A 115,343-nucleotide genomic window follows, 5' to 3' on the forward strand; every position below is an offset into this window, starting at 1 on the left:
GCGCCTTCTTCTGGGTCTTCGTCTTCGTCACCTTAGGGAAGCTGCTCGGGCCGCAATGGCAGGAGTATCATGCAACCATAAACTCGTATATGCTTGCGATCGGTCTCTTAACGGCGGTATGCTATGTAACGATAACGATCATTCGCAAGAATCGTTCGATGATCAAGCAGAAGCTCGACGTCCTCTTGCAAAAGGGGATTCAGCGGTTCCGATCGGCGGGGAAAATACAGCTCCTGATTGGATCCGCATGCGTTCTGTTCCTTGTGTTCTTCTCCTTTACGATCGGACTCATCCAGGATTTCCTGGCACAGGAGTTTACCCGATTCGATCTAGCGGCCGGTTATCTGGTCGAGAGGCTGTTTACTCCGGACTGGATGAGCTCGTTGGAACGCGCAACTCGGATAGGAGCTTACCCTTACTTGTTTATCCCCATGGCCGCTGCCTTGGTCTACATCGCGTTCAGCAGCCGGAACCGCGCGCTGGAGCTCGCGTTCTTCGCTGTCGCGATGGCGGGAGGGGAAGGATTGGATGAAGCCCTTCGTCGATTGTTCCACCGTTTGGGGCCAATCGACAGCTTGTACTCTTTTCCAAGCGAGCAGGTCTTCATGACCGTCACGGTTTACGGCTTCTCCGTTTACTTGCTGCTGCGGCATCGCAAGGAATCTCGTTTTCAAGTGGCAGCCTTCCTCGCGGTCCTTGGCTTGTGCGTTCTGGTTGGGTTAAGCGCGGTTTATACGGGAATGAGCCTTCCGAGCGATGTCGCGGCAGGATTCGTGTTCGGCGGTCTCTGGTTCACGTTAATCGTGGCGACATTGGAGATTTATCGGGCGATTCGAAGCAAACGTTTATGGACGAGACCCAAGCTTGCCATACCCCCATACCTATTATCGTCATCTTAGGGGCTGATCCTGTTTGGACGAAGAGCTTAACCGAATCATTCGGGAGGCCAGAAGAGGGAGCAAGGACGCCTTCGCTATCCTTGTCCATCGATTCAAAGATCATGTGTATCGCTATGCTTACGGGATGATAGGGGATCGCATGGAAGCGGAGGATATCGCGCAAGAAGCCTTTCTGAAGTGCTTCGCGGCATTGCCGCGGCTGGAGAACGAATTCTCGTTCGTCTCCTGGTTGAATCGAATCGTCTCCAATCTGTGCGCGGATCGTCTTCGGAAGCGAAGCAAAGAACGGTTAAAAGCAGCTTCCGTCGAAGCGTTAGACGCTATCGAGATCAGCAGCGCGCAGGAGCAGCAGCGAGTCCGGAATTTGAAAATGACAATCGAAGAGGCCATGAAGCAATTATCATTGGATCATCGTCAGATTATCTTATTGCATGACGTTCAGGGCTTCCGCTATGAAGAGATTGCGCGAATGCTTGAGATTCCCGTCGGAACGGTGAAGTCTAGACTGAATTCGGCCCGGCTCGCTCTCCGTCTAGCCATGAGAAGAGGGGAAGAGGAAGAATGAAGGAACATCCATTCGAATGGATCTCCGCCTACATCGATGAAGAATTGGATCCCGCCGAGCGGCAGCGTATGGACCTCCATCTCGCCCAATGCGAATCCTGCTTCGACTTAGTGACGGAATTAAGGGACATGAAGAACGAGGTCGCGATGCATTATGAACGGATCGAAGCGCCGGAAGGAATGGAAGTCCGCATCCTGCAAGCTGTAGAGGCCGTAGAGAGAAAGCCTTCCACTCTGACGAAGGCGGGTTCCTTGAGCATTCCGCTAATCGGATTAACCGTTCTCGTTGCTTTGTCCTTCTTCTATGGCTCCATCCTTGTAAAGTTAATTACCGTTGCCGTTAAATTCATGGTAACGGCCGCATACGTGGTGTCCCATGTGGCTTCATCCATTCCCGCCGTATGGGTGACGGCTTTGGCGATAGCGATTGGAATCTCCTTGTTATCCGGGTTCTCGCTCCGGCGAATCCTACGAAGCACGACCCAATAGAAAGGGGGAAGTACGCTGCGCAGACTCCTGCAATTGTCCTTGTTGATGTTTATCGCAATGCTCATCTTCCCAATCTCGTCTACCCATGCCGCAAGTTTGTACGACCATCAGGATACGACGGTTCCCGCGGGTCAAACGGTTGTCGACGTTGTCGTCGTCGGAGGCGACGTAACCGTAGCGGGCAGCGTCAGCAACTCGGTCGTGGTCGTCAACGGCGATGTCAACGTGAGTTCGACCGCTCGCATCAAAGGAGTCATCGTCGTGATCGGGGGCCATCTGCACCAAGAAGAAGGCGCGGACGTTACGAATGATATCGTGAGTATCTCCTTCGACAACGCGACGGTCAACAGCCTTATCATCGGCACGGGACTTATTCTCGGACTCGGAGCCTTTAAGCTCGCGGCCAGTTTAATTCTGTTCATCGTGCCCATTCTTATGGTTGCGATCGGGAGAAGGAGAACGGCGGCCGTCGTGGACCGGTTCCGGAACTCGCCAAGGGGCAAGCTGTTCGCCGCAGGCTTCTTTGTCGGCTTGCTGATCTTTGCCGTAAGCGTCGTGCTGCTGCTCACGATCGTCGGGATCCCGTTTATCCTGATCTTCGCTTTATTCCTCTTCATCGCTCTTGGCATCGGGATCACGATCGTCAGCCAAACGATCGGAGAACAGATTCGAATCTTCGAAGACAAGCCCGAATGGGCGAGAGCAGGCGCAGGCGCGATGCTGCTCGTCTCGATGCTGAACGTTCCCTTTATCGGAATGCTGCTCTTCCTGGCGCTGACCCTGTTCTCCCTTGGCGTATCCACTTCCCTAACGGTCTCCTTGTTGAGGAATAGGAAGCGGCCGCTCAATGGCAGCGATACAGATCGATAAAGTTCCGGGCCGCCTTCGACAGGCGATGGTTGCGCAGAGCGACAAGACCGATCGGCGACGTCAATCCGGATTCGCCGGAAAGTCGTCGTCGGATGATCGGATAACCCGGATAATGATGTAGCAGCGATTCCGGAACGATGGAAACGCCGAAGCCGGACGCGACCAAGCTCATCAAGAGAGCGATATCCGAACATTCCCCCCGAAGCTTCGGTTCCAATCGAAGCTCGGAGAACGACTTCAGAATCAAATAATGGACGCCCAGCCCTTGCGTGCTTGGGAGCAGGAGCGGGAGATCGACGACGTCTGCCAGCGAGATCTCCCGTTCGTCCCCAAGCGGATTCTTGTCCGACGAAATCAAATAGAACGGCTCTTGTTCATGATGCAGGACGGTTAGATCGTCCCCAAGCTCAAGGGGCAGCCGGATAAAGGCGAGCTCGACCTCGCGTCCGCGAACCAATCGGCACAGATGGGACGATTCCCCTTGATGGATCTTGTAGGTGATCTTCGGATACTCCCGTTGAAATCCCTGCAGGACGGAGGACAATCCGGAGACGGACAGGGTATTGACTCCGATGGAGAGCTGGCCGTTCAGCCCGCTTCCGACTTCCTTTACCTCCGACTTGGCCGCTTCCATCAGCTCGACCATCTGCAAGGCATACTCGTACAATCGATTCCCCGCTTCGGTCACTTCCAATCGTTTGCCGTTTCTCTCCAGGAGAAGGGCGCCAAGCTCCTGTTCCATCGCCTTCAACTGCTGGCTTAACGGAGGCTGGGAGAGGTGCAGCCGCTTGGCGGCGCCCGAGACCGTTCCTTCCTCCACGATAGCAATGAAGTAGCGCAGCTGCCGAATGTCCAATGCCGATTCCCCCTTCGGATGTATATGCAAAACCTTAGTTAAAGGCGATATAAACAATATTTCTCCTATCGATCTCCTCATGCTACCATGATAGCAGAAGGATTAGAAGGAGGGACGAGCATGATCAACGATATCGATCTCATGCATCTCAGACGCTGCGTCGAACTGGCCGCGGAAGCGCTGGAAGCCGGCGATGAGCCATTCGGCTCCATCCTCGCGGCAGGCGACGGCACCGTTCTGATGGAGGACCGCAATCGCGTGGCGGGAGGAGACCACACGCAGCATCCGGAATTCGCGCTGGCCCGGTGGGCGGCCAATCACCTGACGCCGGAACAGCGGAGCGAAGCGACCGTATATACGTCCGGCGAGCACTGCCCGATGTGCGCAGCCGCCCATGGCTGGGTCGGACTGGGCCGCATCGTATACGCGAGCTCGTCCGAGCAATTGGCCGGATGGCTTCGCGAGTTAGGCGCGGCGGAACCGAAGGTGCGTACGCTGAGGATCCAGGACGTTATTCGGGACACGCCGGTCGAAGGACCGGTTCCGGAGCTGGCGGAGCAAGTGAAGGAACTCCATCGCCGGATGCGGTCCGCGCCGCAAGCATAAAGCGAAGAACCGCTTCTCGCCGGCGAGAGGCGGTTTCTTTGTTCGGTTAGAGCACGAGCTCTCTGCGAGAGATATTCGTACCGGGGAACCGGAAGAAAAGGGGGAGAAGCGGATGTCCATTCGGGTTCGGCTGCTGCTGAGCTTCGGTTCGGTGCTTGCGGTCGCCGTCGTTCTTCTGCTGATGACCTCGTATTTGCTGTCCGTTGCCATAACGGGCGATATGAGAAGCATCAGCAGCTTCTACAAAATCCATTATTCCCTGCATCCGTTAACCGACGAGGAGGAAACGATCTTCCTGGATCTAAAGTATTTGGCCAAGCAGGATCCCGGACGACTGGCGGACGACGCTTTATTGGCGGATTACGACGGACAGCTGAAGATGGTTCAGGCCGGTTTGTTCGTCAAGAGAGACAATAAGCTGCTCTATTCGTCGCCGTCGATCGGGGAACCGAAGATGCTGTCGGCTCTGCCCGGTTATGATGCCGACAATCTCTCGATCCGAAGTACGCTGAACGTCGGCAATCGGTTTTTCTCCTATGCGAAATTCGACTTTCCCTATCCGGACGGTACGCAAGGGAGCTTATATGTGATGAAGGAGCGAAGCCCGTTCGCGGAGCTTGTCCGAACGCTGCTTCCGATTCTTGGGGTCGTGCTGCTAGCCGTCATCATGCTGACCGGCTTGCTTCTCTACCGGTACATCACCAGGACGATGATCCGTCCTTTGGAAGTATTGAAGCGTTCGGCCGACCAGATCAAGGAAGGGGATCTGCAATTCGAATTGAAGCCGCAGTCGCGAGACGAGATCGGGCAGCTGAGCCAATCGTTCGAAGAGATGAGGCGAAGGCTGAAGGAATCGATCCAGCTTCAGCTTCAATACGAGGAGAATCGCAAAAGCTTGATCTCCAACATCTCGCACGATCTTAAAACGCCGATCACGACGATCAAAGGGTACGTGGAAGGCATTCGCGACGGGCTGGCCGATACGCCGGACAAGCTGGAGAAATACGTCGGTACCCTCCATGCGAAAGTGACCGACATGGGGCGCCTGGTCGACGAACTGCTGCTCTATTCCAAGCTGGATTTAAGGCGCGAGCCTTATTCGTTCGAACGCGTCGACCTGATGGCATTCGCTCGCGATGCGGCGGAAGAATCCGCGCTAGAGCTGGAGGGCAAAGGCTTCATCGTCGATCTGGACGTCGCGTCTCCGGGACCCCTGTTCGTCATGGCCGACCGTTCGAAGCTGATGCGCGCTCTCGGCAACTTGATCCAGAACAGCGTGAAGTTCATGAACCGGGAGGAGAAGAGGATCGGAATTCGAGTGGGAACCGAAGGAGCCCATGCGCTGTTGGCCGTAGAGGATAACGGACCGGGCATTCCCGCCGAATCGCTGCCCTTTATCTTCGAACGATTCTATCGCGGGGATGCGTCCCGCAACAGCGAAACGGGAGGCAGCGGCCTGGGGCTGGCCATCGCCAAACAGATCGCGGAGGGACACCGCGGTTCGATCGAAGCCGTGAGCGCCTCGGGGGAAGGCGCCAGAATGATCATCCGTCTTCCGCTGGCCGACACGGGAAGCGCCGCCGACGCGGCTATTGGCTTACAGACTACCAAGAAGAGAAACGGGGCAGACGGATGAAACGAATCTTGATCATCGAGGACGAGGTCGCGATCGCGGAGCTGGAACGGGATTACTTCGAGCTGAACGGCATGCGGGCGGAGCTCGCCCATGACGCTCCGCAAGGGCTGGAGATGGCGCTTAAGGACGGGTTCGATCTAATCGTTCTTGACCTGAATCTTCCCGGAGCGGACGGGCTGGAGCTGTGCCGGCAAATTCGGAACAAGCTTGACGTCCCGATCCTGATCGTCTCCGCGAGAAGCGAGGAGATCGATAAGATCCGCGGCTTCGGGCTCGGAGCGGACGATTACGTCACGAAGCCGTTCAGCCCGAGCGAGCTGATCGCAAGGGCCAAGGCTCACATGACAAGATACGAGCGACTGGCTGGAAGAGCCTCCGACCCGGAGCAGCTTCGCATTCGCGAGCTGACGATCGACCGGTCCGCGAGAAGAGTTTACGTCCGGGGAGAAGAAGTCGTTCTGACCGCGAGGGAATTCGACGTGCTGTCGTTCATGGCCCAGCATCCCAATCGCGTGTTCAGCAAGGAGGATTTGTTCGAACGGCTCTGGGGGCTCGAATCCGCCGGGGATATCTCGACCGTGGCCGTGCACGTCCGGCGGGTCCGGGAGAAGATCGAGGCGCTGCCCTCCGATCCTCAATTCATCGAGACGGTATGGGGCGCGGGATATCGCTTCACGGTCTGAGCGCTACGATCGAGCGACGCAATTGTTATGTTCCCGTTCATAAATTGTTAATCTCCTCTATCGGGATTGTTCAACTCTTGGCGTTAGGATGAAGAAGAGCCAAGCCATGACGACAATTCCAAGGAGGAAGATACCCGATGAGAAAAGAATCCCGCACGATCGCAGCCTGGACGCTGGCCGCCGCCCTTGGCGTAGCCGCCATCGCTCCGGCCGCCGCTTCGGCCGCAACCGCGAGCTCCCCGCCGAAAGCGGTCGCGATATCCGAGAGCATGGACGCCGCCGTTCGGCAAGCCGTGAAGCTGCTGATGGAACAGGGTGTCCTCAACGGTTACGGGAACGGAACGGTCCGGCCGAACCAAACGGTTACTCAGGCGGAAGCAGCCAAGCTGCTCGTTCTGGCCCTGAAGCTGAAGCCGGCCGCTTCCAGCGAATCGACACTCGGCAGCGAACATAACGGCAAGTGGTACGCGCCATTCGCCAAGACGGCGATCGGTAACGGCCTGTTCGCCGCAGACGACTTCGATCCGAACAAAGCCGTCAGCGAACAAGAGCTTGCAGCATGGGTCGCGAAGGCGGTTCAGCGGGACGCGTTAAGCGCCAGAAGCTGGATGCAAGCCATCAGCGACGGCGGCAGCCCGGCCACCCGCGGAAAGACCGCCCGTCTCCTGGTGAAAGCGGAAGCCTCGGTACGGTCCGACGAAGCGCGCATCCTGTCGGTGAAGGCGCTGGATTCCATCGCGCTTGAAGTGACGACGACGGGACCGATGTCCCTGAACGACGAGACGATCGAACGCTCGGCGGAGACCTTCCGGTTCGACGGCGGCCTGACGATCGTTAATCAGCCGCGCTTGAAGACGGGCTCTACGAATACGTATATCGTTCCGGTCACGACGTTGGAAGAGGGCAAGAGCTACACGCTAACGTATAAGGGCAATCAGAAGTTCACCTTCACGGGAAGCGGCGAGCGAATTCGCTTCGAACAAGCCCGTCAAGTGACGAATGATACGTTCGAGGTCGAAGCGCTTCTCGCGAACGGCGTGGTCGACTATGGCTATGTCATCTCCGCCTATGCGGACGGACGGGGCTCGAACGCTCTTGTTCTGGGAGAGGGCAATACCTTGAACGGCAAGCCGCTGCAGATCATCTCTTCGCTGCGGAACCGCACGGCCGTTCTGACTCCGGCCGGCGGAGCGCCGATGACGGTATCGTACGTCGGCTATACCCAATCGACGGACGGCAAGCAAGAGCCGAAGTTCCGGCTTCCGGCAGGACAGAAGCTGGTGTCCGGCGTCACGTACACGGTATCCGCGGACTGGTTCGAGACGAAGAACGCTTCGTTCGTCGCCGGCAGCGCAGAACCGTTGAAGCTTGCGTCCGCTCAAGCAACGGATTCGAAGACGCTCGCGGTTACCCTCGACAGCGATCCGGGGGACGAATTGTTCGCCTTCCGTTCCGTTAAGCTTACGGGCAGCGACGGCAGCGAATTAACGGCTCAATATCGCGTGCAAACCCGCAAGGGAGCGACGGGAACGTTCGATCTGCAGAACGGCGGCGAGCTCAAGGCCGGCGTGTCTTACGCGGTGGCTCCGATCGGCGATTGGGCTGTTACGGAGAGCGATCTTATCGTTACAGGTCTTTAATTAATAGCATTAATTAGAAGATGAGCCATCCCGTAAATTCAAAGATAGCCATTCCCAAAAGAACCGATCTCATCTGAGACGGTTCTTTTGGGTTGGATTCGCGGGCATGTTCATTTCCAATCAGAAAGAACGATAGGTTTCCTCTAATCCTTCCATCAAGCTGACTTGCGGCCTCCAATCGAGCAGACGCTCCGCATTGCCGTTATCCAAGCAGCTATCCATGATATCGCCGGGTCTCGCAAGATCATATTCGACCCTCAGATCGGGACCGTGAATCCCTTCCAGCAACGATACAAGCTGGTTGATTGACGTTCGGAGCCCCGAGCTTACGTTAATGGTCTCCCCGTCTCCGCGGCCGACGGCTGCGAGATTCGCTTCCACGACATCGCGGACATAGATGAAATCTCGCGTTTGCTCCCCCGTACCATGAATCGTTAACGGGAGTCCGCGTTTCAGTTTGGACAGAAAAACGGAGATGACACCGCCTTCCCCATGGGAACACTGGCGGGGTCCGAATACGTTGCTGTAGCGTAAGATCGTGAACCGAAGCCGTCGCAATCGATGATACAGATAAAGGCTTCTCTCCGCGGTTTCTTTGGACAACCCGTAGAAGGAGATGGGGGAGGGAGCCATATTCTCTTGCTTCCGAAGAGAGTTAACTTCTCCGTATACGGCCGAAGTAGAGGAGAAGATGAGCTTGCGTACGTCCGATCGCTTGCAGGCCTCCAACAATCGAAGGGTTCCGACGACGTTCGTATTCGAATCGTGAGCGGGATCTAGTATCGAGCTCTGGACATCCGCTTGGGCGGCCATATGGAATACGATGTCGGGCTTGATCGTCTGGATAACGCTTGAGATGGAATCATGCGTGATGTCTGCCACATGCAAACGGGCGGCTGGATGGACATGGTCTCTTATCCCGCTGGACAGATTATCGACAACGTGGACTTCCGCGCCGTTTAAGCATAATGCTTCCGTGAGATGAGACCCGATAAAACCGGCACCGCCTGTGACAAGTGCTTTCATAATTCAACTCCTATCCAAGGAATTGAATTAGTTTACGGTACAAGGCGGAGCCTTGCGTGTGTACATGTCCGTAGTTCGTATGCGGAGCGGATGGAAAAACGACAGCCGAACATGAAAGAAAACAAAGGCAATGGGAAATGCTTGAAATACGGTTTGGGGAATTGACTGCCGTCCTGTTTTAGAACTCTAAAGGGGATAAGGGCCATCCATGGAAAAAAAGAAAAAAAGGGATTTGGCCGCGCTTGCGACGATTCCGCTAACGATGACTTTAGCCAACTCCATGTTAATCCCCGTTCTTCCCGTCATCCAGAAAAAAATCGGGATCAGCGCATTCCAAGCTAGTCTAATCATTACGGCCTACGCGGTGGTCGCGATCTTCTTCATCCCGCTGGCGGGCTATTTATCGGACGTGATCGGGAGGAAGAAAGTGATCTTGCCCGGCTTAATCATCGTCGCGGCCGCCGGAGCGTTCACCGGTTGGGCTTCCACCGCCATGGACAAGCCGTACGCCATGATCATGGTGGGACGATTGGTGCAGGGTCTCGGAGCGTCGGCTTGTTTTCCCGTTGTGCTGCCTCTGGTCGGGGATTTGTTTAAGAGGGACGAGGACGTGACGAACGGACTCGGGATCGTCGAGACGGCGAACACCTTCGGCAAGGTTCTCAGCCCCATCCTTGGTTCCGCGTTGGCCTATTGGGCATGGTATATGCCTTTCTGGTCCATCCCCGTATTTTGTCTGGTTTCGATCGTTCTGGTATCCATATGGGTGAAGGTGCCCAAGGATAAGGAAAAGGCTCCGGGGTTCCGCGCCTTCATCCAAAGCGTACGAGAGCTGTTTCGAACGCAAGGACGTTGGCTATGGGGGGTGTTTGCGTCGGGGGGCATCAATATGTTCGTTCTATTCGCCTCCTTGTTCTTCTTGTCCGAAACGCTCGAGGACAGGGGAATCGACGGCATCGCCAAAGGCGGATTGGTTGCCATTCCGTTGGCTGCGCTATGCTCGACCTCATGGGCCGTAGGGAAGTGGTGCGGCAAGAACAAACGTCTGATGAAGTGGATCAGCGTGGCCGGGTTCATCCTCGCAACGGCTTGCATGATTTACTTGGCTATTGCAGGGAGAGATAAGAACGGCGTTCTGATTGCTGTCTTGTCGGTCGGTTCGGTTGGTCTCGGGGCGGCCCTACCCAGCTTGGATGCGATTCTGACCGAGGGGATCAAGAAGGAGCAGCGGGGAACCGTTACTTCCTTCTATAGCAGCATCCGGTTTCTAGGCGTAGCGGCCGGACCTCCTCTGGCGGCTTGGATCAACAAGAATTCCGTCTCCGCTTTGTTCTGGCTGCTATTCGCCGTAAGCTGCGCGGCTGCCTTGATCGTTCTATTCGCCATCAGACCGAATAAATCGGTTGAATCGGCCAAATGATAAGCATTCGAGAGAGGGAGATGGACGGTGCCTTTCGTTCATGATGGGAATGTTATTGAACCAAGATCTCCAAATCCGGCTTTAATCGGTTCCGGAGTACGACCAGCAGGATAGCGCCGACAAGGAACGCGGCGGCGTCGGCAATGACAAGCGACCAGACCACCCCGTGGAAGCCGTTCAATCGATCGGCGATAAACAAAACGGGAATCAACGCTATTCCTTGAACGACGGACATGATAAACGCTGCGGTTCCTTGCGCAGTTGCCTGGAAAATCCCCGTGAACAACGTGGTCATTCCCGTGATGAACAAGGACAAGAACGTTACATGCAGAATGTAGCTGCCCATCTCGATTAAAGCAGGATCATTCGTGAACAAGCCGATCAAGCGGCCGGAGATCAGATAAACGACAATTCCGAACACGACGGCCAACGCCGCGATCGCTTTGATCGTGAAGCCAATGGTGGTCTTCATCCGCAATTTATTCGCAGTGAAAGTAAAGGCAATGAGCGGCACGACTCCCTCGCACAAGCCCATCAGGATAAACTCCGGAAATTGCAGCAATCGCGATGAGATTCCGTAGGCCGCAACGGCTTGATCCCCATAATCGACAAGATAATGGTTAAAGATAAGCGACATGGCCCCCAAGAAGACACTCATGACAAACACGGGAACTCCGATTTTAAACACATTGCTCAGAATATCCTTCGAAGCCCGGAACCATCTGGCAGAGATCGTTAAGATTCGGCTCTTATAGCCCATATGGTAGGCGTAGAAGGCGACGGCAACCAGATTGGATACGACCGTCGCCGACGCAACGCCGATAATCCCCCAACCGAATACGAAGATGGCCAGCGCATCGAGAATCACGTTCACGACAACACTAAGAATCATCCCGATCATCGACGTGACGGCCGCCCCCTCCGAACGCACGATATTCTCAAGCGTAAAGAACAAGACGACGATCGGGGAACCGATAAGCATGACGGTGACATAGTCCTTCGTGAACCCGAAGGAATCCGGCGTCGCTCCCAAGCCATGAACGATCGGATCGATCAAAGGGAGACCGACGGCGATCACGATCAGACCGATCGCGATACTGCTGTAGAAGGCGAAGGAAGACACCTGTTTAACGTCATTAAACTTTTTCTCGCCAAGCAGACGGGAGATAAAGGTGCCGCTTCCCATGCCGATCAAGTTGCCTAGCGCCATAATAATCGCGAATAAAGGCAGGGTTAAAGCAAGCGCGGTCAACATCGCCGAATCGTGGAGCGTTCCAAGGAAATAGGCGTTCAGGATGGAATAGATGACGCTCATCGATGTTCCGAGCATCATCGGGACAGCGAAATGAGCGACGGCTTTGGCGATCGGCGCCTTCTCAAAGTAATGGAGATTCTGCGTATCCATTGAAGTCACTTCTTTCTTCGAGTTTTATCTAACAGCGTTAGATTGAACCTTACAGTGTTAGATGATATCATGAAGGCAGGAACCTGTAAAGAAATAATCTTACACTGTTAGATAAAAGGGCGGATACCGATGAGAAAGCAGCAACCTCAGATCTCGGAGGAGAGGATTCTGGAAGCCTCTTGGGAGCTTCTCGGGGAGGAAGGCATCGAGAAATTCAGCTTGAGGCGATTGGCCGACCGGCTGGGAATTCAGGCGCCTTCTCTGTACTGGTACTTCAAGAGCAAGCAGAATCTCTATCAACGTCTGGCGGGCCAGGTATCGAAAATCATTCTGGAGGAGTTCCGTTCGGACGGGGATTGGAAGGAGCAGTTGACTGGTCTTGCGGTAACGATAAGAAAGGTGCTCAGCCGGCATCCCTGCTCCTCGCAGCTCATGATGATGACGCTGCCCCACGAACCGGACATCATTCGGTTCACCAACCGCATGCTGCTCTGCGTGGAATCGACTCCGCTTGGGCAGGATCAGAAAATGCAAGTCGTGACGACGCTTGCGAACTATGTCTTCTACTTCGTCATGGACGATTACCAGCATGAGCGCAATGTCTCCGCGATCCTTATGGAGAAGGGAGCGGATGCGCTTCCGGGGGAGGAGATGATCCGTCTCCTGGACACCATGAGCGACTCGGAGGCGGGACTATTCAAGAGAATGTTCACGAACGGTCTGTTCGAGCTGATGGGGACAGACGCGGCGTTCGAGTTCGGCTTGAAGCTGGTTCTGCTGGGGATCGAGCAGGTGATTAAGGAGCAAGAAGCATAAAAGCAAAAAAACCGCCCATCTGATGTTCAGATGGGCGGTATTCCTTCTAACCGATGGGCCGCTTAAGCCAATCTCTCAATAAGAAGCGACGCGCTTGTGACCGGCGTTCCGCCGCCGATGCTCGCTTGCAATGTAACCGCACCCATGTTGTCGATCCGGTTTAGCGTCAGCGTTCCTCCGGCGGTCAATCGAGCAACGACTTGGCCCGGATAAGTTTGGTTGCCCGAACTCGAACCGTAGTTGCTGCAAGGAACAAGAGATGGAGCGATCGGACCGGCCCCGTCCGGGTCGAAGAACAAGCCGAAGGCGGTGTTGCCGGCATTCGGGAACACTTCCCAAGTAATGCGATAGAATCCGGTCGTCAGGATGTTAACGGTGGAGGGCGAGGTAAAGGATACGTTCGTCGAGTCAATCACGGCGTCGTTGAACGTAACGGCCCCGCCTTGGCCGCCGGGAGCGGGAGCGGGGGCAACGGACTGGTCGACCGAGCTGCACAGGAAAGCGAACGACGCTTGAGCAGCGGGACCGGCAGGGCCTTGAGGACCTTGTGGGCCTTGGGGGCCTTGGGGACCTTGCGGCCCTTGCGGGCCCGCTGGGCCTTGCGGGCCGGTTAATCCTTGCGGGCCTTGTGGCCCTTGAGGGCCTTGCGGCCCGGGAGGTCCGGGAGGACCTGGTAATCTACCCATCGGTTACTTGCACGCTCCTTGTTTAATGTGATCGGGCCGGGTTAAACGTCCGATGAGACTGCCCGCTCCTACCCTATTCCAATTGGTGCGGATGCGTACCCGCTCGGATCCGCTTTTTTTGCGTTGCGTTGTATTGTTGTCCATGCGCGAACGGGATGGACGACATACCCTGATGTTACGAATCTTGCGATATCTATACGGAGGCCGGCCATGACTGTCAATAATGGGTTCGTAGGAATTCTGGTCGCGAATCGAGCGCAAAGAAAGTACGTGCTTAACCAATATTTATCGCACAACACGGCAGGAGTGCAGCTGATCGCTTTCACTCCATCCTCTATCGATTGGAACCGTCGGAAGATTATCGGAATGCGTCGAATCCGAGGAAGGTGGTCGATCGGCCGATTTCCTTTTCCCAAAGTCGTGTATAATCGCTGTTACGGCTCGAATACGCCGCTTATCGAAAGGCTTGGTGCCGAGATCGGTGGGGAGCATTTCTTTAATCACATTAATCAACTGAACAAGCTGGCCATATATAATAAGCTGAATAGGTGGCTTGAACCTAATCTGCCGGAGACCGTTCCTTATGAAGAAGCGGATCTGATGAGCATGCTGGAACGTCATAAGGAAATTTATATAAAACCTTATTTCGGATGCATGGGCAAGGGCGTTTACCGTGCAGAGATCGATTCCTTAGGCGATATCCGCGTGGGTCAGCACTATTTCGCCCCGAAGACGGCGACGAGCGACAGCGTTTTTTTCCAAGACCATATCCGGAAGCTGGTAGGTTCAACTCCTTACCTCGTGCAGAAGGGAATCCCGATCCATCAGCTCGACGGGCAGGTCTTCGATATTCGTTCCCTTGTGCAGAAGAATGATCGGGGATTGTGGTCCGTCACGAATCTCGTGAGCCGGATCGCCTACAAAGGCAGCTATAATACGAGCATCTTCGTTAAATCCTGCTTGTCGCAGGAAGTCCTTAAGAAGCTGTATCCGCCGGACAAGGTTCAGGCCATTGTCACTTCCATTTACGATATCAGCCTCCGGACGGCGGAGATCATCGACATGGAGACGGATTATCATCTGGGCGAATTCAGCGTTGACGTCGCATTGGACAGCGATGCGCATCCTTGGATCATCGAATTGAACGGCAAGCCGCAGAAGGATCTATACCGAGGCGTCCCCAATCGGTCCGTCGTCTATCAGCGCCCGCTCCAATATGCGAAGTACTTGTGCGGGAAACGCTCCTTGTGATCAACAGTATATGGGTAAACGCTTGGACGCGTGATCAAAGAGCGGAAGAAGGAGAACGTTCCGGACCATTTGCAAGAGCATCTATAAACGGGACTGCCCCTTAGAGCGAGACAAATCAAAACACCTTCAACTGTATCCCTCGCATCGAATGGTGCAAGGAACCGCATTGGAGGTGTTTTTCTGTTGTCAGCTAAATAACTAGGTAAAGAGCGCAACCAAGGGAGCCTAATGGAAGTTATATGAGGGTGATTGTTTCTCTGCTTGAATTACCACATAAACAATATTTATGTATTATAATAGTCGAATGTATCATTCGAATCCGAAGGAGCCGTTGAATGGATGAAAGTCGTCATGCTGGAGAAGAACCGGGACGGAAGCCTTGTCCCTATCGATGAGAGGGAGTGGACGCACGAGATGCTGGAATCCCTCCATCACGTCAACTATTGCGTACTTGGCAGCCAGGAATACCAAACGCTCGAAGGCCGATTGAACCTGGACTTGGAGCGGATGGAGCTGCTGGTCGTCAAGATGCTTCATGAAGATTAATGGTCTCGGATAACAAGAGTTGAATAGGAGAGAAGGAATGGACATGCAACCGGAACAATTCAAACCGAATGCGAAATCCGATCGGATGCCGAATTCGAACCCGGATCGGAATACGGATGAACTCATCCTCCACAAATTATTCACCAAAGACGGAGTGCCGCTGCGAATCCTTTCGACTTCTCTCGGGATCGCCTTGCTGGCGAACTTAGCGTTCCTGCCCGCCGGCGCGCGTGCCGAGACGGCGTCGCCTACGCCAACCGCCTCCGCGGGTGCCGACGCGGAAGCCGGTCCCAAGCTGGTGGAATGGTCCAGCGAAGCCGTCAAGAAGTATTACGACGCTGCCGTCGATTGGAACTTGCCGCTTCCGGCAGACAAGGAACTCGACCAGCAGCCCGTACCGACCGATGAACCGGCGCAAGGAGCCGCGGGCGGAGGCGGGTCCGGGGGGACGACGGTCGTCCATACGTACTCGTCCGGCTTCGGGTGGGACGATCTGCTCCTCTACCATCTGCTATTCAACGGCGGAGGCTCGTATTCGTCGAATTCGTGGTCGAGCGGCCACCGTTCTTATACATACGGCAGCAACACGCCTTACAAGCCGAAGTCTTATTCGTCCGGAGCGTTCCAGAACAAGACGGTGACCGGATCGACGGTGTCTCCTAAGACGTCCAACTCTTCGGGCTCCATCGTTCGCCGCTCGACTTCATCGACTCCCGGAGGGATCGGAGGCAAGTCCAGCAGCGTCAGTTCCGGGTCGTCCAGCTCTTCTTCCGGCTCGAAGTCGTCGGGAGGCTTCGGCGGATGACGGAAACGTTCCGAGTGATCGGACGGCCGGACGACAATCGAGCTCGCAAGGTGGAACAGCTGAGAGAACTAGGCTTCGCTTGGGCTGACCTTGAGGACGAAGCTTATTGGCTGGACCAGGTCGTCGGCATGAACCGTTCCGTCTACGAGAAGCTAGAGCAAGCTTCCGAACGTCTATGGCGACTATTGGATCGCACGGTCCGCTACCTTATCGGCAGAAGAGACCTGTACGAGCTGCTCGGCGTTCCCAAGGTTCTGTGGGAGATGCTCGATCTGTTGCCCGTTCCGCCTGAAGGCTTGATCAGCCGGTATGCCCGGTTTGACTTCGCGATCTCGTCGGACGGCGAGATCAAGATGCTCGAGCTGAACGCGGACACGCCGACGGGTTACGTGGAAGCTTCCATTGCGACCCCTTGGCTATGCCGTCAGGCCGGAATCGATAACGTCAACGAGACGATGAAGGAACGGCTGGCGGAGGCTTGGGCCATCGAGAAGCCAGACACCATCGCTTGCGTCGGATACGGCTCTCATCTCGAGGATTCCGGCACGATCGAGGCTCTGGCGAAACATAGCGGCTTGAATCCGAGGCTCGTCGATTGCCTGGAGCTGTGGGTGGACGAAGGAATCTTGAAGGACAGCCGTGCGGAGCCGATTCGCCGCCTATTCGCCCTTTATCCGAAGGAATGGATGGCTTACGACGACGGAGGCGACGCGTTGGCCTATGCGATCGAGATGGGCAACCTCCAGCTGTTCAATTCCGTGCACAGCATCCTGCTTCAATCCAAAGGGCTGACGGCCGCGGTGTGGGGCTTGCATGAATTGGGCGCGTTCTACGACGAGGAAGAGAACGACGCCATTCGGCGCTACTTGCTCCCGACCTACAACAAGCCCGTATTCGATGGCGGCTTCGTCTCCAAGTCCATGTTCGGCCGCGAAGGCGGCTCGGTACGGATATTCGACGAGGACGGCAAGCTGGAGCTCGAAGACAAGGACGGCTATGATACGAGCGAGCTGTTCCCGGTCGTCTACCAGAAGAGAGCCGATCTGGCTCGTATCGAGACGGCGGCGGGGTCTTACCATCTCCTGACGGGCATGTTCGTCATCAATGGGAAGCCGTGCGGCTTGTTGGGGCGTGCCGGCGGGCTGATTACGGGCAACTCGAGCCATTTTATCCCGATTGGAGTGATCTAGCTTCATGAAGAATTCGTTCAAAATCATAAGCGGAATCGTTCTCGTGCTTGTCCTCGGTTCCTGCGGGTACGATCATCAATCTTCGGTCTTCACGACTTCGTCTTCCGTCACTTCGACAATACCGGACGACCAGTCGGCTAACCATACGCGCGTGCCTTGGGACTATCGGATCGTCCAGGGAACCGTCGGGGATCTAGTCGGCAGCGACATGACTCTCCTGCCGGATAACGTCCTGCTTCCCAACGATAACAATTACGCGACCGGCGATGCGGTCTGGACGCTGCAATTCATGGATGCGCAGATCGCTACGGACGCTCGGAACCGCAGCCAGATCAACCTTTCGTCTTGGATAACGCTAAAGTCCTACAAGGATGAGCAGAGCGCCGAGAAAGACATCGCCGAGCTGAAGGAGACGATCGTGACGGAAGTGGATCTGGTCGGCGTGTACAAGACGGAGAAGGCAGGCGAGACGCGCCAGTTCGCCGTGATCACGATGCCGTCCGGAAACGCGGTCAAGCAGCCGGTCAGCGCGGAGAAGTACGAAGCGCTTAAGAAGCAAACCAAAGCGAAAGTGAACGTCGAGCAGGTGCACGATTTTGAAAATTACGATACGGTTTATGCTAAATTCCGGGGGTGGGCGCAATGACAGAATTCGTCAATATCGTGGTAAGCGTCGTCGTCATCATCGTGTTGCAGATGGCGGGCATGCTGATATTCAGTCTGATGACTCCGTTTAACGACTTGGAAGAATTGAAGAAGGGCAATTCGGCCGTCGGACTCGCCTTCGGCGGGAAGTTCCTCTCTACCGCCATCATTCTCGGCGTATCCGCTTATACCAATACGACCATCTGGCACATGATGCTCTGGTTCGCCGTGGGCTATGTCATTCTCATCGCGACTTACTGGATCTTCGAGCTTCTGACGCCTGGACTCCGGATCTCCGAGCACTTGCAGAAGGGCAATGCGGCCGTCGGCGTGCTGCTGTTCTGCGTCTTCCTGGGAACGGGCTTCGCCGTTAGCAGTCTCATTATTTAAGATAGTTCCTATTTCTTCGGCTATTCTAGTCTTGCTAGCCGCTAATAACGAAGGAGCTCCCGAGCGTTCGGGAGCTCCTTCGCGTTATCCTTGTTCTCTTTGCCTCTGAATCAATACGGTTAAGCTGACCAACGTCACGAAGATCGTTGCCCCCATGTCGGAGAGAATGGCGATCCAGAGCGTAAGCCAACCCGGTATGGTTAACAGCAAGGCGATCAGCTTTAAGCCCATGGCGGTACCGATATTGAAGCGAATAATCCGATTAACCTTCTTCGAGACGCGAATCGCGGAGGGAAGCTTCCCGAGATGATCTTGCATAAGAACGATATCCGCCGTTTCGATTGCGCTGTCCGTTCCTTTGCCCATGGCGATGCCCAGTTGAGCCGAAGCCAAGGCGGGAGCGTCATTGATGCCGTCGCCGATCATTCCGACCGTTCCGGTTCGGGCCAATTCCTTCACCTTGGCTACCTTGTCCTCCGGAAGAAGATCTCCGTAATATTCGCTGACGCCAACGGCTTGAGCGACTTTGGCGGCGGTTTGCGCATGATCCCCCGTAAGCATAACCGTCCGTTTGATTCCGCTGCGGTGAAGCTCCTTAATGACCGAAGGGCTCTCCTCGCGAATTCGGTCGGCGATTCCGAACATACCGAGAACGCCGCTCTCATCCGCCAGCAGGACAAGCGTGAGTCCTTTGTCCTTTAACGCTTGCACGGCGGTACGAACCTCATCGGTAAAAGTCAGATGGCGGATGCTTTTCTCGTTCCCCAGCCAATATCGACGGCCCTGGTACGCAGCCGTAATCCCTTGTCCGGACACCGTCTCGATCTCTTCGGCATCATGCGTATCGATTCCTTTAGCGTTCACTTCCCGCATGACCGCTTTGGCGAGCGGATGGACGGAAGCCTTCTCGATAGCTCCCGCGACCATGTAGAAGCGTTCGTTATCGTATACGATCGTCTCTTCCACGTGCGGTTCGCCCATGGTGAGCGTTCCCGTCTTATCGAGAGCAAGCGCATCCAGCTTGCCGAGCTGCTCCAGGAATACCCCTCCTTTAACAAGGATGCCGTTGCGGGCGTTGCGGGTGATACCGGACACGATAGCGATCGGAGAGGAGAGAATAAGCGCGCACGGACATCCGACGATTAATACGGCCAAGCCTTGATAGAGCCAATCCGACCAGTCTCCGCCCAGGAAGAGAGGAGGGACCGCGATCACAAGGATCGCGATGGCGATAATGATCGGCGTATAGTAGCGGGAAAATTTATTGATGAAGAGTTCCGTCGGGGTCTTCGTCTCCTGGGCCTCTTGTACAAGATGAAGGATCTTGGCTAACGAAGAGTCTTCGTACGCTTTATCGATCCGAACCCGCAGGACGCCTTCATTATTCAAGCTTCCTCCGAAGACGCGTTCGCCGGGAGCTTTCTCGACGGGCAATGATTCGCCCGTAATAGCCGCTTCATTAACGGAGCTCTTGCCGCTAGTCACCTGCCCGTCCGAAGGGATTTTCTCGCCGGGCTTAACCAGGACGAGATCTCCGACTTGCAATTGGGAGATGGGAACCACCGTCTCGAAGCCATCTTCCACCCGAATGGCCGTTTTGGGCGCAACCTGCAGCAGGGTCTCCATCGACTTTCTTGCCTTTTCCATGCCTAATCCTTCAAGCAGCTCATTGAGCCCGAACAGGATGGCGACAAGCGTCGCTTCTCTCCAGTCTCCGATAGCGGCGGCCCCGATTAACGCAATGGTCATGAGCGTATCGATATTGAATTTGAATCTGGCCAAGTTCTTTAAACCGCGCCAGAACGTCGAGTAGCCGCTGAGCAGGGAAGCGATGAGGTACAACACAATGGACGTGGAATCCGCGAGATAAGGAGATGCGAGAATAGTCCCGATATAGAGAATAGTGGCTAGGCTCAGAATAGCGATGATCCGCTTCATTCCATCGGCGCCATGATCATGACCGTGATCATGACCGTGATCATGACCGTGATCATGACCGTGATCATGGTCGTGATCGTGTTTATGGGAGTGATGATGGTCGTGCTGGTCATGCTTGCGTTGCGGATATGCCGGGGACTCCAGATAAGCTCCGTCCGATCGAAGGATACGGCTCACTTGCTCAAGGGAAATCTTGTCGTTTACGATCAGCTTGCCGGAATTATAGCTTAAGGTCGCCTCTTGTCCGTGTTCGAGCCTGCGAATCTCTCCCTCAAGCTCGGCAGCGCAATTCGGGCAGGACAATCCTTTTACGCGCAGTTCCATTCCGTTCACCCCTTTATCATATGAGTATATGTTCATATGTTATCCATTGACCGTTAGGATGTCAATTTACTCAAGTTTAACTTTTGAACCAAGTGATGGAGATTTTACGTAGATATTTGTATTATTATAGGGATAATTAAGCGTGGAGGTCTTGCACGATGGGGTTATTCAGCTGGATCCGCGAGAGTGTAACCGGAGAACGCATCTGTCCGATTGAACAATTAGAAAGCTATAGAAGACTCGGAGAGCAAGTATATGATCTTCATGTGGAGCTGGCCGCTTGCGATAAGCCGCGCGCGCTTGCTTTCATGCAGGCTGCGAGATCCTTTCAGATAATGGCCGATGCCTTGCTGGCAGAGGCCTTCTACAGTTATGGCAACGAGAACAAGTCCGTTCCGATCGTCACTCACGAACAAGCGGATATCTGGTATGGCAAAATACCCGAAATGATGATTGCCGCTCGACAAGAAGTCGCATTTGAACGTTCTTCGGCGATCGAACTGCCGATTCGGCTCGGATCGATCGTGGAAGGGCCGAAGCCGTGTCCGGTCGCCCATCTCGCCGGGCTTCGCCGCGCGGCTCAACAGATGGAGGAGATAACGAGCGGTGCTATCGAAGCAATCAAAGATCAGAAAGATACGTACAAAGCGGTCATTCTTCTATATGAATCTGCGAGAACTCGCAAGCAAGCCGGGGATGCCATTGTAGGCAGCCTCACGAACGGACGACGCGTATCCGAAGAGAGTCATGAGGATGCCGAGAAGCAATATTGGTTGGCGCTGACGGATTATTTGCTGATCTCGCAGGGACTGCGTGCACCGGACTTATTAAACGTTCAACCGGGTTCCTCTACTTTTACAGCGACAAGGACATGTAAGCTTGACTCGAATGACATCTGGAAGGTAACCTCTCGCGATGCCAAGAGAGAGATCCGCAACGCGGGGGAATGGGAGCAAGCGGTCGAGGACCTTCAAGAACATTGGGCAACCTGCCTCGTCACCAATGTAGAGCGTGAGTACGAAACGACCGTCGAGATGCTGCTGGAACAGGGCTTGATTCAGGAAGACGGCTACTGGTACTGTTGTCCTTTTCCATCGGTCTACCGTGTTCAAGCCTCGACGGAGTCCGTTCAAATCTTGGGAAGAACGATTCCGAGGGGCCATGTGTTCGTTTACGAATACGGGGACGACGGCGCGCAAGGAACCTTTATCACGGGGGCTTCCTTTGAGTCCGGCGCGGAACGCAAATACTGCGAGGACGAGTAAAGGAGAGGACTTCCTTGGGGGTCTTACATCGATTAACCTCACTATTTCGAGCCAATAAACAAGCCGATGATAACCCGGAGCTCGTGCTTAATAGCTTTATCGAAGCTTCTTCGGAGAAGTTAGGGGAATTGACCGTTGCCGTCAGACGAGCGCAATCCCAATGGCTGACTTCCCAAGAGGAGGAATCTCGCATGGAATCGAGACTTGCGATGTACCGGACCCATGCGGAAGAAGCAGCCAAGCAGAATGATCCGGATACCGCACGATCATGGCTTATGAAGGCGCAGAAGGAACAGGAAGCTTATCTGAACCTCCGAAGAGAGTCGGAGCAGAAGAAGGCGGCAGCGGATCAATTGGAACAAACTCTTGCACGTCTTACCGACAAACTCCATTCCGCCAAAGAACTGAGAAGGCAATGGCTGGACAGGAGCCGCAACGCCGCTTCGCGATTGCAGGCCGAAACGGACTCCGATCTGGACTGGATGGCGGCAGTGGAACAACTCAAGGAAGATACCCTATTGGCTGAAGCCGCAGAGGAAGTTCGTCGAAGCCGTCCTTATTAACACTAAAGTAGCCCAAGTCTTTGCCGCGAAGCAAAGGACTTGGGCTTTTCCGTGCAAATAAGATAAAATGTTCAGAGGCCAGCCGCCGAATGATATAGATGAAGAATCGGAAGGTTAATCATTAGATGCGAATATGGCTGGAGCATGTATACAAGAGGAGCGTTCGAATTGTCTAATTTCAAGGCGTATTTCATCTTCGTCAAACCCTATTGGCGCCTCGTTCTGGTCACGGTACTTATCGGCATCGTCAAGTTCGCCATTCCTTTAACGCTGCCCTTGATCCTGAAATATGTGGTAGACGAAGTCCTTATGGGCGATCAGGCCGATTCGGCCAAAATCGCGAATTTATTGACCGTCATCGGCGGGGCGTCCGTCCTGTTCGTCATTATTCGTTATCCGATCGAGTATTACCGCCAGTATTTTGCCCAACTCATCACCTCGCGAACGTTGTTCGATATTCGAAACAAACTTTATGACCATGCTCAGCGCTTGTCGCTGCGATATTATCAGAATCATAAGACCGGAGAGATCATCTCCCGCATGATGAACGACGTGGAGCAGACCAAAGGCTTGGTCGAGACCGGGATGATGAATATCTGGCTGGATATCATCACGCTATCCATCGCAATCGGAATCATGTGTTACATGGATACCTCGCTGACGTTGGTGTCCATCGCCGTCCTGCCGTTCTATGCGATCGCGGTAAAGTTCCTATATAAGAGATTAAGGCAGTTAACTAAATCGCGTTCGCAGTCGTTAGCGGAGATGCAAGGCTACTTGCACGAGAGAATCAACGGGATTCCCGTGATCAAGAGCTTCACTCTCGAATCGAACGAGCTGCGTCAATTCGGGAATAAGAACGAGCAGTTCTTAAATCGGGCCATTGCGCATTCCAGGTGGAACGCGCTGACGAATGGCATCATCAATACGTTAACGGACATAGCGCCGCTTCTCGTCATTGCCTACGGCGGTTACCAAGTCGTTCAGAATCACCTGTCCGTGGGCGCTTTCGTTGCTTTCTTCGGCTACCTCGAGAGGCTGTACAATCCGCTCAGACGCATCGTGAACTCTTCCACGGAGCTCACTCAGGCCAGCGCTTCCCTGGAGAGAGTCCTCGAATTCATGCGGGAACCTTACGACGTGACGGACGAGCCGGGCGCCAAACCCATGCGAGAGATTAAAGGGGAGATCCTCTTCGATAAGGTCTGGTTCCGCTATGGCCAGGAGTCCGATTGGATTCTGAAGGGGATCGATCTGCATATCCATCCCGGCCAAACGGTGGCGCTAGTCGGAATGAGCGGAGGAGGCAAATCCTCGATCGTCAGCTTGATTCCCCGGCTCTACGACATTCAAGAGGGCTCCATCACGATCGATCGCGAGGACATTCGCAACGTTACCCTTCAGAGCTTAAGAAGCCAGATCGGAGTCGTTCTGCAGGATAACATCCTGTTCAGCGGAAGCATCCGCGACAATATCCTGTTCGGCAGACCCAATGCTACCGAGGATGAAGTACGGCAAGCTGCCATTGCCGCCAACGCCCACGATTTTATTCTTGAATTGCCGCAAGGCTATCAGACCGAAATCGGGGAACGCGGCGTGAAGTTATCCGGGGGACAGAAGCAGCGGATCGCCATCGCGCGCGTCTTCCTGAAGAACCCGAAGTTGATTATCCTTGACGAAGCAACGTCCGCGTTGGATCTCGAATCCGAACGTTTGGTCCAAGAATCTCTTGATCGGCTCGCCAGAGAACGAACCACCCTTATTATCGCTCACCGGTTGTCTACCATAACGCATGCGGACAAGATCATACTCATCGAACATGGGGAGATTAAAGAGCAAGGCACTCACCAAGAACTCATGCAAAGAAATGGATCTTACGCTCGCTTATTCAACATTCAAACCATTAGAGATACCGAGTGGACTTCTTAAAAACTTGCGAATTGGCTCTGTTAGAGCGTCACTCTATCGATTAAATTGGAATTTGACTATCCCTACTAGAGGTGATGACATGTCGATTCGAATGATGGAGACCGACTCGGATATTCTTGCCACGTTTCCGGTCATGAAGCAACTGCGCCCCCATCTGGCGAAGGAAGATTACGTTCCCCTGATCCGGCAGCTTCAGGCCGACTTTGGTTATCGACTGATTGCTCTGCTCGAAGAAGGCGAAGTGGCGGCGGCTGCCGGTTACCGGTACTGCCAAACTCTGGCGAGCGGGCAATTCCTGTACGTGGACGACCTGATTACCGATGAGAAAAGCCGATCCCGCGGATTCGCGGAGAAATTGTTCGATTGGTTGGAGAGGGAGGCTGCCGAGTCGGCCTGCTTGTCTCTGCATTTGGATTCGGGGGTTCAGCGCTTCGATGCCCATCGCTTCTACCTGAAGCGGAAGATGAGAATTTCCTGTCACCACTTTGATATGCCGCTGAAGTGAATAGGATTGCAGGCGAAGTACACACTACCGTAAGAAGTTAACCGGTTAAGAAGGAGTGACATGGATGGCGACCGATAACAAAGAACTTCGGGACTTAAAGACGGAGCAAGCCGGAATGACCGATCTTCATGAGACGAGGAAGCATAATAAGCCGATTCAGATCGATCCTCCAGAAGTCAGCCCCGGACCCTATAGCAAAAGCACGCTCGAGAACGATTGACATTCCGAACAGGAGAGGCCATTTCCTCATGTCCAACAAAAAGAACTATTACGCATTCGAGGATCCGTCCGGCAAGATCATCGAGTTCCAAGCGACTAGCTTGCAGCAGGCCATGATCATTAAGAAGAAAAAATCTTCCGAGCTCGGAATACCGAAAGAAGCGTTCGAGCTCAAGACCATCCGCAAGAAACCGACTCAATCCGCTTAATCCGAACATAGCGAACCGTTTCCCATGCAAGACTCAATAAGCTTCAACATGCTCCCGGCGGTATTCGCCGGGAGTTTTGCCTTTATTCTCGCGGAACACCCGCGCGAACACCTTATAGGAGCTGAAGCCGACTTCCAAGGCGACATCGATTATGCTCATGTCGGTCGCGACCAGAAGGCTGCAGGCATGATTCAGGCGGATGCTGTGCAGCAGTTGGACAAAGTTGATGCCGGCGCGCTTCTTGATCTCGAGGCTCAGGCGGGAAGGATGGATGGCGAACATATCGGACAAGCCCGCCAAGGATAAGTCCTCCCGGTAGTTGTAATGAATGTACTCGATCACGGGCCATAAGACGCCGTTCCCTTTGGAATCGGCTTCTTTCCGCGATTCGGTCGCCTTGAGCGCTAGACGCATGCGCTGGAAATGGATGAGCAGCTCGTGCAGCCGCAGCGGCAGCAGCTCCTTGCGGAAAGGATTGTTCTCCCGGTACTCGGACAAGAGAGCCGCGAACATCGCTTCGATCGGCGCAAGCTCCCGGCTGCCGATTTGCAAGTAAGGCTGTTGGTTATCCACGAGCAGCGATTGAAGATGGGAAGAGCTAGCCTTCGACGAAGCGGTGAGAAGTTCCATGGCGAACATGCAATTAAACAACCGGAGCGGGGTTGAGGAGGAGGTGACGATCTCATGAATCTGGTAAGGAAGCAGCAAGGTGAACGTACCGCGGCTCATCGGGTGCTTCACGCCATTGATCGTCTCATGGCCTTCCCCTTCGATCACTAGCGAGCATTCAAGAAAATCATGCCGATGAGCAGGGAAGAAATGGCGAATCTCATTAATGGAAACGTAGAAGGGAAAGCCTCGTTCTATCATTTCATAATCGGACAAATTCTTGTTCATAGGGAAGATCGTCATAAAAAACCTCCCACAACGATGAAAAAATAGGATATTCGCGTAAATATATGAGATACTGGCAGAACGATTATACCATAAACTAGGGTTGTGTTCAGGAGTTGATTAGGCCCATTAACCAAGAAACTTAATAGCACAGGAGGATCATATGAACTTGCCGACATTAGGGTTAATCGGAGCCCTCCAATCCAGTCCGTTAGTCGTTCGTCATCCGAGCAATCCTATTCTGACTAGCGAACAAGTCCCTTACAAACCCGCGTTGGTCTTCAACGCCGGCGTGACGAAGTTCCAAGGGCGTTATGTCATGATTTTCCGCAACGATTACGGCCAAGCGGATCTGCAAGCGCTTTCCCCGATCGATACGACGAACCTTGGACTTGCGTTCAGCGACGATGGAGTGAATTGGGAAGTCAAGCCGGAGCCTTGCTTCAATATCAAAGACGAGGATGGGGAGATTATCCGCGCCTACGATCCGCGCCTTACCGTTATTGACGGAAGCTGCTATATGTGCTTCGCCATCGATACGCTGCACGGCATACGCGGCGGAATCGCCGTGACGGAAGACTTCGAGCGCTTCGAGGTCATCAGCATGAGCGTTCCGGATAACCGGAACATGGTTCTGTTCCCCGAGAAGATTAACGATCGTTACGTCCGGCTTGAACGTCCCTTCACGATCTATAGCCGCGAGGGGCAGGAGCGCTTCGATATTTGGATCTCCGATTCTGCCGATCTGAAGTATTGGGGCAATTCCGATCTGCTGCTCGCCGTCGAGCAGGTTCCTTTCGCCAACGCGAAGCTAGGACCGGCGGCGCCTCCGATCAAGACGCCTCAAGGCTGGCTGACGACCTTTCACGCCGTGGACATCGATCCATCCCGGGGCAAGAACGGCTGGGAGCCAAGCTGGAAGAAGAGGTATACGGCAGGCATTATGCTGCTGGATCTCGATAATCCGAAGCGGATCGTCGGTTTATACCAGGAGCCCTTGATCGCTCCGGATGCCTCTTACGAGAGAGAAGGCGGCTTCCGCAATCATGTCGTATTCCCCGGGGGGATGATATTGGAGGAATCGGGCGAGGTCAAGATCTATTACGGCGCAGGCGATACCTACGAATGCCTGGCTTCCGCGGACGTGTACGACTTAATCAAGCTTTGCTTGAAGAACAAGTGACGCGCGCGGGAAGATGATATCCAAATAGCTAGCTCTCCAACTAAACCACGGTCTCGGGGATGTGAACAGGGATGACGGCAAATCTAAGATCGGCGCTGCGTTACCTCAACCGGAAGAAGTACCTCTATCTCATGCTCCTTCCGGGTATTCTCTATTTCCTTATTTTCAACTACGTTCCGATGTACGGGGTCGTCATCGCCTTCAAGGAATTCAACTTCGCCAAAGGGATCTGGCACAGCCCGTGGATCGGCTTCGAGAACTTTAAATACATGTTCAAGCTTGACGATTTCTACACGGTCTTCTGGAATTCCCTGATCCTAAGCTTTCTGAAGTTGGTGTTCGGCTTTCCGTTTCCGATCCTGCTGGCCTTGTTCCTCAACGAAATGCGAAGCCGCGCCTATCAGAAGTTCGCCCAGACGCTTATCTATCTTCCGCACTTTATCTCGTGGGTCGTTATCGGAGGCATTCTGGTCAACTTTCTGTCGCCCACCTGGGGAGTGCTCAATCTATTTCTAACGCAGCTCGGGTTCGAACCCGTCTTCTTCCTGGCCGATACCGCTTACTTCCGGCCCTTGGTCGTGCTAAGCAGCATCTGGAAGGATTCCGGGTGGGAGAGCATTATCTATCTCGCGGCGATCGCTTCGGTCAACACGGAATTGTACGAGGCCGCCAGCATAGACGGGGCGGGCAGGCTAAAGCGAATCTGGCACATAACGGTTCCGGGCATCAAATCCACGATCGTCGTTCTGCTGATTCTGCGATTGGGACATATCATGAACATAGGCTTCGAGCAAATCTTCGTCCTTCAGAACCAGATGAACCTGGGCGTCTCCGAAGTCTTCGAAACCTACGCGTACCGGGTCGGGATACTCGGCGGGCGCTTCTCCTTCGGCGCGACGGTAGGGCTGTTCACCTCCGCGATCGGACTGATCTTCCTGCTGGCTAGCAATCGGATCGCGAAGTGGATGAAAGAGGATGGAATCTGGTAAAAAGGAGGATTGCCGTGAAAATCAGGTCCAATGGAGATCGGGTATTCGATGTCGTCAATTATACGGTCATCACGCTGTTCGCGCTCGTTTGCTTGTTCCCGTTCGTCTATGTAGCCGCATTCTCGATCACGCCTTATACGGAATATTTGCAGAATCCTCTGAAGCTCATCCCGAGCCATGCCGAATTCGGCGCCTATCGGCAAATTTTCAAAATGACCGTGCTTTGGACGGGATACCGCAATACGATCCTCATTACGGTCGCCGGAGTCTTGATCAATATCTTCTTAATGCTTATTACCGCGTATCCGCTCTCCAAGCGGGATTTGAAGGGCCGCAACGTCGCCCTGATCCTGATCACCTTCACGATGTTCTTCAACGGCGGACTCATTCCGAACTTCTATCTCATCCGCTCGCTGCACTTGTACAATTCCCTGTGGAGCTTGATTCTTCCCGGCGCTCTCGGCGCCTATAATTTAATTCTCATGAAGAACTTCATTAGCAACATTCCCCCAAGCCTGGAGGAATCGGCTTCGATCGATGGAGCGAATGAAGTAACGATTCTAGCCAAGATCATTATACCGCTGTCCAAACCCGCGATCGCGACCTTCGTGATCTTCCACGCGGTGTCGCAATGGAATCTGTTCTTCAATGCGGTCATTTACACGTCGAAAAGAGAACTTTGGCCGCTCATGCTTATCGTCCGCGATTTGGTCGTGGACAGCGGCGCCGTTGCTAGGGATACGAGCGATGCGGTCAACACCGGCGTTACGGAGTTTACGATCAAGATGGCCATCATCATTTTCTCGACGTTGCCGATTCTCCTGATCTTCCCGTTCATGCAGAAGTATTTCATGAAGGGCATTCTGATCGGATCGATCAAGGGCTGAGGCCAAGCGATCCGTTAAGCCGAGTTAAGGCCGTGACCGGTCGCGGCTTTAATAATAATAAGAATAATAAAGGGGATTTTGTCCATGGGGAAAAATAGCCATTCTCGCGTGAGCGTCCTGATGTCCGTCCTGTTGCTGACGTCGGCGCTCGCCGCCTGTTCTTCCAACGACAATAAAGAGAGCGGCGCAAGCGGCAGCGAAGCATCAGGTTCCTCTCCGGCGCCTGCCTCGGCGTCGGCGAAGGAAACGGAGAGCAAGAAAGAGCCCGTTAAGATCAAGATGTTCAATCGAGTGAACGCGGATGTCGTTATCGATAAGAATCCCATCCTCGAGGAAGCAGGGAAGCTGGCCAACGTGAAACTAGAAGTCGAAGCTCCGCCGATCAACAACTACGTGGATAAGCTGCAGGTGGTCATGGCTTCGGGGGACCTTCCGGACTTGATCTACAACTGGGGCACGGCCGGCAACGGAGCGGACGCCAATATGGAGAAGTGGGCCCAGAACGGCCTGCTCGCCGCGCTGGATGATAAGATCGCGAACTATCCCAATTTGATGAAGAATATCACGCCTGACATGTGGAACGCCGTCAAATCGGTCAACGACGGCAAAACCTACATCATCCCGCGTGCGAACGTCGTCAATCATTGGGGATACGTGATCAATCAGAAATGGCTCGATAAGCTGAATTTGAAGGCGCCGACGACGCTGGATGAATTTACGAATGTCGTAAGAGCGTTCACCAAGGACGATCCGGACGGCAACGGCAAAGACGATACGTACGGCTTATCCTTGTCGGGACCGGACCTCGGCCGCAATACGATTTGGAACGCCACGAACTTCCTGGCGGCTGCTTTCGATCTTCCTGTCGTCGACGGGGCGAAGGACACGGACGGAACGTATAAGATTCGCGAGAAAATGTCCGGATATCTCCCTTACCTGACCTATCTGAAGAAGTTGAACGACGAGAAGCTGATCGATCCGGAGTTTCTGATCAACAAGATCTATGTCGATACGGAGAAGCTGAACCAATACAAGGTCGGAATCGTTTACGGTCACCAGTTCGCGGTGCTGGGCAACATCAGCAAACTGCCGGATTCCGAGAAGATATTCAGCTACCACGGCGTTCTCAAAGACAGCAACGGCGTCGCTTCGGATTGGGTGACTCCCGCGATGTGGGGCGGATGGATGATTCCGAAGGATTCCAAGAAGATCGACGACGTCCTGGCGTTCCTCGATTGGGGGAATACGCCCGAAGCCAACGCGCTGTTCCAGCTCGGAATGCAAGGCCTGACTTACGATAGCTACGATCCCACTACCAAAGCAGTATCCCGAACGGCCGAGCAGGCAGAGAAACTCAATACGCTTACAAGCACCTACATGACGCTTGCGAACGCGATCAATGGGGAAGGAGCGTCGATCGCTAACGCGGATACGCCGGAGAAGCTGAATGTCTACAAGACTCAGCTGGACGAAGCGATGAAGCAAATGACGGTCGTCAACGTTCCCGCCGTCCGCTCGCCGAAGATTCTGAACCTGAACGGGACCATTCCCGATCTCGTCAAGAAGAAGGATGAGAAGGAGATCGCGTACATTACCGGAACCATCTCCGAGCAGCAATTCAAAGACTTCCTCGAGAAGGAATGGTACCCGGCTACCGCGGACGCCGAGAAGGAATACGTCGACTACATGAACTCGCTCGGCAAGTAACCTAAGGGGTTGCCCTCCGTCATTCGCCATGGCGGCGGGGCAGCCCGTTCTTGCTGGCAGAGGACAGGCGCAATCGACGCAGACTGACGTGAGAGGAGTCACGACATTGAAGATAGGGAACGAACTTCAGAATCCTTCTTCCCGTTATCGCACGCTCCCCTTCTGGTCATGGAACGACCGGTTGGAGAAGGCCGAGCTGGATCGGCAGATGGAGGAGATGCATCAGGCCGGCGTCGGAGGCTTCTTCATCCACGCGAGGGACGGACTGCAAACGCCTTATATGGGCGAGGAGTGGATGGCGGCCGTAAAGGCGTGCGTGGAGAAAGGCAAAGCTCTCGGCATGGAAATTTGGCTTTACGACGAGAATACGTGGCCGAGCGGATCCGCCGACGGCAAGGTTCCCGCGATGGGAGAAAGGTATCGGCAGAAGAGGCTTGCCTATGAAGCTGCGCCGTTCGAAGAAGACTCCGACCCGGACCGAACGATTGCGTACTACGCGCGGTCGGAGAAGGGGTATCGTCTCTTGTCGGCGGAAGAGCGGAGCGACGCGGAACTGCGCTTGTACTACAAGGTTAATCCCGATTATATCGACGTATTAAGCGAACATGTCGTTGCGGCCTTTATCGAGGCCGCTTATGAGGCGTATTGGGAGAAGCTCGGTCCGGAGCTCGCGTCCATCGTTCCGGGCGTATTCACGGACGAACCGCAATACGGACGAGGGACGCTGCCTTGGTCCTTCGATCTGCCGGCCGAGTTCATGGCGCGGCATGGCTATGACGTGACAGAGACGCTTCCATCCCTCTTCTTGCCAACAGAAGACTGCCGAAAGCACCGTTACGATTACTGGGAGACGGTCACCGCCATGTTCGCCCGCGCTTATTCGGAACAGATCGGCGCTTGGTGCGAAAAAAGAGGTTGGAAGTTGACGGGCCACGTGGTGGAAGAGCAAACGCTGATGGGACAGGTTTCTTCGGTTGGCGATCCGCTGGCTTCCTATGAATTTCTGCACATTCCGGGCTGCGATTGGCTCGGGAACTTCATCAGCGAGGAACCGATCGTGCCGAAGCAGGTCAGCTCGGTCGCGCGCCAGCTCGGCCGCAAGCAGGCCATTACGGAGAGTTTCGGCTGCGCGGGGTGGAATGCTAGCTTCCAGGATTTGAAGCGCATCGGGGAGTGGCAGTATGTGCACGGCATCAATCTTCTGTGCCAGCATCTGCAGAGCTATTCGCTGAAAGGACTTCGTAAGCGGGACTATCCGCCGTCGCTATTCTATCAGCAGCCCTGGTGGGGCGAGTACCGGGTATTTAACGATTACTTCGCCCGCTTGTCGCTGCTCCTGTCCGAAGGGGAACGTCAGGCGGATGTGTTGCTTCTGCACCCCGTCCGTTCAGGATGGGTAGAGCAGCAGGGGCGGGACGCCTCCGCCATCGAGCCTTATCACGCTTCGTTCGCCGCGTTGACCCGTTGGCTGTGCCAATCGTTCGTCGGGCACGATTACGGAAGCGAGGGGATTATCGAGCGTCATGGCAGGGTGGACGGAGGAAAGCTGATCGTAGGGCATGCCGCCTATTCCGTAGTCGTCATTCCTCCAAGCGTTACGCTGGCCGGAACGACGGTCCGACTGCTTAGGCAATTCGCGGAGGAAGGCGGCAGCCTGATCGCATTCCCCGGGTTCCCATCGATGGTGAACGGAGTACGAGATAGCGCGTTGGACGATCTGATCGCGGGAGCCGTCTGGCCGGAATGGAGCCGCGAAGCCCTTCTTCAAGCCGTTGCGGACACTGCTCCTCCTTCCGTAATCTTGACGGATGGACAGCAAGAGGCGATCGCGGAAGATACGATCAATATCCAAGAGTTGACGCTGGACGGAGCACATCTTTATTATCTCGTAAATTCCGGGAACAAGAGTTATGAGAACGCGCAGATGGAGATTCGCCGAAGCGGGATCCTAACGCTCATCGATCTAGAGACCGGCGGCATGATCCCGGCGCGGAAGTTTCATAAGGATGGCAGCGGCATCCGGGTTCGGCTGGATCTTCATCCGGCCCAGTCCTTCATGCTGATGGTGAGTGCCGATCCGTTAGGGCTAGCTTCGGCGGCAACGGACCGGGAAGCAGCGGACGACGAGCCTACCGAGACCGAGGAGCGAACGGGCCATCGGGTAGCTCTCGGCGGACGGTGGACGATAACGGCTGCCGACTTGAACTGTTTGACGTTGGATAACTGCCGCTTGCGGATCGGCGAGGGGGAATGGTCCGAGCTTCAACCGGTCATTTTCTTACAGGAACGCCTGAAGGGACTTGATCGAGCGACTCCGATCGAGCTGGAATTCGAATTCGATGCGAATTTCGAACCGGGAAGCCTTCGCGAGCTCTATCTAGTCATGGAAGAACCGAAGTCTTACGAGATCCGCCTGAACGGATGTTCAATCGAATCCCGAAGCTGCGGCTGGTGGCGGGATATTTCTTTCCGGAAGCTAGATATCGGCGCTAACGTTCAGAGAGGGAAAAATCGGCTTCGATTATCGGCGAGGTTCAATCGGACGGGCGAAGCCGCACCGGAACTAGAGAGCGTCTATCTGCTGGGCGACTTCGGCGTCCGGTCGGATACGTCCTTTACGGAAGGAGAGCGTGCGGTCGTATTCACGGAAGGCCCGTTCCAACTGACGGAGACCCCCGAGTTCGTCGAGTCCGGCGATCTCGTGCGTCAGGGATTTCCTTTCTTCGCGGGCAAGATTCGCCTCGCTCAAACGTTGAAGTTAGAGAGCTGGGCACGCAACCCTTCAAGATTCGAATGGGGGTTGCCGCCGGATGCGGTTGTCGGCAAGCTGTTCGTCAACGGGCAAGAAATTCGAACCTTCGTTTGGGAACCTTACGAGACGGACCTGACGTCATACCTGCAGGAGGGGGAAAACTTGATCGAATTGGAGCTTTCGGGCAGCTGCCGCAATCTGCTGGGACCTCATCACCACATCAAAGGAGAACCGAACAAGGTTGGACCGGACAGCTTCAAGGATAGACCCGGATGGACGGATAAGGACCTCAGTCCGGACACGCCTATTTACCAAGCGCGATATGCCTTCGTCCGGTTCGGACTTCGCGCGGAGCCTACCATAGAGATATTCGATTAGGGCTCAATGATGGAGTAACGTTTAGGGGCTTTTTCGAACTTAGGAGAAGCCCTTTTTTAATTGCACTCGCGAATGCCGATTTTTACGCTCTGAACCGATTGCGGTAGTCCCTCGGCGTTATATGTTCGGATCGATGGAAGCATCTCGTAAAGTAGGAGTTGCTCTCAAAGCCAACCTCGCCGGCGATCGCGGATATGCTGTGGTCCGTATTAACCAGGAGCAGTTTGGCTTGTTCTATTCTTACCTTCTGCAAGTACTGGAGAGGCGTGCATCCCAAATTTCTTTGCATGCATCTCGTCAGGTAAACGGGATGGAAGTGGAACTCATTGGCCAATGCTTCGCTATCGATCGCTTCCTTATAGTGCTTCCGGATGTACTCCGTCACCTTCTCGGTCAGCCGCAACGCGTCGGACAGGTAGACGTCCCGGGTCTCTTGATAAAGGATTCGAAGCCATTTCTGAAAAGCCTCTTGCTGATCCCAGCAATTCGTAACCGCTGTCTTGTGGTTAAGCGATAGGAGATGCTTGATTCCTTCCTCGACGGCAACCCTATGCTTAAACGTCCAGTATTGCTGAAGCAACAATTGATACGAGCTGCCGAAATGCATGGATATCGCAGGATCTCGGCGATTAGCCTCATACGGGTTAGGGGAATCTCTCGGCGGGGCATTCGATTCCGAATCAACTTCCGTCCAACGATGCCCTGCTTGGAAGTGAACCCAATAGAACAAGGTATCTTCCGCGCACGGCGCTGCGGGAAAGTGGCTGCGCTCCGGATGCAGGATAAGCATATCGCCTGCCCGAACTTCCCAACGCTGCCCTTCCTCCCCCATATATAGACATCCTTTCGTGACCAAGAGAAGGTCGAAGACGCCGATATTCGATCGAGCTGCATGCGATTCGCCGCTTCGAATCGACTGTTTGCCGCAAACGTAAAAATAGGGGAGAGGCGGAGCTTCAAAGCTGTAGTAGAAGGGCAACGTTTACACACCTCGGTTAGGTTTAAATCGTACTAATTTCTTTTGCCAATTTGCTATTATTGTCGTATAGAGAAGCCCTAAAATCAAATGGAACGATACATTCTATACCATTTGATGGGGGGATTTCTGATGTATGCGGTCGCTTATCCTTTCGGTGACACCTATGTATCTTGCGGGGAGCTTCAATTTGCGATCCGTCTCTCGACCGACCGGAATGTTTACTGTCCTTCTCCCGAGCATGTCCGGACCGAGAACGCGAACGGTCGACTTCGGTTGACCGCCGATCGGTTATCGGCTGCCGGCGGTCAATTGTCGGCCGAGGGAGCCTTGGAATTAATGCTGGAGCGGGACATGACGGACGGAAGCATCATCATAAGCGGGCACGGCCGACACGGCACGGAATTATGCAAATCCATCCTTATCCTCGTCAAAGGCATCCATGTCCGCTATTTGGATGCGGAATCGGACAACATGGGCCGCTGGGAGTTTCGCCATCCGGCAGGGATACAACCGCTCGTTTATCCCGGACGCGAAGCTACGATGCCCTTGGCGTTTATTGGCGGAGCCGATTCGGCTAAGGGGACAACTCGTGAATGGTACGCCTTATCGCGTGATGAGCGGGTACGCAAGAAGGGCTTCGCCGCCTATTACGACGCAGCGGAACAAGCGCAAGTGATTATGCTCGCCTTCGAGGAAGACCGCCGACATTGGACGAATGAAATTACGCTCCCAGCCTGGCAATTCGGGGAGGCTGCCTCTCGGCATGAGATCGTTGCGGAGCGCTGCCGGGATCTGGAGAGGCTGTACGGCATGAAGCCGTTCCATGATCGGCAGGAGCTGCGGTGGATTGACGACATCAAAGTGATGGTTAACTTTCACGGCGAGCACTGGACAGGCCATGTCTTCAACACGTTCTCCGATATGGAACAACAAATTCGTGACCTGTGCAGCCTTATGCCGGGGAAGCACATGATCGCCTTCTTGCCAGCTTGGGACGGCCGTTATTATTACACCTATCCTTTCCATCGCGTAAGCGGACGAATGGGAGGCGAAACCGGGCTGAAGCGTTTTGTCGAGACGGCTCATTCCTTGGGCGTGAAGGTCATTCCCATGCTTGGCGGGCCTAATCTGGGAACGACTCGCTTTCTTCAGGAGCATGATCTGCTCGATGCCGCGCTTAAGGATGATCAGGGGATGCCGCAGCTTCAGAACTGGATCGATTGGAACGGCGATCTCTCGAAGGAAAACATGGGTTATCTATTGAATTATGGCCATCCAGGTCTTCAAGCTTATATGCGGAGGAAAGTGGATGAATTGATCGACGCCTTCGGCTTCGACGGGATATTCTTGGACGGGGCCGTCCGCTGGTCCAATGCGCCGGATTACTCTCCCTACGAAGGAATCACCGACTTCGCAGAGCATTTCTTGAAGCGGCATCCGGGGAAGCTTCTTATGGGCGAAGACGGGTATGACGCGTTATGGGGGCACTTCGGGATGTTTGCCGCCAGCTGTGGGCCAATCGGGTTGGAGAATGCCATGCTTCGCTATACGAGACAAACGGAATACTTGGCTTATCCGGCGCTTAACGGAAGTTCCGGCATCCACGAAGCAGGTTGGGATTGGGAGAGCCTCAACAAGAGCAAGAAGTCTTATACGATTCCTGCTCTGACCTTATTTGCCGGCGACACCGCGCGGTATAAGGAAGAAATTCAATTGAAATTAAAAGAGTACCAGTCTTGGCGGTTGAAGATAGACTAGCGGACAAACCATCCTTGAAGGCTTGAGAAGAAGCGACACGACAAAAAATGAAACTTTTTCCAAATGCCATTCGTCTTATCCGTATTCCAATCAGGGAGAGGTATCCGATGACTGCCATTCGATTATTCGTTATCATGGTATTCGCTTCGCTCGTCTTATCCGCATGCTCGACATCCTCGGCAGATCCGGTTGAGCCGTCGGAGACGGCCTCGAACGGGATGGATTCCGCTCGATCGAGCCCGCAAGCCTCGCCAAGCACGCAGACGTCTTTGTTTACCGAAGTACAGTCGGGCGGTTCGATTATTCAAGCTTATACGTATAATGACAAGCTGGAGAACGCCGTATTCCGCAAACACGCTTCGCTGCCGTACGGGGTTTACGTTCCGGAATTCATGGATCAACGGGATATTCCCGATGGGGTGGAGTGGGGGTATGGAGAGCCCAGAAACTCTTTCGCTATCATGGATGGGAGCTTGTTCCGACCGGATTATCCGAATAGCGTTCCGGATTTGACCGCCTATACGGAATACTTGGGATCGGACCTGAGCGACCGGACGATGGAATACGACTATTTCTCGTACCGCGGCGAAACGACTGATTTGATTATCCGCTTTGCCTATTCCTCCGAGGAGAAGGAGAAGGCGCGAAAGCTGTTTCTAGACATGATCGCTTCGATTAGGGAGACGCGTGCGAGCAAAGACTTCAAAGCCGGCGTGTTCCTAAGCTACGACGAATCGACGTTGGACGAAACGGAGAAAGAGGTGCTGCAATGCGCTCTGGAGAGCATGGACGCGATCATAGCAAAGGACGCCAAGGCATTCGAGAAATCGCTGTATTCCAAACAATTGGCGGAAGCTCTGAGCTTCTTTATCGATGAGGGGAAACTGTACAGGTTCGAACGATTGGATTCGATCACGGCGCTGGACGAGAAAAGATACAACGTCAACGTGGTCTTTACTTCGCTAAGCAAAGAGGGCTTCCTCTTTAATAGCGGGTATGCCTTCACGGTGTTAAAAAACAAAGCCGGGGAATGGAAGGTAGCGAATATCGATTAGAGGACTTCCGAGACCGGGTTCATACGATCCACAAGAATAGGTAATAATTCCCTTTGCTTAAGCTCGGATCGAGGCGTATAATCCGTTCAGACATCGGAGCGAGAAGCGGGGAATGGGTTTATGAACAACGGATTGGTCAACGCCATTATTGCGTATATCATGTGGGGAGTTCTCCCCATCTATTGGAAGCTGTTTAACGACGTGCCTGCAGGCGAGATTCTATCGCATCGGGTTGTCTGGTCGTTCGTCTTCATGGGGATTCTCGTCGCCGTCCAGCGCCGCTGGGGCGATATGAAGCGGATTGCGGCCAACCGCGCGCTCCTGCTGCCGCTCGCCGCCAGCGGGCTGCTGATCGCCGCGAATTGGCTCATCTTCATCTGGGCGGTCAACAGCGGGCATGTCGTCGAGACCAGTCTCGGCTATTATTTGAACCCGTTGCTGAACGTTGTGCTGGCCGTCTTCTTCCTGCGAGAGAAGCCGAACCGCGGTCAATGGCTCGCGATCGCCATCGCCGGCGCCGCGGTGCTCATCATCGCCATCGACTACGGCCGATTCCCGTGGGTCGCGATCACGCTGGCCGCGTCGTTCGGCTTGTACGGATTGGCGAAGAAGAAAATCGTTCAGGACGCTTCGGTAGGCTTATTGTCGGAGACGGCCGTCGTCCTGCCCATCGCGCTCGGGTACTGTATCTACCTGGCCGCCGCGGGAGAGACGACGGCATGGACGCTGCCTGCGTCTACTTTCGTCGAGCTGCTTCTGTCCGGCGTGGTAACGGCGCTGCCGCTGCTCTTCTTCGCCCGGGCTGCCGCGCGGATGTCGCTGTCCACGCTGGGGTTCGTTCAATACATCGGGCCGACGATCATGCTGTTTCTGAGCGTATTCCTGTTCAAGGAATCGGTCTCGCGGGTCCTGCTCGTCGGCTTCGCGCTCATCTGGACGGCGCTCGTCGTATACGCCGTCGCTTCGATTCGCGGCGCGAGACTCGCGAAGGCGAGCTGACGGCGACGCGGATGATCAAGAACCGCCATAAAGGCAAACTAAGAGAAAACCGCCCTTATGTGGCGGTTTTTTTGCTTGTTAGAACCAACAGTCAGCACTGGACGTTATTGCATGATTTCAAGGCCTAAGGCCAAGCTAACGGAAAAACGCAAACGGGTGAACGGCCATGACTCGATATCGATTCAAAGTTTGGGGCGCTATGACTTTCTTCTTTTCCATCCAGACCTTCACGCCGATACCTATCCATGCTGGCCCCGCGCTTCCGATCGTCAAAGATAACGGTCACCTTACGGTAGCAGTGTTCCCGCAGAAACATCGGCTCATCGTTTATTTGGATCACATTCCTTACAAAAGCTTTCCGGTAGCGGTCGGCAATCCGTCTACGCCGACTCCCGTGGGAGAATACATCGTCACTTACAAAGGGAAGAATTGGGGGCCGTCCTTCGGTTCCCGTTGGATCGGCTTGAACGTGCCTTGGGGGATTTACGGAATCCACGGCACCAATAAGCCATATTCCATAGGCCAACATGCCAGCCATGGCTGTATTCGAATGAGGAATCGGGATGTGGAAGAATTATACGAATGGATTCCCATTGGAACGAAAGTAACCATATTCGGTCATGTGCTTGGCGAAGCGAATCAAGAGCCGAGATCGATAAGCGAAGGGGACGTAGGTGCAGACGTTCAGCTCATCCAGAACCGCTTGCAAAGCGCTGGGTATTATCACGGCCCATGCGACGGAAGGTTCAAATCTTCCACGACGATTGCCCTTAAGAAATTCCAACGCCAGAACGGTCTTATCCCGAATGGTGTCGTGACGTTGAAAGTGTACGAGACATTGGGGTTGTTAGAATGATGATAGTTATGCCTTGATGTCGGAATCGAATTATCCAAGACATATTGCATACCTATACGGGGTATGATATGTTAAATAAAGGACGACTGATTGGCTGCTTTGCAGCCATTATTTTTCGCTCGTTATATACCCCATATGGGTATATAACATTTAGGTAAAGCATGATGAATACAGGCCATCCATCAAACCGAGCAGGAGGTAATCATGAAGATAGGACTAACGGTAATAGCGATCGCTGCCGTGCTGTTAACGGCGTGCGGAAAATCAGGGGAGGCCATGCATCATTCGGGTACAATGGCGTCAGTTGCAGATGCCGCTCAAGCGGAGAGCGTAGAAGCGATGTTCATGCTCTCGAGCGAGCAGCCACAACCCAACCAGGATACGACGATTACGGTCCGGATTCAGGATAAAGACGGAAACCCAATCGATGAATTTGATGTGCAGCACGAGAAGCAAATGCATATTATCGTCGTTAGCAAAGACCTATCCTTTTTTAACCACATTCATCCGGATTACAAAGGCAACGGGGAGTTTACGGTAACGACCGCATTTCCGACCGCGGGGGAGTATGAGATCATTTCGGACTTTGCACCGGCCGGGAAGGGAGCCATGAATAAAAGCCAATGGATCACCATACAAGGGACAGCGCCGGAAGCCCAACCCATCGAACCCGATGCTGCGCTTATCAAAGAAGTAGACGGCAAAGTTGTTGCCCTGTCCATTGACCATTTGATGGCGAACATGGAGTTGGAATTAAACTTCAACATCAAAGACGCTCAGACGAAGCAGCCTATTGCCGATTTGCAGCCCTATCTCGGAACCGTGGGACACGTTGTGATCCTTAACAAAGAGGGCGGCGAGTATTTGCACGTGCACCCATCCGACGAGCATTCATCGGGACCGGACGCTAAATTCATGACAACGTTCCCGCATAGCGGCGTCTATAAGATTTGGGGACAGTTCCAACAGAACGGAAAAGTATTTACGGTTCCGTTTGTCGTGAACGTGCCTTAGGAAACGCCCAGCCCTTGGATTAGTCAGCCGCATATACTAGGAATTAGCCTCGTTCTGCCATTCCCGGAGGCAAAACTACGTAAGGGTGCGGTGCTGTGGCCAACACGCAGGTGGTTTGGAGAGGGCCGGTTAGACGCGCCTCTGGTCTTGGAATCGCGAGCAGGGAGTATGTATCCGCTCTACGAAGACAAGGCGTTAACGTCAAGGTAGGCGACAGCCCCGTTAATCATAAGAAAGCCGCCTCGAAGAAGAGAAAAGTGCTTATCTATCATCAATTGCCATCCTCGCTGGATATGAGGCGCGCTCGCAAACGGTTTGACCGCATTATTTTGAATACGGTTTGGGAGACTTCCCGAATTCCGCGGGGCTGGGTCCCGAGAATCAACCAATTCGACGCTGTTTGCGTACCGACCACCCATAATAAAATCGCTCTGCGCCAAAGCGGAATCAAGATCCCCATTTACATTGTCCCGCACGGCGTTCACCGCGAAAAGTTCAAGCCCGGAAACAAACCGTTCCGGCTGCCGATGGCCAAGGGTCGTTTTGTCTTCGTTTCAATATTCGGCTTCCAGCATCGCAAGAATCCCGAGACGTTGCTTAGGGCTTACTGGGAGCAATTCTCGGCGAAGGATAAAGTGCTGCTTGTCATCAAAACGAACGGATATTCGCGGCACGAGACCGGGCAGTGGATTCGGAACCGAATCGCAGCCTATAAAAGAAGGCTCGGGATTCGCAAACAAACCGCCCCGATCATCGTCATCACCCAATATATAAGCCCTGATCAACTAAAAGGCTTGTATACGCTTGGCGACGTATTCGTTCTGCCGACAAGGGGAGAGGGAGTCGGGCTTCCTTTTCTAGAGGCGTTGTCCAGCGGGGTCCCCGTCATCGCTACCGGCTGGGGAGGGCAGATGGATTTTCTGAACCAGGGCAACTCCTTTTTGGTTCGCTATAAACTGCAGAACCCCCAGATCCGAATGAAGCATTCGATCGCGAGAACGTTCCGACCCTTATTCTCGGGGAAAGGGCAGCGATGGGCAGAGCCGTCCTTGTCCAGCTTAAAAGACAAGATGAGGTTGGCGTACCGCCATCCCGAGCTTTGCAGAAAGAAAGGCCGGCAGGGCCGACTGGACATGAGAAAATATACGTGGAACAGAGCCGGAGCCGCTTTTAAAAAGGTAGTGGAGATGAAATAGTCCGGTTATTGCCGAGTCGCATATACGTTTCCGTAACGGCCCGTGAAAACGGGCCTTCCGAAGGCTTGATCCCATTCCGTTAACAGCTTGGCCGATACAAGGGAGGTTCTGGGGCTGTGACCGAGGAATCCAAGACGGATGCCGAAGTGATGAGTGCGCAATAGCTGCACATGCGGACAAAAGCTTGAGAAATCAAGCTTTTTTTGTTTGTGTTTGCCGGCTTCTACGAGAAAAAATATTTTAATGATCATTAAAGATTTATCTTGAATGCTCAATAAAGAAATGCTATTCTTTTCCAGTAAACGAATGTTGATCCTTCATTACAACGATACTCAAGGAGGTCCAACATGAGAAATATCGTGATTACGGGCGGAACCGACGGGATTGGCAAGGCTCTTGCCATGACTTATCTAGAGAGAGGAGACCGCGTCATTGTCGTCGGACGTAATGCCGAGAAAGGCTTTGCGTTACTCGCGGCCGCGCGTGACATGAACGCCGGTGAGAGAGCTTCCTTCATCCAGGCGGAGCTTAGTCTGGTCCTAGAGAATAAGCGGGTCATCGAGGAGATCAAAGATCGGCTCCCCGCGCTTGACGCGCTAGTCTTATGCGCGCGCCATTATCGTTCCTCACGAATGGTAACGGCAGAAGGGTTCGAGGACAATTTTGCGTTATTCTACTTGAGTCGGTTCGTGCTCAGTTATGGGTTGATCGAGCTGCTGGAGAAAGCCGATAATCCGATTATCGCTAACGTTGCGGGACCCGGCTACAATCTGTCCGCCATCCAATGGGACAATCTCGAGCTCGCGCGAGATTACCACGGAGGCGCGGCCTTGGGCCAGGGTGGGAAGCTGAACGACCTGCTTGGAGTCGCTTTTGCCGAAAACAACAAGGGGAGCCGGATCAAATACGCGTTGTTCCATCCGGGCATCGTGTCTACCAGCTTTTCCGGCGAATACGACGAGTCGACCGCGGCTCATATCACCGAGCTGAAGAAGCATGGAAAATCTATCGCGGATGCTGTCGCGCCGATTATCGCCCGCATGGATGCTCCGCCGGCCGAACCGCTAAGCGCATTCGTGGAAGGCGAACGCATCAGCGTCGAACACGAGGCCTTTGGCAAGAGCGCTGCCAGAAGGCTTTATGAGATGACCCTTAGCTTGTTGATGGAGAGGATCTCTAATGGCCAGACATAAAGAGTTCGATACAACCGTTGTCCTTTCCAAAGCCATGTATTTGTTCTGGAAGCATGGTTATGAAGGCACCTCTATCCAGGATTTGGTCAATCATGTCGGAATCAAGGCGCAAAGTCTATATAACGCTTTCGGAGGCAAACGCGAGTTGTTCCTTGCCGCGCTCCGGTACTATGCCGATCATAGCACTACGGTTCGTATTCTGGACAGCACGCCTTCAGGGAAAGAGGCGATTGCTACCGTGTTCCGCGAAGTATCCGCGATCTTTTCCGGTCCGGATGGATCGAAAGGATGCTTCCTCATCAATTCGAACGTGGAGATGGCGCCGCATGATGCCGAGATTGCCGATTTCCTTGAGAAGGAAAGAACCCGTGCGATCGACGCCTATTATCGCGCCTTGACCCGGGCGAAGGAACAGGGAGAGCTTCATGAGCGTCACCAGGATCTTATGGCGCTTGCGCGATATTTGAGCAATGCTCAGGGGGGGCTGGCGATAACGGCCAAGACAAGCTCCGGCAGGATGATTCTAGACGACATCGTCCGGGTCACTCTCTCGATTCTCGATTAATTAATTGAAAGGGGACCTACCCATGATCGCTCAACCTGGTTTACGGAAACTGGCCGTCGTGACGGCGTCTTATTCCGGCATCGGCACGGAAATCAGCAAGCTGATGGCGAATAGAGGCTACAACCTGATTTTTATTGGCAGAGACCGCGAACGCATGGAGAAGCAGAAACAGGACTTGAATATCCTGGATCCGGCGATTGTTATCCTTACGGTGACGGCCGATTTATCCGACCATCGCCAACTTCGCGAAGCAGCGCGGCAAGTGTCTGAGATGCAGACCCGGATCGACGTGCTGATTCACAACGCCGGTATGTTGTCGGACCGCGTCGTTCTATCTCCCCAGAAGCAGGATGTTCACTACGAAGTAAACACTGTTGCGCCATACTTGCTCACCGAGCTCTTTCGTCCATTGCTTCGAGCTGCTGGCCGTTCCGTCGTCGTTACGGTCGGCTCCAGCGCCATGAAGATGGCGGGCAAGCTGGAGCCGGGGAATCTGCCGTCCCCGCGCAAGTTTAAGAAGTTTAAGCCGTATGCTCAGTCCAAGTTGGCCGTCGCCGCCGCGTTCTTCGCCATGGCAGAGGATTACGGCAGGGACGGCATTGCGCTTCGAGTAGCCGATCCCGGCATGAACCGAACAGCCATGTCCCATAATCCGGGCGTGCCAGGTCTGTTCAGAATGCTCCGCTTTCTTTTCTCTACGCCTGACGCAGGCGCACGGAGAATCGTCGATGCGGCGACGGATCCTAAGTACGGGGACCGCGGCGGTATCTATATCGAGAAGGGAAAGATCGCGCGCACTCCGCCTTCGGTAACGGATCCCGGTACGCAGCGGGAGCTTCTGCAATTGCTGCTAAAGAATCATATATGAGAGCCTATCGGAACAAACTGGTATGGAACGCCAATTCCGTGAGGTGCATATCCAGGTGAACGAGGAACTCATTCTGCAAACCATTCGCCAGCTGGCCAAGGTATATCGGGGAGCAGCGGAAGCGAACGCGTTAATCGATAGAGCCCGCAGGGCTAAATTCGTGCTGCTTGGAGAAGCGTCGCATGGGACTTCCGAGTTCTATGCCGACCGAGCGGCTTTGTCCAAGCGGCTTATTACCGAGCATGGCTATCGATTTATAGCCGTAGAAGGCGATTGGCCATCCTGCTTCGCCCTGAATCGTTATGTTAAAGGCTGCTCGGATTCAGGATCCGACGTACGACAGGCCTTGCAGGATTTCTCCAGATGGCCTTCTTGGATGTGGGCGAATCGCGAAATCGCGGATCTGGCCGAGTGGCTTCGTCGATATAACGCCGATAAACCGGATGAGGAGAAGGTCGGCTTCTATGGGATGGACATTTACAGCTTATGGGAGTCGATGGACGAGATTCTGAAGTACCTTGGCTCCCGAGAGGGATCGGATTTGGAGGCGGCCAAACGGGCTTTCGAATGTTTCGAACCGAATGGCGGAGATGAGCAGAGCTACGGGGTTTCGGCAGCCCTTTATGGGGAAGGCTGCGAGGATGAGGCGGTGGAGCTGCTGCGCAAGCTTCAGGACAAGTGGAAGGAAGCGAAACCGGGCGAACGAGAACATGCGTTAAGCGCGGAGATGAACGCCATGGCCGTCCAAGGCGGGGAGGCTTATTATCGCACCATGATCCGCCATGACGCCGAGTCTTGGAACGTTCGGGATCGTCACATGGTCCAAGCGATCGAGAAATTGGCCGAATTCCACGGACCGAGGGCGCGCGCCGTTATCTGGGCGCATAACACCCATATCGGAGACGCTCGGTACACGGATATGGCGGCGGACGGGATGATCAACTTGGGACAGCTGCTGCGCGAGAAGTATGGCGAAGATGTCTATGCCATCGGCTACGGCACCTACCAAGGAGCCGTTATCGCCGGACGTTCCTGGGGGGCGCCTTCCCAAGAGATGAACGTGCCGAAGGCGATCGCAGGCAGTTGGGAGGAACTGCTCCACCGCAGCGGGACGGAGAACAAATTGCTCCTTTTCGAAGAAGAACATCCGGCACTGGACGATGCCATTATAGGAAATAGAGCGATAGGGGTCGTGTATCATCCGGAGCGCGAACGGGGCAATTACGTGCCGACGGCAATCTCCAAACGGTACGATGCGTTTATTTACATGGATGAGACCAAAGCGCTGTCTCCGTTATCGCCGATGGTCGTCCGATAAGCAGTCCGAACGGCCGCTTTGGATGGGCACGTATCGTCACCTGTGTTCCGACGTCCTTCAAGCGCTGGAGCACGCATGTCAACAAGCGGGTTGACGCTTACTTATTCGTAAGCCCCCTACTTTAAAGTGGGTTCTTAACATAACGTCGAAGCGATGCTAAGCTCGAGTTAACCAAATGTTGGGAGCCATTAAAGAGGAGGAACGAACAATGAAAATTATCGTGTTTGGCGCGACGGGGAATACAGGGAGAAGAGTATTGGAACAAGGCGTGCAGATGGGGCATGAGATGACCGCGTTCGTGCGTAATTCGGAGAAGCTTTACGCTCAACTAGGGGAACATTCCGCCAAGCAGGTGAAGGTGATCGTGGCCGATATGCTGGACCCGGTGAGCGTCGGCGAGGCGCTCGCGCATCAAGACGCCGCTATTGTCGCTGCCGGCCATGCCGGCCAGGGAGAAGAGTTTATTCAGATCGTCGATAACCTGATCAGCCAATGCGAAGCCCAAACACGTTTCTCCGGGCGGGTGTGGATCATGGGAGGAGCCGGCCTGCTGGATATTCCCCATACGAAGTTTATCGGCAACGATTTGCCTGGATTCCCGCCTGAATTCAGGAACCACAACCGGAATCTCGAGAGGGTACAACAGACTCGACTCGATTGGTCCTTTATGTGTCCGGGAACCATGGTGGATTCGATCGAGCATCCGGATCCCGTTCATCTGCAGGTAACGACGGATATCCTGCCCGTTCCGGTTCCGGAGACGATCAAGGAATTAACCGATGCCGAGATAGCCGGTCACCTGTTCAGCCGATTTCAAGAGCTGAATGTTGCTTATGACGATGTCGCGGCATGGATGTTGAACCATCTCGAGCTCGGAGGAGCGTTCAGCAGGAAAAGGGTAGGGTTAGCCTATCAAAGCAACAGCGCGGTGTTAAGCTAGCGGAAATCGATAGAGTATGATTAGCTCGAAAGGCAGCCGTCCAGATGGATCGGCTGCCTTTGTCGTTTAAACGTTCGATCGTGCTTGCATTCGACAACATGACAATTGTCATATCCGATCATTCCTCCAATCACTGCCAACTCGTTCCGGCATTCGGTAAGATGGCTTTAAGTCAAAAAGTTGTCAAAGGAGCGGGCGACATGATTGTAGAGGTTAAGAACCTGATTAAACGCTACCAGGATTTTGTTGCGCTGGATCACATCGGCTTCACGGTCAAGGAAGGAGAGATCTTCGGACTGCTCGGGCCGAACGGCGCCGGCAAGACGACGACGATCAGCATATTGTCCGGATTCACGAAGTATGACGGCGGCGAGGTCAAATTTCTCGGCAAGGAAGTGCGCCGCCACGAGATGGAAGTCAAGCGGGAATTGGGCATCGTCCCGCAGGACATCGCCTTGTTCGAGGATTTGACCGCCTGGGAGAATCTCGATTATTTCGGCAGGCTCTACGGACTCCGCGGCAAGCTGCTCAACGCGAGGATTAAGGAAGCGTTGGAGTTTACCGGACTGTCGGACCGGAAGAAGGATCGGCCGAAGAAATTCTCCGGCGGCATGAAGCGAAGGCTCAATATCGCTTGCGCTATCCTGCATCATCCGAAGTTGATCATCATGGACGAACCGACGGTAGGCATCGACCCGCAATCCCGCAATCACATCCTGCAGTCGATCAAAGAGTTGAACCGCATGGGTTCCTCGATTATCTATACCTCGCACTATATGGAGGAAGTCCGGGAGATCTGCACGAGAATCGCGATCGTCGATCACGGGCGAGTCATTGCGAACGGTACGCAAAGCGAGCTGACGTCCCTCATTGCCACGGAAGAGAAAGTGATCATCGAGCTTTCGTCCGTCAATTATACGATGATCGAAGGAATCAAACGCGTTCACGGCGTTCGGGAATGCGCGGCGCAAGGCAACCGGCTCGAGGTGATCGGCAAGATCGGCGAGAAGTATCTCAGCAAGGTTATCCAGATCGTATCCGAATCGGATGCCGAGATCGTGTCCATGCAGATGGAGAAACCAAGCCTGGAATCGGTGTTTCTGACGCTGACCGGCCGATCGCTGCGCGATTAACAGGGATAGGAGGAGCTTCGGATGAAAATAAGGACAGTCGCCTATTATACCTTCCTGCGTCATCTGCGCGATTACATCGCGATCCTGGCATTAATCGCTTTTCCGATCGCGATCACGATTATTCTTGGAGCCGATGAAGGCGGCTTTAAGCCGAGAGTCGTCGAACAGGTGCCGGTCGGCTATCTCAACGAGGATGGCGGCGCTCTCGGCGCGGCATTCGATAAGTTGATGACTTCGGACGCAACCGGCAAGACATTCGAAGTTCGGAAAGTAGAGGACGCCGATCAGGGAGAAGAGATGGTCCGGTCGGGCGAGCTAGACGGGTTCGTCCACGTGCCGGCGGACGCATCCAATCGGTTGAATCTAGGAGATTCGGTACGCTTGGAGTATTACGGCAAAGGAAAAGGAGACAGCTTCCAACCGATGGTGGAAAGCTTCATCCGATCGTACAACTTGAACGCGACTTTGCTTCGGCTGGGAGATAAATCGCCGGATTCGGGCGACTCGGGCGAACTTGTACGGGAAGATCAAGTGGAGACCGAAGGGAAAATTCCGCGTGCCATCGATTATTACGCAATCTCCTTTTTGTTACAGGCGATTCTGTACGGCGGGCTGCTTGGCATGTTCGCGATCACGAAGAATAACGGCAACCATTCGCACTCGAGGCTCCTGGCCGCTCCCGTTCGCGGAAGCCAGGTCATGCTCGGCAAGTGGATCGGCAGCACGGGAATGCTCTTCCTCATCGCCGTTATCATCTTTGTAACGACCAAATACGGGTACGAAGCCAACTGGGACGCCAGAATAGGGTTAATCCTAACCGTTCTCCTCTTGTTCTGCGCCGTCTCGGCTGCGCTGGGCATGATCATCGCCTATTTGACCCGGAGCACGATGGTCGCATCGCTCGTCCTTGTCATCGTGACCACTTTCTTCTCGGTCGTGGCCGGCGGCTATTCTCCGATGGAGAGCAAGGTCATGGAGACGATAAGCAAGTTCGCCCCTAGCTCCTACGCCCAGAATGCGCTGTTCGCGGATATCTATGACAAGGGCGACTTGAGCTCGAATCTGCTCGGATTACTGGCGTACAGCTTCATCGTTGTCTTTCTCGCATTCTTGATGGGAAGGAGGAAAGCCATATGACCGTCTTTCTCAACTATCTGAAACGCATTTTCCGCAACAAAGTGCAGGCTTTCTTCATCTTGCTGTTTCCGCTGCTGTTCATGACCATCGGCTTTGTCAGTAACGAACCCGCGTTAAAAGCGGCGGTCATCGACAATGATCGGACGCCCTTTACTACGGATCTGGTTCGCCAATTGGGTTCCATGGCGAATATCGGCACCGTCCGGGAAGACGAGATCGAGCAGAAGCTCCGATCTCTCAACGTAGAATACGTGCTGGTCATCGAGCCCGGATTTACGGAGCGGTTGATTCGGGGGGAGAGCGGCGGCATTACGGGATATGCGGTGAAGGAATCCAACGTCTCCAAACCGGCGAGCTCGTTTATCGAGCAGCGGCTCGGCGCGGCCAGAGCGGTTGCCGCGGCCGTAGGACGCGATCCGGATGCTTTCTATAAAGAAATGGCGAACTATGATGAACGGAGCTCTCTTCAGCTGAACGCGCATACTTTCAAGGACGTGCAAACGAAGGAAACGAGTACGGTGATCGGATTGGTCGTCGTAGCCATGCTGTATACGGCTTTAATCGTCAGCTTGCATGTTCTAATCAATCGGAACAATCATACGCTGCATCGGACGTTGGCTGCGCCGGTCACCATGAGAAGGTATATGCTGCAGATGATCGGCAGTTTCGTAGCGGTGGCCTGGATTCAAATTACGATAGTCATGGTCTTCATGAAGTGGGTATTCAACTTGTATTTCGGCGGGGCGGAGTGGGATATTTACGGGTTGCTGCTGATCTTCTCGCTCGTCGGCGTGTCGTTCGGAGTCGCGATCAGTTCCCTTACCCGAAATATGGTGCAAGCGTGCTTGTTCGGAATATGCATTATCGTTCCGCTGGCCATGCTGGGCGGAGCTTACTTCCCGATCGAAGGCAAGTCGGACGTCATCGATTCCCTTAGCAAGCTGACGCCTGTCTCTTGGGTAATGGGCGGGGTTAAGAAGCTGCTGTCCGGGGCAAGCCTGATCTCGCTCGGCCAAGAAATTTCGATCGTGCTGATGTTCGCCGTCGTGTTCTTCCTGATCGGCACATTCAAGAAGGCGGATACGGCAAAATAAGGTATAATGAAGGGAAACTAGGCAAGATCTGGGGCCAAGGATACCATGAGCCATTGGGTGAAAGCAGTCCTTCTCTCGTACCTCGCGATCGAACTCGTGATCGAACGGCAGCTCTCCTACGAGCATGTGGCGATTCTGCTCGCGGTCGTCGCGATCACGATATGCAAAGAGAGATTCGTAGATTCGGTTTATTTGACCATCGTACTGCTGCTGCTCGCATGCGCGGCGGCTACGGTGGATTTGCTTTTTGCCGTCTTATTCGCGGTCGTCTGCTATGATTTTATGTTGGGGAGAAGGGTCGTGGGCGTTGCCGCATCCGTGGCCTGTACGTTCTTAATGGCGGCGGGCGACCCCGATTTGCCTGTCTATCTATCCTGGATAGGCTTGAGCTGCCTGCTTGCGTACGTCGTCGGCAAAGGCAGAGAAGATCAGATCCGATTCAACGATACGCTGGATAACGAACGGCGCTTGCGGTACGAGCTCGAGCGAGCCAAAGCGGCGCTGCTTCATTCCTCCAAGGAAATCGCCGGCATTGCCGAAGTGAAGGAGCGCAATCGGATCGCCCGGGACATTCACGACAGTATCGGGCACAGCATCGCGGGCATCCTGATGCAGCTTCAGGCCGCGTATAAGCTGCACGACTCGGACGAGACGCGGTCGATGGAGATCGTTAGAAAATCGATTGACGGGTTGGCCGAATCGGTGGACATTCTTCGCAAGACCGTACACAATATCAAACCGTCGGAGAATTTAGGCGCGGAGTATATCCGGAATATCGCGGACAATTACGGCTTCTGCCCGGTGGAATTGAAGCTGAGCGGCGATTACAACTCGATTCCGGCCGCTCATCTGGAATTGATCAGCACCAACATGAAGGAGGCGCTCACCAATGCGGCTCGCTACTCGCAAGCGACGAAGGTGGATATCGCCATCGATGCGAATGAACGATATACGCGGCTGTATATCAAGGATAACGGGGTGGGCTGTCCGGCGATCAAGGAAGGACTCGGCTTAAGCGGCATGAAAGAACGGGTACGCAACTTGGGAGGCACCATCACCGTCAGCGCCAATGACGGATTCCTGATCGTCTGCGTGATCCCGAGACAGGAAGGAAGTGGACTCTTTGAAAGTGCTAATCGTGGATGACGATGCGCTTATTCGGGACGGCTTGAGAATTCTGATCGGACTGGAGAAGGATTTCGAGGTGGTCGGAACGGCGGCGAACGGGCAGGAGGCGTTCGCGAGATGCCGGGAATACATGCCGGACCTGGTGCTGATGGATATCCGCATGCCGGTCATGGACGGCGTACTCGGAACGAAGATGATCAAGCAGCATTTCGAATCGGTCAAAGTCGTCATTCTGACGACGTTCAAGGATGACGACTATATCAAAGAAGCGGTTAAAGCCGGAGCGGAAGGGTATATTCTGAAGAACCAGCCCTCGGACAGCATCATCGAAAGCCTTCGCGCCGTCGGCAAAGGGAACGCCGTGTTCGAGAGAGAGGTCGTCCATACGCTATCCTCCATGCTGAGAGAGGAGAAACAGGCTCCTCCCGAGCTATCCGGCCTAACGGATCGAGAGCTTCAAATCCTGGCGTTTGTGGCCGAGGGATTGTCCAACAAAGAAATCTCGGCTCGCCTTTATTTGAGCGAAGGAACGATACGGAACTATGTCACCGGATTGCTGGAGAAGCTGCAGCTGCGGGACCGAACGCAGCTGGCGATCTATTATTTAAAGCATTTCGATCGGTAGAAGCGAGCCGACCAACTGTCGGGGACAAGAATACGCATTCTTAAGAAGCCGCGAATAACGCGGTTTTTTTGTATGGAAATCGGCATGAATGGATGTGTGGATGGAACATCCATAACTGGATCTTGCGCCTAGTAGTTATATCTGTTATATTCGTAATATAACAGATAGCAATAGAAGGCAGGTGATTCGATATGGAACGGCATCCCTACGCTCGCTTCCTGAAGAAGCAAAGCTGCCGGAAGGAGAGATATTCATGTTCATAGAGCTCGATCTGCAATCGGACACCCCGATTTACGCGCAGCTAATCGATCAATTGATCGGCGGGATCGCGTCCGGGGAGCTAAAGCCGGGAGATCCGCTTCCTTCGGTCCGCAGCTTGGCGGAAGACTTGGGAATCAATCTCCATACCGTCAACAAATCCTACAACTTGCTCAAGCAGGAGGGCTATCTTCAAGTACACCGCAAGAAGGGTGTTATCGTGCAGCCCGACGGGATGCCCGGCATTACGGACGATTTCTTGGAGAAGCTTCGGCATCAGATGAGGTCTCTTGCGGCGGCAGCCGCCATAAGAGGCATGTCAGAAGAGGAATTCGCGCAGGAGAGCAGGGCGGTATACCGGACTGCCATTAAGAATCGCGGAGGCGAACAACAATGAAACAGGAATCGATGATCCTATTGTCCAGCAGTTATTTGATGTACGCGCTGTTTCTCAGCTTGCTGGTTTATCTCGGCCCGAGGGCGCTGCTGTTCGGCATCGCGCTGCCGGCGGAGGCATCGCAGGATAAAGCCGTCCGAGAGATTCGCCGGAATTACGCTTTGCTCACCGGCTGTATGGCAATCCTGATCGGAGGCGCTTGCTTCCTGTGGATTCGCGATCAACCGGCGGGGCGGATTGTCCTATGGAGTTGGATGACGGCCATCCTTGTTTTATCGTTGGCATCGAGCTTCGCCATATGGATCAGCCGGAGCTCCGCGCAGCAGCTGAAAGCGGCCAGGGGCTGGCAGGTTGTCGCGCAGACGAAGCGAGCAGCGAGCCTTGAGGTTGGGCGGGCGAACGGCTCCGCATGGAGCCCATGGTGGTATTCGGCGCATGTCGCCGTAATGGCGCTATGCATCTGCTTCGCCATTGCGAGGTGGGAAGAGATCCCGCAAAGGCTTACGACGTTTCTCGTCGATCATGACTCTTCCAAATCCGTGCGGACCGTCTTCCTGTGGAACTTCTGGCAAGCGCTGACGATCGCTTTGTTCCTCGGCATTCATCGGATGATCGGCCGCGTTCGGATCTCTCTGGATCCCCAGGACCGGGAAAGCTCCTTACGGAAACAGCTGAAGCGCAAAAGAATCTATTCGGTTCTGGCTTGGGGCGCTTCGCTCCTCATGATTGTGTTCCATGGGTTGACGCAAGCCGTGACGTTGTACGGTTGGAAGGACGACCTGATCTTCCGATCCGGCCTCGCACTCTGGGTGGTCCTGTTCTTGGCGTTGATGGGAGTCATGCTTTACCTGCGAATCCGAGGTCTGGATCAATTGAAGGACTTCCCGTCGCAGGAGGAGAGGCACTGGAGGTGGCTCGGCAGCGTTTACGTGAACCGCGATGACCCTGCCTTGTTCGTTCCGGATCGATATGGATTCTTATGGACGGTCAACATGGCCAATCCGATCGGCAAGATCATCGCCGCGGCGGCGATCGTCGTTCTAGCGATCTTCCTTCTAGCGTTTAATTATCTCCGGTAATTATCCTATTCATAGAGAGGATTGATTAAATTGGCAAGAAATCGATGGACGGTTGGCATTATGCTAGTAGCGTGTCTGTTGCTAGGCTTCTGCGCCGACACGGCGGCAATGGAGCCGCCTTCGAGCAATGCTGAGATCACCTTCGAAGCAACTCGAGAAACGGCACAGGAGAAGGCGGAATTCCTCACGAAATATTACGGCCCTAGCAGCGTGCAGTATGCTCTGATCGACCATGGCCGTATCGTCGTCACCGGTCAAGCCGGCAAGAATGATGAGAAGGGACTGAAGCCGCTCACGAAGGACACGATATACGGGATCGGCTCGACGAGCAAGATGTTTACCGCGGTTGCCGTCATGCAATTGGTCGAGCAAGGGAAGATCGATCTCGAAACGCCGGTCGTCCAGTATATCCCCGAGTTTACGATGAAGGACGAACGTTACAAGCAGATTACGCCGCGCATGCTGCTGAATCATTCTTCCGGCCTGAACGGATCGTCGCTTACGGACGCCTTCTTATTCGAAGATAACGATACTTACGCCCACGACAGCCTGCTGAAGCAATTGGCCGGTCAGACGTTGAAGGCGGACCCGGGCGCTTATTCGGTATACTGCAATGACGGATTTACGCTGGCCGAGATTCTGGTCGAACGGGTCAGCGGCATGGACTTTACCTCTTATATTCATCGATATATAACGGAGCCTCTTGATTTGGCCCATACGGAGACTCCTACCGATTCTCCGGACGCAGCGAAGATCGCGGGGCTCTATTATCCTGCCACCGGACAGCTTCCCATCGAGACAATCAACGTGATCGGAGCGGGAGGCATCTATTCCACGGCGGAGGATTTGGCCCGTTTCTCGCAAGCGTTCACGGGTGGAGCGGAAGAAGTCTTGTCCGGCAAATCGGCCGCGGCTATGGCGGAAGACGAGTATAAGACCTCTCTGTGGCCTGACGAGGGGGACAACACCTCCTTCGAGTACGGCCTCGGCTGGGACAGCGTCGATGTCTATCCCTTCGGCGAATATGGGATAAAGGCGCTGACCAAAGGCGGTGACACGCTTCACTATCACTCCTCGCTCGTCGTGCTTCCCGAGCAAGGCATGGCGGCAGCCGTCGTCACTTCCGGCGGGACCAGCATGACCGACCAGCTTCTGGCGAACGAAATCTTGCTTCAAGCGTTGAAGGAGAAAGGGACGATTACCGAATTCAAGCCGGAGAAATCGTTCGGCGTGCCGGTGAAGACGGATATGCCGGAGTCTATGCTGCAGTATTCGGGAGTCTATGGCTCGTTCAGCAGTACGGCTAAGGTAGATATTACCAAAGACGGCGTCATGTCCATTACAAATGAGCTGCTGCCGAATCAGCCAGCCCAAATCTACGTTTATTCGGCAGACGACACGTTCAAGAGCGCGGATGGGAATGTGAAGATCAGCTTCGTGACGGAGGAGAACGGCCGCACCTATCTATGGCTTCGTCAATACGCTTCGCTGCCGGGTCTTGGCCAGTATGCTTCATCCGAGTACAACGTCGAGAAGCTCCAGCCCCAAGAGCTACCGGCCGAGACAATGGAGACATGGAAGGGGCGCGACGGCAAAATGTATTACCTTCTGAACGAGAAGCATACGTCGGTTGTTTATATGTCGTTGCCTGCCATCCAATTGAAATTGTCGCAGCAATTGCCCGGGTATGTGTTGGATAAGCGAATAACGGGCCCGAATACGGCCGTCTCCGAATTGCAAATCTCCCGAATGAATGGACGGGATCTCGCCGGTTATACGTTCTTCACGCAGGACGGCGCGGAGTACCTGGAGTCGAGCGGAAGAATCTTCGTGAACGAGAACGCCGTGAAGCCTATCTACGTCGCTAAGAAGTCAATCGCTACGATTCCGTCGAGCGGATACGCCAAATGGTATACGATCAGCGAAAAAGATGCCGGCAAGACCGTTAAGGTGAGCATGTCCTCGAAGAATGCCTCCTTCGCCGTTTATGACGCGAAGGGAACTTGCGTTTACTTCAGTATCCTCGGAGGCAAGGGTCAGGTCGAGCTGCCGGCGGGAGGAACGATTGTATTCGCCGGGGATGCCGGCACGAAGTTCGAGATTGCTGCGCAGTAACTGCTTGCGTTAGATGACCGCCTATCTTAGGCGGTTTTTTTCACCCTATTCGAAGTACCTATTTAAACCAACCTTTCTCCTTAAACCGAGTAATAGCCTCAATTCGGTTGCTTACATTTAACTTGTCGAGAATGACAGAGATGTAGTTGCGCACCGTCCCCGTTGTAATGTAGAGCTTACTTGCAATCTCCTTGGTATTCTTGCCGTCAGCGATTAGCCCGAGGACCTCCGTCTCACGGTCGGTTAGAGGGTTGTCGGCGCCATAGGCTTCGTCGACGAGCTCTGGCTCATAGATCCGTCTACCGGCCATCACACTGCGGATGGAAGCGGCCAACTCCTCGCTAGGGCTGTCCTTCAGCAAGTATCCGCTGACTCCCGCCTTAAGGGCTCTCTCGAAGTAACCGGATCGGGCGAACGTCGTGAGAATGATGACCTTGCATCCGAGACCCTTGATTTCGGCCGCGACATCTAGGCCGGTCTTGCCGGGCATTTCGATGTCCATGATACATACATCGGGATTGTGGAGATGGATAAGCGTCAATGCTTCTTCTCCGTTGCTCGCCTTGCCGACGACCTGCATATCCTCTTCGAGGTCCAGCAAGGAGGCGAGGGCGCCAAGCAGCATTCGTTGATCCTCCGCGATAACGATTCGAATCATCCTTGTCTTTCCCCTCCTTGGCGCTGAATAAATACGATCGGCACTTGCATGGCGAGAGTTAAGCCCTGATCGGAACGGACGTCCAAGGTTCCGTTCACGAACTCCAGCCGTTCCCGGATTCCACGAATACCGCTTCCCTTGAAGTTGTATAAATTCCCGTTCGCTTTAATGCCAGTTCCATTATCTTTGACGACTAACGTTAGATTATTAGCGCTCTGTTCGATATGAATCCAGCATATCGTCGCTTGGCTATGCTTGACCACGTTGGTCACGGCTTCTTTGAGGCACATGCTCAGCACATTCTCTGTTAATAAGGAAACGGCCATTCCATCGACGTTGCTCGAGATATGGGCTTCGATCCCGGCGGCGCCAAGAATTTGCCTGACATGATGAATCTCATCCTCCAGCTTGGTTCCCCGCATCTCGGTAACGAGCTCGCGGACTTCCTTTAGCGCGACCCTGGCCGTTTGCTGAACCTCTTTCATCTCCAGCTTGGCTTGCTCCGGATTGTTGATCGTAAGTTTGCTGGCTAGATCGCTCTTGAGGCCGATGAGAGAAAGCTTCTGCCCGAGGGTGTCATGCAAATCCCGCGCGATTCGTTGCCGTTCCTCCATGACCATCAGATCGGATATCCTCTTGTTCGCGTCCTCCAGCTGTCCTTCAAGCTTCCCTTGCTTATTGCGGTTATAAATATTGAACGGAAGCAGAATGACGACCAGGAGATTGATGAAGATAAACGGGAATTGCGAGATAAACACCGGCTTGAAGGAGGCGAACCCATAATTCATCGTGACGAAGACGCTCACCAGATGAATGACGTACATCGTCAGGAAGCCGGCGCGATTCTCGATATTGCCGATAAAGTACGCGAGAAACAGCGCAAAATAGACGTAATCGAACCATAAAGACATGGTGATCGAGATCAAGAGTTGAACGCTGGTCCAGAAATAAAGCTTCCATCCCTTGGAGACGAAGGCAAGTCGGTAGCAAAGAAAGAACAGGACCACCAGAATGATTCCGCCCGCGACTTCAAGGGTATTGGAGGAACGGAAAATGAAATAAAAGGGCAGAATGCAGAAAACGAGCCAGACGTAAGGATTCAAGCCCGTATTGCGCTGGAAAATAAGGTACCACTTATTCAAGGCGTTCCTCCCGGCTGATCTTCCGACTTGTCTCTATCATAGCACAATGCCTTATCCGGCTCGAACTTCCTTAAACGAGACGAATCTGCGGTTGCTCTCATCCCACAGCTTGAATCGAAGCGATAGGAGACTCGTGCGCAAGGTTATCGTCGTTGCTTGCTGAAGGGGAGGAGTAGCGTTGTGAGCTTCCTCCAGGCGGTAATTCGGAACTTTCGGGCTAAGGTGGTGAACATGGTGGAAGCCGATATTGCCCGATAACCACTGCAGCAGCTTCGGGAGCTTATAATAGGAGCTTCCTTCCACAGCCGCTTTCACGTAGCTCCACTCGTCTTCATTTTCAAAATACGATTCCTCGAATTGATGTTGGACATAGAACAGCCAGATGCCCATCACGCCGGACATCCAGAAGACAGGAACTTGAACGAGCAGGAAAGCTTGCCAGCCAACCAACCAGATGAGCACCGCGTAGATGGAGACGATCAAGAGATTGGTCACGTAAGTATTGATTTTCTCCTTCCGCTTGGCCCCTCGGCGATTAAACCTGTAGAGCAGCAGGAAGATATATATCGGCCCCAGGCCGAACATGACAATAGGATTGCGGTAAATTCGATATTGAAGTCGCTTCAGGAACGATGCGGCTTTAAATTCTTCCGTGGTCAGAACCCAGATATCGCCGATGCCCCGCTTGTCCAGGTTGCTGCTGGTGGCGTGGTGGACCGCATGGCTGTATTTCCACTGCTCATAGGGAGTTAGGGTGATCGCTCCCGTAATCGTGCCGATGATTTTGTTGGCTTTGCGGTTATGGAAGAACGATAGATGGCAGCAATCGTGAAAAATGATAAAGGTGCGAAGAACGAAACCTGCGGCGACGACGCTAAAGGCCAGTGAGAGAAGCCAAGAAACGCTCAAGCTTAGATAGGATCCGTACCAGAGCGCGATCAGGGGAACGAGCGAGGTCAAGAGCTGACGAATGCTTCTCCTCGTGTCGATGTTCTCAAAAGGAGCAACATCTTTCTTTAGTTGCATTTGCTTCGTCATGTTCATTCTTAATACCCTCCAGTGGCTGCGTCTTGCGTTTATATCATTGTAAAGAACGGTAGCGAAGACAAAAAGTCATAAGTGTCATGTGGGGGGATGACAAATGTCATGGTTTAGAGGAAGGAGTTCCCACCTTGTTGTCGAAATTTATCAAGGAAGATAAAGCCGCAGGAGGTTACCCATGAATCCTAAATATACGCATACGCATTACCACGTCAGAAAACAAATTCTGTCGCTCGCGGGAGCTAAGGTCGATATTTTCGACAGCAGCGGAAATCAGGTTCTATTTTCGAAAATGAAAGCGTTTAAGCTAAAAGAAGATATTCGGCTGTTTGCCGACGATACGATGCAGCAGGAGCTCATCTCCATTCAGGCTCGCAGCGTCATCGATTTCTCCGCGACCTATGACGTCGTCGATTCCACTACCGGGGAGAGGCTCGGCTCCCTTCGCCGCAAGGGAATGAAGTCGATGCTGAAGGACGAGTGGGTGATCCTGAATTCCAGCGAGGCAGAGGTCGGGCTCATCAAGGAAGACAGCCCGCTCTTGGCGCTTCTTAGAAGATTCTTGACCAACTTGATTCCGCAGAAGTTCCATGTCGAGATGGGAGGAGAGCGGGTCGCGCTGTTTAAGCAGGACCTGAATCCGTTCGTCGGCAAGCTGAACTTGGATTTCTCGCTCGATACGGGCAACCGGTTGGACCGCCGGTTAGGGCTGGCGGCTGCGGTGCTGTTGGTCGTCATCGAAGGACAGCAAGGATAGATGAGCAAGTACCGATTGACCAAGCTACAGGCGCGGAGATTCCTTTTGTTAAAGCAGGGGCTGCTTGGAGCTTATAAGTTCCAGGGCAAGGAAGGGATTTGCGAGTTCGTGAGCCAAGCCGGCTGCATCCAGTTCGACCCGATCGACGTGTGCGGCAAGAATGCCGAGCTCGTGCTTCAATCCAGGGTTGCGGGATTTAAGAAAGAGATGCTCGGAGAGCTGCTCTATGAAGATCGCAAGCTGGTCGATTATTTCGACAAGCAGCTCGCGATTCTCCCTATCGAGGACTGGAAGTATTTCGAGAGAACGCGCAAGCGGTACAGGCTCCATGGCCGAAGCCGAGACAAGGTCGATTCGGTTGCCGACGAAGTCAAGCGGTTCATACGGGAGCGCGGGGCGGCCTGTTCCAAGGATATCCCGCTTAAAGAGACGGTGGACTGGTCCTGGAGTCCGACGACGTTATCCCGAGCGGTGCTGGAGACGCTGTATTTTCGCGGGGATTTGATCGTTCACCACAAGAAGGGAACGATCAAATATTACGCTTTGGCGGAGGACCATATCGACTCTGCTATTCTACGTGCCGAAGATCCGAACCAATCGGATGCGGACTTTATGCGGTGGATCGTACTGCGCCGTATTCGGTCCGTCGGGCTCCTGTGGAACAAACCGTCCGACGCCTGGCTCCACATCGAATCGATGAAATCCCAAGCGCGCAAGGACGCATTCGCTTCGCTGCTCGCGGAGAAAGCGATCGTCGAGTGTACCGTTGAAGGAATAGCGGATCCGCTCTATATCGCCGTGGAGGACGAGGCGCTCTTGAATGAGGCGTTGTCTTCGACGACGGAGACGGAGCATGAACGCCGCGTCGAATTTCTCGCTCCGCTCGATAACTTCCTTTGGGATCGCAAGCTAATTAAGGCGTTGTTCGATTACGAGTATAAATGGGAAATTTACACCCCGGTCAGAGAACGAAAATACGGGTATTACGTGCTTCCGGTTTTGTACGGAGAAGCGCTAGTCGGCCGGATCGAGCTCGTTGCGGACAAGAAAGCGAAACAGCTCAACCTGGTTCACTACTGGCCGGAGTACGGGGTAGACCTAGACGAAACGTTCCGCCGGAAGCTGCGTGAGCGGATCGAACGGTTCGCGGCTTTTAATGGATGTACGACGAAACCGGATGTAGATCCGTTGCGATAATTGCATAAGCGTATCGTGGCAGCCGGACAGACGATGCGGCAGCTCCTTTTGCTTCTTCACTAACAGCATTTGATACATATGGCCCGTTTTGCGTTGAGCTAACGGGCAGTTTAGTTCCATGGGCTTACCGACAATCGGTAGCCTTTTTTGTGTTAAGTAAAACCCTTGACAACCCAAATTCATTACAGTAAGGTGTAAGTGTTACAGTTAACTGTAACCAATGTGCTTGAGTGTGAAGAAGGGTTGGTTATAAATATGGCTTACTATACTGCAAAACAAATATCAGAAACGTTGCAAGAACACGACGAAGGTATGAACTTGCGTACGGTTCGCTATTATACGCAGATCGGTTTAGTCCCTCCGCTTGAATTGGTTGGCAATAAACGAGTATACACAGATAGTCATTTGGACTATTTTCGCGCAATACGTACCCTGTCAAAGGCGGGCGAATCCTTGCAGGTAATCCAAGATAAGCTTGGCACCATGTCAGCCGAAGAAATTCGTAAAATCGGGGAACTCATGCCCTTTTATCAGCCTAACAACAATCATGAAACGGTCAAGGTTAACGACGATGTACTGATCACGTTGAGTTCTCGAATTCCCGCAGAGATGAAGGAAAGGGTCATTAACTCGGTGTCCCAAATCCTTAAAGGAGGTAACACTGAATGATGAAAACCAGCATTGCCAAATCCAAAATGGAAAACGAAGAGGGAATGAACCACTTGTTAATTGAGATTCCCCCTCTGGATGTTCAGGAAGCAGAAGTGGACATTATCCTTCCAGATGGCATGTTCCGAACTCAAAATTTAACGGGTTACAATGAGGGTGAATCAGGTTCCATTCGCATTGATCATCTCACAAAATGGACGCAGCACCTCCTGATCGAACTATACACGAAGGAAAAATTAAACTTCGAGCAAGCAACGATAAATACGGCGTTAACCCTGAAGGCTAAGGATGGCACAACAACACAATTAAAGAATGCTGTCGCGGTGACCCTCGCCGACGAAGAGAATATGGAGGGCTTGGTGATTGATGACAACGTAATAACGTTTCTTAAAAATGTACAGACGAAAGAGGAGAATAACACACCACATCCCAAAGAGTACATAACTGTCAATGAGTATGCATTTTTAGAAGAAAAATATCGTGTTGACTTTTGAAGGAGCTTAAATCTTTTGGAGGTGAGCATGTTGAAGTTGATCATTGTCGAGGGAATCCCTGGTTCGGGAAAGTCTACAACAGCAAGATTCCTCGCTTTACAGTCAGAGCGGAACGGAAATGCGACGGAGCTTTTCCATGAAACTGCATACCAACATCCAATCTTGATACAGGATACCATTCGTACCCCTGTAGCTTGGATGAAACAGTATTTAATCAATTGGGATCGGTTCTTAGAAGAACAACGGGACAAAAATGCGACTTTGGTGATGGAGTCAGTATTATTTCAGGCACCCATTCTGCGTCTGCTCCATATGGATCTGGATAAGGAAGCGATCATTCAGTTCATCGAAAGCATATGTGCACGATTTGCGGATTTTGATTGCCATTTGGTTTATTTATATCAGGCTGACCCTATGATTGGGATTAACCGAATGATGAGAGCAAGAGGCGGGACGAATTGGTTAAATGCAACATTTGAGGAATTTAAACATGAACCCTTCTATGTCAACCGGGGGCAGACAAATCCAGAATCACATCTTAACTTTTTGGAGGAATATGCGCAAATTGCTGGAGCTGCGAATAGCAGGTGCAGTTCATGGTCTCTGTCGATCGAGAATACCAACTGGGATTGGAGATCTTATTATCACAACATCGTGGATCATTTTGGCTGGTCGTTCATACCCGATCCGATCGTTCCCTATTCCGAACTTGTGAAATATGTGGGGGTTTACCACAATGAGGAATTGAACCTTCTTATCCACGTTGAGCTGAAAGACGGTCAACTAATCGGGTTTGGAGATCGACAACTCAAGCCAAATACTTTGAGCACATTTTATCTTGATTATGTCAGCATGAAGATACATTTTAATTTGGGACCTTCGGGTCAATGCAGCGGCATGTTTGTTAAAGAGAAGGATTTGTTTGGAAACCGCAGAGATGAAGGGACAAAGTTTATAAAAATTTCCTGATGATTCAACGAACGGGTGCGTCTGCAGAAGGAATGAGTGCCGTAAATCTTTAATATAGAAAGTTGACTCACTCATACGCAGTTCGATCCACGAGAGAGGGGAATGCTTATTGCTGCAGAGATACATTAGCTCAGACCAGGACCAATTGGAAGAGTTTATGAGAACGATGTATAATTCCAGAGGATATGTCTTTGATCCTGAAGGTTCGCATTTCGATATTAGATGTATTGAACGGCTGTATTTTGGTACTGGAGGCGGCTTCTGGTTATTGAAGGAAGATCAGAGCGTAATTGGGACTATTGGTTTAAAGGGTATTGATTCTGAAAATAGAATTGGTGAAATAAAGAGGTTCTTCGTGTTGCCTGAACATCAAGATAAGGGTTACGGCAAAAGCATGATGAGCCAAGCAATAGAATTTGCAAGACAAGCTGGATTAATAAAGCTAAGGTTGGACACTGAGAAACAATCATATAAAGCGATGTCAGTGTTTCGAAGTTTTGGCTTCTATGAGATACCCAAATACAATGATAATGATATTGCAGAACTATTTATGGAATTATCCATTAGTAAAGGGGATGAGTTTGATGACGGTTAATTTTTCAAAAGTTCAAGACGTGCTTGAAAATTACAGGTTTTCCATTTACGAAAAAAATGTTGAACGTTTCTTATCAGCCTATGCCCCCGACATCCATATCTACGATTGCTGGGGAAACTGGGAGAGCAAGGGGATCACTCCTTGGAAGGCAAATGTTGAGGCGTGGTTTAACGGATTAAGGGCAGATCGTGTTACCCTTAAAGTCGATTTCAATGACTTAGTAGTAGAAGAAAACTTGAATCTTGCATTTGTTCATTGTGCCGTTACCTTCGCTGCACACGATATAGAATCAGGAGAAAAACTTCGTCAAATAACAAATCGTTTCACTTTTGGTTTAAGAAAAGACAATGATTCCTGGCTAATCACTCACACACATTCATCTTTACCAATAAATATGGAGACTGGAAAGGGTCTCTTTAATTTAAGGTAACAACTAGTCATTAAGAAAAGAGCAGTTCGGAATGAATCCGACTGCTCTTTCTTGCGATTAGTGACTCCTTCTGACGGGCGGCCTGTATTCGATCGATTGATAGGGGTCGGCTTTCGGTCCATCTTTTCTAATGGAGCGGAGAAGATTAAGCGTGGTAAGGGTGGAGAACAGCATAAACACAATGAGGTACCATGAAACGCCGTAACGGATTACCAGGAACAAGGAAAAGGCAACGAAGAGAATCAATATTCCGAGCATCCACTTTCTGGTCATACACATCCCCCTCGATTCATTATTTCGATAAATACGGATAATATATCCATATTATACATGATTACGAACAAGCTTGCACCCAATTAGAATCCAGTATCCTGTTGAGATATCGATGATCTTTTGCTAAAATTTCCATTGAAAGGTGGTCGATTTAAATGGCAAATCATTTTGCCAGTATGCTGCGCGGCTCATGCAAAGCCTATTCTTAGGGCGAACCTTTGCATGGGCGGACATAAGTAACTCTGTTCGCCTCTGACATTTCTAAGGATGGGCTCTGCACCTTATTGTTCGAATATAAATAAGGGAGTTGAGTGCATTGACCAATCCATTCATTAGAAACCATCCATATCTCGTGGAACTTCAGAATCATGTCCAGCAGTTATTAGATGAACTCGCGGAAGACGATATCGGCGCAGGATTTCAAGCAGCGGCTTATTGGCACGGAGAGCTGGTCCTGAATGCTTTCTCAGGGAGCGCGGATTCCGCTGGACGGCGCCCCGTTGACTCCGATACCTTATTCGTTGCGCAATCTTGCTCCAAAGGCATTGTTTCAACGGCCATTCATATTCTCGTCCAACAGGGCAAGCTGGATTATGATGAGCGGATTTCCCATTACTGGCCCGAATTCGGAGCGAATGGGAAGGACAAGATCACTCTCCGTCAGGTACTAACCCATACGGCAGGTGTTCCCGTGATGCCCGCGTACTCGGATATGCGGCTTATCGCGGACTGGCGAGCGATGGTCGGGGAGATGGAGAAGCTAGAGCCCATCTGGGAACCTGGCAGCAAGTCCGGTTACCATGGTCTGACCTTCGGCTGGATTCTGGGGGAGACCGCATCCCGTGCGGATGGGCGGACTTTTGCTCAGATTGTTCATGACGAGATAGGCAAACCCTTAGGCATTGAAAAGGATCTGATCTTAGGCGCTTCATCGGAAGCGGAATGCCGTATTGCCGAGATTAGCGGCGAAGCCGTACCGATAGCTTCCATGCCGGATGACATGCTTTTCAAGCGAGTTCTGCCTCCGGCTTTAGTCCCCGTCGCAAATCCGGAATGGAATTCGCCCTGGTTTCATGCAGCGGCCGTACCTGCCGTGAACGTCATCGCTACGGCTAAGGCGGTAGCGTGTATGTATGCCTCGCTGATTGGCCACGGCGTAGACGGCGGTAGACGTCTGCTCGAGCCAGCTTGCGTAGCGGAGGCGACGTCACCGCACTTTGAAGGCATCGACGAAGTTGCTCTTGCCCCCATTAAATTGGGACTTGGCTATAGCCTTAGTCAAGAAGGCGATCCCATGGGCGGCAGCCCGATGGCGTTCGGTTACGCCGGCCTGGGGGGCATGATTGGATATGCCGATCCTTCGAACAGCCTTGCCGTGGCGGTACTGTGCAATCGCATGAAAGTCGGAAGGGGAGAGCGGTCCCCCGATCGACTCGTATCGGACCTAATCCGCGAGAAACTAAGCGCTGCTGAATCCTAATAGATGCCTTCAATAGAAGGGTCCGACATCGTTAAATAGTCGGGTCAATAGCAAAGGCTGCCGAATCCTTACGGATCGGCAGCCTTTCGTCTCGTTTTAGAGCATTGATTTGGGGATAGTCACCGCGGTCAACTTGCCCGGCGTTTGGATGATCAGCGTATTTCCGGTTTTGAGAGTGGATCCGAAATATCGCGAGCCGGTATGGACGTTGAATACGGGCTCTCTCGTATCCAGCCGATATCCGCGTAACACGCCGTCGCTTTGACTGACATAGACGCCGTTGCCGTAAATAGTCGTAGCGACGACGGGGTTATCCGCATACCAGATAAGCGATTTGCCGTCCAACAGCTTGAGTCCGAGCACTTCCCCGGAGCCGTATCTGGAGAAAAAGAGCCGCCCACCATTCACGGGTCCCGCGAATTCCGCTTCTGCATCCGGTTTGACCCAAGTCTGAAGCGGTTTACCGTCTACCTTATAGGAGGCAAAGTCGTACTTCCTCACCTCGACGTCGGTCGTGATATAGAGGTCATTTCCTTCGAGCAGAACGGAACCGCCGGAGACGTGATAAGGCGGTGCGCTGGCTATTTTCCAGCTGAATACTTGAGATGCCATGAGTTTTCCGGTAGTAGCGTCAAAGGCGTTGATCGTCACGTTGCGTGCCGGATCGTCGTCAGGAGACGGATACGGATCGTAGACGGAATAGACGACGCCGTTCCGAACGGTGAGAGGAGTATTCTGGTGGAAAACGCCCCACAGCTTTTTGCCTGTTTTCGCGTCGAAGGCATCGAGCTGCGTGGAGGTGAGAGCCCCTTGCACGAGATAGCTTTGGAACACAATCCCGTTCGCGACCGTAATGCCGAATGCCGAACCTTCAGCCTGCGGCTCCTCCGACACCCATTTTGTCTTGCCTGTCGCTGCGTTCAGCGCGTATGTACGTTTCCCTTCCGCATAATAGACGGTGTCGCCTACGACCGAGACTGTCCCTGGCGTTTTGCTGATTGCGTTCAGCCATTTCTGAGCACCGGTACGCGCATTCAGCGCGAATGCTTTTCCGTTTGCCGTCGTTCCGTACACGATGCCGGCTGCGTAGACGTAATTGTCGGTCAAGTTGCTTCCGTAACGGTACTTGATTTTACCCGTATTGGCGTCGATGGCGATCAGCTTTTTGTCGGCAACAAGAAAGACGAGTCCGTCTTCCGCGATCGCGTTGTCGATGAAGTTGTTCACGGACAGGCTCCATTTGGGCTTCAACTCCGGCACGCGGATCTCCCCTGTGACCGAGCCGCGGTCGGACACTGCGATCGGTTTTTCCGCGCTGGCGGAGGCAAAGAGGAGGCCGTTTGCCATCAAAACAGCGATTAACGATAATAAAATAGACTTTTTCACAGGTAAACCACCCACCCTCATCATGTGATAAAGGTTAGACGCTTGAAGTGTAATAAAGTTCCATATCAATCAACGAACGGAAAGCTTGTTGTGTAATTAAGCTATTTTACAAACCTTGCATATACCGAATCAGAAGGTATGGCTTCGATAATGGAATTCAATCCGTCTGTCAGCTGTCGAAGAATATTACGGCATCTCCAGTTGTCAGGAAGCAGCTCCGGCGGAAGCATCGGATCGATGAGATACAGCTCATTGATGGTCTCTCCCAAGGTTAGGAATAGGTTAAACAGCTCCAATCCATACGCCTCGAACGCTGTAGAAGAACGATTGTTCAATGCAGCAATTAGAAGGGGCACAAACTGTTCCTCGTACCAGTGCCGTTTCTCCTCGTAGACCCTCGCTACTTCCTTCAAAGACCATATTTTCTCCGCCTGATTCGGGGTGATTTCTCCGTGTTCCAGCTTCCCATAAAATACCGTTACATATTGACCGGCACTATGCTTATGAATCAATTCCGACAACTCTTCCCGGTATGGCCATGGCGATACATACGCTCCGCTGTACAGCAGCCCTAGTCCCGTTTGGAGCAAATCGGAGCGTAATTGATCGCGGCGTTTGCGTTCCGACTCCGGGAATGAAAGGAGAACCAGATGCCAGGTTCCCTCCCAAGCGGCGGAATAAAGCTCCGGTTTACGATTAATGGAGCGGATATACGTCCGTCCAGATTCCGTAATGCTGTAAGTAGAACGAGAAGGGGTATCCACATACTGCTCTTTTTTTAGCCTGGATAGTCCATTGCGTATATAAGGAGCAGAGTACCCTCGCTTCTCGTAGATCCGAATGAGATCCTGGGATTGCAGTCGATCTGCTTTGGACAATAAGAATAGCATTTGTTTTTCCACGGACAACATGTTTTTTTCACCTCGTGTTGACAAATCCACATCATCAAATATAACATATTTATCGTCGGCAATACAAATACGTGTTACAAAGTAGCGCTGCTTCGTAGACACTCATTCTGCACCTAACGAAGGGGACTTATAATTCATGAAAAAAACAGCCTTGAAGTCTAGCAAAATCGCGTTGAGCATCGGACTTCTGTTTACCTTATCCGTGCCGCAAGTTTATGCAGTTGAAGAGGTTACCTATTCATCGTCAACCATCCAAAAAGATGTCGCTAGCAATGTAGCAAGCTATAGCCAGTGGAATACGCCATTTGACCTGACGGTGAACGGTAAGAAGATCGGAACTAAGGGCCAGATGGTAAATACGCATATGCTTATCCCTTTGCGTACCGTATTCGAAGCGGCCGGTGCGGTGGTGTTATGGAATAAAAACACGCAATCGTGGTCAGCTGAAGGAGAGGGGTTCACAGCCAAGCAAAAGCTTGGGGAATCCAAAGTTACCGTTAATGGGGTTGGTTATACTCTGGATCATGAGACTGTCCTGGATCATGGCAATATGATGGTATCCTCTAGACTGATTGAAATTGCCTTAGGACTAGAGCTGCGTTGGGATTCCTCAATCCGCATGTTGACTGCTTCGACAGTAACTTCTACATCCGGATTCAAGGCCTGGTCAGGTGCATTCAAGGCTTACAATAGTATCCCGGACAAATATGCACATGGCTATGGGCAAAACATCAGCCTTCCGGTCAGTTGGAAAGACGCTCCTGAAGGTACGAAATCAATTGCCTTGGTGATGTATGATGTTCACCCCATTGCCGATAACTTCATTCATTGGAGCGTTCTTAATATTCCGGTATCGGCAGAGGGAATTGCGGAAGGCGCATCAGGACACTTCTCGGACGGCTCTGTAGAATTAAACGGTTATTATGGTGTTGAGCCTCCTCGTTATTCGGGTGATCATCTCTATCGTCTGGCCGTATACGCTCTAGACACCGACAAGCTGGATCTGCCAGTAACAGCACCTGTATTCTTCGAACAGTTAGAACCGTTGCTTCTGGCGCATTCGCTCGGCTATTCCAGACAAGACGGATTTGTTCATCAAGATTAGCAGTTCGTAAGGGGGGAGCAAGGAAATGAATGGTTATCTCTCATTATTCGGAACGGTAAGCGTGCCGATCTTACTAGCTTGCTTTCTCGGATATGTCTATCAGAAGTATAAGTCGCCCGACTCGAAGGTATTGGCGGATATAAGCTTGTTCGTACTCTCGCCTTGCCTAATCGTAAGTGCCGTATCGGGAAGCGACCTGAATAACTCAGCCTTTGCCCACATTGCCTTATTTACCGTGCTGCAGACTATTCTCTGCTGGGTGGCCTCTATAGGCGTTGGGAGATTATTCCGATTCGATATACCCTCTTCTCGTGCAATGGAACTTACGACAATATTTGCCAATTCCAACAACTACGGGTTGCCGTTACTGCTTCTTGCATTCGGTAATGCTGGCTTCGCCATTGGCGTGACCAATGTAGTCCTTCATATCGTGCTTGTGAATACGCTTGGATTATATATTGCCTCGCGCAGTTCATTCAGCCCTAAGCAAGCTGCAGTCAAAATGGTGCGTAATCCGTTGATCTATGCTGCAGCTGTCGGTCTCATTCTCTATCTGTTCCAAATTCCGCTGCCAACAAGTATAAAGGATGGCCTATCGCTTATTGGCGGAGCGTACGCTGCTATCGTGTTGCTCCTGTTAGGCATGCAGCTTAAGAAAACAAACTGGCGTTCCAGCATGCGACGCGAGCTTTGGATATCGATCGCGATGCGAATAGTAGGCGTGCCTGCATTGTCTTTTCTAACCATTCAGTTGCTTGGACTTCACGGTCTCGAAGCCTCTGTATTATTCGTGCAATCGTCTATGCCTTCCGCTATTAATTCGGTTGTGCTTATGGAGAAGTATGGGGGAGACAAGGAACTGGTGTCGGTCAACGTTGCCATGACGACTGCAGCAAGCTTTCTTTATCTTCCGGTCCTTATTTATTGGTCTGGCTGGTTCTAAGGGACAGCATCATTCAGTCAGGATAGTAAATGACGACCAACGGGATTCCTTGGGTCGGCTCTCACTTCTAGGAGCGGGCGACATTTGCTTCCTTTGCCAACGAGGCAACATTCGGCTACAATGAAACCTCGCAGAATTCGCAAGGCAGAGGAGTAGGAACGTGAGCATTAGAAGCAAGGAGCAAGTGGAACTCATGGCGCTCGTTAAAACGATTCGATTGGGCATGGCAACGGCGGAGGCGTCCGCGCTGCGTCTCAAGAAAAGCGGCGACATGCGTTTCGAGGACAAAATGATCGGTCTTTTTCTCCATGAGATAGGAGGGAGGATCCGCCAAAGTTACGGCCAAGCGTTCAAAAAGGAGCTGGACCGCTACTCCAATCTAGATCTGGTCCAGTTTTATATTAGCGCCGGCTTTGATAGGGAAGTAGAGGAGCTAATCTCTATTAACTCAAACGGGGAAGGTTCGTTCTCATGAATATTTTAATACTGGGTTCGACCGGACGGGTCGGGTGTCGACTCCTTGCTTATGCCCTTCGTGATGGACATAGGGTAACTGTATTAGTTCGCACTCCGGACAAGATTCGAATGAATAATGAGAAGTTAACGGTCATTCAGGGAAACGTTATAAATAAAGAGGATATCGTACGTGCGACATTAGGGGCTGATGTCGTTCTTAGCGCGCTCAATACGGATGGGACAACTACTCTATCGGAAAGCATGCCGCTCCTTATCGAAGCCATGCAGAACGAAGGCATTCGACGAATAATAACGATAGGAACAGCCGGTATCCTGAGAAGCAGGACGAACCCCGAATTGTTGCGCTATCAGTCAAGCGAATCCAAGCAGAAGTCGGTCCGCGCGGCAGAAGAACATCATAAAGTGTACGAGTTGTTAAACCAATCGACGCTCGATTGGACGATTGTTTGTCCCACATATCTGCCAGATGGCGAACAGGTAGGCAACTATCGCGTGGAGCGCGATGTTCTTCCGGAAGACGGTGCTGCAATATCCGTGTCGGATACGGCAGAGTTTGCTTATAGCCAGATAATTAATAGCGATTTTATCAAATCGCGCGTGGGTATCGCTTACTGATTAATCAATTGTTGAACGAAAGGCGAACAAATACTTTAAAAACGAAGCCTGCCGGAGTGAACCGGCAGGCTATTCTTCTTACTTGCAGGCAGTGACCGCGAGCAGGATAGATTTGCAAAAAAATAGTGGAAGATTTACTCTCGACTATAGAAGCAAATGTTGGCAAACGAGTGGAGGACATGGGATGAAGAGGACAAATCTGACGTGGCAGCTGACCGGTTTGGCGGGAATCGTGTCTATGGCGGTAATGCTGGCGGGATTCGCCTGGGCTGTAATCTCCCTAGTCCATCCCGCCGGAGCGGAGCCCGCCGATCAGCAAGCGGTAAGCACATCGGCGCCGATGTCGGCACCTGGGGAGGCGCAAGGCATACACATCTTGGCTCTAGGAGATTCCTTGACGCTGGGAATCGGGGACGAGAAGGGCGAAGGCTATGCTGGCAAGGTGAAGAACCTGCTCCGGCAAGAAAGCAAGCAGGAAGTCTATGTCTGGAACATGGCCGTGAGCGGGGCGAAGACGACGGATCTATTGAACGAGTTGGAATCTTCTACGCTTCTGTCCTATGCGGAGCAAGCGGACATCATCCTGTTCACCATCGGGGGGAACGATCTCAACCAATGGGCCATGCCATCCGCCGATGGAACGGAGGACCTCCAAATGAATTACGAGGAGGCGCGCCAGCATCTTCCGGAAGCCTCGGCCCGCTTGAAGCGGATCATGGCGATTCTCGAGCAGCACGCGCCGAAAGCCCGTATCGTCTATGTCGGGCTGTATCATCCTTATCCGGATAACGATCCCGACCGGATCGGCGGCTACATCATCCAGCAGTGGAACGCGGAATCCGAACAGCTGGCGAACGCTTATCCGAACATGGTAGTGGTTCCGATCTATGACTTCTTCCAGACGAAGTGGAGCGAGTATTTGTTCGCCGATCATTACCACCCGAATGGGGCGGGCTATGCGGAGATTGCCGCTCGCGTTATGCAGGTGATTCGATGAAGGCAGAGGGAGGGAACGGGATGGCAGCGGTGACGCGTATGACAGCAGTCCAAGCCGCCGAGCCGGCATTTGAACAGCCGGTCCTATCGGTACAGGGCTTGAAGAAGCGGATTCGGGACAAGTGGATCATTAAAGGCGTCTCCTTCGATATCGGAGCGGGGGAGGTATTCGGCTTCCTTGGGCCGAATGGGGCGGGCAAAACGACTACCATCCGCATGCTGGTGGGACTGATCAAGCCGACGGAAGGCACGATCCACGTCTGCGGCATGGATCTGACGAAACGCACGAACGAGGCTCTGAGCCAGATCGGCTGCATCGTGGAGAATCCGGAGTTGTACGGCTATCTAACCGGGTGGGAGAACTTGGAGCATTTCGCTCGCATGCTGCCGGACGTGGGGCCGGACCGCATTCGGGAGGTGACGGCTATCGTCGGCATGGACGCACGAATCCATGACAAGGTGCGGACATACTCCCTCGGCATGCGCCAGCGCTTGGGCATCGCCCAGGCACTATTAGGACGTCCAAGGCTGCTCATCCTAGACGAGCCGACCAATGGCCTCGACCCTCAGGGAATCAAGGAGATGCGGGAATTCATCCGCCAACTGGCCGCCGGAGGCCTCAGCGTCTTCGTCTCGAGCCATCTGCTCTCGGAGATCCAGCTCATGTGCGACCGGGTGGCGATCATCTCCCATGGGGCAGTGATTGCGGTAGGCGGAGTAGCCGATCTGATCCGGCAGGAGACGGAGCGGGTGGTGTGGCATGTCTCCCCGCGGCAGGAGGCAGTCCAGCTCCTCCCTGCACGATTCCCGAAGGCGGTTCGGGTATTGGAAGAAGAGGGGATGTCCAAGCAGGAGCTGGCAGAGCTGGCGCCCGATGCTTGGCAGGGGATCGCAACGGAGATGAGCGCCGAGCGAATCCCGGACGTCACCCAGGCGCTGGTGCAGGAAGGCATTCGAATTTTCTCCGTCACGATACAGAATCCAACGCTGGAAGACTTATTCCTGCGAGTTACGGAGGGGAAGCGCATTGAGTAGCTGGAGCTTTGGACTGTACCCTCTGGTCTGCAACGAGACCATCAAGATGATGCGGAAGCGCCGCTTCCTCGTCATCGTTCTGATTCTTCTTGTCCTTATTCCCATCTTCTCTTATGCACAAATGCGCATCTCCCAGGAAAGCCAGAAGCAGCTGGGGACCAGCGATTGGCGGCTCAAGACGGAGCAACAGGTGAAGGAGATCACCAACCGTCTTAGCGGCTCTCGCACGATCCCGGGCTCCTGGCGGCAGCAGATGGAGCTGCAAGTGAAGCAACTGCAGTATGCGCTGGATAAGAATATTAATCCTGCGACGCCCAATGGCGTCACGTTCACGCGGGAGTTCATGATCAACGCCATCGGGCTGTTCCTGCCCTTGATGGTGGCAGTCATCGCGGCCGATCTGGTGTCCGGCGAGCAATCCGCCGGCACGATCAAGCTGCTGCTCACCCGTCCGGTATCCCGTTGGCGCATTCTGCTGAGCAAGCTGCTGACGCTTATCATGTTCACTTCGCTGATCGTCCTCCTCACCGGGATCTTCTGTTATCTCATCGGCGGCGGCTTCTTCGGTTATCGAGGATGGACCGAGCCTGTTCTGAGCGGCTTCCGCATCATCGGGGATCAGTTGGATACGTCCGCGGTACGAGCCATCCCCCAGTGGCGCTTCATTCTAATGGAGTTCGGCCTGGCCTGGTTCTCCTGCGTGGTGGTCGCCTGCTTGTCCCTCATGGTGTCCGTGCTGGTTCGCAGCACCGCTGCCGCCATGGGCATCATGATGGCCGCATTGATCGCCGGTTCCATCCTCTCGGCGATGGCATCCTCGTGGCACAGTGCCAAGTACCTGTTCATGATCAACCTCCAGACCACCGATTTCTTGACGGGTTCCCAGACGCCGGTCCCGGGGCTAACCATCGGTTTTTCCTTAGCCGTTCTGGGAATATGGGCTTTGGCCGGCTTGATCATCGCATTTGCGGTGTTTACAAGGCGAGATATCCTAAACTAAAACAAAGAGGTCGACCATTACGTTGGTCGACCTCTGACTATTTTATTGCGCGGTCAGGACTTGCGGACCTTCAGCCGTGATGGCAATCGTATGCTCGTATTGGGCGGCGAGCTTGCGGTCCAACGTCCGCGCGGTCCAGCCGTCCGCATCGACTGTCATGTCGTAAGTGCCTTCGGTGATCATGGGCTCTATCGTGAACACCATGCCTTCCTTGATACGAAGGCCTTTGCCTGGCTTGCCGACATGCATATAGTTCGGCTCCTCGTGCAGGTCCCGGCCGATGCCATGGGCGAGAAGATCGCGCACGACGCCGAAGCCGTTCGATTCGGCATGCCGCTGGATCACGCTAGTCACGTCGCCGAGCCGATTGCCGGGCTGCGCTTGCGCGATGCCGAGGTCAAGGCATTCCTTCGTGACGCGTATCAGCTTCTCGGCCATCGGCGAGATCTCCCCGACCGCATAGCTCCAGGCTGAATCGCCGAGCCAGCCGTCGAGCTCCGCGACCGTGTCGATCGTCACGATATCGCCTTCCTCAAGCGGCTTATTGCTAGGGAAGCCATGAGCGATTACGTCGTTGACGGAGGCACAGGTCGCATATCGGTAGCCCTTGTAACCCTTCGTGTAGGGCTTGGCGCCGTGTTTCAGAATAATGTCCTCGAATATGCGCTCAATCTCGTTCGTTGTGATGCCCGGTTTGATGAGCGGGGCGATCGTGCGATGGCATTCGGCCACCACTTGGCATGCCTTGCGGATGGCCTCGATTTCATGCTTGCTTTTTAATATGACCATGTTCGTATCAGGACTCCTTCGTAATAGCTTGCATCGCGAGCTGAGCGATTCGATCGACGTTCAGCTCGGAATTACCTGCATAGTAGTGCAACCCGCAGCAGCCGACCAGCACGGCAAGCATATGGTCGACGCTGTCGTCTTCGCGTTGGGCGATCGATTGGAGCGGAACGTACAGCCGTTCATGGAATCGTCTTCTGGCAAGGTGGCGATCCTTCTCGGACAATCCTGCATACTGTTCCGCCGCCATTTTATAAACAAGATAGGCACGGGCATCCGACTGCCACAGGCGGAGCAATGCCTTGCAATACGTGAGCAGTTGCCTGCCATCGACAATGTCGCCGCTAATGCTCGCCCATTCCGTCAGGGCTTGCTCGCATCGTTCAAAGCCGCTGTCCAGCACATCTTCTATAAGTAAATGCCGGTTGGGGTAATAATGATATACCGTGCCGTACCCAAGCTCGGCCTCACGCGCGACGTCGCGAATATCAAAGCTGCCGCCCGTGCGGAAATAGGCGCGCGCGGCGACGTCAAGAATCTGTTCTCTGCGCTGCATGCGGATGAGCTCATTTTGTTCTTTGGTACGGGGGCACATGGCGTGGACCTCCTTTTATAGACCTGCAAAAATGTCAATATAAAAGATGATAACTCACGAGTAGGAGAAGTGCAAATGATCTGTTAGCGTTCGGACGGCGGTACATGAAGCTGGGGCCCGAACAATAGTTCAACATAACCCCGAATAATTCTCATGCATGCTTGGCATTATATTAGGGACGGTGTAAGAGAGGTGTGGTTCCATTGGACCTTCCAGTGCAAGAACTGCAAGAGGAACTGATCTAATCACTTAGACTTGGAAGCGAGGGGTTGTGTCGCAGAGTATCTCTGAACACAGGATAGACCCAAGTGAATCCGTTGAAGTGTGACGTTAGAGACTCATCAATCAAACACCGTCGAGAGAAGAAGCCTGTCATGGGCTTCTTCTTTTCCATTACGAAGCTAAATTTCCAAGTTGGGAACCGTGCCGTACATGCTATGGCAATAAATTTTATATCATAATATGCTCTTCTTAGAATCGGAACGTTAATTTCTAGGTATATGAAGGTTATTTTAACGGTTACGCCGCTGACGATACCATTCATATTGCATCGGTGACGAAGAGCGTCGTTTCTGCTTTGATTGGTATTGCCGTAGACAAAGGCTATATTGGAAGCATCGACCAGAAGGTATTGGACTTCTTTCCCCAGTATGCGGTCAAACGCGGTGAAAAAACGATATGGAATGTCGCAATAAAAAATCTTCTGACCATGACAGCACCCTATAAATACAAGTCGGAACCCTATACAAAAGTTTATTCAAGCGATGATTGGACAAAAGCCGCGCTGGACCTATTGGGCGGCAAGAGCGGTCTTGGGGAGTTTAAATATTCCACAATCGGCGTCCAGATCTTATCGGGAGTTCTAACTAACGCAACAGGCCGAACCGTGCTTCAATTTGCTGCGGAAAATCTGTTTGAACCACTAGGAATCAAAGCACCCGATAATGCGAGCATAAATAGCAAAGAGGAATATTTTGCTTTTCTTAAGGATCGATATGTTCGTGGTTGGGCGGTGGATTCCAAAGGCACGAACACCGCCGGTTGGGGGCTAACCCTGACGCCTAGGGATATGGCCACCGGCAAGCAGATTCTATCCTCGAAGTGGATCGAGGACAGTACCCTAGAAAGCAGTCGATGGGGAGAGTCATCCTATGGTTATTTATGGTGGATCCTTGACAACAAGGATCAGGGTTGCTATGCCGCATTGGGGGACGGGGGAAACGCGATTTACGTAAATGCCAAGAAGAAGCTGGTGATTTCCATCGCTTCTCGTTTTATGCCGCGTGCAAAGAACAGGATTGAATTGATTCAGGAGCAAATGATACCGTTTATCGAGGCATTGCCAAATGATATCGGGGCAAACTGACAATAAGGCGACATCAAAAAAAGGAGAGTTCCCGATGCCATTCAAAAGACATATCACTATTGTGCTTCTTCTATCACTAACATTTCTGACCGCATTCAGCAATCAAGTCCCAATTATGGTAAAGGATGTTGAAGTCAATGTTATGAAGACAGCCGGCATTCTGCGGTATGACATTGTATTAAAGAAAACCAAGGAATTAAAATTTGATAACAGCGATGATAGGGATTCGCCCGGTCATCATCTGTTTCATCATGGGAATGGCTTAAACTTTGCAATAAGGCCCAACCATTCTCTGGCATCCCTAATGGAGTTGGAGCAAAGAACGAAGTATATAAAAATGCAGCTTCGTGGTGGCGGAAATTCAGGAAGTATCGAAACGGAAGGGCAGGCTACGGTTCATCTTGAATATGCCGTAAAGAAGGGGGTAGATGTTGAAAAGGTACGGAAGTCTGCGCTTGATTCTACATTGCTTGTGCTTAGGGGAAACAAGGTTATAGCCGAGCTCCCGTTAAACAAAAATACTTAGGCGAAACAATTGGTCAGCAATATAGGGAGCAATATGCCGCGGCGACATTTATTCGCCGCATATTATCGTAACCGTAACTTCGACCGGCTGAGCAAATTTTGTCCGTATCGTAATACTTCCGCCCTGTTGGATACCTGGGAATTATGGGATGATGTATCCATCAGGGCTCGGGGTTAACGGCCGCGGGCTCTGATCTTCAGGCTATTGCGATCCTTCCTTCTACATCAAATTGGCGAATTAGGGTCGCAGCTTTCCTGAAGATTCTTTTTTTTTACGGGAGAATTCATGATGATCAATACGATTTACTTGCGCCGAGAAAACAAGGTAATCGTGGATCGAGGGCCTAGCGGCGATTCGGTCTCGAAGGCATGGCTGGCTACCGCCATGAAGAATATCGAGGATTTAGGGTATCAATTCTCGCTCCGTTTGATGCGCGAGATAAGCCATCTATCCGCGGAAGCCTTCGGTGCGTTCTATAACGGACTGATTGCCGATCTGAAGACGATGATCGGGGCTCATGTCGAGTACCGGCCGATGTACCCGGATTTCCCCGCGCAGGTGATGCAGGAATCCGATGCGGACCTTTATCTGAACGCCCTCTATCATTACTTCACCTTGGATCTCCCTGATTACGAAGCCGGAAGCAGACCGCCTCTAACGGATGAGAGCCTCCCTCTGAAGGTTATCGAGCTTGGAACGAGAGCGGAATTCCACGTCTTGATCCGTCAGCTTATTGAAGCTAAAGGGTCGATCTCCGAGACCGACAAAGTGGATATCGATACGGCGATCGGATGCGCGGGAGCCGAGGAGATAGCGGAGATTCTTCCTTCCGAGATTCCGTTCAAGGAAAATGCGGCGTTCGTGGCGGGATCGCTATGGAAGCATCGCAAAGCGGATTCGAGTGTGATTGGACGGTACGTCAAGACGGCTACCGATGTCCTTCGCCTGGCTGTCGCCTGGTCCGGAGGGGATACGAGCCTCGCCGAGACGACTCGGTTCGTCAAGTTCGCGCGTCCGGAGAGGAAGCTGTTGCTGTCCCTGCTGGAACAAAGCTATCTGATGAAGGAGGATATGCTTCGGTATAAGCATCGCTGGATTCGCTTAGGCGAAATTCTGCATCCGTCCGAATATAAGCATCGTTTCTTGCGGTGCCGGGAAGCCTTCGATATCCTGCGCAACAATAAGCCTTTCTTTACTTATAACAGCAGCGTCGAGCTCGCATTCCAATCGAATCAAGTCTGGACGCTTATCGATCTGCTGACGCAGCGCCCGGGCGAATTCGCCAGAAGGCTGGATCAATTGACGCGTTCGACGGAACTTGCCGAGTACGTGGTGTTGGCCTTCGGGGAAGTCGTAAACCAGGTGTCGACGCCTGTGCTGCTGCAGGTAAAGTCGCATTTCACGCATCGTCAGGAGCCTCAGAAGCTTCGCACCTTTTTCCCAAAGGGCAATGTGGCCAAAGCATACGCGATTCCCCATTCGCTCTCCGAGATCCCGGAGGAGGTATGCCAGGCGATCGTGGACGTATGCGAACAGGAGCTGGTCCGCCGCTTCTCCTTGCTGTCTCCGCTTGGCAAGACGTTTATCGATCCGCGATTGAAGCCGTATCTCGTTCCGTTCTCCCAACGTTCGGCGAGCAAGGCTCTGCGTACGATCGTCCGAGGAAGCCGGGTTCCGATACCGGAGGGGGATACGATCCGCTTCTTCAACTGGTGGAGGGAAGGGATCGTCGATGGCCGGCCTACGGGGCGCGTCGACATAGATCTATCTGCCGTTCTCTACGATCGAGACTGGCGGTATGTCGAGCATATCTCGTACACGAACCTGCGCTCCTCTAAGTATCTGGCCATGCATAGCGGGGATATCGTTACGGCTCCCAATGGGGCGTGTGAATTCATCGATCTGCATATCCCTTCCATCGTCGAGTACGGCGGACGGTACGTGGTCGCCGCTCTTCAGTCCTTCACGGAGCAGCCGTATTGCGACCTGCCGGAGTGCTTCGCGGGGTGGATGATGCGCAGAAAACCGGGTTCTGGCGAGATCTTCGAGCCATCTGCGGTTGTCGATAAGATCGACGTGACGGCGAATACGCAGATTGCGATTCCCGTCATTCTGGATTTAGTGAAGCGTACGGTCATCTGGACCGACCTTGCTCTGACGAGACATCCTGACTACCACAATAACGTGGAAGGGAATCTCCGAGGGATGGCATTGATGGGCCAAGCGATGACCGGATTAAGAAAACCGGATTTATACGATTTGTTCCGGCTCCATGCGAAGGCGAGAGGAGAGCTCGTCGAGAGCGCGGAGCAAGCGGAGTCCATCTTCGCAGTGGATCGAGGAGTGACCCCTTATGATATCGAGCGGATCATGTCCGAGTATCTGGCTTAGACGTAGATAAAAGCGCCCATATCGATAGAAGCCTAATGAAGATAAATAACGCTTGCCTTAAAGTGCACTTTAAGATGTATGATAAATACGGGTAGAACACTTATAAATGTTTAAATGTCCGGAGAATTGATCTTCCCAAGACAAGCCCTACAGAATACGTCGAGTTTGAAACGATCTTTGACGTTAGGCCGCTAGAGTGGCAAGGTAGGATGTTCATAGACTTTACGAAGGAAGTTGAAGGCTATGGCAGCACAGCTTTCATCATTTGGGTCCCCGATCAAAAATGTCTAGGCAGCTTTGATGTAGAACATGAGGAGCTTTACATCTTTGAAGGCGTAAAGTGGAGTAAATTCATTAAGAAGTTGCCAGTCATTGTAAGTCACGTGCTTGATGGTCTTCCGCTCGATGAGCTATATAAATAGTGTTATAGATATATTTCTTTAAGCTAACGGGAAACGATAGTTTAACAATTCACAGGGAAGGCAATGGCTCTGAAAATAAACTGCCCGCATGCGATTGCCGCGTGCGGGCAGTTATTCTTTACAGCTTCAACTTTGCATTGCTACTCCAATCTACTTGTTGCCAAGGGACTGAAGGATCTTCTGAACCAATGCCGCGTAACCGGCTTCAATGGCTTTCCCCGTCTGGGCGCTCACTTCGTTGCTGAGGGCGTTCAGGGCATTGCCTAGGTTCTTGGCATTGTTGCCCGCCGCTTGTACTTGCTTCACCTTCGCTAACAGGCTGTTTAAAGTCCCCGGTTTCGTAATGAAGCCATTGTCGCTGCCGGATTGGAACAGCGAGTCCAGATGCGCGACATCCATATAAACGGTAATTTGGCGCGTGACCGTAACGGAATTCCCCGCCTTATCGCTAGCCGTCACGACGATGGTATGAACCCCGAGCGTTAGACTCAATGGCGCTGCTTTAATCAAATTGGAGGCAGGCTTTCCATCCAAGGTGACGGACACCGAACCCACCCCGCTAGTCGCATCGGATACCGCAATCGGATAGTTCAAGGCATCGCTAATCAGAATCTTCGTGATGACCGGCAACGTGATCGCGGGGGCTGTCAGATCGATCTGGATGATCTTCTCCTTGACCGCTTCCTTGTTGCCTGCCGAGTCCACACTGTAATAACGAAGAGTGTGATTCCCCTCCGAAGTAATCGATACGGAATTGCCGGCGGTAAAGGCTCCTCCGTCCAGACTGTAAGACGTGGAAGCCACTCCGCTGCCTTCATCGGTCGCTTGGAGGACTACGCTCACGGGATGGGTCTGCCAACCGGTTGGGGCGTTATCCGTCGTTACAGGAGGTACCGTGTCGGCCCCTGCGACAAGCTGCAACGTGCCGATTTTGAATAGATCCTGATAAGCCGTTCCGGTAGCGTCGTTCCAAGCGAACGCGCCAATGCGCACACCGGCTTTCGCGTCGTTCACCTGGGCGTCAAAGCCGATCTGAGTACCAACCGCAGGCGTAATCTGGATAAACGGAATTTGCATCTCGACGGTGTAGGAGTTCGTCGTCTCGTCGTATGTCGTCGCGGAGGTCATCTTTGTTGCAACCCCCTGATTGTCCGTCATGCCTGCGTCTACCGTCGCAAAGCCGTCATACCGAACGCGGTAATGCCCGGAAGCGTTCGAGTACATGGCGCTGGAGCCGTTCGTCAGGTCAACAACAACTTCGACTGAATCCTGCTCCCAAGGGTTTGCGTTCCCCTTGTCCAACGGTTCGGACGGATCTTTGGTCACCTGCGCGAGTACGTACAGGTTCGCGTTGTCCCATAACATGCGAGCGGCAGCGGCCGGCATGTGCGTATCCGCCTTCGTATTGCCTGCCTGGGTTACATTGATATCGATAGGCGTTGCCGTATTCCAAATGTTATCTATATGGCCGTCGATATTCGGCGTTCCCTTCGCGGCTGTTGCCGTTTTGCTCCCCTCAGGCTTTGTCGGAGCGTGGTAATTCGCAAGGTATCCGGCAGGATCAATCACGGCGTAAAACGCGTCCTTCGGGTATAGGTTGCCGTCGAACAGCAACGGGCTGCCGGAAGACAACCAGCTATTGGTGTCTGTCAGTCCCCAGAACGTGATACGCTGCACCGTGTCCTTGAAGGCGGGGTCGGTATAAACTTGCATCAACCGCGCGTACTGTGCAGCTTGGGCTGTTTTCTGATCGGCAGTCTGCGTTCCGCCCGTGCCAGCGGAGATGTCCAGCTCGCTGATCGAGACTTTGACGCCAATATCCTTGAACATCTGGATCGACTTGCGCGTATTGCTAGGGTTGGTGCCAAGGCCGTTATGCTCTTGCATGCCGACGCCCTGAATGAGCTGTTTGCCAGGATGATCCAAGGCCCAACGGTCATTAATGTCTTTCACCATGTCGCGAACTGCCGCAGCCTTATTCTGATCGTCCATGCTATAGTCATTGTAGTACAGCAGGACGTTGTAATCCGGTTCCGCTGCACGAGCATACTTGAACGCCTGTTCGACGTAGTTATCATCCGTCGCCTTCAGCCATGGGGTGGCTTTCAGGTAGCTGCGCCAGTCTGTCGGACTTAGTGAGCTGTCACGGACGGCGCCGCCCATCGCTTCGTTGACGACGTCCCACGAGATGATGTTCTGCGTGCTAGCGTTGAACTTGCCGTCAAAATGCTTGAGAACCGCATTAATATAATCGTTCATGTTCGCATAGGCCCCAGCCGCGGTCAGACCTGGGTTGGACGGAGTTGGGTCGGAGTCGGAGTTCTTAGCGTTGTTCAGCCACGGAATCGATTGCCCTTCCCAGACGAGCGTATGTCCATGTATTTTTAGGCCATTGTCAATCGCGCTCTGAAGCTCCGCGTCCGCTTCGGTAAAACTCAGATCCGCGACGTTATGCGTAGATGCGCTGGTGCCGATCAGCGAAGCAGGCTTCGTCGCGTTCTCGGGCGTCACGACGCCGAACTGGGCTTTCAGGACGGACAGGATGGGGTCTTGCATGTAATAGGGGCCGATGATGCTGCCCATCAAATAATTCGGGTACGTATTCTTAATGCTTGGCAAGTTGAGTACATCCGGGTTAAGGGTCGGCGTTGTTGCAGCATTAATACTATTAACCGTAGACAGTGTAGCACTCCCATTTGATACAAAACCATCAGACGTTTGGTCGTTAAAGTTGGCCGTGTAAACAACATTGCCGCTTGTTGCGTCTTTAACAACAAAGTTGTCGATGTAGTAAGTGATATTCTTTGCATCCGTAGCACCGCTATCGCCGGTTTTAACAAACTGAAGCTGTGCGCCGCTTGCGTCTGTATAAGTATAATTCGCCGTGTATGAAGTCCAACCGGGGCTTGCCGCGCTTAATGCTCCCGTATTTTTAATCCAGTTGTAGTTTCCGTTAGTCTGCAGAACAATGCCCGCCACATCTTGGTCAGGGGTGTATAAGTCATAGGAGAAGGTGTAGGCTGTGCCGGCAACGAGATTTAAGCCGCTTGCCCCTGTGTCTATATGCGCGCCATCCCATTGTTGCCCGCCAGTCGTTTGAATCTTTAAGAAATAATCGGTTGCTGCCCCAGGAGGTACAACCGTAGACAATGCAGCCGTCCCGCTTTGTTTAAAGGCACCAACCGTTTGGTTCTCAAAGTCGGCTTGATAAACAACCGTACCATTCGCGTCTTTAACAACAAAGTTGTCGATGTAGAAAGTTATATTCCTTGCATCCGTTGCTCCGCTATCGCCGACTTTAACAAACTGAAGCTGTGCGCCGCTTGCGTCGGTATAAGTATAATTCGCCGTATATGAAGTCCAAGCGGGGCTTGCCGCACTTAAAGCTCCCGTATTCTTAATCCAGTTGTAGTTTCCGTTCGTTTGCAGAACAATGCCTGCCACGTCTTGGTCAGGGGTGTATAGGTCATAGGAGAAGGTGTAGGTTGTGCCGGCAACGAGATTTAAGCCGCTTGCCCCTGTGTCTATCTGCGCGCCATCCCACTGTTGCCCGCCTGTGGTTTGAACTTTTAATGCATAATTTCCATTCGCACTGGCCGCACTGGCCTTTTGTACGATCCCAAGCTGCGGCAAGAACAAGGCAACCGCAAATACGACCATCAAAATCTGCTTAAACCGCTTGTTCATCGTGATACTTTCCCTCCTATAATAGAATACGGTCTCCTGACATTCGCCGAGACTTGCGGTTAATACAGACCAAGTTTGTGAATTTTAACTTTAAGGATATCCACTAGCGTCCCGTTCGAGAGGAGAGAGCACATTCGGCGCATATCCTGTAACATCCTTAGCGAACGCCTTTGTGTATACATAATGTATCATTGCAGTCATATCGATTTCCTTCTGAGAAGACTCGCTTAAGCATTCCCCCTGATAGAGTGTAGTAAGAAAAAGTAAAGCGTTTACATTTTGTCAAACGTTTCTCCTTTCTGAAATTATCAAATCAATAATAATGCAAATGAAAGCGGTTTACACTGAACGAATTAAAGAATAATCCTGTGCATTCTATAGTTCAGGCATGGGGGAAACGAAGAACCTGGGCAGAGTCGTTCTAAACCGAGTCATCCCCAATTTGAAAGTCCAGAAATGGTTAATAGCCCTGTGTATATGCACAGGTACGTATGTCCCGCCTCTCATACTGATGAGTGGAGGAGGATGATTCCCATGAATCAAGGCGAAGCGTGGCGGAACGAGAGATGACGGTGAATCCCGCGGATCCGGAGACGATACCGAAATTCGTCGACCCGTTGCCGATTCCACCGATTCTTAAACCGGTCCGGAAGATTAACGGCAAGCCTTACTATGAAGTGAGAATGCGGCAAACCCAACAGCAAGTCCATCGCGATTTCCCGGTCACGACGCTTTGGGGATACAACGGCATGTGGCCGGGACCCACGATCGCGGCACGAAGGAACTGTCCTATCAAAGTGCATTGGATCAACGAATTGCCGACGACGTCGCTTCTTACGGTGGATCATAGTATTTTTGGCGCGGAAGCACTATTTTCGGGCAACGGAACCCAGAATTTCAGGCCCGATGTTCGGAACGTCGTGCATTTGCACGGAATCAATGCCCCGGCCGAATACGACGGAACGCCCGATCAGTGGTATACGCCCGGCCTGACACAGATTGGACCGCTCTTCAAGACCGATGTGTTCGAATACCCGAACCGGCAACCCGCCGCCCAACTGCACTACCATGATCATGCCATCGGCATCACCAGGCTGAACGTGTATTCGGGCCTACAGGGGTTCTATTTCATTCGCGACGCAGTCGAAGAGAAGCTCCCTCTGCCCAAAATCCCCTACGAGATACCGATCTTGATTACGGATCGACAGTTCAACCCGGACGGGTCTCTCTTTTACCCGGAGCACTGGGAGCCCCAGTTCCTAGCCAATACGATCGCGGTCAATGGTAAACTCTGGCCCTACCTGGATGTGGAGCCCCGACGCTACCGGTTCCGCATCCTGAACGGATCTAACTCCCGATTCTATCAGCTTCGATTAGATCCGGTTCTGACTTTCCATGTGATAGGCACCGACGATGGGCTCATGGAACGACCTGCCGCCGTCGAGGAGTTCTTGTTAGCCCCGGGAGAACGGGTAGACGTGATCGTTGATTTCACCGGCCAAAGGGGCAAGACATTCACGATGACGAACAGCGCGCTCGCCCCGTTTGACGTCGGCCTTCCCCCCAATCCGAACACGGACGGCCTGATCATGCAGTTTCGGGTAAACCAACCCATGTCCGGCAAAGACCATTCCCGCATACCGAAGCGACTTGCGCAGCTCAAGCGCCTGAATCCTAACAAGGTTGCAAAAATCCGCGACGTTACACTGAACGACGGAACCGAACGGGAGGGAGAGGAAGAGCGCGCGATCGTTCTTCTCGGCACTCGGAACCTGACGGGGAGAACGCAGCCTTACCTTTGGGGGGACTCCACTACCGAAAAGCCTGTTCTAGGATCGACGGAAATCTGGCGGCTGATCAACACTTCCCCTGGCACCCACCCGATCCACCTTCACTTGGTCCGATTTCTAATCTTGGACCGCCAACCCTACGATGTAGAACATTTCGAAAAAACGGGGGAGCTGGTATTCACGGGACCGCGCGTACCGCCGGCAACCTATGAACGGGGATACAAGGATGTCGTACGGGCGAATCCCGGCGAGGTGACCCGTATCATCGCGCGGTTCGTCGACTATGCAGGACTTTATGTTTGGCACTGTCACATCCTTGAACACGAGGAAAACGAAATGATGCGTCGCATGGAGGTCGTACGGCCCGGATGCCGAACGTCCGAACCCGCTGCAAGCCGTTCATGGGCGGCAGTTCCAAGAAGACAGAATCGGCATGTAAACCGTAGACGAGGGGTTCACGAAATCCGATCATCAATCAAACGTCGCTGTCGGCGAAGATAAGGAGGAGCTTGCAAGCATGGCTGCATCCGCCGTTTGGACGAGGCGGTTTGAGATCTTCGCACAGCTAATCATACTTTGCGACTTCACAAACGGCATAAAGGTCCGCGCAAGCGGACTTTTTGTTTCGTTTTTCGTTAATAGGGGAGGGGATGATATACGAGATCTGGGCCCTACGGATTTTGGAGGCCTTTTTCTTGATTTAGTTCATTAAAGTAAATTCCCGAAGTAACTCATTGAGCTTGTCGCGCTCTTCGTAGAACGAACCGTGGCCGCTGAACATGAACGGCACGAGTCGTGAATGGGGGATTTTGCGCTGCATCTCTTCTGCCTGGCTGAATGGAATAACCTTATCGTGAATGCCATGCACGATCAGTGTCGGAATTTGGATGTTTGGCAGGTCGGGATTCAGATCGAAGTCGCGCAGCAAGACGATGATCGCGGCCGTTGACCAGCCTGCAGCTTGCATGCCCATCTGCTGGAACCAGTCCGAGAGTGGCTCGGTGATGTACTGGAAAAAGAACATGTCCCTTACGCCGCGCAACATATTTGCCCGGTCGTTCAACGTTTGTTTTAGCAGCTGCGCTGCTGTCTCCGTGGTGAAGCCCCTTGGAACTGCCGCGTCTATTAGCACGAGCTTGGATACGCCTCCGCCATTGTAACGAACTACGTATTTGACAGCTATTGCGCCTCCGGTCGAATGGCCGACGAGCACGAAATCTCTCAACTGGAGCGTGTCAACGACTGCACGGATATCGTCCGCAAGCCGCTCCAACGTATAACCGCCATAGGGACGGTCTGACTTGCCGAAGCCGCGCCAGTCGATACCGATGCAGCGAAACCCTGCGCTCGGCAGTAGATCGAACTGATACTCGAACTGGTCATGGCTGAACGGCCAGCCATGGAGAAACACGATCGTCTTGTTTCCTCCCGGGTTGATGTCCTCTACATAGAGCTTTACACCTGGCTCAACCGTTACGTAATATCCCACTGTCGTTACCTCCGCGAATCATAATCCTTTCCCGTTAGAATACGCGGCACTCGCCTAAACGTGATCTGAAACAGACTGGAATTGCACGCTCTAAAAAAGTAAACTACCGGAGTTATCTCACATGGGGATACAGAGAAGAACCGTTATGAAGGCAACCGCCATGGAACTCGTCATCTGTGTCATTTCGTAAATATTCCTTTACAAGAATATTCCCGATAGGGTATATTATAACCAACAAAAAGATGATATTGCGATAAAGGATGGTGAGTTATTAAGGTTGAACGAGATAAAGAAATAGGGACAGCCGGAGCCAAGACCATTTTACAGGAACCCCCTAAAGGAGTGTTTGACTTATGAAATGGGTTGTACGTATTCTGCAGGGTCTAATTGCATTGGACTTTTTGTTTGCTGGGGCTTCGAAAATCTTTTCCGCTGCCGACCAAATCAAGGAATTGTTCACCGACAAAATCGGAACGCCGGTCGCATTGATTTACACAGTTGGCGTTTTCGAAATTTTGGCCGCACTGATTCTTATAGCCGGCTACCGTAGCCAGAAAGCGGTAGCTTCATCGTTAGCGATCATGATCGTCATCCTGATCGGAGCGACTCTAACGAATCTTGCCGCAGGCCACGTGACGGATGCAGCTGTTCCTTTATTGATTTTAGTATTTGTGGCCGTTCTCCTTTACCTGAAGCGTGACGCGCTCAAGAGCTTACGGTTTATACTTCGCAGGAACATCAATACTACCAAGTAATGACGATAAAAAAATATAATGAGGTGACCCAAGATGGCATACAAATCTACTCATACTTTTATAAACTTGCCTATTAAAGATCTAAATCGGACAAAGGAATTTTTCGGCAGCATCGGCTTCGAGTTCAACCCCCAGTTCTCCGACGAAAATTCAGCCTGCCTTGTAGTAAACGACAATACGTTCGTTCAGTTGCTTACGGAGTCGTATTTCCGGACGTTCATTACCAAGCCTCTGGCAGATGTCGCCAGCGCTGCTGCAGGTATTATTGCGCTGTCTGCTGACAGCAGAGAACAGGCAGACGAACTGGCTAACAAGGCGCTGGCCGCGGGAGGGAAGGAAAGCAGAGCACCGATGGATCATGGCTTTATGTATGTCAGAAGCTTCGAGGACTTGGATGGACATCTGTGGGAAATCGCCTTCTTTGACCCAAGCGCCTATTCCCAGGCTTAAGGTTCGTGATTGATGTAATGTTGTTGTTCAAAATACGCAACGGCAGCCGCCAAGAAGCGTGGCTGCCGTTTTTCATTTAGAGAGAAAAAGAAAGAGTGCAGTGAATTGTATGAAGAGTACAAGGATTCGAAGGTATTTAAGGGCTTGCAACCTGGAATAGAAAGTAAATTCGGAGTACAAGTATTGATAAAACCGTTTTATCGACTTCTGTATAAAATACGGGTTTTGTGAAATTGTCATGCAGATTAAACGGCCAAGCGCTTTGATTATATCATTTATTAGGTTCTCATTAGGTTCTCAGCCGTCTCATTCAGCTTTTCCTTGGTTAGATCCAATATTTTTAATGATTCGGTTTTGTTACTGTCGCTTACGTATTTATCCAATTGGATTATCTCTTATGATTTCAATTCGTATCTCTTTATTAACACATCTCGACTGGTTATGATTCTTTGCCGGCAAAGCGATTGAACTGCTGCAGCTAAGCCTTATGATTATGAGCTCATGAACTCGAACCGAAACTTTTCAATCAGCGTCCAATGCAAAGCTTGCGAAGCTATCAGCACAACTCCGAAGTTGTTATATTTGCTCTGGATACTATTTAACCGCACACCTACTTTGTGATATTTTTCTCATTCCATTCTCAGCTTTCCCATTTCACTATCATCTATACGAAATCAACCTGCGATTAACCTGAGTATCTTCTTATTTAACGGGATCTTCAGCCACCTTTATCCAGAACGACCCTCCAACGACCTGTTCCGGCGCAAGGCCGATTTCTTGCCAGAGTACGTCCTCTCCCTCCGCCGCCTTGCATTCACCCGACCTGGCCAGGTAATAACAAGGAAACTCAACCGTATACCGGGTTCCTCCGCCCAGAAGCATAGCTGCGAGCAAATATTGTTCATTATAGTAGCGATCGCTCATTTGAGGCGGATAATCGTACGGCAAGAAGATGTCGTGAAAATGGACCAGGACGCCGGGCTTCAACCGTGGCAGCACTTCAAGGACCGCGATGGTAACGTCCGAGTTCGTGAACGAACGATGGCTGCTGTCCACGAACAGAATATCGCCCGGTTCGAGGTCGTCGAACAGCTCCAGACTCGTCTCCTCAAGCGGCAGCCGCACGACGGTGTCGCAGATGGCATCGATCTCCGAACGAGGCTGCGGATCGATCGATAGAATCTTCGTTGTCAGGTTGAAGTCTAGGATCGCTTGCCGAACGAACGAGGTGGACATTCCCGAGCCGATCTCATAATAACGCTCTGGCTTCGAGACGGCCACGAACCCATATAACGCTATCGCATCCATGCCAGGAAGCCAGCGATTGAACCAGTAAGGCTTGCCAGGCTCGGTGAACGAGTGCTTCTGCGCAATCCGCGCAAGCTGCGGGCGCAGCTTAAGGAATTGATCGAGATAGGCCTCGAACCGAACCATGCCGTTCTTCAGGATCCGGCTTAGCTGCGTATGCGGCGGCCCATTCCAGCCGAATCGAGGGATAGGGTATAAAGGATATTCCAACCGAATGACATAAGGATCTTGATCTTCCGTGGGTGCTCCCTTCCTTCTGAGCAAGCATTGTCTCCCACTATCTTATGGCCGGCTTCTAGTCTTGGTCCCTTTCCCTCAAGCATTAGGAAGCGGATCTTCGAATCGACGCCAATCCAGGTTCATCTCCATATCCGTTAGAAGGCAGTCGTCTAAGGAGGCGATGATCGACTCCTTCTGCATATCGATACCGATAAAGACGACCTTATTGATCCGGTCGCCAAACTCCGGAGACCAATTCGCCTCCAGCTCCGGATCCTGTCGGCGGTACCAAGCTTGCTCCGCTTCGGGCAATGCGGCGACCCAATACCCTGCAGGGCCGAACTGAATCGAAGGTCCGGCTTGACTTAGGCTCTGGCCCATTTGATTTCTCGAAGCCACCCACAAGACGCCTTTGGCACGGACGACTTCGGCCGGCCAAGCGCTGAGCCAGTTCATCAACCTTCCAGGGTGCATCGGCCTCAGTCGCTCATAGACAAACGATGCGATGCCGTACTCTTCCGTCTCCGGCGTATGAACCGGCTTCTCCAGCTCCTTGATCCAGCCTGCGGATCGGCTCGATTGTTCAAAGTCGAACCGCCCGGTATTCAAGATATCCGCCGGATCCACCCTGCCCTTCACCGTCCGAATCAGCTTGGCGCGCGGCTGCAGCTTGCGAAGAAGTTCCTCAAGCTCCAGGAGCTCCTTCTCCTCGATCAAATCGCATTTATTCAGCAGAAGAACATCGCAGAATTCGATCTGATCGATCAGGAGGTCGACGACTTCTCGCGTATCATCTTCGCCTACGGCTTGCCGCCTCTCCAGAAGCGACTCTCCGGAGGAGAAATCATGCCAGAAACGGTAGGCGTCCACGACCGTCACCATGCAATCAAGCCGGCACAAACGACTCAGGTCGATGCCCTGCTCCTCATCTTTATAGGTGAAAGTCTGAGCCACGGGGATAGGCTCTCCAACGCCGGTCGACTCGATCAGAATGTAGTCGAACCGCCCGTCCTGCGCTAATCTCTCGACCTCGCGAAGCAGATCTTCCCTAAGCGTACAGCAGATACAACCGTTGGACATCTCGACCAGCTTCTCATCCGTTCTCGAGAGCCCTCCGCCCTCCTTGATAAGTCCCGCGTCGATATTCACTTCGCTCAAGTCGTTGACGATTACGGCAACCTTCATGCCTTGACGATTGTTGAGCACATGATTGAGCACCGTCGTCTTTCCAGAGCCCAGATAGCCGCTGAGAACGGTGACAGGAATTTTATTCATTTCAGCACCCCTTTATATGTAATTATTACAGTTATACGACGCGAGATAAAACGCTTCTCTTAGCTTAACGCCTTCCGCAAGGCTTTCAGGTTGTTCTCCATGACGCCGATATAATCCAGGTGATTGGCTAGCTCCTCTTCCGTTAATCCTTCCAACGGATTGAGAACATCCGTCTGAGCCCCGATCTCGGTCGCGATCGTCCGTGCCACCTTAGGATCGACGAGCGTCTCGAAGAAGATCGTTCCTACCTGATGCTCGCGTGCGAACTCTACGACCTTAGCCATCTCTTCGGGGGATGGCTCTTGCTCGGGAGACAGCCCAGAGATCGGTACCTGCACCAATCCGTATTCCTTCGCTAAATAACCGAATGCCGCATGCTGCGTAACCAGCTCTTTCTTGGACACGTTCTTTAAGCCTTCGCGATAATCTTCATCTAATTGTTGGAGCTTGGCGATATAGTTGTCCGCGTTCTTACGATAATCTGTCTTGTTAGCCGGGTCAGCCTTCTCCAGAGCTTTCAGGATGGCGATGACTTCTTGCTGGGCCAGAACCGGACTCAACCAAACATGCGGATCCTGCGGATGCTCTTCTTCGTGCGAATCGATACCCTCGCCATCTTCATGTTCATGATCATGCTCCTCCCCTTCCATTAGAGGAATCCCTTCGCTAGCCCGAACCACGATTCGGTTCTCCTTCTTGGCGCTCGATAACGCATCGTCCACCCAGCCTTCCACGAGTCCGTTGTATACGAACACGTCCGCTTCCTGGATCAGAGCCATGTCCTTCGCGCTTGGTTCCCAATCATGCGGCTCTACGCCCGATGGAACGAGCGCGGTAACGATGGCATGTTCGCCGGCCACCTGCTTCGCGAATTCATACATAGGATAGAACGTCGCGACGACATTCAATTTCTCGCTAACCGCGCTCTCTGACGACTTGCCGCAACCGGATAAGAGCAGCGCCGCTCCGGTAACCAGAACCAATGAAGCTTTCCACCAAGAATCGTTTCTCATATTTCCTCCGCATTCTCATAGTTAAAGTGGTTAAGTGTTTTCTTGCTGTGACGTCTAAGCCTTAGAAGCACTCTCCTGCCGGTTATCCCCAAGATCAGCATCAAGAGAAGCACGAACGCGATGGTAGCTCCGGGAGGAGAGCTAAGCTGATAAGAAGCCGAGATTCCTCCTAAAGTGCCGATAAAGCCCGTTCCCATGGAGAGAAGGATGGCCCACCGGAAGCTTGGGGCGATCCGAATCGCCAGCGCCGCGGGAAGGACGATCAGCGAAGACAGCAGCAGCACGCCGACAATCGGAATCGCGGACGCGACGATCGCGCCGACGAGCATGCTGAAGCCCATAGACAGCCATGCGACGGGAATTCCGCTTGCTTGCGCCGTCTCTTCGTCGAAGCTGATCAGGTAAAGCCATCTGCGGAAAAGAAGGCAGAAGGCCCCACCTGCGCCAGATGCAGCAAGCAGATAAAGAAGTTCGGCAGGATTAACGGCCACGATCGAGCCGAACAAATAAGCGGTGAAGCCCTTGTTTAAACCCTTGCCCATGCTCATCAGAATCATGGATACCGACAATCCGCCCACCATGATAATCGCCACGGACAACTCGCTGTAAGATTTATACGTTCTCCGTATCCATTCCACGGCAACGGCTCCGAGAACCGCGACAGCCAAGCCGGACAATGTGGGATTCCACTTTAGATAGATTCCAAGCGCAACGCCGGCCAACGAGACGTGCGAGAGCATATCCGCCATCATCGCCTGACGCCTAAGCAGCAGATACACGCCCAGCGCAGATGCGATCAGCGCAACAATACCGCCGGCTAACAAGGCCCTGCGCATAAAATCGTACTGCAGCATCTCCATCCGCCCGCCTCCTTTTCACTCTGCTTATGTATTTTTCGTCCCCCCCTTTTCAAACAAAAGTCATGGCCTTATACGTAATTATTACGCTATAACCACAGTTGATACCTTATCACCTTTGTTCTTATTCGTCAATATTACGATTAAGACACCCGATGCAAACAAAAAACCGGCGCGCGCGATACGCTGCCGGTTCTCCATCGAGTGATTACTTTTTTAGATGATACGGAACGGTCGTAATAATCAGGTCCTTGCTGTACAGCAACCTCGTTCGTATCATGAAGCTGGTCTGGTTGTGCAGGATATGCTGCCAGCCCTTCTTCGGAATGAATTGGGGAATGATAACCGTAACCTGGTAATGGTTCTCTCTAGCCTTGTGCTGAACGGAATCGATAAATCGCATGAGCGGCTGAATGATCGACCGATAAGGCGAATGCAAGGTGACAAGACGAATGTCCGGCTTCCACCGGTTCCACTTCTCCTCGAATCGAACCTCGTCCTCCCTCTCGAAAGGAACATATACCGCAATGATCTGATCCGCCTTCAGCGACTGAGCATAATTCAACGAGTGCTCGACGACGTGCGTGATTCCCGATACCGGCACGATAATCACGTTGCCCTCGATCGGAAACGCCGGTTCGCACGATGCCAGCCTCAGCTGTTCTCCGACCGCTTCGTAATGCTTCTTGATCTTGTGGAAGATGAAGATGATGATCGGCAGGAAGATAAGCACAGGCCATACCTTCGTGAACTTGGTCAGGAAGAACATGAGCATGACCGTGAAGCTGATGAGCGCCCCGATGAAGTTGATGATCAGCTTCGGCACCCACCCCGGCGGCTTCTGCCGAATCCACTTGACGATCATCCCGGTCTGCGACAGCGTGAAGGGGATGAACACCCCGACCGCATACAGCGGAATCAGTTGCTCCGTCTCGCCGCGGAACGCTACGATCAGAATAATGGACAAGAATCCGAGGCATATTATTCCGTTTGAGTAGCCCAGCCGATCGCCTCGAACCGTGAACATGCGCGGAATGAATTTGTCTTTGGCCAGATTAACCGCCAGCAGCGGGAATGCCGAATATCCCGTATTGGCTGCCAGAATGAGGATCAAAGCCGTCGTACCCTGGATAAAATAATACATGAAGTTCCGTCCGAACGTCTCTTCGGCGATCTGGGACACCACCGTTACTTCCGCCTTGGGCGCGATTCCGTAGTAATAACCCAGGAACACGATGCCCGAGAACAGGATGGCCAGCAGAATCCCCATCGCGGCGAGCGTCTTGGCGGCATTGTTCGGCCCGGGATCCTTGAAGTTCGGGATCGAGTTGGAGATGGCTTCAACCCCCGTCAATGCCGAGCTCCCCGAAGCGAACGCCCGAAGCAAGATAAACAGGCTGATACCCGCCACGGATGTTCCGACCGGCGTGTGAAGCTCGGGCGACACGTCGCCGGTCGCGATTCGGTAAAGCCCGACGCCGATCATGATGAACAATGCCAGGACGAATAAGTAAACCGGATAAGCGAGAATGGAGGCCGATTCCGTGACGCCGCGCAAGTTCAATATGGTGATGAAAATAACGAACGCGACGGCGATCAGAACGTTATGCTGGTGCAAGCTTGGGAATGCCGAAGTGATAGCGTCCGTTCCGGCCGATACGCTGACGGCTACGGTCAGAATGTAATCGACGAGCAGCGAGCCGCCGGCCACGAGACCGCTGGACAGCCCCAGATTTTCCTTGGACACCACGTAGGCGCCGCCGCCATGCGGATAAGCGAAGATGATCTGACGGTAAGACATAATAAGCGCCGTGAGAAGCACGAGTACGCCGATCCCGATCGGGATCGAATACCAGAAGGCCGCCGTACTGACGGTTACCAAGACGAGCAAGATCTGTTCCGGACCGTATGCGACGGAAGACAAGGCATCGGAGGAGAGTATTGCCAGTGCTTTCGTTTTTCTGAGTTTCTGTTCCCCTAATTCGTTCGACTTCAGCGGTCGTCCGAGGAGAAGCCTTTTAATCTTGGATGCCAACCCCAATCACCGTTCCCCATGTCCCCTAATCTTTCGTTAACGTTCGTTTTGTTGAAGTATCCCCTGAAAATCTTAATGGTACGATCCCAACGGATGGGCAAAATCCGGAAAAAATCGATTGCTGCCCGAAATTTCGACAAAAAGGCATGCCAAATAGCCGCGGAGAATCCTCCGCGGCCCCTAATGACCGAAGCTGGTTCACCCTCTCTAAAGACGCTTACGAGGTTAGCTGACGGATTCGGGCGATTAGAGTCGCCCTACGGAATACGGCCGTGCCGGCTCCGATTCACCCCGCGCGGCCCATGGCCCGCCGCGATTGGTTCCCCCGATCTCCTTCTTTGGCGGAGACTCAGCGATGACGGATTTAACTGACGGATTGATCATACTGCATCGCCACTCGAAAGCCAAAAGGAAAAAGCGTTGGAAAAGAGGATTTGGGACGGAAAGGACATTCAAATAAGCGCTTACACGAACCGCTCTCTTAGCTTCTATTCGATTTTCATCCAAAATCACGAGAATACGCAAAAGGAATGATAAACGCAGCACGGCGTTATCATTCCCTCGTTCGCTTTTCTGCTTATGCTTGAATCGTCGTCGCCGAGTTCGCCTTCTTCTTCCCTCGAACGAATACGCTTCGATAGAAGACAAGAATGCCAGCATGCGCAATCGCCAGAACTAGATACAGATTGCTGAAGACGAAGGCGGTCTCGTTCGATTGCCACGGAATCCAAGGCGTGTCCGCCCCTAGATCCATCACTCTCCCGTAGATGCCGGTTGCAATCGCTCCGGAGAGGAAGTTGCACAGCGTCATCAGCCCCATGCCGACCCCTGCTTGGTTCTTCGGAATGCTCGTGGAGATCGTGTTCGACAACGCAATCTGCATGAACATCTGCCCTACGTTGCCCAGGATAAAAATAAAACCGATCACGACAGCGGGGCTTCCGACGAAGAACGACAACAGAAGGAAGCAGCTGAACAACAGCGCGGATGCGGAGTGATATACGAAGGAATTGCCTTTCCGATCCGCCAGCTTCCCGATCTTACGCCCTAGATAAGCCGACACGCAAGCTCCCGGAACCATGACGAATCCGATCAAACCAGGTTCCAGACGGTTGATATCCGCAAGCAATTGAGGCGTTACGAACGTTAAAGCATATCCGATGCTCATGACGATCGCAGCGATCATTAACCCCATTAAATAAAACCGATCCCCCATTAACGCACGGGACACGAAAGGCTCTGCCGCCTTACGAATCCGAACGAGGAAGCCGATCAGGAATAGCAGGCTGACTCCGGCATAGGCCAAGTTCCATTGCGTAATCGCCAGAAGCAACGTCGCGACCGTTCCTGCGAGAAGAGCTGCCCCCAGCCAATCGATGCTTCCTCCGCTTCCCTTCTCGCCGGAGAGGTATTTCCTATAGAACGGAATCGCTGCGACGATAAGCAGCGGAATGGCGAACAACCAACGCCAATGAACCAGCGAGACGAGCAAGGAAGAAACGATCGGTCCGATCGCGTTGCCTAGGGCGAGTCCTGTAGCCGATATGCCGAGCGCCCTCCCTCTTCTCTCCGGAGGGAAGTAACGGACGGGAATCAGCATCGCGAGCGCGGGAATCACAGACGCGCCTATCGACTGTACGATTCGGGCAGCCAAGACGAAGGCGTACGACGTCGCAACCAGTCCGAGAAGCGATCCTGCCGCGAACAGCAGCAAGCCGAAGGTGATCAAGCTCTTGGCCCGGTAACGGTCCAGCAGCTTGCCGTAGAGAACGGAACCGATCGCGTAGATGAGCAAGTAGGCGGTCGATACCCAGCTGACCTGCGCGACGGACAAGCCGTAATCCGCGCGAATCTCGGGCAATACGATATTGAACATGGTCGCGCTCATGGAGGAGAGGATCAAGGTAAAAGCAAGCAACCGGATGAGGACGTCTCCGTTCCGGGAAGCTTCAGGGACTTGCGGGTGGTTCTCCATGGTCATCATCTCCTGCTTCAGATTACATGTTTTACTATACCCTTCCATATTAATAATTGATAATATATATTTAGACATGGGGTTATATACTTGAGTGTATGGATACAGGGGGTTCCGGGATGGAATTGCTGCAGCTGCATTATTTCCGAATCGTAGCGAAGCACGAACACATGACGCGGGCGGCGGAAGAGCTTAGAATCGCTCAGCCTGCGCTTAGCAAGACTATCTCCAGGCTCGAAGAAGATGTCGGCGTCCCTCTGTTCGATCGGCAGAACCGCCAGATCCGGTTGAATCGGTTCGGCAAGGCTTTTCTCCTACAGGTAGAGACGGCTCTTAACGCGTTGGAGGAGGGACGCCGACAGCTCGAGGATATGACGGGAACGGAACAGCGGACGATCCGGCTTGCTACATCCACGCTCAACCGCCTCTCCAACTCGATCAGCGACTTTCGCGAAGCATTCCCTTCAATCCTTTTCCGCGTCGTTCAGATCCCCCCTGCCGCTTCTAACGAGATGATCTCTCTTCTTGAACGCGGAGAGGTTGATCTCTGCTTCACCGCCGCCTCGCTGAAGCAGCCGTGGATCCGCGAGAAGATCATTCTGAAGGCCGAAGTGTGCTTGGCGGTCCCCGTGGGCCATCGATTCGCGGACAAAGGAAGCGTCGCCTTGGAGGAAGCGAAGGACGAAGCTTTCATCGAATATCACGAGGGGCATCCCTTCCGTCAGATTAATAACGAATTCTGCCGGGCGGCCGGCATCGAGCGGCAGGTCAGCTGCGAGGTCGATGAACCTTCTGCCTTAATGAGCCTGGTTCAGGCGGGACTCGGGATCGCATTCGTCCCCAGCAAGCAGCACGACGATCCCGGCTACAGAATCGTGAGGATCGAATCGCCCGTCTGCCGGCGCGAGTTCGCGATCGCCTGGAACGGCAAGAGATACCTGCCGAGAGCGGCCGAGCAATATTTAAGCTTCCTGGAATCTTACTTCAAGCTGGAATCCAAGGGGAATTAACGCAAAGAACCGGCAGCCTCCGTTGAATGGAAGCTGCCGGTTCTATTTGGGCGAATACGAAGTCTTAGAAATTAAAGTTGAAATCGTCGTCCGTCAGAGGCTCGACGTTCAACGTGCGCACGTATCCGTTCCCCTTCTTGGAGAAGAAGTCGTGCTGCTTCGTCTTCGTGCTGATGCCGTTGAAGACGATCGGATTGACGTCCTCGACCGGGAACACTTCGTCCAGCCCGAGGTTCATCATCGCCTTGTTGGCGTTATAACGAATGAAGGTCTTCACTTCTTCGTCGAGGCCAAGCTCGCGGTAGAGCTCGTCCGTATAATTCAACTCGTTCTGATGAAGGTATTGAAGCAGACCCTTCAGCGTCTCGGACGCATCCTTCTGCTCGTCCTCGTCCAGCTCGGCGAACACTTCCTGAGCCAGCAAGCCGACATAGACGCCATGAATGCTCTCGTCGCGCAGAATCAGGTCGATAATCTCGCCGCTGCTCGTCATCTTGCCTTGTCCGGCCAGATAGAGCGGGTAGAAGAAGCCGCTGTAGAACAAGTAGCTCTCGAGAAGAACGGAAGCGGCCATCGCGAGGTACAGGTCCTTGCGAGTCTCGATATTCTTGTAGTATTGGGAGATCGTCTCGGCCTTGATCTGCAGGTGCTTGTTCTCTTCTACCCAACGGAAGACCTCATCGATCTCTTCCGTCGACGCTAGCGTCGTGAAGATGCTGCTGTACGACTTGGCATGGATCTGCTCCATCATCGCCATGAAGCCCAGCACCGCTTTGCGCTGCAGGCCGTCGACATGCTCCAGAATCTTCGGCATGCCGATGCCGCCTTGCACGGTATCCAGCAGCGTCAGGCCGCCGAGAACCTTCTTGTAGAGCGTGCGTTCCGCGTCGCTCAGTTCTACCCATACCATCTTGTCATCCGATAACGGAATCTCTTCGTCTGTCCAGAACTGCATGATGTTCTGGCTCCAGAACATATTCGTAAAATCGTCATCCGGACGATTCCAGTTGACGGCTTTCATCGCGCACATCGTTGCTTGTCCCCTCTCCGGCCGCGCAGAAGCGGCGCTTCAATGCCTTATACCGCGCAGCTTACGCAGTTCTCTACCGAGAGAATGTTCGTCCGCGTGTAATACAGGGACTTTAATCCCTTCTTGGCCGCGTAAATATAGAATCTCGACAGCTCGCGCGTCGTCACGTCGCTGTTAACGTGAAGAACGGTGGAGATGCCTTGGTCGACGTGAGCTTGAATCTCCGCGATCAAGTCGATGATCTTGAACTGATCCATCTGATACGCCGACTTGTAATAAAAGAAGTTGTCGCGCGACAGGAACGGCATCGGGTAGTACGTCGTCGAGTTCGCGTACGTGCGGGTCTCGATCGGTTCGACGATCGGCATCACGCTCGCGGTCGAGTTCTGGACGTACGAGATGCTCTGCGTAGGCGCGATAGCCAGGCGGTAAGCATGGTACAAGCCATGCTCCCGAACGAGAGCCGCGAGCTTCGCCCAATCTTCCGTCGTCGGAATGGCGACATCTCCGAAGAGCGCCTTCACCTTCTCCGTTGCCGGACGGTAATCGGTCGATTGATAACGTTCGAAGTACGCGCCGTTCGCATACTCCGAACGTTCGAAGCCGGCGAAGGTTTGACCCTTCTCCCGGGCGATCTCCATGCTTCTCTCGATCGAATAGAAGTTCACCATCATGAAGAACGTGCGCACGAAGTCGCGCGCTTCCGCGCTCTCGTAAGCGATGCGGTTCTTCGCCAGATAGCCGTGAAGGTTCATGGCGCCGAGGCCGACCGAATGAAGGTCGTTATTCGCCTTCTCAACGCCCGGGGCGTTCGCAACCTTCGACATGTCGCTTACGGCGGTCAGGGCGGTGATGCCTTCGTGCACGGACTCGCGGATCTTGCGCGTATCCATCACGTTAGCGATGTTCAGCGATGCCAGGTTGCAGCTGATGTCGCGGCGAATCACGTCCGGCGTGCCGTAATCGCCGATCTCGGACGTCTCTTGCAATTGGAAGATCTCCGTGCACAGGTTGGACATTTTGATCGAACCGATGCCCTTGAGCGCATGCTCGCGGTTCGCGTTCGAACGGTTCATGATATAAGGATAGCCGGATTCCAGCTGGATCGTCGCAATCTTGGTAAGCATGTCGCGCGCGCTCATGACGACTTTTTTCTTGACGCGGGAGTCGGCGAGCAGCGTATCGTACATCTCGTCGAGATCCATATCGTCGAGGTGCGAGCCGTATGCTTTGAAGACGGAATAAGGTCCGAACACGTGAAGCGGCTGGTTCTTCTCGGCAAGCTCGTAGAACTTATTCGGAACGATCAGGCCGATCGACAGCGTCTTCAGGCGAGTCTTCTCGTCGGCGTTGATCTTCTTGCTGTCCAGGAACTCCATGACGTCCCAGCCGAAGATGTTGTAATAGCCAGCTCCGGAGCCCTTGCGTTGGCCCATCTGATCCGCATAGGAGAAGGCGTCCTCCATCAGCTTCAGAACCGGCATGATGCCCTTGGCCGCGCCTTCGACGCCCTTGATCGGTTCGCCGCGTCCGCGCAGCTTGGAGAGGTTGACGGCAACGCCGCCCCCGATCTTGGACAGCTGCATGCACGTGCCGAGAACGTAGTTGATCGAGTTGAGCGCATCGTCCATCTCGAGAAGGAAGCAGGAGACGAGCTCGCCGCGGCGGCTCTTGCCCGCGTTAAGGAAAGTCGGGGTAGCCGGCTGCACGCGCTGTTCCATCATGGCGGAAGTCAGCTTCAGCGCGGTGTCCGCGTTGCCGCCTCCAAGATGAAGGGCGACGATGGAGACGCGATCCGGGTAGTGTTCCAGGTACAGCGATTTATCGTTGCTCTTCACGGCGTAATCGGTGTAGAACTTGGAAGCCGCCATGTAGGATTGGAATTGGAAGTCGTAGGAATGAGCAAGGGCGTAGACGTCTTCTACTTCTTGCTCCGTATATTGGTCATAGACGTTCTCATAGAAGTCCTGATCGATCATGTAGCGAACCTTCTCGGCCGTGCTGGCGAAAGACAAGCTTCTGCGCTTCACTTCCTCCATGAACGAATCGACCGCCTCGCGGTCCTTGTCCAATTGGAAGAAGCCCTCGGAATCCCGCTGCATGAGCAGGTTGTTCAGTTCAATGTGACGCAATGAGGCTCACCTCTCTCTTGAATTTTTCCACATCGACGGACGTTCCCGACATCTCGAACTTCATCAGGACCGGAACCCCGTACTTCTGGGAGATATAATCGGCACTCTTGGCGAACCCGTCGCCCCAGTTGCGGTTGCCGCTGGCGGAGACGCCTATCATGCGATCGTGATTATGTTGGAGGAAATTCATGACCTTCACGGGAGGTTGCCCGAATCCCGTCGTGTATGTAACCAGCACGAACGGCTCGTCCAGCTTGGTCTGTTCATCAATCTGTACGGCCGGCAAGTCCAGCTTGCGAATGAACCTCTTCACGTTACCCGTCTTGGAATCATAAGCGATCAGCATGGTACCGTCTCCTCTCTCTCTCTCTCTACTTCTACCTACTGACAATAAAAGACGCATCCGGCAACATCTGGAATCGAAAATGCCGAACGCGTCCATGGCGAAAAGGAATAACTCCTCGCGCATGCGGAATCCTGGACGTATCGGACACGCTCCTATTCATCGTAGGAGAGGGTGTGCCGCTCGGCGCGAGCAGGTCTCTGGCTTAGGTATCCGAGTCTCTCTACTTACAGGCGAGAAACTCTACCAACACAGTGGCGGGACCGCGCCGGAATCGGACCGGCTTCCCTCTTATGCCTTGAAACTTGTCGAGGACCAAGGCACTCGCGCCGACTATATGTAGTTCGTAGTTCTAAATTTATATCAATATTTTGTGGGTGTCAACGGTTTCTCTCTACTTGTTCTTCGAGAAAATTGTCCATAAGCCTGTAGACCTAAATCCGAATAACCAGTCACGAAAGAACAGTTTATCACTCTATCTCCCTCTCGTCAAAGCGGCAGAATGTGGGATAAATAGCAGGAAGCCGCGTCCCAAAAGGCGAGAGCGGCTTCCTGGAATCTCTTATTTTTTTGGCATGACGCTGTTAGACGATATGGATCTGCGAGGCTTGGATACGTCCGTCTCCACCTACATCAAGACCGGTTGTTCGGATCTCGAGCTTATCGCCGATCTGAATCCGATCCGCGGTCGCCGGATGACCCGACACTAGATATTGGGTGAACTTGAGAAGATAGACTTTCCGATCCCCCAATCGAACGTAGCTCTCGTCTTCCAGAGACGCTGCCAGATGAATCTCCGTCACTTCTCCTTCTAACTCAGGCTGACCAGGATCCTCATCCAGCACCCGCTAACAAGCGCAATCATTAACGACATTAATCCAGCGATTCGCCACATGCCCTTGTACATAAGCGATGCCCCCGTATACTTTTATGGACGATTCAAGCTTCTGCACAATGGACGGAATCAGCTATCCGAATGTTGCGTACGAATCGAACGTTTCTGAAGAAAGCATCTGGAGAATCGGTTAACGTCTAAGCTTCTCTTCCACCGACGCCAGCTTCTGCTCCATCGTCCCCTTCTTGTCTCTGCGGTCGTCTATGGTGATCGTCGTGGATACGCGCTGCGCGCCTTCGCGGAACGGAACCTCATGAAGCCTGCGCACGACGGCAAGGAGGTCATCCAGCTCTCCTTCGATGATCGTGCTCATCGGCGTGAGCTGATAACGGATCTCCTCCGGGGCGCGGTCGAGCTCCTGCTTCACCGCGGCCACGTATTCGCTGACGCCGGTGCTTCCCGTTCCGAGAGGAACGATGGTTACTTGAACGATTGCCATCCTTTAGGTCTCCTTTTCTCTGTCGCAAAGTTTATTAAGCTACGATTCGAAGCTAAGTTAATCTGGTTAATTACGGAGATCGCACGCTGTTTGTCTTCTTATTATAGAAGATTCCGACAATGAATGCTCGAATATGCTCTTTTTGCATCGGCTTAAGGCTTCATTCGAACGGCTCCGAATTGTCGCTTCCATGCTATAATATTCCTGTTGGCTGCGTCAACGAACGACTAACCTACCATTCCCGGGTGATCGAATGAATCTGCAGAAGAAAAAAGACCGCGAAGAGCTGGACAGGAAAGTTCCCGACATGCCTTGGTATGTGGAGAAGTTCATCAATTACAAGCTGCCGGACTTGTCGCCCTCGTCCTTGCTGGAATACGTGAGAGATTACGAGACGTTCTTCTCTTGGCTGATGGGCGAAGGGCTGACCGCAGCGGAGAAGATAAGCGGAATCCCGATCGTCGACCTGGAGAGGCTGCATATGGACAGCGTGGACAACTTCCGCATGTACCTGTCGACGCGAACGGAGAACGCGAACAGCCGGACGACGATCTCTCGCAAGCTCTCCTCCCTTCGCTCTCTGTTCCATTACTTGAGCCAGATCGCCGAGGACGATGAATTCTATCCTCTTCTGAAGCGCAACGTCATGGCCAAGGTGTCGATCAAGCGAACCCATAAGCCGAAGGATACGGCGGCGAAGCTGGAGGGGAAGCTGCTGCAGGAAGAAGAGATCGACGAATTCATCCGATATATCCATAGCGATTACGCTCAGGACGTGGCGACGAACAAGCAAGCGCTCTACTCCCACGAGCTCAACCATATTCGCGATGCGTGCATCGTCAGCCTGATCCTCAATTCCGGCCTTCGGGTGTCGGAGCTGGTGAACCTGAACGTGGACGATCTCGATTTGAAAAAAAAGCTCGTATACGTGTACCGCAAGGGGAAGAACGACGATACGTTCAAGACGCCCGTGTTCTTCCGGCAGGAAGCGATCGCGGACTTGGAAGCGTATCTGGAGCTTCGCGACCTTCGTTATCATGCGCCGAAACGCGAGAAAGCCCTCTTCCTTGCCATCGCCAACGGCAAGAAAGAAGGCTCGCGGATGACCAAGCGCGCGATCCAGGAGATGGTGATCAAGTACGCGAAGCGGTTCGGCAAGCCTTTTCTATCCGTGCACAAGCTTCGTCACTCGTTCGCTACCGATTATTACTTGCGCAACGATCTCTACAAGACGCAGGAGCAGTTAGGGCACGCGTCTCCGGAGACGACGCAGATCTACGCCCACCTGACGGACAAGACGATGGAACAAGCCATCGACAGACCGAAGACGGCCGAATGACTCGGCCGTCTTCTTCTTTATTCCATCCCTGCCCGGCACCATTCCAATAGCCGCGGTTCCTGCTTGCGCAACGCCGCCAATCCGCTCGCCGCGTCGGCGACCTGCTCTTGAAGCACCTCTGCCCTGTCGACTCCGTCCCGATACCGTCCAAGGAAATGCACGAATACATCGAGCTTCCGCAGACGAATCAGCTGCGGAATCGCAAGAGCTTCCGGCTCGGTCAATCGCACGACGCCCGAGAAGCCGGCCAGGAACGCCGGAATCGTCTCTTCGAGCCCTTCGCTCTCGAGCATCCCGGAGAGCACGACGGCCGGCTCCATCGCCCGGAGATCGCGCGTGGCGAACTCGAAGTCGAGTACCGCTTCGATAGGATTCCCATACTCCGGCGACGCCAACAGATTGGAATCGTTGATATCTCCGTGCACAAGCTGATGCGGCAAGCCTCTCAAAGCCGGAATGACGGACCGGAAGTCCTCCAGCTCCGACCGGATAGAAGCGAGTTCCTCGGCGAGTTCCTCGAATTCGGCCGGCGGGTTGCAGCAGAAGCGACGGATCGTCTCCGAGTCGCACGAGGGATGCGCAAGATCCATCTCGTAATAGGGCGGGTACTCGGGAGCTTGATTCGGCGCGATCGTCGCCAACGCACGGCTTAGCCTGCCGACCGTCTCTCCGACGGAGCCCGCGGTGAGCGGATCGCGGCTGTCCGGACGCGTTCCTTCTATATATAGGAACAAGCAGGCGAAGCGTCCCGTTCCGTCTTCCAGCTGAACGTATGAGCGTCCGTCGGGCAGACGGACAGGCTGAGGCACGCGGAACGGCAAGCGAAGCTCGCCGAGCTTAAGGAGAACATCATGCTCGAAGCGGATCTTGCTGGAATCCTGATGCGTCTCATAGATCCGCAGGACATAACGAGCTCCCTGGCTTTGTACGTACCTGGTCGTGTTGTTGTAGCCGGACGCCCCCTCCGATATCGTCGCGGGAGCATCCCCTAGAAAAGCGTTTAGGATAAATTCGTAAGGCAAGCGCACACTATCCTCCGATCTTCGTCACGCTGCTGTCGATCGCCTTCATCTCCGCCTGGGTCAGAATGCCGAGCCTCCAGAACGCGACCCCGGCAAGATCGTAGCGCTTGGCCAATCCGATCTTGTCCAGAACCGTCGTCTCGTTCTCGTTCTCCATATCGATGCCGAGCAGAAGCTTCTGCTTCGGAACCCCTTGCCTCAGCGCAAGCGAGATCGCGGCATCTACTTTGTTCATCGGCTCCGGCGTTTTGTCGGCTACATATAAATAAGCCATAATGACAATCTCGTCCGCGTAGCCCGCGAGCGTCTTATAATCATATCCTTGATAAGCTCCGTTAAGAGGAGGAAGCGCGAGCGATAGCTTGAGTCCTTCCTTCTTAAGCTGCTCGGACAACAGGGCCGTATATTCGTTGAACTGCTTCTTCGCGGTTGCCGGATCGTCCTTCCAGCCTAACCCTTCATAATCCAGCATGACGCCTTTGAAGCCTTTGTCCTTCGCCAAGCTTACCATCTGTTGAATGGAAGAGTCCCTTGCGGCCGGATCGGTCAGTACCTTGGTCGTCTGCCGGTTGCCGTCCAGCCCGTGAACCATCAGGTAACCGTCTTCCACTCGCGCGGCGATGGATTCCGGAGTCACGTCTCCGTCGGCCTTCGGCCACTTGTAATCCTTATCCGTCGTGGAGAATTCCCCGTTCTGGTTGATCTGAGCCCAACCGAAGGCCGCCGAATTCAGATTCTCCAGTCGGCTCACCTGATCGTAAGACGATATCGCATAGAAGCCCATCGTGCGCATCTCCCGCTTGGGGGATTGAATGCGGACGGTCTTCGTTGCCGATTCCCAGCTCACTTGCGCGCCAAACTGTCGTCCGAAGAAGGCCATCGGAATGAGCACCCGGCCTTGCTGCACGACGGGCGCCGCGGTCAGTTCGACAGCCTGCCCATTGACTTGCGCGCTCTTCTTGCCGATGGTCAAGATGACCTTGGCCGGCTGGCCGCTAGCGTCGTTTCCGGTCGCCACGACCGTCTTCGAGGCTGCGTCCCAGACGACAGCGATTCCGAGCGCTTCCGCAATCGTTCGGAAGGGCACTAGCGTCACGCCGTTGTCGATCTTCGGCGCGGAATCGAAAGGCAGCGGATAATTGTCGAGCACAATCTGAATAGAGGGACTAACGGAGCTCGTTGACGGAGCCGGCGCCGCGCTGACGACGCTGGTTCCCGGAGAGATAGGAGCTAACAGCGAGATTCCAACGACGACGGCCGCGGCGCTTCGGCCCCAGCTTCCCCAGCTTCTGATCACAATGACGTTCTCCCTTCGCTACTTTTCTGTTTTTCTCTGTTTCCTATCGGATTCTATTAATCTATCACACTAGTGAATTATAGCAAACCCGACCGAATCTCACAAAATCCTAGCGGTGGAATTTTGTGTTAAAATAAAATAAGGTCTCCCCCGAAGTCAAGGTTGCTGACTTCAGAGAAGACTCAATCTTCCCCAAATTATCTCCCCAGGAAACGAATTGCGAGCTCCCGGTAGAAGTCGATCGAATCAAGATAAGCGTCGATATCAACCGATTCGTCCGGTTGATGAGCCAACCTCTCGTCTCCCGGACCGTATATCAGGATGGGAACCGCGCTATTACGGTTCAGAACCGATGCGTCCGTGTAATACGATACTCCTCGCACGCCCGAACACCGGTCGCCCGCCAGTTCTATTGCCGTTCGGATAAGCGGATCGTCTATGCTAGTGACAACCGGCTGCCTCTCGAGAATCGGCGTTAAGCGATAGCTTAATCCCTGATTTACCGCCTGCAAATCTTGCAATCTCGACTCTATCTCCTTGAGGAGCTGATCCTGGCGGATCGGAGGTACGAACCTTAGATCCAATTCCGCTTCGCAGCGGTCCGGAATGATGTTCGTCTGCACGCCCCCGCTAACCTTCGTCACCGCTAAGCTGCTTGCGCCTAGAATCGGATCAGTCGCTGCCCAATCCGACTCGCACGCCTTTATGATTGCAATCAGCTCCGCCATCGCCTCGACCGCGTTCGTGCCAAGCTTCGGCATGGAGCCGTGCGCACTTAGGCCGAACAGTTCAATTCGAAGCCATAACGCTCCCTTATGGCCGACCACGATTCTGCTGCCGGTCGGTTCGCCGATCACAACGCCGTCGAACTCCCTCATCTCCGTGAAACTCTCGTAAGCTGCGGCGCCGCAGCTGTCGACTTCCTCTCCCGCCGTGGCCAAGAACACCAAATCCCCGCCGAGACGGATCCCATCGCGTTGAATAGATAGAAACGCGAGAAGCATTGCGGCCAACCCGCTTTTCATATCGGAAGCGCCTCGTCCATAAATCCTGTTGTCCGCGATAACCGCCCCATGAGGAGGGTAACGCCCCGCCTCCTTGTCCCATGGTGCTACCGTGTCCATATGCCCGCAGAACATCAGCCTGCTAGGTCCGTCCCCTCGAAGAACCGCTTCGACATTGCTTCGATTGCCTTTCCGATCCAGCATCTCCACACGTACGTCCACGCCTTCCCGATTCAACAGCTTCTCCAGCGCTTGGGACACCCGATGCTCGTTCCCCGGAGGGTTGCTCGTGTCCAGACGGATCAACTCACAGAGCAGCTCGACGGCTCTCGTATGTTCGTCCACTCCCATTGTAACCGTTCTCTCCTTCAATCCCGTAGGATTTGCAGCTTTAGCGGCGTCACACGATAACCGTTTACCGGCGCCATATCCTGAGAACATGCGGATACGGCGACAATCACATCCCAGAGCGCCTCAAGCATGACGTAATCGCCCGGCTTCGAAAGAGGCTCCTCGATTACGTAATCCGAATTCTCGTCCAGCGCGTTGTTCATGAACCAGTTGATCGGGTCAGGCAGGACGTCATACTTTACTCCGAAAGGCTTCAGTGCCTTTTCAAGATTGTCATGGCAATTCGGATGCCCTTCCACCCCGAAATCCACTTTGTATCGATAATCGTCGCAGGCCGGGAAGAAGAAGTCGTGCTTGCCGACCGTATCCTTCACCAGGCGCATGAGCGGTCTTCTCAAGTTGCTGTACAAGCCGTCCCCTACTTTAAGCCGGATACTGCTGAGCGAGGATCTCATATGAACCGGAGAGACATGCTCCCCGGATTGGCCTTGAAGGAAGCAGACGAAGTCCCCGACCTGCTTACCTTCCACGTCGATAATGCACAAACGATGCCCCTTCGGCACCACGACCGCCCTTCCTTCATAGGGGGGAATCAGCACCTCTTCGACTATCGTCCCTGTTTTCATAGCACTACCTTCTTTATAGGTAAAAATTTTTCATCAATCGATAAGCACGGCGACCGCGCGAATTGGCGAGCCCGTCCCTTTGCGAATCTTCAGCGGCAGGCCGAAGTAGAGGAAGCGCATGCCCGCCACTTGGTCCAACTGGCACATGTTCTCCGTATTCGTTAAGCCGTAACGGCGGCACATCAGATGCCCTGAGAAATCCGGATCGTTCGGATTGTCGATCGAAGGAGCGTCCACTCCGATATTGACCGCCCCTTGCTTCGCTAGCCACTCGGCCGCCTCGTAATCAAGACCCGCATGCCGAGTCAACCATTCTTCCGTTCCGTAGGAGCGATTGTAATGGCCGGTATGAAGGAGCACGATGTCCCCTCTCTCGATGAAGAGACCGTTCTGATCGAGCTGATCCTTCAGGTCGGATGCCCGGATGTATCCGTCCGGGGAGACATGGGAGACGTCGAGGCAGATCGCAGGCCCGTAAAAATACTCCAGGGGCATCTCGTCGATCGTCTTCCCGTTGCGGTCGTATTCGTAGACGGCGTCGCTGTGCGTCGGTCCGTGCTCGTTGATGAGCAGGTTGTTTGTCGCGAATTCGAAGCCGAGCTGCTTCTTGCTCTCCTCGTGGGTCATGTTGGAGAAAATCATCGTTTTCTGATGTGGAGGAAATACCGGCATTCCCTGATAGATCTCCTGAGACAAATCGATTAAGCGAATTCCCATGCCAATCCTCCTCTATAGGACCGTCGGGAGGACTTCGAAGTTCTCCGCATCGATCAGGCCATGGTCGGTAATTTTCCATTTCGGGCTCGTCACCAGCGAGAGGAAGCTCAGATGCATAAACGGAACATGGATTCCGCAGCCGAGCTCCTCCCTAGCCTGACGGTGAAGCTCCGCGATCTTGTCACTCATCTCCTTGCCCGTGAGCTCGTCGGTCATGAGCCCTCCGATCCGCAGCGGCAGATCGCCGACGACCTTGCCCTGCTTGATCATACAGATGCCGCCGTTCATGGCGATGACTCGATTCGCGGCGATCAGCATGTCGTCGTAATTCGTTCCCGTCACGATGATGTTGTGCGTGTCGTGCGCGACGCTCTCCGCGATCGCCCCTTCTCTAAGCTTCATTCCCTTGACAAACGCCTTGCCGATCTTCCCGCTGCGACCGTGACGCTCGATGACGAGAATCGGCAGAACATCAGCCGAGACGTCCGGCTCGACGATACCGTTGGAAACGATCAAGCGCGATTCCGATGCGCCGGTCAGATTCTGGTCGGGAATGACCTCGATGACCCGGACAATCGCTTCCGAACCGCTGGCTCGAATCAAGATCTCTTCTTTCCTAAGCGGCTGTCGTTTGACCGAATGCTTGACCGAATCCGGATAGACGTAGGAAGGAATATCAACGGTGAGCTCGCCGCGCTCCGCCGACATCACGCCGGCCAGGTAAACCTGATCGATCGTCATCTTCTCCAGATCGGAGATGACGGCGATGTCCGCGCGTTTTCCGGGGGCAAGAATGCCGACATCCGCGAAGCCGAAATGCGTCGCCGGATTGATCGTAACCATCTGGATCGCTTCCACGGGATCGATTCCCGCCGCAATTGTCCGGCGAACGATGTCGTTCATGTGGCCATGCTTGAGCAAATCCTCGGGAACCATATCGTCCGAGACAAGGATCGCACGTCGCGAATCGACGCCCTCTTCCGTGATGGCGCGGATGCATTCCGGCATGTTGCGCTGCGAAGAACCTTCTCGAATGAAGACGCTCACGCCGTAGCGCAGCTTCTCTAGCGTCTCTTCTTTGGTCGTCGTCTCATGGCAGGAGACGTGCGTCCCGCCGGCGATAATGTGGGCGGCGAGCTGTTTGCCGAACAGTCCCGGTGCATTGCCCTCCACTGTCTTCCCGATGCTCTTGGCATAGACGACGGACGCGATCAGATCGTCGATCAACGGAGAAGCATGCTTGAACACGGGACCGACGTTGCTGAAGCCTTGAAGCTCTCCGATGCCTTGCACGAGCGGATCGTTCAGCAGCTGATCCATGTCCTTTGAACCGATCTCGGCCCCCGCAGTCTCTAGGCCCGGCACGTCCGGCGTCAGGCTTGGCACCGTGTATAGAACCCGATTCGGAAGCGTTCGTGCTTCGTCGATCATCGCTTTCATCCCATGAATGCCGAGCACATTGCCGATCTCGTGCGGATCCGCGACAAGGGTCGTTGTTCCCGTTGGAATGGACAGCTTCGAGAATTCGGTCACGGTGAGCATCGCGCTCTCGAAGTGCATATGAGAGTCGATGAAGCCCGGCGAGACGAACTTTCCCTTTACCTTCACCACGTTCGTCTCCGGACCGATCAGGCCGGAGGCGTCTCCCACCATTAGAATTCGGGAGCCCTTGATCGCGACGTCCGCGGCATAGATCTCTCTTGTAATGACGTTGATGACATAGCCGTCCTGCAGAACCGTGTCAGCGAAGAGACGGTCGTCCATTAGGGTATCGATCAGACGGCGATATTCCATTGCTTCCAATAATCGTTTTGTATCCATATTAGGCATATCTCCTAATTTAAGCTGTCCAGCGTATCGATAATGCCGACGATAGCGGCGTCGACGGGAGCGCCGGTTTCGGGCAGCGCCCGGGCGGCCATGCTGCCCATCACATAGATGACCCGTTCACCGATGCCAGCGCCAACCGTGTCGACCGCAATGACCGGCTCTCCGGTCAAGCTGCCGTCCAACCGAATCGGCTGCGCAACGAGCAGCTTCGTTCCGACAAGACGCTCATCCTTCCGCGTCGCGGTTACCCTGCCGATCACTTGTCCAAGCTGCATCGCTAACGACCTCCCGATTCAGAAGAATGTAAGTTAATGCCAAGCTTTGCCGCCATGTCCTTGGCAAGAGGAGTGACGATGGCGCCTGGCTGAAGGCGGCAGCTTCGCATTCCGCTCGCATGAGCGGCTGACAAGTCTTCCGCCGTGACGATTTGTTTCTTGGCTCTTACTCGCAGCCAATTGGTCATCTGATTCTGATCGATTATCCGTAGCCCATAGCTTCTGACAGATCCGAGCATCCCGTCCAGCTCTCTCCGGATCGCCGGCGGCGGCTGAAGTCCTTGCTCCGCCCATTCCGGATGACGTTCGTTCACGCCGACGTCCAGCGCCGCCGCACGCTTGCCAGCGAAGAGCATGCGAATCGTCAACCGTGAGAACGGATGCTCGTCATCAAGCCGAGAAAGCTTTGATAACAGCGAGAATGATAAGATCGGCAGGAAGATCGATTCGCATTCCGCCAATACGTCTTCTTTCCGATTATCTGCGGCAACGATATCGTCGCACCCCGTCCATCTGGCAATGCTAGCGATGGTGTATCGGCGTTTTGTTGCTTCGCTTAGGACAATTCGGACCCTCGCCTGAGAATGGACGAGCTCCCGGACCGCCTTCATGCCGGCCTCCATGCCGATCCAATGATCATCCAGGAGCACAAGCACGGCTGGATAACGTTCCGCAAGCTCCGTTCTCCTCCCGCGATAGTACAACTCCCTGGCGGTTCGGAGCGCTAACGCGCTAGAGGTGATTTCCATGAGGCTACCTTATTAGTTGCCGGAAGTCTTCGACAGGATTGCTTTCTCGACTTCGCTGTGAGGACGCGGGATGACGTGAACGGAGATCAGCTCACCGACTCGCTTTGCCGCGCTCGCGCCCGCGTCGGTCGCCGCTTTGACCGCGCCAACGTCGCCGCGAACCATGACGGTAACGAGACCGAATCCCACCTTCTCGTATCCGCAAATCTCAACATTCGCCGCCTTCACCATTGCATCCGCCGCTTCGATCGCCCCTACCAAGCCTTTCGTTTCTACAAGTCCTAACGCTTCTCCCATCGGTGATTCCTCCACTTAATTAATGTAGTTAATAATATTGTCATTGAAATCATTCTGCCTTATGCCAAATGCCGGATGAACGCGTGTTCAGGTATCTTCAGCCGGCGGTTTTAACGGATTCGGCCTCTGCTTCTTCTCAAGAGTTGGCCTCTCCTGTCCATTCTCTTCGGTCATTTTTGATTTCCCGTCTGCCTTTTCCGTTCCCGAAACGGCGCTGCCGTCACGATCAGTTGCGGCTTCCAGAGTCGGGCCGCCTTCCTCCGTCGGTAAAGTCTTTGCCGCCTCGAACCGCGACAGCACCTTCAAAGCGACTTCCTGATGAGCCCGCGGAAGGACATGCGCCGAGACCAGCGTACCGACACGGCTCGCTTCCAGCTTGCCCGCCTCTACGGCCGATTGAACGGCCGCCACGTCGCCGGCGAAATGAACGGTCACGCCGAGCATGCCGCCGACTCCGATGACTCGCTCCACCGCTTCGAGACGAACGTTCGCGGCCTTCAAGGCGGCATCCGCAGCCGATACAGCGGTCGCATACCCGATTGTCTCGATTAATCCGAGCGCCTGCTGTGCCATCTATTCGTCCCTCCTTTCGTTTCTTCTATATAAATGGCGGCGTATACGGCGCAACTTCCCTCCGCAGCGCTTCCGAAGCTCGCTGGATCGAAGCCGACGGTCCGGCGATCAGCAGATATCGGTCTTCGATCTTGTGACGGAAGCCCGCCTCCGCCATTTGCTTCATGCAGCGGTCGAGCAGAGCGACGCTCCGGAAACGGTCGATGCCTTCGACGACGACCACGCCTTCATCAGCCGTTACGCCAAGATGCTTAACAAGCAGAGCAGAGGGATAAGCCGTTTCATAGATTTGAACGGAGCCTGAACATTCGCAAACCTTGCGCTTCTCGAACCACCGTTCAAGCAGAGACCTTACGGCGGCGGAATCTCCTTCCCGTTTGCCGATCAGATAGATAGCGGAGACACCGTCTCTAGCCCCTTGTTTTCGCACGTCAATCTCCAAATTCGAAGCCCTGGGAAGAAGCTCGTCAAGTTCGAACAATAGACCGGGCAATCCGTTCTCCACGGCCACCGCACCGACAGTAACAGGCTGCGACGAGAAAATGCCAAATTCGGACGCTAGCTTCGGATTCAATTCGGGATAAAGCCAAAATCGCAGCGGTCCTTCCAAGCGTCCGATCATTCCGGAAGCGGAAGTTTCCTCTGCCGCGTAATCAGCTTCCTGTCCTGGAACGAATATCGCGTTTCCCTTCGCCTCATTCCGAATCTCGTCGTCTTGACCTTGGTTCAAGGTTAGCCGAAGTAAGGGAGATAAGGAATTCTCCATGAACTTCGAATTCGACCTAGAAGACGTGCTATTCCTCTCTGTCCCTCCCTTAGAGCCTCCCGACAATCCTGCATTCAACCGGCGATTCTGCTTCGCTCGTTGGTAATTCGGACGCTTCAACGCCAACTCCGATGTCGCTTCGCGAACAGGGTTCGGTTCCGCGTCAGAAGTCGGGATAGACTCGTCTTTTCTCAAGGCTGCCTCTACCACGTTTCTCATGAAGTCTGACAATCACCTCCCCCCCTTCTACATCATCTTGGCCAACTCCGGATGCGGCCGCGGAATCACATTGGCCGACACGAGCTCGCCTCCTGTTCGATCGGGAACCTGTTTGCCTGCTTCGATGGCGGACGATACCGCTGCGACATCGCCTTCCACGACGACCGTGACCAGTCCCGAACCAACTCGCTTCAGGTCGATCATTCGAACGGCTGCGGCCTTGCACATCGTATCCAGCGCTTCAAGCGCAGCGACGAATCCCCGCGTCTCGATCATGCCGATCGCTTCCATTCTGCTCCTCCTCCTTCTTGGTCAACTAGGCGCCTCTCTCCGGGACTCCATTCACGACGACGCTAGTTCGCCGATAGGCCTCTGCGGCGCTAGTCGGATATGTCGCATCAATGCCCATTTTTGCGCTTACCCCGCGCAGCTGATGGGACGGTTCGAGCGGAGAACCCTTCGCTCCCGGAACGATAAATACGTCTAAATCGGCCTGAACCCTCGTCGCGATCGCCCATTCCACGTCCTCCGCATCGAAGATGTTCACATCCTTGTCGACCACAACGACATGCTTCAAATCCTTATCGCTAGCGAACGCGGCGAGGCAAGCCTGCTTGGCATCGCCTTCGGATTGCTTGTCGATGGAGATCACCGCGTGATATCGGCCGATGCCGCCGGGCGTCAGATGAACGTCAAGCACGTCCGGTACGACCTGACGTACGGTGCTTAACAGCACGGCTTCCCGCGCGATCGCCATCGGCGTGTGCTCTTCGAAGCCGGAAGGATAGATCGTCTGCCAGATCGGGTCGTTGCGGAATGTAATCGCCGATAACTCGACGATCGGCTGCGGGGTACGGTCACCGTAATAGCCGCCAAGCTCCCCGAACGGGCCTTCCTGTTCTCGGACATGCGGCAACATCCTGCCTTCGAGCACCACTTCGGCTTCCGACAGCACCTCCAGATCAACCGTTCGGCATGGCACGACCTCAAGCGATTGACCGAGCAGAGCTCCGGCGACGTCTAGCTTGTCCCGATGATACAAGTGAGTACTGATTTGGGAAGCGAGAATGACCGCCGGAACGACGCCGAACATGATCGCCACTTCCATTGGAGCATTCTCTTGTTCGTATTCCTTGTATTGCCGGAAGAGCTCCGGCGAGGAGATCAGAATGCTGGCGCGATTGCCTCCGAGATACTGCATTCTTCGTATGGACGTATACCGCTTGCTGCCATCTTTCTGCTTCACGACGAGAACGCCGGAGACAAGATACCGTCCGGAATCGTCCTTATGGTACTTACAGATCGGGAACAGCTCGTCCAAGACGATACGGTCCGTGACCACATTCTCCTGGACGGGACCACGGTCGACTCTCCGCGTCGGAATCGGCGTGACTATCGCGTCAATCAGCTTCGGGACAAGGTCCCGCACCCCGATGTCCATGCTC

At 53.4% G+C, this 115,343-nt stretch carries 108 protein-coding genes, 1 pseudogene and 2 riboswitches (2 of these 111 cut by a window edge); of the genes and pseudogenes, 69 read left to right on the forward strand and 40 right to left on the reverse strand.

All coding sequences use genetic code 11. From position 1 onward, the window contains the following. The 4 genes in view from ELR57_RS11250 to ELR57_RS11265 are tightly spaced (at most 57 nt apart) and all read left to right on the forward strand, a layout consistent with a single transcriptional unit that may run on beyond the window. A protein-coding gene (locus ELR57_RS11250; RefSeq protein WP_238162484.1) for a VTT domain-containing protein crosses the window boundary here: on the forward strand, window positions 1-899 show its 3' portion. 436 nt of this gene lie to the left of the window's left edge; 899 of the gene's 1,335 nt are visible here — the last part of the coding sequence; its start codon lies beyond the left edge, outside the window; it ends in the stop codon at window positions 897-899. A gap of 13 nt (window positions 900-912) precedes the next feature. Next, window positions 913-1,464, forward strand: coding sequence for an RNA polymerase sigma factor (locus tag ELR57_RS11255; RefSeq protein ID WP_126959167.1), 552 nt, complete (start codon window positions 913-915; stop codon window positions 1,462-1,464). Further along, window positions 1,461-1,952, forward strand: a complete 492-nt coding sequence (locus ELR57_RS11260) for an anti-sigma factor family protein (protein WP_126959168.1) — start codon at window positions 1,461-1,463, stop codon at window positions 1,950-1,952. The genes ELR57_RS11255 and ELR57_RS11260 overlap by 4 nt, the downstream gene beginning before the upstream one ends. Before the next feature lie 57 nt (window positions 1,953-2,009). Then, window positions 2,010-2,822 (forward strand): hypothetical protein, encoded by an 813-nt coding sequence (locus tag ELR57_RS11265; protein WP_126959169.1) that lies wholly within the window; start codon window positions 2,010-2,012, stop codon window positions 2,820-2,822. Here the strand turns inward: ELR57_RS11265 and ELR57_RS11270 are convergent. Beyond that, complete coding sequence (locus tag ELR57_RS11270; RefSeq protein ID WP_126959170.1) at window positions 2,797-3,678, reverse strand: LysR family transcriptional regulator; 882 nt, start codon at window positions 3,676-3,678, stop codon at window positions 2,797-2,799. The two genes, ELR57_RS11265 and ELR57_RS11270, sit on opposite strands and share 26 nt — an antisense overlap. Window positions 3,679-3,798: 120 nt before the next feature. On the opposite strand from ELR57_RS11270, the gene ELR57_RS11275 reads away from it, so the two are divergent. From ELR57_RS11275 to ELR57_RS11290, 4 genes are all read left to right on the forward strand, one after another. Then, complete coding sequence (locus tag ELR57_RS11275; RefSeq protein ID WP_126959171.1) at window positions 3,799-4,284, forward strand: nucleoside deaminase; 486 nt, start codon at window positions 3,799-3,801, stop codon at window positions 4,282-4,284. Between the two features lie 112 nt (window positions 4,285-4,396). Further along, window positions 4,397-5,920, forward strand: a complete 1,524-nt coding sequence (locus ELR57_RS11280; protein ID WP_126959172.1) for a sensor histidine kinase — start codon at window positions 4,397-4,399, stop codon at window positions 5,918-5,920. Then, window positions 5,917-6,603, forward strand: a complete 687-nt coding sequence (locus tag ELR57_RS11285; protein ID WP_126959173.1) for a response regulator transcription factor — start codon at window positions 5,917-5,919, stop codon at window positions 6,601-6,603. The genes ELR57_RS11280 and ELR57_RS11285 overlap by 4 nt, the downstream gene beginning before the upstream one ends. 137 nt (window positions 6,604-6,740) lie before the next feature. Next, window positions 6,741-8,243, forward strand: coding sequence for an S-layer homology domain-containing protein (locus ELR57_RS11290; protein WP_126959174.1), 1,503 nt, complete (start codon window positions 6,741-6,743; stop codon window positions 8,241-8,243). 120 nt (window positions 8,244-8,363) lie between these two features. Here the strand turns inward: ELR57_RS11290 and ELR57_RS11295 are convergent, their stop codons facing one another. Beyond that, on the reverse strand, window positions 8,364-9,269 hold the full coding sequence (locus ELR57_RS11295) for an NAD-dependent epimerase/dehydratase family protein (protein ID WP_126959175.1): 906 nt from the start codon (window positions 9,267-9,269) through the stop codon (window positions 8,364-8,366). A 208-nt stretch (window positions 9,270-9,477) separates the two neighbouring features. On the opposite strand from ELR57_RS11295, the gene ELR57_RS11300 reads away from it, so the two are divergent. Then, window positions 9,478-10,689, forward strand: a complete 1,212-nt coding sequence (locus tag ELR57_RS11300; protein WP_126959176.1) for an MFS transporter — start codon at window positions 9,478-9,480, stop codon at window positions 10,687-10,689. 52 nt (window positions 10,690-10,741) lie between these two features. Here the strand turns inward: ELR57_RS11300 and ELR57_RS11305 are convergent, their stop codons facing one another. Then, entirely contained in the window at window positions 10,742-12,094 is a 1,353-nt protein-coding gene (locus ELR57_RS11305) for an MATE family efflux transporter (protein WP_126959177.1), read from the reverse strand. A 129-nt stretch (window positions 12,095-12,223) separates the two neighbouring features. Here ELR57_RS11305 and ELR57_RS11310 point away from each other — a divergent pair, with 129 nt between their 5' ends. Then, complete coding sequence (locus ELR57_RS11310; protein ID WP_126959178.1) at window positions 12,224-12,910, forward strand: TetR/AcrR family transcriptional regulator; 687 nt, start codon at window positions 12,224-12,226, stop codon at window positions 12,908-12,910. 62 nt (window positions 12,911-12,972) lie between these two features. Here the strand turns inward: ELR57_RS11310 and ELR57_RS11315 are convergent, their stop codons facing one another. Continuing rightward, entirely contained in the window at window positions 12,973-13,596 is a 624-nt protein-coding gene (locus ELR57_RS11315) for a collagen-like protein (protein WP_126959179.1), read from the reverse strand. 210 nt (window positions 13,597-13,806) lie between these two features. Here ELR57_RS11315 and ELR57_RS11320 point away from each other — a divergent pair, with 210 nt between their 5' ends. The 6 genes from ELR57_RS11320 to ELR57_RS11345 all read left to right on the forward strand — a co-directional run bounded on the left by ELR57_RS11320 (window position 13,807) and on the right by ELR57_RS11345 (window position 18,423). Next, window positions 13,807-14,847 (forward strand): YheC/YheD family protein, encoded by a 1,041-nt coding sequence (locus ELR57_RS11320; protein WP_126959180.1) that lies wholly within the window; start codon window positions 13,807-13,809, stop codon window positions 14,845-14,847. Between the two features lie 339 nt (window positions 14,848-15,186). Next, entirely contained in the window at window positions 15,187-15,393 is a 207-nt protein-coding gene (locus ELR57_RS11325) for a hypothetical protein (protein WP_126959181.1), read from the forward strand. A gap of 37 nt (window positions 15,394-15,430) precedes the next feature. Then, window positions 15,431-16,198 (forward strand): hypothetical protein, encoded by a 768-nt coding sequence (locus ELR57_RS11330; RefSeq protein ID WP_370452252.1) that lies wholly within the window; start codon window positions 15,431-15,433, stop codon window positions 16,196-16,198. Continuing rightward, the gene (locus ELR57_RS11335; protein WP_126959182.1) at window positions 16,195-17,388 is read left to right on the forward strand and encodes a glutathionylspermidine synthase family protein; all 1,194 of its coding nucleotides are present in this window, start codon (window positions 16,195-16,197) and stop codon (window positions 17,386-17,388) included. The genes ELR57_RS11330 and ELR57_RS11335 overlap by 4 nt, the downstream gene beginning before the upstream one ends. 4 nt (window positions 17,389-17,392) lie before the next feature. After that, window positions 17,393-18,034, forward strand: coding sequence for a hypothetical protein (locus ELR57_RS11340; RefSeq protein ID WP_126959183.1), 642 nt, complete (start codon window positions 17,393-17,395; stop codon window positions 18,032-18,034). Next, on the forward strand, window positions 18,031-18,423 hold the full coding sequence (locus tag ELR57_RS11345) for a DUF350 domain-containing protein (RefSeq protein ID WP_126959184.1): 393 nt from the start codon (window positions 18,031-18,033) through the stop codon (window positions 18,421-18,423). The genes ELR57_RS11340 and ELR57_RS11345 overlap by 4 nt, the downstream gene beginning before the upstream one ends. An 84-nt stretch (window positions 18,424-18,507) precedes the next feature. Here ELR57_RS11345 and ELR57_RS11350 read toward each other — a convergent pair whose 3' ends face one another. Then, complete coding sequence (locus ELR57_RS11350; RefSeq protein ID WP_126959185.1) at window positions 18,508-20,685, reverse strand: heavy metal translocating P-type ATPase; 2,178 nt, start codon at window positions 20,683-20,685, stop codon at window positions 18,508-18,510. 158 nt (window positions 20,686-20,843) lie between these two features. On the opposite strand from ELR57_RS11350, the gene ELR57_RS11355 reads away from it, so the two are divergent. The 6 genes from ELR57_RS11355 (at window position 20,844) to ELR57_RS11375 (ending at window position 25,375) form a co-directional block, all read left to right on the forward strand. Next, window positions 20,844-21,950, forward strand: coding sequence for a hypothetical protein (locus tag ELR57_RS11355; protein WP_126959186.1), 1,107 nt, complete (start codon window positions 20,844-20,846; stop codon window positions 21,948-21,950). Window positions 21,951-22,141: 191 nt separating this feature from the next. Further along, window positions 22,142-22,513: a hypothetical protein gene (locus tag ELR57_RS11360; RefSeq protein WP_126959187.1), complete on the forward strand. Its 372-nt coding sequence runs from the start codon at window positions 22,142-22,144 to the stop codon at window positions 22,511-22,513. 168 nt (window positions 22,514-22,681) lie between these two features. Beyond that, the gene (locus tag ELR57_RS11365) at window positions 22,682-24,442 is read left to right on the forward strand and encodes an ABC transporter ATP-binding protein (protein ID WP_126959188.1); all 1,761 of its coding nucleotides are present in this window, start codon (window positions 22,682-22,684) and stop codon (window positions 24,440-24,442) included. A 79-nt stretch (window positions 24,443-24,521) separates the two neighbouring features. Next, window positions 24,522-24,947 carry a GNAT family N-acetyltransferase gene (locus tag ELR57_RS11370; protein WP_126959189.1) on the forward strand — a complete coding sequence of 142 codons (426 nt, stop codon included), beginning with the start codon at window positions 24,522-24,524 and terminating at the stop codon, window positions 24,945-24,947. 64 nt (window positions 24,948-25,011) lie between these two features. Then, window positions 25,012-25,167 carry a hypothetical protein gene (locus ELR57_RS28100; RefSeq protein ID WP_192896563.1) on the forward strand — a complete coding sequence of 52 codons (156 nt, stop codon included), beginning with the start codon at window positions 25,012-25,014 and terminating at the stop codon, window positions 25,165-25,167. 28 nt (window positions 25,168-25,195) lie between these two features. Further along, on the forward strand, window positions 25,196-25,375 hold the full coding sequence (locus ELR57_RS11375) for a hypothetical protein (RefSeq protein ID WP_126959190.1): 180 nt from the start codon (window positions 25,196-25,198) through the stop codon (window positions 25,373-25,375). Between the two features lie 33 nt (window positions 25,376-25,408). Here ELR57_RS11375 and ELR57_RS11380 read toward each other — a convergent pair whose 3' ends face one another. Beyond that, window positions 25,409-26,287 carry an AraC family transcriptional regulator gene (locus ELR57_RS11380; protein WP_126959191.1) on the reverse strand — a complete coding sequence of 293 codons (879 nt, stop codon included), beginning with the start codon at window positions 26,285-26,287 and terminating at the stop codon, window positions 25,409-25,411. Window positions 26,288-26,432: 145 nt separating this feature from the next. On the opposite strand from ELR57_RS11380, the gene ELR57_RS11385 reads away from it, so the two are divergent. The 5 genes from ELR57_RS11385 (at window position 26,433) to ELR57_RS11405 (ending at window position 34,165) form a co-directional block, all read left to right on the forward strand. Further along, window positions 26,433-27,452, forward strand: a complete 1,020-nt coding sequence (locus tag ELR57_RS11385; protein WP_126959192.1) for a glycoside hydrolase family 130 protein — start codon at window positions 26,433-26,435, stop codon at window positions 27,450-27,452. A 71-nt stretch (window positions 27,453-27,523) separates the two neighbouring features. Continuing rightward, window positions 27,524-28,441, forward strand: a complete 918-nt coding sequence (locus tag ELR57_RS11390) for an ABC transporter permease (RefSeq protein WP_126959193.1) — start codon at window positions 27,524-27,526, stop codon at window positions 28,439-28,441. A gap of 14 nt (window positions 28,442-28,455) precedes the next feature. After that, on the forward strand, window positions 28,456-29,328 hold the full coding sequence (locus ELR57_RS11395; protein ID WP_202866410.1) for a carbohydrate ABC transporter permease: 873 nt from the start codon (window positions 28,456-28,458) through the stop codon (window positions 29,326-29,328). Between the two features lie 84 nt (window positions 29,329-29,412). Continuing rightward, complete coding sequence (locus ELR57_RS11400) at window positions 29,413-31,035, forward strand: extracellular solute-binding protein (RefSeq protein ID WP_126959194.1); 1,623 nt, start codon at window positions 29,413-29,415, stop codon at window positions 31,033-31,035. Between the two features lie 106 nt (window positions 31,036-31,141). Continuing rightward, on the forward strand, window positions 31,142-34,165 hold the full coding sequence (locus ELR57_RS11405; RefSeq protein WP_158630002.1) for a glycosyl hydrolase: 3,024 nt from the start codon (window positions 31,142-31,144) through the stop codon (window positions 34,163-34,165). 82 nt (window positions 34,166-34,247) lie between these two features. On the opposite strand, the gene ELR57_RS11410 is transcribed toward ELR57_RS11405, so the two are convergent. Then, window positions 34,248-35,144 (reverse strand): helix-turn-helix domain-containing protein, encoded by an 897-nt coding sequence (locus ELR57_RS11410; RefSeq protein WP_370452253.1) that lies wholly within the window; start codon window positions 35,142-35,144, stop codon window positions 34,248-34,250. A gap of 87 nt (window positions 35,145-35,231) precedes the next feature. On the opposite strand from ELR57_RS11410, the gene ELR57_RS11415 reads away from it, so the two are divergent. The 19 genes from ELR57_RS11415 to ELR57_RS11505 all read left to right on the forward strand — a co-directional run bounded on the left by ELR57_RS11415 (window position 35,232) and on the right by ELR57_RS11505 (window position 55,872). Further along, window positions 35,232-36,902, forward strand: a complete 1,671-nt coding sequence (locus ELR57_RS11415; RefSeq protein ID WP_126959197.1) for a hypothetical protein — start codon at window positions 35,232-35,234, stop codon at window positions 36,900-36,902. Between the two features lie 107 nt (window positions 36,903-37,009). Next, window positions 37,010-37,957, forward strand: a complete 948-nt coding sequence (locus tag ELR57_RS11420) for a hypothetical protein (RefSeq protein ID WP_126959198.1) — start codon at window positions 37,010-37,012, stop codon at window positions 37,955-37,957. Between the two features lie 120 nt (window positions 37,958-38,077). Beyond that, window positions 38,078-38,956 carry an EamA family transporter RarD gene (rarD, locus tag ELR57_RS11425; RefSeq protein ID WP_126959199.1) on the forward strand — a complete coding sequence of 293 codons (879 nt, stop codon included), beginning with the start codon at window positions 38,078-38,080 and terminating at the stop codon, window positions 38,954-38,956. A 199-nt stretch (window positions 38,957-39,155) separates the two neighbouring features. Next, a complete protein-coding gene (locus ELR57_RS11430; RefSeq protein ID WP_238162504.1) occupies window positions 39,156-39,812 on the forward strand; it encodes a L,D-transpeptidase family protein in 657 nt (218 codons plus the stop codon). A gap of 204 nt (window positions 39,813-40,016) precedes the next feature. Further along, window positions 40,017-40,826 carry a hypothetical protein gene (locus tag ELR57_RS11435; protein WP_126959201.1) on the forward strand — a complete coding sequence of 270 codons (810 nt, stop codon included), beginning with the start codon at window positions 40,017-40,019 and terminating at the stop codon, window positions 40,824-40,826. A gap of 95 nt (window positions 40,827-40,921) precedes the next feature. Next, on the forward strand, window positions 40,922-42,022 hold the full coding sequence (locus tag ELR57_RS11440) for a glycosyltransferase family 4 protein (protein WP_126959202.1): 1,101 nt from the start codon (window positions 40,922-40,924) through the stop codon (window positions 42,020-42,022). A 347-nt stretch (window positions 42,023-42,369) separates the two neighbouring features. Further along, a complete protein-coding gene (locus ELR57_RS11445) occupies window positions 42,370-43,215 on the forward strand; it encodes an SDR family NAD(P)-dependent oxidoreductase (RefSeq protein ID WP_126959203.1) in 846 nt (281 codons plus the stop codon). Further along, window positions 43,202-43,780, forward strand: a complete 579-nt coding sequence (locus ELR57_RS11450; RefSeq protein ID WP_126959204.1) for a TetR/AcrR family transcriptional regulator — start codon at window positions 43,202-43,204, stop codon at window positions 43,778-43,780. The genes ELR57_RS11445 and ELR57_RS11450 overlap by 14 nt, the downstream gene beginning before the upstream one ends. 22 nt (window positions 43,781-43,802) lie before the next feature. Further along, the gene (locus ELR57_RS11455; protein WP_126959205.1) at window positions 43,803-44,648 is read left to right on the forward strand and encodes an SDR family NAD(P)-dependent oxidoreductase; all 846 of its coding nucleotides are present in this window, start codon (window positions 43,803-43,805) and stop codon (window positions 44,646-44,648) included. A 22-nt stretch (window positions 44,649-44,670) separates the two neighbouring features. Continuing rightward, window positions 44,671-45,966 (forward strand): erythromycin esterase family protein, encoded by a 1,296-nt coding sequence (locus ELR57_RS11460; RefSeq protein WP_126959206.1) that lies wholly within the window; start codon window positions 44,671-44,673, stop codon window positions 45,964-45,966. Between the two features lie 208 nt (window positions 45,967-46,174). Beyond that, the gene (locus tag ELR57_RS11465; protein WP_126959207.1) at window positions 46,175-46,906 is read left to right on the forward strand and encodes an NAD(P)-dependent oxidoreductase; all 732 of its coding nucleotides are present in this window, start codon (window positions 46,175-46,177) and stop codon (window positions 46,904-46,906) included. A gap of 200 nt (window positions 46,907-47,106) precedes the next feature. Then, complete coding sequence (locus tag ELR57_RS11470; protein ID WP_126959208.1) at window positions 47,107-48,039, forward strand: ABC transporter ATP-binding protein; 933 nt, start codon at window positions 47,107-47,109, stop codon at window positions 48,037-48,039. A gap of 21 nt (window positions 48,040-48,060) precedes the next feature. Further along, window positions 48,061-49,176 carry an ABC transporter permease gene (locus ELR57_RS11475; RefSeq protein WP_126959209.1) on the forward strand — a complete coding sequence of 372 codons (1,116 nt, stop codon included), beginning with the start codon at window positions 48,061-48,063 and terminating at the stop codon, window positions 49,174-49,176. Continuing rightward, entirely contained in the window at window positions 49,173-50,270 is a 1,098-nt protein-coding gene (locus ELR57_RS11480; protein WP_126959210.1) for an ABC transporter permease, read from the forward strand. Before ELR57_RS11475 ends, ELR57_RS11480 begins: the two co-directional genes overlap by 4 nt. A gap of 45 nt (window positions 50,271-50,315) precedes the next feature. Continuing rightward, on the forward strand, window positions 50,316-51,416 hold the full coding sequence (locus tag ELR57_RS11485; RefSeq protein ID WP_126959211.1) for a sensor histidine kinase: 1,101 nt from the start codon (window positions 50,316-50,318) through the stop codon (window positions 51,414-51,416). Continuing rightward, window positions 51,400-52,023: a response regulator gene (locus tag ELR57_RS11490; protein WP_370452258.1), complete on the forward strand. Its 624-nt coding sequence runs from the start codon at window positions 51,400-51,402 to the stop codon at window positions 52,021-52,023. The genes ELR57_RS11485 and ELR57_RS11490 overlap by 17 nt, the downstream gene beginning before the upstream one ends. A gap of 253 nt (window positions 52,024-52,276) precedes the next feature. Continuing rightward, window positions 52,277-52,678, forward strand: coding sequence for a GntR family transcriptional regulator (locus ELR57_RS11495; protein ID WP_126959213.1), 402 nt, complete (start codon window positions 52,277-52,279; stop codon window positions 52,676-52,678). Next, window positions 52,675-53,757 (forward strand): DUF5808 domain-containing protein, encoded by a 1,083-nt coding sequence (locus ELR57_RS11500; protein ID WP_126959214.1) that lies wholly within the window; start codon window positions 52,675-52,677, stop codon window positions 53,755-53,757. The genes ELR57_RS11495 and ELR57_RS11500 overlap by 4 nt, the downstream gene beginning before the upstream one ends. A 60-nt stretch (window positions 53,758-53,817) precedes the next feature. Continuing rightward, window positions 53,818-55,872, forward strand: a complete 2,055-nt coding sequence (locus ELR57_RS11505) for a serine hydrolase domain-containing protein (RefSeq protein WP_126959388.1) — start codon at window positions 53,818-53,820, stop codon at window positions 55,870-55,872. Between the two features lie 58 nt (window positions 55,873-55,930). Here ELR57_RS11505 and ELR57_RS11510 read toward each other — a convergent pair whose 3' ends face one another. Genes ELR57_RS11510 through desA form a run of 3 tightly spaced genes read right to left on the reverse strand, consistent with a single transcriptional unit; the run spans window position 55,931 to window position 58,716 of the window. After that, a complete protein-coding gene (locus ELR57_RS11510; protein WP_126959215.1) occupies window positions 55,931-56,530 on the reverse strand; it encodes a response regulator transcription factor in 600 nt (199 codons plus the stop codon). Next, the gene (locus ELR57_RS11515; RefSeq protein ID WP_126959216.1) at window positions 56,527-57,672 is read right to left on the reverse strand and encodes a sensor histidine kinase; all 1,146 of its coding nucleotides are present in this window, start codon (window positions 57,670-57,672) and stop codon (window positions 56,527-56,529) included. Before ELR57_RS11515 ends, ELR57_RS11510 begins: the two co-directional genes overlap by 4 nt. A gap of 51 nt (window positions 57,673-57,723) precedes the next feature. Continuing rightward, a complete protein-coding gene (desA, locus tag ELR57_RS11520; protein ID WP_126959217.1) occupies window positions 57,724-58,716 on the reverse strand; it encodes a Delta(5) desaturase DesA in 993 nt (330 codons plus the stop codon). A gap of 175 nt (window positions 58,717-58,891) precedes the next feature. Between desA and ELR57_RS11525 the strand changes: the two genes are divergently transcribed. The 8 genes from ELR57_RS11525 (at window position 58,892) to ELR57_RS11560 (ending at window position 65,577) form a co-directional block, all read left to right on the forward strand. After that, window positions 58,892-59,470 (forward strand): LURP-one-related family protein, encoded by a 579-nt coding sequence (locus ELR57_RS11525; RefSeq protein WP_126959218.1) that lies wholly within the window; start codon window positions 58,892-58,894, stop codon window positions 59,468-59,470. Then, window positions 59,471-60,667: a winged helix-turn-helix domain-containing protein gene (locus ELR57_RS11530; protein WP_126959219.1), complete on the forward strand. Its 1,197-nt coding sequence runs from the start codon at window positions 59,471-59,473 to the stop codon at window positions 60,665-60,667. Between the two features lie 255 nt (window positions 60,668-60,922). After that, window positions 60,923-61,336, forward strand: coding sequence for a MerR family transcriptional regulator (locus tag ELR57_RS11535; RefSeq protein WP_126959220.1), 414 nt, complete (start codon window positions 60,923-60,925; stop codon window positions 61,334-61,336). Beyond that, on the forward strand, window positions 61,333-61,830 hold the full coding sequence (locus ELR57_RS11540) for a hypothetical protein (protein WP_126959221.1): 498 nt from the start codon (window positions 61,333-61,335) through the stop codon (window positions 61,828-61,830). Before ELR57_RS11535 ends, ELR57_RS11540 begins: the two co-directional genes overlap by 4 nt. A 27-nt stretch (window positions 61,831-61,857) precedes the next feature. After that, entirely contained in the window at window positions 61,858-62,799 is a 942-nt protein-coding gene (locus ELR57_RS11545) for a P-loop NTPase family protein (RefSeq protein WP_126959222.1), read from the forward strand. 109 nt (window positions 62,800-62,908) lie between these two features. After that, window positions 62,909-63,394 (forward strand): GNAT family N-acetyltransferase, encoded by a 486-nt coding sequence (locus ELR57_RS11550; protein WP_126959223.1) that lies wholly within the window; start codon window positions 62,909-62,911, stop codon window positions 63,392-63,394. Beyond that, window positions 63,384-63,824, forward strand: coding sequence for a YybH family protein (locus tag ELR57_RS11555; RefSeq protein ID WP_158630003.1), 441 nt, complete (start codon window positions 63,384-63,386; stop codon window positions 63,822-63,824). Before ELR57_RS11550 ends, ELR57_RS11555 begins: the two co-directional genes overlap by 11 nt. 589 nt (window positions 63,825-64,413) lie before the next feature. After that, window positions 64,414-65,577, forward strand: a complete 1,164-nt coding sequence (locus ELR57_RS11560; protein ID WP_158630004.1) for a serine hydrolase domain-containing protein — start codon at window positions 64,414-64,416, stop codon at window positions 65,575-65,577. 96 nt (window positions 65,578-65,673) lie between these two features. Here the strand turns inward: ELR57_RS11560 and ELR57_RS11565 are convergent, their stop codons facing one another. After that, the gene (locus ELR57_RS11565; protein ID WP_158630005.1) at window positions 65,674-66,837 is read right to left on the reverse strand and encodes an outer membrane protein assembly factor BamB family protein; all 1,164 of its coding nucleotides are present in this window, start codon (window positions 66,835-66,837) and stop codon (window positions 65,674-65,676) included. A 227-nt stretch (window positions 66,838-67,064) separates the two neighbouring features. Continuing rightward, entirely contained in the window at window positions 67,065-67,976 is a 912-nt protein-coding gene (locus ELR57_RS11570) for a PaaX family transcriptional regulator C-terminal domain-containing protein (RefSeq protein ID WP_238162486.1), read from the reverse strand. Between the two features lie 34 nt (window positions 67,977-68,010). On the opposite strand from ELR57_RS11570, the gene ELR57_RS11575 reads away from it, so the two are divergent. The 7 genes from ELR57_RS11575 (at window position 68,011) to ELR57_RS11605 (ending at window position 74,045) form a co-directional block, all read left to right on the forward strand. Beyond that, on the forward strand, window positions 68,011-68,979 hold the full coding sequence (locus ELR57_RS11575) for a YbhB/YbcL family Raf kinase inhibitor-like protein (RefSeq protein WP_126959227.1): 969 nt from the start codon (window positions 68,011-68,013) through the stop codon (window positions 68,977-68,979). A gap of 25 nt (window positions 68,980-69,004) precedes the next feature. Further along, window positions 69,005-69,922, forward strand: a complete 918-nt coding sequence (locus ELR57_RS11580; protein ID WP_126959228.1) for an AEC family transporter — start codon at window positions 69,005-69,007, stop codon at window positions 69,920-69,922. A 193-nt stretch (window positions 69,923-70,115) separates the two neighbouring features. Then, window positions 70,116-70,397 (forward strand): hypothetical protein, encoded by a 282-nt coding sequence (locus tag ELR57_RS11585; protein WP_126959229.1) that lies wholly within the window; start codon window positions 70,116-70,118, stop codon window positions 70,395-70,397. After that, entirely contained in the window at window positions 70,394-71,014 is a 621-nt protein-coding gene (locus ELR57_RS11590) for an NAD(P)-dependent oxidoreductase (RefSeq protein WP_126959230.1), read from the forward strand. Before ELR57_RS11585 ends, ELR57_RS11590 begins: the two co-directional genes overlap by 4 nt. Before the next feature lie 184 nt (window positions 71,015-71,198). Further along, window positions 71,199-72,011: a GDSL-type esterase/lipase family protein gene (locus ELR57_RS11595; RefSeq protein ID WP_126959231.1), complete on the forward strand. Its 813-nt coding sequence runs from the start codon at window positions 71,199-71,201 to the stop codon at window positions 72,009-72,011. Between the two features lie 20 nt (window positions 72,012-72,031). Beyond that, a complete protein-coding gene (locus tag ELR57_RS11600) occupies window positions 72,032-73,045 on the forward strand; it encodes an ABC transporter ATP-binding protein (RefSeq protein ID WP_238162487.1) in 1,014 nt (337 codons plus the stop codon). Continuing rightward, window positions 73,038-74,045: an ABC transporter permease gene (locus ELR57_RS11605; protein WP_255414934.1), complete on the forward strand. Its 1,008-nt coding sequence runs from the start codon at window positions 73,038-73,040 to the stop codon at window positions 74,043-74,045. The genes ELR57_RS11600 and ELR57_RS11605 overlap by 8 nt, the downstream gene beginning before the upstream one ends. Before the next feature lie 42 nt (window positions 74,046-74,087). On the opposite strand, the gene map is transcribed toward ELR57_RS11605, so the two are convergent. Together map and ELR57_RS11615 are read right to left on the reverse strand one after the other, a co-directional pair. Next, window positions 74,088-74,834 (reverse strand): type I methionyl aminopeptidase, encoded by a 747-nt coding sequence (gene map, locus ELR57_RS11610; protein WP_126959232.1) that lies wholly within the window; start codon window positions 74,832-74,834, stop codon window positions 74,088-74,090. A 7-nt stretch (window positions 74,835-74,841) separates the two neighbouring features. Next, window positions 74,842-75,426: a TetR/AcrR family transcriptional regulator gene (locus ELR57_RS11615; RefSeq protein ID WP_126959233.1), complete on the reverse strand. Its 585-nt coding sequence runs from the start codon at window positions 75,424-75,426 to the stop codon at window positions 74,842-74,844. Between the two features lie 520 nt (window positions 75,427-75,946). Here ELR57_RS11615 and ELR57_RS11620 point away from each other — a divergent pair. From ELR57_RS11620 to ELR57_RS11630, 3 genes and pseudogenes are all read left to right on the forward strand, one after another. Beyond that, window positions 75,947-76,792: pseudogene (locus ELR57_RS11620) on the forward strand (serine hydrolase domain-containing protein); the annotation flags it as partial. A gap of 34 nt (window positions 76,793-76,826) precedes the next feature. Then, window positions 76,827-77,318 carry a hypothetical protein gene (locus ELR57_RS11625; protein WP_126959235.1) on the forward strand — a complete coding sequence of 164 codons (492 nt, stop codon included), beginning with the start codon at window positions 76,827-76,829 and terminating at the stop codon, window positions 77,316-77,318. Window positions 77,319-77,603: 285 nt separating this feature from the next. Next, on the forward strand, window positions 77,604-79,709 hold the full coding sequence (locus ELR57_RS11630) for a TerD family protein (RefSeq protein ID WP_126959236.1): 2,106 nt from the start codon (window positions 77,604-77,606) through the stop codon (window positions 79,707-79,709). 572 nt (window positions 79,710-80,281) lie between these two features. On the opposite strand, the gene ELR57_RS11640 is transcribed toward ELR57_RS11630, so the two are convergent. After that, window positions 80,282-83,818 (reverse strand): endo-1,4-beta-xylanase, encoded by a 3,537-nt coding sequence (locus tag ELR57_RS11640; RefSeq protein WP_126959237.1) that lies wholly within the window; start codon window positions 83,816-83,818, stop codon window positions 80,282-80,284. Between the two features lie 566 nt (window positions 83,819-84,384). Here ELR57_RS11640 and ELR57_RS11645 point away from each other — a divergent pair. Further along, window positions 84,385-86,109, forward strand: coding sequence for a multicopper oxidase family protein (locus ELR57_RS11645; RefSeq protein WP_126959238.1), 1,725 nt, complete (start codon window positions 84,385-84,387; stop codon window positions 86,107-86,109). Window positions 86,110-86,308: 199 nt separating this feature from the next. Here ELR57_RS11645 and ELR57_RS11650 read toward each other — a convergent pair whose 3' ends face one another. After that, entirely contained in the window at window positions 86,309-87,097 is a 789-nt protein-coding gene (locus ELR57_RS11650) for an alpha/beta fold hydrolase (protein WP_126959239.1), read from the reverse strand. Between the two features lie 353 nt (window positions 87,098-87,450). Between ELR57_RS11650 and ELR57_RS11655 the strand changes: the two genes are divergently transcribed. Both ELR57_RS11655 and ELR57_RS11660 read left to right on the forward strand, forming a co-directional pair. Continuing rightward, window positions 87,451-87,852, forward strand: a complete 402-nt coding sequence (locus ELR57_RS11655; protein WP_126959240.1) for a DoxX family protein — start codon at window positions 87,451-87,453, stop codon at window positions 87,850-87,852. A 33-nt stretch (window positions 87,853-87,885) separates the two neighbouring features. After that, window positions 87,886-88,302 (forward strand): VOC family protein, encoded by a 417-nt coding sequence (locus ELR57_RS11660; RefSeq protein WP_126959241.1) that lies wholly within the window; start codon window positions 87,886-87,888, stop codon window positions 88,300-88,302. A gap of 702 nt (window positions 88,303-89,004) precedes the next feature. Here the strand turns inward: ELR57_RS11660 and ELR57_RS11665 are convergent. The 6 genes from ELR57_RS11665 to ELR57_RS11690 form a co-directional block, all read right to left on the reverse strand. Next, entirely contained in the window at window positions 89,005-89,874 is an 870-nt protein-coding gene (locus ELR57_RS11665; protein ID WP_126959242.1) for a class I SAM-dependent methyltransferase, read from the reverse strand. A gap of 51 nt (window positions 89,875-89,925) precedes the next feature. Beyond that, window positions 89,926-91,104 carry a GTP-binding protein gene (locus ELR57_RS11670; RefSeq protein ID WP_126959243.1) on the reverse strand — a complete coding sequence of 393 codons (1,179 nt, stop codon included), beginning with the start codon at window positions 91,102-91,104 and terminating at the stop codon, window positions 89,926-89,928. A 59-nt stretch (window positions 91,105-91,163) separates the two neighbouring features. Then, a complete protein-coding gene (locus tag ELR57_RS11675) occupies window positions 91,164-92,117 on the reverse strand; it encodes a metal ABC transporter substrate-binding protein (protein ID WP_126959244.1) in 954 nt (317 codons plus the stop codon). Then, a complete protein-coding gene (locus tag ELR57_RS11680; RefSeq protein WP_126959245.1) occupies window positions 92,114-92,977 on the reverse strand; it encodes a metal ABC transporter permease in 864 nt (287 codons plus the stop codon). The genes ELR57_RS11675 and ELR57_RS11680 overlap by 4 nt, the downstream gene beginning before the upstream one ends. Window positions 92,978-93,182: 205 nt before the next feature. Next, entirely contained in the window at window positions 93,183-95,009 is a 1,827-nt protein-coding gene (locus ELR57_RS11685; protein ID WP_126959246.1) for an APC family permease, read from the reverse strand. 198 nt (window positions 95,010-95,207) lie between these two features. Beyond that, window positions 95,208-95,374: riboswitch (cyclic di-AMP (ydaO/yuaA leader) on the reverse strand. A gap of 212 nt (window positions 95,375-95,586) precedes the next feature. After that, window positions 95,587-96,990: an MFS transporter gene (locus tag ELR57_RS11690; RefSeq protein WP_370452254.1), complete on the reverse strand. Its 1,404-nt coding sequence runs from the start codon at window positions 96,988-96,990 to the stop codon at window positions 95,587-95,589. Window positions 96,991-97,103: 113 nt separating this feature from the next. On the opposite strand from ELR57_RS11690, the gene ELR57_RS11695 reads away from it, so the two are divergent. After that, the gene (locus ELR57_RS11695) at window positions 97,104-97,994 is read left to right on the forward strand and encodes a LysR family transcriptional regulator (protein ID WP_126959248.1); all 891 of its coding nucleotides are present in this window, start codon (window positions 97,104-97,106) and stop codon (window positions 97,992-97,994) included. 64 nt (window positions 97,995-98,058) lie between these two features. On the opposite strand, the gene nrdF is transcribed toward ELR57_RS11695, so the two are convergent. The 5 genes from nrdF to ELR57_RS11720 all read right to left on the reverse strand — a co-directional run bounded on the left by nrdF (window position 98,059) and on the right by ELR57_RS11720 (window position 102,833). Next, window positions 98,059-99,024, reverse strand: a complete 966-nt coding sequence (gene nrdF / locus ELR57_RS11700; RefSeq protein ID WP_126959249.1) for a class 1b ribonucleoside-diphosphate reductase subunit beta — start codon at window positions 99,022-99,024, stop codon at window positions 98,059-98,061. Between the two features lie 47 nt (window positions 99,025-99,071). Continuing rightward, window positions 99,072-101,156, reverse strand: coding sequence for a class 1b ribonucleoside-diphosphate reductase subunit alpha (gene nrdE / locus ELR57_RS11705; RefSeq protein ID WP_126959250.1), 2,085 nt, complete (start codon window positions 101,154-101,156; stop codon window positions 99,072-99,074). Beyond that, window positions 101,143-101,502, reverse strand: a complete 360-nt coding sequence (gene nrdI, locus ELR57_RS11710) for a class Ib ribonucleoside-diphosphate reductase assembly flavoprotein NrdI (RefSeq protein ID WP_126959251.1) — start codon at window positions 101,500-101,502, stop codon at window positions 101,143-101,145. The genes nrdE and nrdI overlap by 14 nt, the downstream gene beginning before the upstream one ends. Before the next feature lie 171 nt (window positions 101,503-101,673). Continuing rightward, window positions 101,674-101,842, reverse strand: a riboswitch (cobalamin riboswitch). A 241-nt stretch (window positions 101,843-102,083) separates the two neighbouring features. Beyond that, window positions 102,084-102,302 carry a hypothetical protein gene (locus ELR57_RS11715; RefSeq protein ID WP_126959252.1) on the reverse strand — a complete coding sequence of 73 codons (219 nt, stop codon included), beginning with the start codon at window positions 102,300-102,302 and terminating at the stop codon, window positions 102,084-102,086. Between the two features lie 222 nt (window positions 102,303-102,524). Beyond that, window positions 102,525-102,833, reverse strand: a complete 309-nt coding sequence (locus ELR57_RS11720) for an MTH1187 family thiamine-binding protein (protein ID WP_126959253.1) — start codon at window positions 102,831-102,833, stop codon at window positions 102,525-102,527. A gap of 253 nt (window positions 102,834-103,086) precedes the next feature. Here ELR57_RS11720 and xerS point away from each other — a divergent pair, with 253 nt between their 5' ends. Continuing rightward, window positions 103,087-104,172 (forward strand): tyrosine recombinase XerS, encoded by a 1,086-nt coding sequence (xerS, locus tag ELR57_RS11725; RefSeq protein ID WP_126959254.1) that lies wholly within the window; start codon window positions 103,087-103,089, stop codon window positions 104,170-104,172. 17 nt (window positions 104,173-104,189) lie between these two features. Here the strand turns inward: xerS and ELR57_RS11730 are convergent, their stop codons facing one another. From ELR57_RS11730 to ELR57_RS11790, 13 genes are all read right to left on the reverse strand, one after another. Beyond that, window positions 104,190-105,194: a phosphotransferase gene (locus ELR57_RS11730; protein WP_158630006.1), complete on the reverse strand. Its 1,005-nt coding sequence runs from the start codon at window positions 105,192-105,194 to the stop codon at window positions 104,190-104,192. Between the two features lie 7 nt (window positions 105,195-105,201). Further along, window positions 105,202-106,491 carry a stalk domain-containing protein gene (locus ELR57_RS11735; RefSeq protein WP_238162489.1) on the reverse strand — a complete coding sequence of 430 codons (1,290 nt, stop codon included), beginning with the start codon at window positions 106,489-106,491 and terminating at the stop codon, window positions 105,202-105,204. Between the two features lie 197 nt (window positions 106,492-106,688). Beyond that, window positions 106,689-107,846 (reverse strand): M20 family metallopeptidase, encoded by a 1,158-nt coding sequence (locus tag ELR57_RS11740; protein ID WP_126959256.1) that lies wholly within the window; start codon window positions 107,844-107,846, stop codon window positions 106,689-106,691. A gap of 17 nt (window positions 107,847-107,863) precedes the next feature. Beyond that, on the reverse strand, window positions 107,864-108,472 hold the full coding sequence (locus ELR57_RS11745) for a DUF1989 domain-containing protein (RefSeq protein WP_126959257.1): 609 nt from the start codon (window positions 108,470-108,472) through the stop codon (window positions 107,864-107,866). A gap of 33 nt (window positions 108,473-108,505) precedes the next feature. After that, window positions 108,506-109,189 carry a cyclase family protein gene (locus tag ELR57_RS11750; RefSeq protein ID WP_126959258.1) on the reverse strand — a complete coding sequence of 228 codons (684 nt, stop codon included), beginning with the start codon at window positions 109,187-109,189 and terminating at the stop codon, window positions 108,506-108,508. A 12-nt stretch (window positions 109,190-109,201) separates the two neighbouring features. Then, window positions 109,202-111,010, reverse strand: coding sequence for an adenine deaminase (gene ade / locus ELR57_RS11755; RefSeq protein WP_126959259.1), 1,809 nt, complete (start codon window positions 111,008-111,010; stop codon window positions 109,202-109,204). 14 nt (window positions 111,011-111,024) lie between these two features. Further along, complete coding sequence (locus ELR57_RS11760) at window positions 111,025-111,294, reverse strand: EutN/CcmL family microcompartment protein (protein WP_126959260.1); 270 nt, start codon at window positions 111,292-111,294, stop codon at window positions 111,025-111,027. 2 nt (window positions 111,295-111,296) lie between these two features. Continuing rightward, complete coding sequence (locus ELR57_RS11765; RefSeq protein WP_126959261.1) at window positions 111,297-112,043, reverse strand: hypothetical protein; 747 nt, start codon at window positions 112,041-112,043, stop codon at window positions 111,297-111,299. Window positions 112,044-112,055: 12 nt separating this feature from the next. After that, window positions 112,056-112,340, reverse strand: coding sequence for a BMC domain-containing protein (locus ELR57_RS11770; RefSeq protein ID WP_126959262.1), 285 nt, complete (start codon window positions 112,338-112,340; stop codon window positions 112,056-112,058). 87 nt (window positions 112,341-112,427) lie between these two features. Further along, on the reverse strand, window positions 112,428-112,913 hold the full coding sequence (locus tag ELR57_RS28535) for a BMC domain-containing protein (RefSeq protein WP_126959263.1): 486 nt from the start codon (window positions 112,911-112,913) through the stop codon (window positions 112,428-112,430). Between the two features lie 25 nt (window positions 112,914-112,938). Further along, window positions 112,939-113,898 carry a hypothetical protein gene (locus tag ELR57_RS11780; RefSeq protein ID WP_126959264.1) on the reverse strand — a complete coding sequence of 320 codons (960 nt, stop codon included), beginning with the start codon at window positions 113,896-113,898 and terminating at the stop codon, window positions 112,939-112,941. Window positions 113,899-113,925: 27 nt separating this feature from the next. After that, complete coding sequence (locus ELR57_RS11785; RefSeq protein WP_126959265.1) at window positions 113,926-114,189, reverse strand: BMC domain-containing protein; 264 nt, start codon at window positions 114,187-114,189, stop codon at window positions 113,926-113,928. A gap of 25 nt (window positions 114,190-114,214) precedes the next feature. Beyond that, window positions 114,215-115,343 carry the 3' portion of a UbiD family decarboxylase gene (locus ELR57_RS11790; RefSeq protein WP_238162490.1) on the reverse strand. Its footprint extends 206 nt past the window's final position, so 1,129 of the gene's 1,335 nt are visible here — the last part of the coding sequence; its start codon lies off the right edge, out of view; the stop codon is at window positions 114,215-114,217.

Origin of the sequence: Cohnella sp. AR92 (assembly GCF_003990975.1) — a bacterium.
Taxonomy (GTDB): domain Bacteria; phylum Bacillota; class Bacilli; order Paenibacillales; family Paenibacillaceae; genus Cohnella.

Bases quoted from the DNA above. Each gene is read 5' to 3' on its own strand.
- ELR57_RS11305 (WP_126959177.1), bottom strand. From the start codon at position 12,094: ATGGATACGCAGAATCTCCATTACTTTGAGAAGGCGCCGATCGCCAAA.
- ELR57_RS11275 (WP_126959171.1), top strand. From the start codon at position 3,799: ATGATCAACGATATCGATCTCATGCATCTCAGACGCTGCGTCGAACTG.
- ELR57_RS11595 (WP_126959231.1), top strand. From the start codon at position 71,199: ATGAAGAGGACAAATCTGACGTGGCAGCTGACCGGTTTGGCGGGAATC.
- ELR57_RS11360 (WP_126959187.1), top strand. From the start codon at position 22,142: ATGGAATCGAGACTTGCGATGTACCGGACCCATGCGGAAGAAGCAGCC.
- ELR57_RS11485 (WP_126959211.1), top strand. From the start codon at position 50,316: ATGAGCCATTGGGTGAAAGCAGTCCTTCTCTCGTACCTCGCGATCGAA.
- ELR57_RS11580 (WP_126959228.1), top strand. From the start codon at position 69,005: ATGAATGGTTATCTCTCATTATTCGGAACGGTAAGCGTGCCGATCTTA.
- ELR57_RS11770 (WP_126959262.1), bottom strand. From the start codon at position 112,340: ATGGGAGAAGCGTTAGGACTTGTAGAAACGAAAGGCTTGGTAGGGGCG.
- ELR57_RS11645 (WP_126959238.1), top strand. From the start codon at position 84,385: ATGACGGTGAATCCCGCGGATCCGGAGACGATACCGAAATTCGTCGAC.
- ELR57_RS11300 (WP_126959176.1), top strand. From the start codon at position 9,478: ATGGAAAAAAAGAAAAAAAGGGATTTGGCCGCGCTTGCGACGATTCCG.
- ELR57_RS11765 (WP_126959261.1), bottom strand. From the start codon at position 112,043: ATGGAAATCACCTCTAGCGCGTTAGCGCTCCGAACCGCCAGGGAGTTG.
- ELR57_RS11630 (WP_126959236.1), top strand. From the start codon at position 77,604: ATGATGATCAATACGATTTACTTGCGCCGAGAAAACAAGGTAATCGTG.
- ELR57_RS11415 (WP_126959197.1), top strand. From the start codon at position 35,232: ATGGAACGATACATTCTATACCATTTGATGGGGGGATTTCTGATGTAT.
- ELR57_RS11555 (WP_158630003.1), top strand. From the start codon at position 63,384: ATGACGGTTAATTTTTCAAAAGTTCAAGACGTGCTTGAAAATTACAGG.
- nrdI (WP_126959251.1), bottom strand. From the start codon at position 101,502: ATGCTGATCGCTTATGATTCCAAGACGGGTAACGTGAAGAGGTTCATT.
- ELR57_RS11480 (WP_126959210.1), top strand. From the start codon at position 49,173: ATGACCGTCTTTCTCAACTATCTGAAACGCATTTTCCGCAACAAAGTG.
- ELR57_RS11430 (WP_238162504.1), top strand. From the start codon at position 39,156: ATGACTTTCTTCTTTTCCATCCAGACCTTCACGCCGATACCTATCCAT.
- ELR57_RS11260 (WP_126959168.1), top strand. From the start codon at position 1,461: ATGAAGGAACATCCATTCGAATGGATCTCCGCCTACATCGATGAAGAA.
- ELR57_RS11380 (WP_126959191.1), bottom strand. From the start codon at position 26,287: ATGACGATCTTCCCTATGAACAAGAATTTGTCCGATTATGAAATGATA.
- ELR57_RS11535 (WP_126959220.1), top strand. From the start codon at position 60,923: ATGGCTTACTATACTGCAAAACAAATATCAGAAACGTTGCAAGAACAC.
- ELR57_RS11680 (WP_126959245.1), bottom strand. From the start codon at position 92,977: ATGGAGATGCTGCAGTACGATTTTATGCGCAGGGCCTTGTTAGCCGGC.
- ELR57_RS11740 (WP_126959256.1), bottom strand. From the start codon at position 107,846: ATGGGAGTGGACGAACATACGAGAGCCGTCGAGCTGCTCTGTGAGTTG.
- ELR57_RS11370 (WP_126959189.1), top strand. From the start codon at position 24,522: ATGTCGATTCGAATGATGGAGACCGACTCGGATATTCTTGCCACGTTT.
- ELR57_RS11495 (WP_126959213.1), top strand. From the start codon at position 52,277: ATGTTCATAGAGCTCGATCTGCAATCGGACACCCCGATTTACGCGCAG.
- ELR57_RS11510 (WP_126959215.1), bottom strand. From the start codon at position 56,530: ATGATTCGAATCGTTATCGCGGAGGATCAACGAATGCTGCTTGGCGCC.
- ELR57_RS11470 (WP_126959208.1), top strand. From the start codon at position 47,107: ATGATTGTAGAGGTTAAGAACCTGATTAAACGCTACCAGGATTTTGTT.
- ELR57_RS11785 (WP_126959265.1), bottom strand. From the start codon at position 114,189: ATGGAAGCGATCGGCATGATCGAGACGCGGGGATTCGTCGCTGCGCTT.
- ELR57_RS11660 (WP_126959241.1), top strand. From the start codon at position 87,886: ATGGCATACAAATCTACTCATACTTTTATAAACTTGCCTATTAAAGAT.
- ELR57_RS11575 (WP_126959227.1), top strand. From the start codon at position 68,011: ATGAAAAAAACAGCCTTGAAGTCTAGCAAAATCGCGTTGAGCATCGGA.
- ELR57_RS11585 (WP_126959229.1), top strand. From the start codon at position 70,116: ATGGCGCTCGTTAAAACGATTCGATTGGGCATGGCAACGGCGGAGGCG.
- ELR57_RS11350 (WP_126959185.1), bottom strand. From the start codon at position 20,685: ATGGAACTGCGCGTAAAAGGATTGTCCTGCCCGAATTGCGCTGCCGAG.
- ELR57_RS11690 (WP_370452254.1), bottom strand. From the start codon at position 96,990: ATGACCATGGAGAACCACCCGCAAGTCCCTGAAGCTTCCCGGAACGGA.
- ELR57_RS11670 (WP_126959243.1), bottom strand. From the start codon at position 91,104: ATGAATAAAATTCCTGTCACCGTTCTCAGCGGCTATCTGGGCTCTGGA.
- ELR57_RS11280 (WP_126959172.1), top strand. From the start codon at position 4,397: ATGTCCATTCGGGTTCGGCTGCTGCTGAGCTTCGGTTCGGTGCTTGCG.
- ELR57_RS11345 (WP_126959184.1), top strand. From the start codon at position 18,031: ATGACAGAATTCGTCAATATCGTGGTAAGCGTCGTCGTCATCATCGTG.
- ade (WP_126959259.1), bottom strand. From the start codon at position 111,010: ATGGATACAAAACGATTATTGGAAGCAATGGAATATCGCCGTCTGATC.
- ELR57_RS11265 (WP_126959169.1), top strand. From the start codon at position 2,010: ATGCTCATCTTCCCAATCTCGTCTACCCATGCCGCAAGTTTGTACGAC.
- desA (WP_126959217.1), bottom strand. From the start codon at position 58,716: ATGAACATGACGAAGCAAATGCAACTAAAGAAAGATGTTGCTCCTTTT.
- ELR57_RS11540 (WP_126959221.1), top strand. From the start codon at position 61,333: ATGATGAAAACCAGCATTGCCAAATCCAAAATGGAAAACGAAGAGGGA.
- ELR57_RS11590 (WP_126959230.1), top strand. From the start codon at position 70,394: ATGAATATTTTAATACTGGGTTCGACCGGACGGGTCGGGTGTCGACTC.
- map (WP_126959232.1), bottom strand. From the start codon at position 74,834: ATGGTCATATTAAAAAGCAAGCATGAAATCGAGGCCATCCGCAAGGCA.
- ELR57_RS11335 (WP_126959182.1), top strand. From the start codon at position 16,195: ATGACGGAAACGTTCCGAGTGATCGGACGGCCGGACGACAATCGAGCT.
- ELR57_RS11390 (WP_126959193.1), top strand. From the start codon at position 27,524: ATGACGGCAAATCTAAGATCGGCGCTGCGTTACCTCAACCGGAAGAAG.
- ELR57_RS28535 (WP_126959263.1), bottom strand. From the start codon at position 112,913: ATGGCACAGCAGGCGCTCGGATTAATCGAGACAATCGGGTATGCGACC.
- ELR57_RS28100 (WP_192896563.1), top strand. From the start codon at position 25,012: ATGGCGACCGATAACAAAGAACTTCGGGACTTAAAGACGGAGCAAGCC.
- ELR57_RS11720 (WP_126959253.1), bottom strand. From the start codon at position 102,833: ATGGCAATCGTTCAAGTAACCATCGTTCCTCTCGGAACGGGAAGCACC.
- ELR57_RS11355 (WP_126959186.1), top strand. From the start codon at position 20,844: ATGGGGTTATTCAGCTGGATCCGCGAGAGTGTAACCGGAGAACGCATC.
- ELR57_RS11320 (WP_126959180.1), top strand. From the start codon at position 13,807: ATGACTGTCAATAATGGGTTCGTAGGAATTCTGGTCGCGAATCGAGCG.
- ELR57_RS11295 (WP_126959175.1), bottom strand. From the start codon at position 9,269: ATGAAAGCACTTGTCACAGGCGGTGCCGGTTTTATCGGGTCTCATCTC.
- ELR57_RS11330 (WP_370452252.1), top strand. From the start codon at position 15,431: ATGGACATGCAACCGGAACAATTCAAACCGAATGCGAAATCCGATCGG.
- ELR57_RS11400 (WP_126959194.1), top strand. From the start codon at position 29,413: ATGGGGAAAAATAGCCATTCTCGCGTGAGCGTCCTGATGTCCGTCCTG.
- ELR57_RS11640 (WP_126959237.1), bottom strand. From the start codon at position 83,818: ATGAACAAGCGGTTTAAGCAGATTTTGATGGTCGTATTTGCGGTTGCC.
- ELR57_RS11290 (WP_126959174.1), top strand. From the start codon at position 6,741: ATGAGAAAAGAATCCCGCACGATCGCAGCCTGGACGCTGGCCGCCGCC.
- ELR57_RS11420 (WP_126959198.1), top strand. From the start codon at position 37,010: ATGACTGCCATTCGATTATTCGTTATCATGGTATTCGCTTCGCTCGTC.
- ELR57_RS11325 (WP_126959181.1), top strand. From the start codon at position 15,187: ATGAAAGTCGTCATGCTGGAGAAGAACCGGGACGGAAGCCTTGTCCCT.
- ELR57_RS11625 (WP_126959235.1), top strand. From the start codon at position 76,827: ATGCCATTCAAAAGACATATCACTATTGTGCTTCTTCTATCACTAACA.
- ELR57_RS11780 (WP_126959264.1), bottom strand. From the start codon at position 113,898: ATGAGAAACGTGGTAGAGGCAGCCTTGAGAAAAGACGAGTCTATCCCG.
- xerS (WP_126959254.1), top strand. From the start codon at position 103,087: ATGAATCTGCAGAAGAAAAAAGACCGCGAAGAGCTGGACAGGAAAGTT.
- ELR57_RS11615 (WP_126959233.1), bottom strand. From the start codon at position 75,426: ATGTGCCCCCGTACCAAAGAACAAAATGAGCTCATCCGCATGCAGCGC.
- ELR57_RS11435 (WP_126959201.1), top strand. From the start codon at position 40,017: ATGAAGATAGGACTAACGGTAATAGCGATCGCTGCCGTGCTGTTAACG.
- ELR57_RS11465 (WP_126959207.1), top strand. From the start codon at position 46,175: ATGAAAATTATCGTGTTTGGCGCGACGGGGAATACAGGGAGAAGAGTA.
- ELR57_RS11655 (WP_126959240.1), top strand. From the start codon at position 87,451: ATGAAATGGGTTGTACGTATTCTGCAGGGTCTAATTGCATTGGACTTT.
- ELR57_RS11445 (WP_126959203.1), top strand. From the start codon at position 42,370: ATGAGAAATATCGTGATTACGGGCGGAACCGACGGGATTGGCAAGGCT.
- ELR57_RS11745 (WP_126959257.1), bottom strand. From the start codon at position 108,472: ATGAAAACAGGGACGATAGTCGAAGAGGTGCTGATTCCCCCCTATGAA.
- ELR57_RS11315 (WP_126959179.1), bottom strand. From the start codon at position 13,596: ATGGGTAGATTACCAGGTCCTCCCGGACCTCCCGGGCCGCAAGGCCCT.
- ELR57_RS11500 (WP_126959214.1), top strand. From the start codon at position 52,675: ATGAAACAGGAATCGATGATCCTATTGTCCAGCAGTTATTTGATGTAC.
- ELR57_RS11455 (WP_126959205.1), top strand. From the start codon at position 43,803: ATGATCGCTCAACCTGGTTTACGGAAACTGGCCGTCGTGACGGCGTCT.
- nrdF (WP_126959249.1), bottom strand. From the start codon at position 99,024: ATGTGCGCGATGAAAGCCGTCAACTGGAATCGTCCGGATGACGATTTT.
- ELR57_RS11460 (WP_126959206.1), top strand. From the start codon at position 44,671: ATGGAACGCCAATTCCGTGAGGTGCATATCCAGGTGAACGAGGAACTC.
- ELR57_RS11450 (WP_126959204.1), top strand. From the start codon at position 43,202: ATGGCCAGACATAAAGAGTTCGATACAACCGTTGTCCTTTCCAAAGCC.
- rarD (WP_126959199.1), top strand. From the start codon at position 38,078: ATGAACAACGGATTGGTCAACGCCATTATTGCGTATATCATGTGGGGA.
- ELR57_RS11310 (WP_126959178.1), top strand. From the start codon at position 12,224: ATGAGAAAGCAGCAACCTCAGATCTCGGAGGAGAGGATTCTGGAAGCC.
- ELR57_RS11545 (WP_126959222.1), top strand. From the start codon at position 61,858: ATGTTGAAGTTGATCATTGTCGAGGGAATCCCTGGTTCGGGAAAGTCT.
- ELR57_RS11385 (WP_126959192.1), top strand. From the start codon at position 26,433: ATGAACTTGCCGACATTAGGGTTAATCGGAGCCCTCCAATCCAGTCCG.
- ELR57_RS11760 (WP_126959260.1), bottom strand. From the start codon at position 111,294: ATGCAGCTTGGACAAGTGATCGGCAGGGTAACCGCGACGCGGAAGGAT.
- ELR57_RS11525 (WP_126959218.1), top strand. From the start codon at position 58,892: ATGAATCCTAAATATACGCATACGCATTACCACGTCAGAAAACAAATT.
- ELR57_RS11505 (WP_126959388.1), top strand. From the start codon at position 53,818: ATGCTAGTAGCGTGTCTGTTGCTAGGCTTCTGCGCCGACACGGCGGCA.
- ELR57_RS11600 (WP_238162487.1), top strand. From the start codon at position 72,032: ATGGCAGCGGTGACGCGTATGACAGCAGTCCAAGCCGCCGAGCCGGCA.
- ELR57_RS11475 (WP_126959209.1), top strand. From the start codon at position 48,061: ATGAAAATAAGGACAGTCGCCTATTATACCTTCCTGCGTCATCTGCGC.
- ELR57_RS11695 (WP_126959248.1), top strand. From the start codon at position 97,104: ATGGAATTGCTGCAGCTGCATTATTTCCGAATCGTAGCGAAGCACGAA.
- ELR57_RS11750 (WP_126959258.1), bottom strand. From the start codon at position 109,189: ATGGGAATTCGCTTAATCGATTTGTCTCAGGAGATCTATCAGGGAATG.
- ELR57_RS11530 (WP_126959219.1), top strand. From the start codon at position 59,471: ATGAGCAAGTACCGATTGACCAAGCTACAGGCGCGGAGATTCCTTTTG.
- ELR57_RS11675 (WP_126959244.1), bottom strand. From the start codon at position 92,117: ATGAGAAACGATTCTTGGTGGAAAGCTTCATTGGTTCTGGTTACCGGA.
- ELR57_RS11340 (WP_126959183.1), top strand. From the start codon at position 17,393: ATGAAGAATTCGTTCAAAATCATAAGCGGAATCGTTCTCGTGCTTGTC.
- ELR57_RS11375 (WP_126959190.1), top strand. From the start codon at position 25,196: ATGTCCAACAAAAAGAACTATTACGCATTCGAGGATCCGTCCGGCAAG.
- ELR57_RS11285 (WP_126959173.1), top strand. From the start codon at position 5,917: ATGAAACGAATCTTGATCATCGAGGACGAGGTCGCGATCGCGGAGCTG.